Here is a 115,343-nt window from a genome sequence, read left to right on the forward strand (position 1 = left end):
GGCCTTGGGGGCGGCGATGCGGAAGCTAATCCACATCGCCTATGGCATCCTCAAGACCCAAACCGAATATCGGTCGCAAACCACCTAATGGGTTGTTTGTGACTGGTTAGGAGAGATGGTATCTAGGGCCGGAGGCGTCAGCGATGGAAGCCGAAGGGCGAGACGCCAACGGCGGCTCGATGCAAAGCACGACAGCGCGACCGGCCATGACTGCCTGGCCGGGGATGCCCCGATCAGCTATCTTTAAACCTGATTGTGGTCAGTGCCGTGCATCGGCCTGCAGGACGGCAGCATCCAGGAATCTAAAGACTGAAATGGCAGGCCGACCCACAGCGGTGATTGCAGAACCGACGGTGAATTGCTGGCAGGAGCGCTCTTCCGCAAGATCGTCTGTCGGGAGATACAAACAAGGCTGTAACGATTTAAAATAATGGGGTTGCTGCCGATATACTGCTTCTTCGTTCAGACAGGCTCGCACTTCGACAACCACGGTTGCTGCTGAAATCACAAGGAAGAACATGACCGCCCTCTATCAACTTGCAGTACTTGGTTCGCCAACCGATACCCAGCTTTCTGAGCTTGAAGAAATCGTCGAAACTGCCGTAGGTATGTTCAACTTGCGACTAGGGCATGAAGTTGGATGGGAGGTGCGCCCGGAAGAGTTTAACCCCGACCAACAGCGCTCATCCGCTGCGGTGTTTTTCGGGGGCGAGAATCCCCCCCTCGCCAACGTGGCGAAGTTGCTGGAGCGAGGCATCCCGTTACTGCCGATAGCATCCGACGTCAATCGAGTTGACGCAGAGATTCCTGAATTACTGCGACCTCTCAACTGCTTAGCCTATGCCGCCAACGGGCCACAGCGTGTCGCGACCGCTTTACTTGAGTGTGTAGGGTTACTACCTCGCCAGCGCCGAGTATTTGTAAGCTACCGCCGAGGCGAAGCCCGTGAGGCAGCCTTGCAACTCTTCGATGCCTTATCCGCTCGACTATTCGATGTGTTTCTCGATACGCATGGGATTCCACCCGCGGAAGATTTTCAGACAATGCTCTGGCATCGCCTTTGCGATTCCGACGTTCTTGTGATGCTTGACACGCCAGCTTACTTTGAAAGCCGCTGGACAAGCGCAGAGTTCGGACGTGCTCTGGCGAAGGGCATCAGCGTCTTGAGGGTCGGCTGGCCAGACGCCACGCCTTCTGCTCGCACGGCAACAGCCAGCCGGGCAGAACTGTTGCCCGAGGAAGTCGATCCGGCCACAGGGCGCCTCGCAGATGGTGCAGTGGGCCGCATCTGCCTGCAGCTTGAGGAAGTTCGCAGCCAGAGCCATGCAGTTCGTTCTGTCAATCTCGTAAGCAACTTGCGCAACGCTATTCAAACGATCGGCGGCCAAATCGTCGGAGTAGGCGCCAATAAGGCAGTTTATGTCCAGCTACCCGATGGACGGAGTGTGGTCGTCTATCCAACGGCCGGTGTTCCCACATCGACAACCCTGCATAACGCATCCACCAATTCGCCGGATCAATCGGTTGCCGTCGTTTACGATCATGTTGGCTTGCATCCCCGATGGCTGGGGCATTTGGATTGGCTGGGCCAGCATATCCACTCTGCGCGATGGGTCAAAGCCAGCGAGGCTGGCTGGCAATTTGCGGACTGGGAGGCCTGAATCGTGAGCGCAATCTTCCTTTCAGCCAGTGTCCCGCTAGTGGGCCGCGGCTCGTATCACGAGACTGCCAATCCATTCCTCATTCAGTGCGCTGTGAGGGAGTTGGTCATCGCCGTCATCCGTCAGCACAAGATCGTGTGGGGAGGCCATCCCGCTATCACTCCCATGATCTGGAGCATTTGTGAGGATTTGGGTGTCGATTATTCTCGGGCCGTGGTTCTGTACCAGAGCAGGTTCTTCGAGGATCGTTACCCGGATGAAAACGAACACTTTCACAATGTTGTCTTCACCGACGCAGTTCCCGATGACAGAGATGCGAGCCTGCTATTAATGCGGGAAAGAATGCTGTCGCGCGATGATCTCGTTGCCGCTGTTTTCATCGGTGGCATGGAAGGAGTGGAAGCCGAGCATGAACTCTTCAGACAATTCCATCCGGCCGCCAAGGTTCTGCCCGTACCGTCGCCAGGTGGGGCGGCTTTGAACCTAGCTAAGGACCAAGGCTATTTCACCGATGCAGATCTTGGCGATGTGGACTTTGCGCAACTTTTTCACACACACCTCGAATTAAACATTCATGGTGCAGCGGGCTGATTCTCCTCTGCCGATTCTCACTAGCCAACAAAAGGATTCGCCATGCCACGGAAAGTCTTCTATAGCTTTCACTATCAACGCGATAGTTGGCGCGCCTCCAAGATACGGAATATTGGTGTTGTGGAGGGCAACCAGCCAGCAAGCGATAACAAATGGGAAGAGGTAAAGCGAGGCGGCGAGGCCGCAATCAAGCGCTGGATTGACGATCAACTGCACGGGCGGACATGCACAATTGTTCTTATCGGAGCCGAAACGGCGAATCGCCCCTGGATTCGATATGAGATTGAGCAGTCATGGAATAGTGGCAAGGGGCTCTTGGGGATACGAGTCCATAAGTTGCTGGACCACAACCAACAACCATCAGTTACCGGGGCCAATCCGTTTGACGCATTTACCTTGAACGACGGTAGAAAGCTATCCACCGTCGTCCGCATGTACGATCCACCGGGGACCACGAGCAGCGCGGCCTATAACCACATCAGTGACAACCTGTCGGTCTGGATTGAAGCGGCGATCGCTGCTCGATAAGAAGCCAAGCCTCTCGTCAAAACAACGACCCAGTGCTCATGGGGTGCCCATAGAGTTCTGTGATTTGCTTCTGGAACTGGGTCTGTCCTCCGTAGCTAGGATGCCTCACGCAAATCACGGGTACGGAATCTATGATGCGATGAGCCACAGCGGCGGCATCGTTACCAATGGCGACGATACGAGAGGGGCGTAGCAAGACAATAAGCTGTTGGAGCAATTCTTCGCCGGCTCGCCTCTCGCGCGCGTTGTGCTGCCGGTTGGTGAACGGATCTCCTGATTCATGCGGATGAAGAGGGAAGACATTCCAGAGAAAGATGCGGGCATCAATGTGTTCCAGCATGCCCCATATGACCGCGGCGGTTCGTTCGGCTACAGCACTGCCTATCGTCGGCCGCTCGGCGACCTGATCGAGATTCCAACGCCTAGCGTGCTGGCTTATGTGAACGTCGTCGGTCAGGGCTAACCCCGTACGGCGCCCTCCGCGGTATCCGAGGTCTCGTCCGATCCATATCGCGTCTACGGGTTCCTCGGCTGCACGACGCAACATAGCGGACAGTGCAGCGGCACGGCGACGTGGTGCATCGCGTCGATCATGGATTTCACAACGATCCGAATACGGATTGAAGCAGTTTTCGAACTGCAGCGAAGCAACTGCATCAACGAACGGGTGGATCTTCATTCTTCAGACTCAAGTGGCATGTATTTGATGGTGCGTTGTTCTCGGTTTCCAATGATCCAGCCACCTTGATTTGCCTTGAGCTGGCGGAAGACAGCATAGCCGTCAAGGATTGCCTTCTCCCAGAGTTTTAGCGGACATTTCTCCACCTCGTAACCACTCACGAACTCGCCAATGGTCTTGAGAATCCCAAGTGAAACTTTTTCCTGGTCCTCGAAGAAATTCAATTCTTTGGCTCTGGAGAAAATCCAGGCTGTAAGTCCTTCCTCAACGACGATGGCCCGGCCACTGTCCTGCTCTTCATCGTATTTCGGATTGCTCTTTCGCTTGTGCTTGATCAATGCCCGTATCACTGGCGACCAATGCAAGATGGCTACATAGGCGAAATGGAAGACATCATGGAACCGGTAGCCATCGCGGTCGGCGATATTGTCGGTCAGAGGGTCTCCAATGAATACACCCTTCCACTGGAGATAACTCTTGCCACTACCTCGTTGATTGACTCGGATTTTGAAGACCCGGGGTAGCTGTTCCTCAATCCCAAACTCACTGTCGAAATCAAGGCCAGCCAAGTCTTCTGCCTGCGGCTCCAAGAACGCGCCGCGAGCTTTCCGGAGATTGCCGCGAGCCACCTCCGAAAACGCAAGTTCGGCCGCATGTATTGCATCCAGATAAGTTCGCGCGAAAGTAATCAAATCAGCGCGCGTAGGAGTGGTTCCCAGCAGGGTCGCTGCTGACTGCCCCAAACGCACCAAGGTGGCATCCAACGAAGTAGTCGCGGCGACGGGCACAGCGATATAGGCCAACGCACCTTCGGTGATGTCACTTGCAGCACCCACATTCTTGAAGTTTCCGTGGTTCGCGGCTTCCGCGAAGACCTCTTCAAGAGGAATCTGCAAGCGCCTGCAGATCGCGGCCAAATACCAGAGGGTGTCACCAAACTCTTCTTCTGCCGCCTTCTTGAAACCAGGGTAAGCGGTTCTCTCTCGAACATTTTTCTTAGCCGTAGCCATTATTCCACCGACTTCTCCGTATAGACCTTGGAGGACCGGATTGAAGTCATTTGGATTGAGTACGTCTGTGGCTGCTATTTCCGCAGCGTAATCCGAGAGCAAGAGGGAGCCTTCTTCCTTTTTCATCGGTCACCTTCGAAGAGTCAGCCATTCGAATGGAGCGCCCTGATAGCCGCTCAGATTAAAGCTGCGAACCCATTGCTCAAGGTTCTCAATCAGTTGCGCATCGTCAAAAGTAGTTAGACCTCTTCCCGTTTTGCATAGAGGGCGATTTTTCTGGTCTTTCAGTCCCTTGGGAAACTCCGGGCCCTCGCCCCCGAAATACACGAAGTCATTGCTGATCAGAACTCTATTGACACCTGTATCACGGATGACATGGTCCGGGTTGAGCGTGCCGTTGGGGCGGGAGTGAAATGAGTCTCGCTGCTGCCAGGCGTTTCCAGGCGCAGCCCTGAAATAGATGTTGTCCCCGCAACTTTGCTTCCGACTCCCATTGCGGTACGGCTTCTTGCATTCAAACCGTGGATCTGCGCCATATTCGTCAAATGTCATCGCCTCGGTGACGCGCATCGCGTACACGAGATGCCCACCACGTCGGACAGTTTTATCATTGCTGCCACTGCCAACCACCCAATCACCGATGTCAGCGGATCGGCGGATATTAGGTTTGCAAGTCGCAAGCGTGCAGTAGCCATAGAAAGGATTGGGTGCGAAACCGCTGTCGTATCGCACCACATAGGAGTGAATGCGAGCCATCAGCAGGGGTGCCGCTTGAGTGGAACCGGGTCGCAGGCACCACCGTCTGGCTTTTCCCACGAGTCCTTCCCGTTGATCGCGTCAATGATTGCATCGCCGTTCCACCCAACCAAGGCGTCGGCATATTCTTTCAGGGCCTCTGGAAGGTCGCATTCCTTCTCGCCATGCTCCCAAACACCAACAATGCGCTTGCCCTGTTTGGCCGCATATTCGATTTCCCAGTTCACCCAATCGCTATTCTTGGTCTGGGGGGAAACGTAGCAAATGAACACTCCAGCCCAGTTGATGGCCGGAGCAAGGATCTGCGTCTTTATATAGTGCTCATCGGTAGCATTGTTGAACTTCCCTGTATGGATGGAGGAATCTCTGGCCTCGATCCCTTTTGGAGCCAACAGATCCTTCAGTTTCTGGAGTCCGTGATCGTCCTTATGGACATGGCTGATGAATACGTTCCTTTTCTCTGCCATCTGTCACCTCCATTATTTTTTACATGGTTTGAAGTTCGTAACTGTGTTTTCGGCCGCTGTGGTAGGAATCGCTGATCTGTTTGCCTTGATCAAATAATTGCCTGCAATCCCTTGTCGGCGATGACGTTAAGCAGCTTGAGCGCAGGTCCCGTGGGATGGGTTTCGCCTTGTTCCCACTTTCGCACAGTCGAAGCGGTGGTGTGCAGGTGGAGGGCGAATACCGGCTGGCTGAACTTCAACCTTTCGCGCAGGTGCTTGATGTCGGCAGCACTGAACCCCCGCACCGGCGGCGGGCAGATCGAGTCGAACTCGCGCATCGTCACCTTGCTGATCGCTCCCGCGCCGTGGAGCGCAGCCAAGTCGCCACGCAGGGATTCAATGATCTTGCTCACAATGTACCTCCAATAACACGCCCGACTGCAACGCCTTCGACAAGGCTTCTGCGGACAGTTCCAAGAACACCTTGCCGGCGAATTGCAGCGCCTGCTTCTCATCCTGCGTGACGTTCGCCCTATCGCTCTTTGGAAACCCATGCAGGAACACGTAGCGGTTGCTGATTCGGGCCGACAGCAGAGTGCGGTAGCCGCCACTCTTGCCGCCGCCGGGACGCGCCACCCGTTTCTTGTAGAGGTGGCCACCCAGATCCGCGTCGATCAGACCGCTTTCCATCTCCTTGACTGCCTTGCACAAAGCGCTGTCGGGCAGCTTCTCGCCCGCCTGCCACCGTGCGAAGTCCTTTCGCTTGAGGATGCGCGTCATCCCAACCTCCAAACTATACCCGATACGGGCATGATTTTCAATGTCCAAGTGCAATGGCCACCGTTCATGCAGTTGCGGCCTTCTGGAATTTGGTGAGCGCTGCATACCTTGCCGATAGGACGTCAGGGCCTTATTCAGTGCGGGCTGCTTGCTCCGTTGCTCTTCTACATCGCGGTTGTGTACGGCGATGTCCCTGGTCCGCCGCACGTTAACGTCCGGTTCGTCAAAGTTCAGAAGATTGGCCATAGCCACCCAGCCATTACCGCCTTCCCCTGCTGTGACTCGCCCTAGCAGGTTGGCCCAATTGTATTCAATAGCCACCATAACTCCATTGCCCAAAATCGCCTTGAGCACAGCATTGGAGTCACACATGGAATCCCAGCCACGCCAGTCCCTGCCAATACCGGGAACACCAGAATACGAGGAATTACCTCAATACGTGGAGAGTCCCCCTCTCCCCTTTCTCAGAACGATCCGCCGACAGGAGCTGCACCAGATCGTGCCCTTGGCAGAAACGACGATCTACGATATGGAGCGCCGTGGCGAATTCCCGCGCCGTTTCAACCTGACACCCCGCTGTGTGGTGTGGGACCTGAAGGAAGTGGAAACCTGGATCGAGGAGCGGAAGCGACAATCCCGATCAGGAAAGGCAGCCCCCACTCCGGGACCGGATGTGAGGCAACGTATCGCCCGTCCGGTCCGCGATCCCAACGACTGAGCGGTTGGCTACGCGGTCAGTCGTTCCATATCCCCGTGGTCACGCACCGGATGACGAATCGCCTCCTTGGTGATATTCACTTGCAACGCCACTTTCGCTGCTTCCAGTATGCCAACATCGATTTGGTAGCCCCCTCGCGCCTTGAGCCAGTCAAGCACTTCTGCGAGATGCCAGATCGAGGCGCTACCTTCGTGGACAGGCATGGGAAACGTCACTCGGTGGGCAAGCATCAATTTCCGCATTGCCTGCCGGGAAACGCCCACGATGTCCGCCACATCGGTCAAGCCAACAAGGTCCGGCGAGGCTTCGATCAGACGCGCGGAAGGAACCGCGCTTTTGACATCGACCAGGGCGGTGCGGACTGCCTCCTCAGCGCTGTCCGCCTCACGGGAGAATTCCAGCGCCAGACGACCAGGCTGCCCCACGCCCACCAAGGCGTCATCACAACCAGCAGCGCCCAAGCGCTCCACCAGTGCATCCATATCACTGTCGTGGTCAGCCAACTGGTATTTCAGCGTAAAAATGTATTCCATGGTTCAACCCTCCGGTTCCGCCTCGCCCCGACGCATGTGGGTGGAGCATTTGTCCACCACCCTGCGAAGCGCCCGGGCGTGGCTACCAGGACTTCTCGGCGTACTCCACACACTCGCGATACAGAACTCACCGCAACGGCATTCATCGTCATTGTAGGGGCAGTAGATCTTGCCCCAGGCATGGCCACCGCCCACCTCGACTCGCCAGCCTGCCCCTTCCGCATGCCTGATCGCGGCTTCAATCTCTTTCTTCGGGTGTGATGGACGAGTCATTCCTTACCTCCAGTATGGGAACGACACCCAAGGTTGTCAAGCGACAACCTTGGGCTATGGAGAGCCTCCCTCTGACCATCGTCCTGGTTCGCCGAACGACCAATAGACTCACCTAGAGTGAGCCTATTGGATTTTTCATAAACCATTTGGCCAAGACCAACACACCGCACCGGCCCTAGGAAGCCAACAATCACCCTATTCGCGATACTCATACCGATGCCTTCAATGCCGGCACTGACATGCTTTCCGGCATCAGGGACGGAACGTAGCTCCCCCCTTCCGCCCAGGCATCGATCATATTGGCCCACTCCTGCAGCATGTGCCGGCGCTGTTCGGCATACTCCGCCTTGTTGTACACCGCCCGTGAGGAGCGGCCATCTTCATGGGCTAGGGCCTTCTCGATCCAGTCGCGATTGAAGCCGACTTCATTGAGCAGCGTGGAGCCGGTGCGACGCAAATCGTGAACGGTGAAGGGTTCCAGCGGCAGTCCCTTTTTCCGCGCCTGCTCCGAAACCTTCAGAGTCACCCGATTCAGCGTGCCCATGGACATGCTCTGATCGCCGTCATAGCGAGCCGGGAGCAGGTACTTGGAACCACCGGCACAGGTCTTCAGTGCCACCAGAATGTCCAATGCCTGCCGGGACAGGTAGACGTTGTGGGGAAAACGGCGCTTCATCCGTTCCTTGGGAATGCTCCATACCCCGGTCTCAAAGTCCACTTCTTCCCAGGTCGCCTTGAGCAACTCCCCCTTCCGCACCAGGGTTAACAGGATCATGCGCAGCGCCAGTCGAATGGTCGGCGATGTGGGGATGGTTTCCATCTCATGGATCATCAGACGAATTTCAGCGGGAGACAGCGCCCGGTCCTTCGGTGCGAAGGTTGCAATAGACGATGGGCTCACTTCGTCAGCCGGATTGGCCACCTTTTCACCGTGCATGATGGCGTGCGCATAGACCTGCTTCACGATATCGCGGACATGGATGGCGGTTGCCGGCGCCCCGCGCTTCTTCACCTTCATGCACAGCGCCCGGAGATCGTCCGGGGTGATTTCCGCCAACAGCCGGTTCTTGAAGACCGGCAGGATATCGCGATCGACGATGTGCTTGCGCATGGCTCTGGTGCTGTCGGCCATGCCGGAGGCTTCCATCCATACACCGGTGAATTCGGCGAAGGTCTTCGCACGGGATAGGCGACGTTTCTCCCGTTGTTTCTCCTGAGCGGGAGAACGGCCCTCGGCCACCACCTTGCGAGCATCCAATAGACGCTCACGCGCCAGGGCTAAGGAAATACCGCCCGGCCCGTAACGGCCCAGAGTGAGGGTTTCACGGCGGCCGTTGAGGCGGTAGTCGTAGCGGAAGGTGATGGTGCCGGTTTTCGACACCGTCACGTACATACCATCGCGGTCGGCAACCTTGTAGGTGGCAGCTTTGGGCTTGAGTTTGCGTAGCGCTGTATCGGTCAACATGTCAGGGACTCTCCTGTGTTTGCGGTTGGTTACCGTCAAGGGTCAGGAGCCCTGATGATGTCCCTAACTCCTTGTTATCAAAAGAAGTCAGGGCGTAGTTTTACCGTCATGCTGAAAATAGCCATGACGGTAAACGGGAGAGTCTTGCTTCGAGGGATTTGCGATACCGTCGCTTTTACCGACAGGTGTTCCTGCTTGCCGCCGATAGCCACCGATAGATAATGCGACGTAAATTCATCAAAATCATTAAGTTACGCCGCTTTCTCGATTGCTACCGATAGTCCCTGAAAGACGTATTTTCACTCCCACTCAATAGTAGCAGGCGGCTTACTGCTCACATCATAAGTCACCCGAGAAACCCCTTCCAACTCATTAATAATCCGATTGGAGACCTTCTCCAGCAGCTCATAGGGCAGGTGCGCCCAGCGGGCGGTCATGAAGTCGATGGTTTCTACCGCGCGTAGCGCGATGACCCATTCGTAGCGGCGGCCGTCGCCTACTACACCAACGGATTTCACCGGCAGGAAGACGGCGAAGGCTTGGCTGGTTTTTTCGTACCAACCGGCGGCGCGCAGTTCTTCGATGTAGATGGCATCGGCTTCACGCAGGATGTCGGCGTACTCTTTTTTAACTTCGCCCAGAATACGCACGCCCAGGCCAGGGCCGGGGAATGGGTGGCGGTAGACCATATCGTAGGGCAGGCCAAGCTCCAGGCCGAGTTTACGCACTTCGTCTTTAAACAGTTCGCGCAGCGGCTCGACCAGCTTGAGCTTCATGGTTTCCGGCAGGCCACCTACGTTGTGGTGGGATTTGATCACGTGCGCTTTGCCGGTTTTGGAGGCAGCGGATTCGATCACATCCGGGTAGATGGTGCCCTGAGCGAGGAAGTCTACGCCTGCAATCTTGCTGGCTTCTTCATCGAACACGTCGATGAAAGTGTTGCCAATAATTTTGCGCTTGGCTTCTGGGTCTTTCTCGCCCTTCAGCTTGCCGAGGAACAGCTCTTCGGCGTCTACGCGGATCACCTTAACCCCCATGTGCTTGGCGAAGGTTTCCATTACCTGATCACCTTCGTTCTTGCGCAGCAGGCCGTTATCGACGAATACGCAGGTCAGCTGGTCACCAATGGCTTTGTGCAGCAACGCGGCAACTACGGAAGAGTCTACGCCACCGGAAAGGCCGAGCAGTACATGGCGATCACCCACTTGCTCGCGTACGCGCTGTACTTGGTCTTCGATGATTTGCGCGGGTGTCCAGAGTTTTTCGGCTTTACAGATATCCAGTACGAAGTGCTCAAGAATACGCTGGCCTTGCAGGGTGTGGGTCACTTCTGGGTGAAACTGTACCCCAAAAAACTGCTTCTCTTCCCAAGCCATGGCGGCAATTGGGCAGCTCGGCGTGGAAGCGGTGACGGTGAAGGTGTCGGGGGCTTTGGCAACTTTATCGCCGTGGCTCATCCATACATCCAGCAGCGCGTTGCCAGTCTCGGCGTCTACGTGGTCTTTGATGTCTTTAAACAGGGCGGTTTCGGCATCCAGGCGGATCTGGGCGTAGCCAAACTCGCGCTGGTTGGAGCCTTCCACTTTGCCACCCAGCTGCTCAGCCATGGTTTGCATGCCGTAGCAGATCCCAAACACCGGCAGGCCCATTTCGAATACGCACTGAGGAGCGCGGGGGGAATCCAGCTCGGTGACGGATTCCGGGCCACCGGCGAGGATAATGCCGTTGGGGTTGTACTCGCGAATTTCTTCTTCGGTGATATCGAAGGCGCGAATTTCAGAGAATACGCCAATTTCGCGTACCCGGCGGGCGATCAACTGGGTGTACTGGGAGCCGAAATCGAGAATCAGAATCTTATGGGCGTGAATGTCACTCATGGCGGAGCCTCTATAACGCGGAACGGCCGCATTGGCTAAAAAGCAAGCGGCGGGGCAATGCCCGCCGCCATGTAACTAAATGCGCTGGTTAGCTCACCCGGTAGTTGGGAGCTTCTTTGGTGATCTGCACGTCGTGGACGTGGGATTCATTAAAGCCAGCGCCGGTAATTTGTACAAATTCCGGCTTGGTGCGCATTTCCTGGATATCGCGGCAGCCGGTGTAACCCATGGAAGCACGCAGGCCACCCATCAGTTGATGAACGATGGCGCTCATCATGCCTTTATAGGGAACGCGGCCTTCGATGCCTTCCGGTACCAGCTTTTCAGCACCGGCATCTTTATCCTGGAAGTAGCGGTCGGCACTGCCCTGGCTTTGCGCCATGGCGCCCATGGAGCCCATGCCACGGTAGGCCTTATAGGTACGGCCCTGGAACAGTTCCACTTCACCCGGCGCTTCTTCGGTACCGGCCAGCAGGCCACCTACCATCACGGCACTGGCACCAGCGGCAATGGCCTTGGCCAGGTCGCCGGAGAAGCGTACGCCACCATCGGCAATCAGTGGAATATCGAACGCTTTCAGCGCTTCGGCAACGTTGGAAACCGCGCTGATTTGCGGTACGCCAACGCCTGCCACGATGCGTGTGGTGCAGATAGAGCCAGGGCCAATGCCCACTTTAACGCCATCGGCACCCGCTTCCGCCAGCGCTTTGGCAGCGGCACCAGTGGCGATGTTGCCACCAATCACCTGAATTTGCGGGAAGTGCTCTTTAATCCAACGAACGCGGTCGATAACCCCCTGGGAGTGGCCGTGGGCAGTATCCACAATGATCACATCCACACCGGCTTCGGCCAGGGCGGCAACGCGGTCGGGAGTTTCCGGGCCAGTACCCACGGCAGCGCCTACCAGCAGGCGGCCATCGCTATCTTTGGCGGCCATGGGGTAGGTACGGGCTTTTTCGATATCCTGGAACGTCACCAGGCCACGCAGGTGGAAGGCGTCATCAACAATCAGCATTTTCTCAATGCGGTGTTCGCGCATTTTGGCTTTGCTGATTTCAAGCTCGGTGCCTTCGGGAACGGTGATCAGGCGCTCCCGGGGGGTCATGATCGCTTCTACACTGTCACCATAATTCGGCTGGAAGCGCATGTCCCGCTCTGTCACGATACCTACCAGGGTTTCGCCTTCTACCACGGGGAAGCCGGAGAAGCCGTACTCCCGCGCCATGCTCAGCAGGTCTTCCAGCTTGGCTTTAGGGCTAACGGTCACAGGGTCTTTGACAATCACGCTTTCGTGCTTTTTAACCTTGCGGACTTCCGTGGCCTGCTGGGCCATGGTCATGTTCTTATGGATGATGCCAATGCCGCCTTCCTGGGCCATCGCAATCGCTAGTCGCGCTTCGGTAACGGTATCCATCGCGGCGGAAACCAGGGGAATATTCAGAGTAAGATTACGGGTCAGGCGGGTTTTAAGGCTGACATCCTTAGGCAGAATGTCGGAGAAGCCAGGAACGAGAAGTACGTCATCGAACGTAAGCGCTTCTTGGGCCATACGTAGCATAGCGGCAACACCCATTATGAAGTGGGAAGATGGGGCGTGAAAGGTTAATCGCCTATTATAACGTTTTGAGGGCCACCCCAGCAATGTGAAGGCGGTTTTCAATTGATACGGATGGCTAATAAGCTATACCGATTACAACCTTAATAAGGCTGCCCTATGTCGGAAACACCCCAAGCGCTCTCTGTGAGTCAATTGAATCAGCGCGCCAAACAGACCCTTGAGCGTGACGTGGGGGAAGTGTGGGTGGAAGGTGAGCTTTCCAACGTATCGCGCCCCGCCTCCGGCCATATCTACTTCACCCTGAAGGATGACCGGGCACAAATTCGCTGTGCACTGTTTCGCCAACGGGCACGCTTTGTTTCAGCCCCTATGCGCGATGGCGATCAGATAAAACTGCGTGGCCGTGTCTCTCTGTTTGAGCCCCGCGGTGATTACCAACTGATTGCCGATGCGGTGCAGGCAGCAGGCCTGGGAGAGCTGCTGGCTGCCTTCGAGCGCTTAAAAGCACAGTTGGAAGGCGAAGGCGTATTTGCCAATGCCCGCCCCCTGCCCTTTCCGCCGCGCAAGATTCTGATTTTAAGCTCGGCGACTGGCGCGGCCATTCGCGATGTATTGGCAGTGCTGGAAGCGCGCTGGCCCCTGGCGGATGTGACCTTGATTCCCGTGCCGGTACAGGGAGCAGAAGCGGCTCCGGCAATGATTGCCGCCCTTGGCCTGCTCAACCGTCAGGCACGGTTAGACCCCACGCAGGATGTCGTGTTGATCACCCGCGGAGGCGGCAGCCTGGAGGATCTATGGGCATTTAATAATGAACACCTTGGACGGGCCATTTTCCATTCGCGCCTGCCGGTGATGTCGGCGGTGGGCCATGAGGTAGACGTCACTCTGGCAGATTTTGCCGCAGACGTGCGTGCGCCCACCCCTTCCGCCGCCGCAGAGCGCCTGGTTCCCGACCAACAGGCACTAAAGCTCCAGCTTGAGCAGAGCGAAAACCGGCTTTACCGTGCTATGCAGGCCCGCCTGGAGCGTGATAGCCAGCGGCTGGATACGCTGCGCGCCCGGCTGCGCCATCCCGGCGAGCAGCTTAATCACCAGAGCCAGCATGTAACCACGCTCACACAACGGCTGATGCGGGCCATGCAGCAAACCCTTGGGCAGCAGCAGGAACGGGTAAACCAATTACACAAGCGGCTGGTCAGCCAGGATATGGCCCGGCTGCATAAAGCCGAACAGGAGCGCATTAGCTATTTACAGCGTCGTTTGGCCAGTGCCATGCAGCGGCTGCTGGAGGTGCGCCAGGCACGATTAAGCAGCGCTGCCCGCGAGCTGAATGCAGTTAGCCCACTGGCGGTGTTGGGTAGAGGTTATGCGATTGCCCAGGATGAGCAGGGTCAGGTGGTGCATCGGGCACAGGATACCTCGCCTGGCCAGACGCTTTCACTACGGTTAGGGGAAGGAAAGCTGAGCGTGGAAGTGAAGCGGCGCTATAAGAAGCACTGAACTACCGCCCGGTAATATTTTGCATTGTAATAATGCGAGCGAGACTAAAAATTACCGTTCGGGAATACTTTATAGGCAAAGCGACTCCTTATCGGCTATTATTACCGAACGGTAATTCATGTGAGATATCCGCCATAATGACTCAAGACCTCCTCGCTACCCGAATACGAACAACGCAAGAGCTAGGCGCACTGGTTAAGCAAGTGCGTCAATCGCAAGAATTACTGCAAAGCGATGTGGCAGGCTTGGCTGGCACTGGCAACCGTTTTATCGTGGACTTGGAGCGCGGCAAACCCACGCTTCAACTGCAAAAGGTGCTCGACACTCTCGACCTGATGGGCTTAGAGGTGGTTATTCAGCGCAAGGGGCCACAGCATGAGCGCTGAGCACGAGGCACTGGACCTTTACTGGAAGACCCAACGCGTTGGGCGGCTGTTTAATGAACAGCCTCTGCGTTTTCGCTATGACAACGGCTGGTTAGAAGCGCCTGCGGCTGTCAGCCTCTCTCCACGCCTTCCACTTTCACAGCAAACACATAGTGGTAATGATGTACTGGCATACTTTGAAAATTTGCTGCCCGAAGGCGGGTTGCGTCGTCATATAGAACTCAGTCATCACACGACGACAGTATTTGGTCTACTCCGGTCGGTGGGTGGAGATACTGCCAGTGGCTATCTTTTACTCCCTGGGGGTGAAACACCTCAGCCAGCCTGTTATCGCCCAACAAGTTGGGAGGAAATAAACAGCTTTTTACATAGCGGATCGCAGACAGAACTCGCTGAGCAACTAATTCATAATGCCCGTATTTCGTTAGCAGGTGCGCAGAACAAGCTGCTGCTTATGATCGATGAGAATGGCAACCCTGCTATACCCGAAGGCGCCGCCCCATCCAGCCACCTCCTTAAACCCGACATCAAAGGTTTGCACGGAGTTTGGTGCTCCGCACTGAATGAAACCCTCTGCATGCAGCTAGCAGCAGCGCTGGCGTTGGATGTTGCCGAAACCAGCTTCCAACCTGATACAAGGGCTTGCCTGATTAAACGGTATGACCGTGTAATGAACCATACAACAGGCCAGCTAGAACGCTACCATCAACTTGATTTTTGCCAATTGGCAGGAACACCTTCAACACTCAAATATGAGAGTGACGGTGGGCCAGGCTTACTGTCCTGCCGCCAACAACTCCAACAAGTAGGCGTACCCGCCAAAGATTTACAGCGTTTTGTTAGATGGTTCTTTTACAACTTGTTTATTGGCAATAACGACAGTCATGCGAAGAACCTCTCTATCCTGCATACTCCCGAAGGGGTAAGGCTGTCTCCGTTTTACGATTTGATGTGCACCACAATTTATAGCGGGTTATCGAAGCGTTTTGCCTTTCAGGTCGATAGCGTTGACCATCCAGGGGATATTGGACGTTTACATTTAGAGTCGCTCGCCAAAGCATTAAGTTTTAAACCAGCCTACTTTCTTCGCCAGGGCCTTCAACTTGCCGATGAAGTTCTCACGTCTCTGCCTGATGTGATCGGGGATCTGTCCAAAACGGCTCAGCCGGGTAATGAACAGGTAACGCTTGAGCGCCTATTCCAGCGCATTACCACAAATTGCCAAAAAATGACTCGTCGCTGGAAAATTGCCTCAAAGTAAAGCGGCGCTATAAGTAGCGCCGCGAAGGTATGACTGGCAACAAGGATGTCTTACTACTTGTCGTTGCCCGACTTTTTAGCCGGGGCGTCATCTGAGTCTGGGTTCACATGGTGAGTATCCGGCATCGGATTGGCGTCATCGTGGTGATCATCACGATGGTCGTTTTTCTTGCCATCTTTATCCAGACTTGCGTTTACAGCGGAAAGTGTGGTGTTCATGTTACCTCCTACTCCATGGTGGTAGTCATCGGAAAGCCGATGTGCTCATGAGATGCCAACAACTAACGCGAGGTGGCCCTGTTCACTATAGCTGCTTCACGTTGTCATGCCATTTTCCATTGGGCACTATGAGGCTGCACCCGGCATGATCGAAAATAAAGACGGCATTTGCTCCGCCTCTTTCTGAATATTGTCATCAATCGGTGTGTCGTAAGTCTTGAGCAAATAGCCCAACACCGAATAGAAACCTACCATGGCAATCAGATCGATCACTGCCTTGCGCCCAATGGCGTCTGCCAACGCTGCTTCCTGTTCTTTAGCCAGCATTCGGACGTCGAATAGCGCATCAACCGCTTTGACGATCAGACCATCCACCCCATCCGGAATGCCACGAATCGCATTAATCCGTTCAGGGGTGAAGCCAAGGGCGAGCGCTCGGCTAACATGGTGCGCCCACTCATAGGCAGCGCCCATGCGCAGACCAGCGCGCAAGATCACCACTTCCGTCAACTCTGGCCCTAACGCATTCTCCTTCACAACATGCTGGCGCAAGGGTGCCCATGCTTCGAGCAGAGCCGGGTGGTGAGCCATCGTGCGATAGACGTTAAGAGCGCCGGCAAAGCCTTCACGCAGATCAGCGATTTCATCCGGCCAGTTAGCATCAGTCATCGGCATACAGGGGGAGAGAGTCATTAAGAAGCTCCTTTCCAATCGAAAGTTATTGTCCTATTGCGGCTTCAATCGCACCGGAAATACGCTCAACGATCAGATCGACTTCACCGGGTTCAATGATATAGGGCGGCGCCAGCAAGATGTGCTCACCATAAATGCCATCTATGGTGCCACCCATGGGATAGCTAATCAGCCCTCTTGCCATCGCCTGTTTTTTGATCCTGGCGTGAATTTTTCGGGCTGGATCAAAAGGCGTCTTTTTGTCCCGGTCCGCAACAAGCTCAATACCGCGAAACAGCCCTCTGCCGCGAATATCTCCGACATAGGGTGATGCTCCAAGCGCCGTTTCAAGGCCACGTTGCAGCCTCTCCCCCATGGCATTCACATTAGCCAGCGTCTCTGGCCGTGCAATAATCTCGACCACTTTATTAGCGGCGGCGGCGGCAACAGGGTGACCAAGGTAGGTATGCCCGTGCTGAAACAGGCCGGAACCATTGGCAAAGCTGCTGTAAATCCTGGATGACAACATCACCGCGCCAATCGGCTGATATCCGCCACCCAGGCCTTTGGCTATCGTGATGATATCCGGCGTTACCCCATCCTGCTCACAGGCAAAAACGGTACCTGTCCTACCCATACCGCACATCACTTCGTCGAGGATCAGCAATACGCCATATTTATCGCAAATACCACGCACACGTTTGAAGTAATCCGCCTCAGAGGCAACCGCACCAAGTGTGGCACCGACGACGGGCTCAGCAACAAAGGCCATCACCTTCTCGGGGCCAAGCGCCAGAATCTTGGCTTCAAGTTCATCCGCCAGCCGTGCGGCGTAAGCCTCCGGCGACTCATCACTGCCCTTATCGCGGTACGCATAGCAGGGAGAGACATGGTGGGTTTCTGGCAGGATGGGCTGAAACTGCTTGCGACGCATCGCATTTCCTCCCGTTGCCAACGCACCAATGGTGTTACCGTGATAGCTCTGGCGTCTGGCAATAATATGCCGCCGCTGGGATTCGCCAACCTCGACGAAATACTGCCGCGCCATCTTGAGAGCGGCTTCAACGGCCTCTGAGCCACCCGAAACCAGATAGACGTAATCCAGCCCTTCCGGGGCCAAATCCACCAGCTTCTCAGCAAGCGCCTCGGCAACGTCAGTCGTGAAAAAGGCCGTGTGAGCGTAGCAGAGTCTATCCATCTGAGAGCGCATGGCTTCCAACACCTCCGGGTGAGCGTGGCCGACGCTTGTGACGGCAGCGCCTCCTGACCCGTCCAGGTAACGACGCCCCGTGGTGTCAGTGATATAGACGCCCTGAGCCGATGCGGCGCGAGGCAGCTCCATGCCGATGCTACGATGAAGAATGTGAGCCATGATGCCTTTTCCTGGTTATCCAGCGGAGTAAACTCAAAGTGACAAAGAGGAGATTGGCACAATCTTACCCGACAATGCAACAAAAGAATCATTTATATTATTTTAAAACATATGAATCATTGTTTTTTGAGAAAAGTAACGTTTAAATTCATGCGCTATCCAGCGTCTAGGATCCACCGGTCTTACGGCTTGCTATTTATCAATCACTGACACGAGCCGGGGTACGAGGCAATATCATATGTCCCAGAGCGATCCTTTAAGAGAGCAGGTCATAGCTCAGTTCGACGCCATGTCTCCACAGCTTCAACAGGCGGCTCGCTATATACTTGAGCACCCGGATGAGGTGGCGCTGGTTTCCATGCGAGAGTTAGCGCGCCATGCGGCAGTGCAGCCCGCCACCATGACCCGGCTTGCCAAGTTCCTGGGGCTGCAGGGGTACGATGACATTCGCGCCCACCATGCTGAGGCGCTGCGTCGGGGAAACGATGGTTTCGCTGCCAAGGTTCGTCAACGGGTCACCAGCGTCACCGAAGCGACCGAAAGCGATATCGCCTACCATATGCTCAACGGCTTGAGTGCTCAGATTTCCCAGCTCTGTGAGCCTGATACACTGCGGCGGCTGACAGCCACAGCTAACAGACTTGCGTCGGCGAGAAAAGTGTATGTTTTAGGCTTACGTTCCTGCCATTCTGTTGCTTGGCATTTTCATTATGTCATGTCACTTTTGGGTGACCGTTCCGTCCACCTTGATGGGCCTGGAGGAACGGGTGGCGATGCGCTTATTCGCGCTAAGCCAGAAGATGTCGTGCTGGTCGTCTCTATCAAGCCTTACGCTGTCGATACGTTGGAACTGGCACAATTGGCAAAAGACAAGGGGCTGGATATTCTTTCCATCACCGATAGCGAGGTGTCGCCGTTGGTAGGCATTTCAACGCACACTATTCTTTGTTCCACGGAGAGTTATAGCTTCTTCCATACACTAACGCCCGCCCTGGCAGTCTCCGAAGTGCTGTGTACTTTATTGGCTGAATTTGACCGCCCTAAGACACTGGATGCTTTGCAGAGTGCCGATGAACACCTTTTACATCTTAAAACATATTCGACCGCCCCCCCTCGGCGGGAGTGATATATACCGCCTGGGCAGGGCATACTGTTCATAGCGATTACATTCTCAATGCTTGTGCTGCGAAGTCACAGTCAGCAGTCAGACAGCGGCGCGGCCCAGCACTAGCGTATTTCGACATCAAGCGCAGTAATAAACTGATCCCGGCGCGTCAGCTCATCCACCGCCGCCTCCCCTGCTAGTGTTGCACACGCATTAATCAGGCACTCCATGGCGGCAAAGTAGGCCACCATACTATTGGAAATAAAGCTGGATTCATGCGGAATCAAGATTGACAAGTCAGCATGCTTCACCAAGGCTGAACTGGCGTAATCTGTAATAGCTAACGTTTGCATACCGCTCTGCTGAGCCAAACGGCATACATCCACCACCTGCCGGGTATACGGCTTGCAGCTGGCTGCAATCAACACATCCCCTGGAGACATGGCAGCTAACCCTTCCGCGATCCCCGTATTGGCATCGCTTAATAGCGCCACATCTGAGCGCAGCATCCCAATACCGTAAGCTGAAAAGCTGCACAGTGCATGGAACTGGCGCACGCCATATAGCCTGACTCTAGGCGCGTGCATCACCGCTGTCGCAAAAGCGGTGATATCTTCATGCGTTAGATTGGTGAGAAAACGCTCGATATTATGCTGATTCTCCTCGCAAAGCTGACGCGCCTGGGAATGGAGGCAGCTACGATCCGCTTGCAGAGCCTGGGTGGCATGATTGCGATAGAAAGAGTGCGATGAAGAAAGCCCTGGGCTTAATAAGACAGCTTGCAGACCGCTGAATTTCTCATACCCCAACGATCTCGCTAACCGGGAAATTGTCGATGGATTAACCTGCAAGCGACGCGCTGCTGTTGAAATCGACAGCAACGCCTGGTCTCCTTGCAGGTCAATGAGTCGCGCCAGTGTTTCCTGCGCCTTGGGGCCAAGGCGCAGGCTGCTCTCTCCCCTTGCAATACTGAGCGCTAACTCGCGCAGCGAATCAATGTCCTGGGGGGGGGAGTGCCCTTCGCTGGAAGGCTCAGCAGTTGGCATTGAGCGTGAGTAATCCGGCATATGCGGGTGGGGCTCCAGGTCGGTCATAAAGTTGCCATGCTACACCATCCACATTGAACTGCATGATCGCTGTGACCAAGGTGTTCTCGTGATCGGGATCATCCGCAGCAAGACGCAGTATGGGCAATCCGTCACCTTGCTGATCATGTAGTACGTCGAGCGCACCGATAACACCACTCGCGATTAATTGCTCACCTCTGCGCTGGCGATCTCTTGATGAGTCCGTGATCCACTGTTTTGCGATACCTTTCGAGTGATATAGCGCATGGTTAGCATGAATACTCGGCTGATCCAGAACACGAGTCGCCACCTCTCCCCCTCCCAGCTCGACACTCACCACAGCGTTTGCACCTTGCTCCGCCAGCGAAAAATGGAACCCGCCACTGTTGGCGTAACGCTTGAATAACGCTAATACCCCACTAACACTGTTTTGCATTAACGTTGCGCGGCCAAGCACCATGCGCGGTATTGTCGGCGCTATACCCGTTAACCGCAGGTTATTGACGGCCTGTATCCAACCACTTTGGCTAAACGCAAGTGTGTGCCCCGGCAGTGAACCGGGATAACAGAAGGACGTAAAGCCCATGGCATTGTCCGGGGTAATCTCTGCCATAAAACAGTGGCCCCGAAAAAATGGCAGCCCGTCTTCATTGTGTGCAATCGTAGGATGATCGCCGGGCAAGATTAGCGTCGTGCAACCATCGGGGGCATGAGCCAGCAAATCCCCTCGACAATTCCAGGCAAATACCGCCTCAATGGGCAGTGACAGCCCTTCCGCCAACCCTTCAAGCTCCTCCCATACCAGTGGGAAATCGCGCTGCGTGTTCGCCGCCATCATGGCGACGATATCCCGATGGGCAGGGGCCGTGACCTCAGCCCAAATCGCACTTGGCAACAGATGCTGATGCACCGCATCATGCCCGGCACTACCCAACGCGACACCGATATCGTATGGGCACCCATTGATCACGTGCCAGCCAAGCGAGCTTGCTTGATCAAACATGGCGCAGAAAATCCTTCATCCGGTCATTAGGAGGGTTATTGATGACATCAACAGGATTACCATCAACCGCTATCTTGCCATGCTCCATAAAGATGAGACGTGTACCTACCTGTTTGGCAAACGACATTTCGTGAGTCACCACCACCATTGTCATCTGCTCTTCAGCCAGGTCACGCATCACATTCAGTACCTCCTGTTTAAGCTCTGGATCAAGCGCTGAGGTAGGTTCGTCAAACAGCATCACCTTGGGTTTGATCGCTAGAGAGCGGGCAATCGCAACCCGCTGCTGCTGGCCACCAGAAAGCTCGTGAGGATAGTGCCGGGTTTTGTCTCCCAATCCGACTTTTTCCAGTAGTGCCTGCGCATTGGCATTGGCATCCTTACGGCTAATCCGGCGTACGTGACGCTGGCCAAACGCCACATTCTCCAGGGCTGTCATCTGTGGAAACAGGTTGAACTGCTGAAACACCATACCGGCTTCCTGGCGAATTTCGCGCAACACCTTGTTGCCGCCATTCACACTTAACGTATCCACGACAAGATCCCCTGCGGTGATCATTTCCAATCCATTAATGCAACGTAAAAGGGTGGACTTGCCTGAGCCGGAGGGACCAATCAACACCACGACTTCACCACATTGGATCTCCAGATCCACGTTCTCCAGCACTTTCAGTGAGCCGAAATGCTTGGAAACATTGTTGAACGTTATAATAGCGCTCATAAGATCCTCATCCGCTTCTCAATGACGCGTAGCAATAGTGACAAACCACCCGTCATGATCAGGTAAAACACGGCGACTGCCGTCCAGATTTCCACAGCGCGAAAATTGGCCGCCATGATTTCCTGGCCAGTACGTGTCAGCTCACCAACACCGATCACGATAAACAGAGATGTGTCTTTAAGGCTGACAATGCATTGATTACCCAGTGGCGGAATCAAACGGCGAAAAGCTAACGGGCCAACGATGTAAGTGATCACTTTCCAACGCGGCAAACCTATTGAAAGGCCGGCTTCCGTTAACCCTTTGGAAATGGAAAGCACCGAGCCACGGACTATTTCAGCGATATAAGCACCCGCGTTGATGACAATCGCCAACACCGCTGTCGTCATCGGATCGATACGGATATCAACCAGTACCGGCAAAGCAAAATAGAGAAACATCACTTGCACAACAATCGGCGTACCACGAATAACTTCAACGTAAATAAAGGCAAGTGTATTAAGAACGTAACCGCCATAGGCACGCACCACTCCAGTGATAACCCCGAGTGTAATGCCGCCTATCAACCCCACAACCGTAATGTAAAGCGTGACTCTTGCCCCATGTAACAGATCAGGCAGGAAATCAAAGATAATCGACCAATCGACATTCATAGCGATACTCCTGATAGCGTAATGTCTGCGGAGGGAGAAGCTCTCTCCGCAGGAGACAACGTAAACGTCAGGAGTTATTCCGTTGGCGCTTCACCAAACCACTTGGCGTAGATTTCGTCATAGCGCCCATCTTCACGCATAGCGGCCAATACTTCGTTAACCGGCTCAACCAGTTCGCTGCCTTTGGGGAAAGCAATGCCATACTCATGGGCCATCATTTGCTCACCCACTGCCTTCACTTGACCATCACCGGCGGTCGCTATGTAGTAAAGAACATTGGGTGTATCATGCATCGCCGCGTCTACACGGCCAGTACGCAGTTCTAAATAAGCATTATCAATATTGGGGAACTGGCGTAGCTCGGTTTCGGTAAAGTTCTCCCGTGCATAATCGGCAGCAGATGTACCTGTGCGCACAGCCAATGTCTTACCTGCCAGGTCCTCAGCACTTTCGATATCACTGTCAATGGGTACCATAATCCGGAAGCCACTCTCATAATAACCATCAGAAAAGTCGATGACTTCAGCACGATCTTCACGAATCGTGATACCCGCCAACGCAACATCCAATTGACCAGTCTGTAAACCTGGGATAATGCCGTTAAAGTCCATTGGCCGCAGCTCAAACTCCAACTCAAGCTCGTCAGCAATGATGGCCCACATGTCGATATCGAACCCGACATACTCACCATTCTGAACGAACTCGAAAGGAACGAATGCAGTATCGGTAGCAACGACCAGGGTATCAGCCAGAGCGGAGGCCGCCGTGCAGGAAAAGGCCGTTGCGGCCACGAGGGCAGTCAAAGTTTTCATCTAAATCTCCTTCATAACGTCGATGTTATTAACCCGTTGTGAGCGACGTGGCGTGCAGATGGCGGTGTTGTTATGCGTTGGTCTAGCTCCCCACATAGTCATGGAAGGCATTGCTGGCGCCATCAATGCAAATATAATTGCACGAAGAAAATAATTGATCAAATATTTGCAAATAATTTTCTTAAACACCCCACATGCCCATGTCCGCTCCTCTTGGATAACCGCCATACCGCATCGCCGCCCTCTGCTACTGGCTACCTGAACACGGGGGTTTGCCCTTCTCTACGGCATTGTCTACGGTGAAAGCAGGAAAGCACTCGAGGATGCGGGTGCCAATGTGCCAACAAAGGAGTGATTGCACATGAATGACCAGCAACAGCCCCCACAGCATCAGGCCAAGCAGCCCGGCGACGAAAACGCCATGCATCCTGAGCCTGAATATATTCGTGACAGTTATCGAGGCGCCGACAAGCTACTGGATAAGGTCGCCATCATTACCGGCGGCGACAGTGGCATTGGCCGTGCCGTGGCGGTTCACTACGCCCGGGAAGGTGCCGACAGTGTGATTGTGCACTTGAAAGAGTCGCGGGATGCCGAAGCAACCAAACGGCTGGTGGAAGCGGAAGGCCGCCGCTGCCTGGTGCTGAAAGGCGATGTGGCAGCCCCCAGTTTCTGCCGTGAGATTGTGAATCGCACCAAACGCGAGTTCGGCAAGATCAATATCGTGATTAACAATGCCGCAGAACAGTACGACTGGGACGATATTACCGAGATTCCGGATGACCAGCTGCTACGCACCTTCCAGACCAATCTCTTCAGCCATTTCTACTTAACCAAAGCGGCACTGCCTCACTTAAGCGAAGGCGATACCATTATTGCCACCTCGTCTATCAATGCCTTTAAGGGTAACGATACGCTGATTGATTACACCGCCACTAAAGGGGCCATTCAGGGCTTGGTGCGCTCACTGGCGATGTCATTGATGGATCGTGGTATTCGGGTGAACGCCGTGGCACCTGGGCCGGTGTGGACCCCGTTGATTCCCGCCAGTTTTGAGGCAGAGAAAGTGGCTGAATTTGGTAATCAGGTACCAATGAAACGTGCCGGGCAGCCCAGTGAAATCGGGCCTGCCTATGTATATCTCGCCTGCGAGGAATCCTCGTATATGAGCGGGCAAACACTGCACCTGAACGGTGGGGTTATTTTAAATACCTAGCCCCCGGTGGGTAGCACCCCCATTGCCGGCAGGGTGTGGCACGAACCGGATCAGCTCGCTGAGGGGCGGCTGGCCGCCCTTCTATACTTTAGGGTGGGTTACATTTGCAGCATATGCTCGGCTTCGCTTTCGCTTACCCCCAGCATGAGTAAAATCTGGCGCTGTGTCGCCATCAATACCTGCTTGCGCTCCGCCTCCCCTGGCAGGCTTTTGGCAATCGCCACCGCGCCCACCAGTGATGCCAGTATCACCCGCGCCTTGTCCGCGACCATTTTTCGATCAGTGGCAATGGGCAGTTTTTTCAACTTCCCCAGGGCTAACAAGCGTGTTTCCAGCATCTTTTTCATACTCAAATAGGACGCTTCAAACATGGTGCGGATTTCTGCTTTTTCACTGCCGATTTCATTGAACAGCACTGATTCCGGGCCTGGTTTATGCTTAGCCTCCAGCTCTTGAAGATTGCAGTAGTTATCTACCAATTCCGTGAGGTGCTGCAACGAAAGAGGGCCTTTTACCAGCCTCGCCGCCCGGCTGTTATCCAGTGTCAGGCGTACCGACTCGTTGTAAAGGGCTTCTTTTGACGCGAAATGAGCATAAAAGGCACCATGCGTCATCTTCGCCAGTTTCATGATCTGGCCAATCGATACCTTATGAAACCCATTGCGACTGAACAGCTCAGTGGCAGAGGCCAAAATACGCTCTTTGGTTTTTGATTTATGGCTTTCGGGGTAAGGCATAGTTACCTCATCATGCATCCGCTAAATATTATCTTGATCATATAATGCCCGGTGCTAGGGTGGCAGCGTCAAACACTCAGGAATCACTATGCAGTCACCTATTGTTATTACCGGCATGGGAATGGTCAGCCCTCTAGGCAATAGCGTCAATACAAGTTGGCAGCGCCTGGTGAAAGGCCAATCTGGCATCAGCATGATTGACCGATTCGATACAAGTGACATCCCCATCAAAATTGCCGGGGTCGTTCCCAGTCGTGACCACGACCCTGATGGTGGCATTGACCTGGATGATATTGCCGATCCCAAAGAGCGGCGCAAGATGGACCTGTTTAGCCTGTATGCCCTGGCCGCTGCGCAAGAAGCCCTGGCACAGGCCAACTGGCATCCGGTAGAGCAGGCGCAAAAACGCAGAACAGCCACCATTATTGGTTCGGGTATTGGCGGTTTCCCCACTATCACTCAGGCGCAAAAAAACCTGACGGAGCGGGGCTATCGTAAGATTTCGCCCTTTACCGTACCGGCCTTTTTAGCCAACCTGGCCGCAGGCAACCTGTCGATTCGCTACGGCTTCCAGGGCCCGCTGGGCTGCCCGGTTACCGCGTGCGCGGCTGGTTTGCAGGCGATTGGCGATGGCATGCGCATTATCCGCAGCGGTGAAGCGGATGTGGCCCTCGTAGGCGGCGCCGAAGCGTGTATTGACCCTCTCTCGCTAGCCAGCTTTAACGCCTTAAAAGCGCTTTCCACGGAAGCAGCCACCCCTGAACGCGCCTCGCGCCCCTTCGACCAGGCGCGTAACGGCTTTGTGATGGGAGAAGGCTCAGGGCTGATGGTTATCGAAACCCTCGACCATGCCCTTGCCCGTGGCGCCACCCCACTGGCGGTGATTAATGGCTATGGCACCAGCGCGGATGCCCACCATATTACCGCGGGCCCGGAAGATGGCGCCGGAGCCGCAGCGGCCATCCACTCAGCCCTGGGCATGGCAGGTCTTGGAATTGATGCCATTGACCATATCAATGCCCACGCCACCTCTACCCCAGTGGGGGATCGGGCCGAAATTGCCTCGCTGCGTAATGTCTTCGGCGAGTTGCTGCCCTCCATTCCCATTTCGGCCACCAAAGCATCCACCGGACACCTGTTGGGGGCTGCGGGAGGCATAGAGAGTATCTTTTCAGTGCTGTCAGCGGTGAACCATCAGCTTCCACCCACCATCAACCTGGAACAGTGTGATGGCGATATGCACGACTTAACCTTCGTCACCGCCACTGCCCAACCACACGCCACCAGGCATGTGCTGTGTAATGGCTTTGGATTTGGGGGCGTTAACGCGGCGCTGATTGTCAGCAATCTGGAGCGCTGAGTAGCGGGCAACAACCACCGATCAGCCTGTTAGGCTGATCGGCTTGCCAGTAAAAAAGGCAGCGCCTCTTCCAGCAGGGTTTCGGGAATCTCTTCAGCAATATAGTGCCCACAGGGCAGCGGTTTGCCTTCCACCTGGGTGGCGACGCTGCGCCATTCGCTCAGGGCATCGAAGCAGGCTTCTATCGCGCCTTCGGCCCCCCACATCACTTTTAGTGGACAGGTGAGTTTAATACCAGCGTCTATATCCGCCTGATCATGGCGTAAATCAATGCTGGCACTGGCGCGGTAATCGCCGCACATGCCTGCGGCGGTTCCCGGCAGTGCCAGGCAGCGCTCGTACTCGGCCAGCGCCTCTGGCGAGAAAGGCGCCATACCGGCACTGCGGGCACCCATAACGCTTTTCAGGTATTGGGCGGGGTCGCTCTGAATCAGCATTTCCGGAAGCGGCTGGGGACGAATAAGAAAGAACCAGTGCCAGTACGTGCGGGCAAACGCTTCCGTGGTGCCACGGTACATGGCAAGCGTCGGGGCAATATCCAGTAATACCATGCGGGTCACACGCCCTGCGTGATCAACCCCCAACCGGTGCGCTACCCTTGCCCCGCGGTCGTGGGCCAGCACACTGAACTGTTCAAAGCCCAGCCCACTCATCAGCCCTGCCATATCGTTTGCCATGGTGCGCTTGGCGTAGTTAAGGTGTTCCGGGTCATCGTCGGGCTTGGAACTGTCGCCATAGCCTCGCAGGTCTGCGGCAATCACGGTAAAGTGCTGGGCGAGAACAGGCACCACTTTATGCCAAATCACATGGGTTTGCGGGTGGCCATGTAACAGCAGCAGCCCTGGGCCACTGCCTCCCATTCGAAAAGCGATCTCGATGCCATTGACCTGGCGCTTACGTTTTTCAAACCCTGCAAACATGTGTTATCTCTGGCTGGTGGCAAAGGATATCAGTGGCTGGAGGGGGTAGCCCCAAACACATGGCCGAATAAAATCGCTTCGAAGTGCTCCATCGGGGCGACAGATTTAAGTGTTTTGGCGCGCAAAATCGCACCTTCCCAACCGGAAAGCACAAAGCTGGCGAGGGCTTCAGGAGCGACCGTCGTACTGATGCTGCCTTGCACCTGGGCATCTTTCAGGCAGTTCACCAAACGCTGCTCCCAACGCTGAAAAACCAGATTGAGTGCATCCCGAAAGGTGTCGCTCTGGCCCGCCAGCTCCTGGCCAAGGTTACCAATTAAACAGCCGGTGGTATGGTCACAGTCAAGCATATGCTCACGGCCCGTGGCAAAATAGCGCCGCAGCCGCTCAAGAGGGGGAAGCGTGGCATCCTCCAGCAGTGTCGCAAGGCCTTCGTCATATTCGCTGGCAAAGCGCTCAATCACGGCCAGGCCAAACGCCTCCTTGCTGGAAAAGTAGTGGTAAAAGGAGCCTTTCGGCACACCGCAGGTTTTTAGAACGGCATTGATCCCCGTGGCGTTATAGCCATGCTGGGCAATTAGCTCTGCGCCTGTATCAATTAATTTATCGCGAGTGGCGGTGTTTTTCATAACGTCACGAAGACCAGTAATCTATTGCTGTTCAAAACAGGTACTTTTCAAAACAGATGTTCCGGCAACCATCAGGTAATCACCGTTTTCAGCGTGTTGCACGCTATTTGCACATTGCTTACCTAATCGCTGCTTGGGAATCGTTGATGCTAGCATCATACGCCTATTTTCCTGGAATTTTCGCCCCTAACCAATTTTCGCCCCTAGCCAACGGATGACGCGTGGTAATGACCTTTTCTCGCAGTTACGCTATCAATCAACATGGCCTTATCCGTTTCGGCGCCCTGGCGGCGTTGCTGGTGTTTGCCGGGGGACTGGCCGTGGCCTGGTGGATTATCAGCCAGCCCCCCCGCATCGAGCGTCGGCCTCCTCCTGAACCAGCTCCCCCTGTGGTGGATGTCATTACCGTGGATGAACGGCTCCAGGCGCCTACATTAAGCGGCTTTGGCCGCGTCGAGGCAGAGCAATCCACCCTGCTGGCCAGCCGCGTTGCGGGGCAGTTGGAACGCTTTGGTGAAGGCGTCCTGCCAGGCCAAGTAGTGGAACAAGATGCACCACTGGTGTACATCGATCAAGCCGACTTACGGCTAGCCCTGGAAGATGCCGAGGCGCAACTGATTAATGCCCAGGCGTTGTTAGCGCTGGAGCAGGCCGAACAGCAGCGTGCCCGCAGTGAATATGAGTCCTTCGGCCGCCAGCTTTCCGCTGAACGCCGTGCCCTGGTACTGCGTGAACCACAGTTGCGTCAGGCCCAGGCGCAACTGACCCAGGCACGGGTTATACGCGACCAGGCAGCGCTGAACCTGGAGCGCACCACCCTGAAGGCTCCCTGGCGGGCGATGGTTCAGGACCGCCTGGTAGGTGCTGGTAGCCTACTCAGCCAAGGTACCGAAGTGATTAGTCTGGTGGGAGTGGAGCAGTTTTGGGTACGTGCCTCCCTGCCGGGCGATACCCTGGCATGGCTGGAGCCAGGCGACCGGGTGACGCTGACCAGCCAGGGCTGGCCCGAGGGTGCCAGCCGGGAAGGCCGTCTGATTTCCGTGTTACCCAACCTGGAGGAGAACGGCCTGCAGGCGCAGTTGTTAATTGCCGTGGATGACCCCCTCGCTCTGGAGAGTGATGGCCCGGCGCTGCGCCTGAATGATGTGATGCGCATTACCTATCACACAACAGCGGCTGAAGAGCTGATCGCGCTTCCCTCTGCGGCGCTGCGCCCAGGTGAACAGGTGTGGTGGGTGGATGAAGATAACCGCCTGCGCAACACCACTGTTACGCTTGCCTACCGTGGGCAGGAAGAAGCGCTGGTGCGCAGCGGCCTGGAATCCGGCCAGCGTGTAGTAACGGCGGGCTTGGCCCAGCCACGGGTAGGCCAGCAGGTCAGGCTGCGCCAACGCGGAGATACACCGGCCAGCGCTGGAGATACCTTATGAGCCGCCGTGGCCCTATTGCCTGGATGGTGGACCATGGCGTTGCACCAAACCTGCTGATGGTACTGTTTATCGCAGGTGGGTTGATGGCATCCCTGGCAATCAAAAAAGAGGTATTTCCTGAGTTTGAGACAGAAATTGTTCAAGTCACCATCAGCTACCCTGGCGCCACCCCTGAAGATGTCGAGCAGAGCCTGTTGCTTCCCGTGGAAGCTGCCATTGCCGATGTAGAGGGGGTTGATGAATTAACCGCCAGCGCCAGCGAAGGCAGTGGTGTGCTGAGCGCCACCCTGATTGATGGCGTCGATGTGATGCGCGCCTACCAGGATATCCAGCAGGCGGTGAACGCGATTACCACCCTGCCCAACGCCGCTGACCCACCACGGATTACCCTGGCGGGCCGCTCCCGTGGTGTTGTCAGCCTGCAGGTATATGGCTCAGTGGGGCTGTCCGCACTACACGATGCGGCTGAAGACGTACGCGCTGAGTTGCAGGCGTCCAGCGGCATTTCCCGGGCTGAGCTTTCCGGTAATCGTGACCGGGAAATCCAGGTGCACCTGGACGATGAAGCCATTGAGCGCTATGGACTGGATCATCAGCAGCTTGCCAGTCGCATAGCCGAAGAGGCACTGGATCTGGCCAGTGGTCAGCTCACCACGACGGAAGGCGAGTGGCTGATTCGCTACCAGGGGCGGCGCAACAGCGCTGCCGAGTTCTCTGAACTACCCATTCTCGCCACCGCCCACGGCTCGCCTATTTTGCTGGGCGATATTGCCTGGGTAAGTGAGGGGTTCGCCGAAACCGACCGTGAGGAGTTTTATAACGGCCAGCCAGCCCTTTCGGTCGAGGTACACCAGATTGGTAACCAGACCCCTACCAGCATTTCCGATGCGGTGTATGCCGAGCTTGAAAGCCTGCGCGCCAACCTGCCAGAGGGCGTAAGCCTTGATGTCGCGCGGGACAGCTCGGAAATTTATGAAGACCGCCTGAACCTGCTACTGAAAAATGCCTGGATGGGGCTTGCCCTGGTGATGATCCTGATGGCGCTCTTTCTGGAGGCACGCCTGGCGTTTTGGGTCACCCTGGGCATCCCCACCGCCTTTTTAGGCGCCATGCTGTTCCTGCCATGGATAGGCGTATCGCTGAATATGATGTCGATGTTCGCCTTTATTATCGCCCTCGGTATTGTGGTGGATGACGCCATCATGGTGGGTGAAAACATCTACAGCTACCGGGAGGAAGGATATTCACTGCGGGATGCGGCAATAAAGGGGGCACGGGAAATTGCCACCCCGCTCTCTTTTGCCATCCTTTCCAATATTGTGGCCTTTCTACCGTTGCTGTTTTTACCCGGCTTTTTAGGGCTGATTTTCGCCACCGTACCCGTGGTGGTGATTACCGTCTTCCTGATTTCTTGGCTGGAGGCCCTGTTCATCCTGCCTGCTCACCTTGCCCACAGCCGCAAACCCCGCCAAACGCCAACCTGGCAGCGCCCCCTTGAAGCGCTTCGTCAGCGCATGCAGGGAGGTTTGCACCATTTTACCTACCGGCAGTTTGAGCCGTTTCTACAGCGTGCCCTTAACCAGCGCCTGCTTACTGTGGCACTGGGGGTGGCACTGCTTTCCGTGGCACTGGCCTGGGCCATGAGCGGGCGGCTGGGGTTTTCACTGATGCCACGGGCCGAGTCTGATCAGGTTCAGGCCAGCGTCACCCTGCCCATTGGCAGCAATATCAGCGTTAGCCGTGAACTTAGCCAACAGTTGTTGGATGCCGCTGCCCGGCTTAGCGAGCGGGAAGAGACGCTGAATTTTAGCAGTTCACGCAGCCGGCTGGATGGGGAAAGCCTTTCAGTACGCCTGGATATCGCCAAAGAGAGTTTGGATACGTGGCCCCCTTCGCGTATTGCCCGGGAATGGCGGGAGTTGACCGGTGACCTGTTAGGCGCCCAATCGGTACGCTTTGAGTCGGACGTGGGTGGCCCTGGCAGTGGCGCGGCCCTGAGCCTGCGCCTTTCCCACCCGAACACTCAAGTACTGGAAGCAGCCGCCACACGTCTGGCAGAGCTGCTAAGCGAGTACGGTTTAACTGATATCGACAGCGGCCTGGGGGACGGCAAACCGCAGCTTGAGATGCGTCTCTCCGCCGAAGGACGTGCCCTAGGCTTAACCGGCAGTGACCTTGCCCAGGCCCTGCGTGGCCCGCTGCAGGGCGCCACCGCTGTTGAGCAGTTTATTGGCCGCCGGGAGGTCAGCGTTGAAGTACGCCTGCCCGAACAGGACCGGGACAGCCTTACAGAGCTGTACCGCTTGCCCGTGCGCACACCGGATGGGCTGAGCGTGCCGCTCTCCCGGGTAGCGGATATTACGCTAAGCCAGGCCTCCAGTAGCCTGCAACGTATTGATGGACGGAGGATTATTACCGTCACCGCTGACTCGGAGGGTGACCAGGTCATTAACCAGGTGCTTGCCACCCTACAGGAAGACGTGTTCCCGACGCTTAGCAATACCTGGCCTGGACTGGAAATCAGTTTAGGTGGCCGCCAGCAGGATACCGCCGACAATCTGGCCACGCTGCGCACGGCCATGTGGTTGATGCTGGCTGCCTTATACGCACTGCTGGCTATTCCGTTTCGGAGCTACCTGCAACCACTGCTGGTACTCACCGCGATTCCTTTTGGTATTGTGGGTGCTGTTGCCGGGCATATGATTATGGGCTTTGGGCTTTCTATTGTCAGCCTGCTTGGCATGTTGGCCCTTTCTGGTGTGGTGATTAATGACGCCCTGGTGCTGATCGACTACGCCAACCGCAAACGCCGGGAAGGCATGGCCCCCCGCGAAGCGATTGTAGCCGCCGCCACACGCCGCCTGCGGCCTATAATGATGACCACCTTAACAACCTTCTTAGGCCTTGCGCCCATGATTCTGGAAACCTCACGCCAGGCACGCTTTATGATTCCGATGGCCATATCGCTGGGGTTTGGAATGATTTTCGCCACCGCGATCCTGCTGATTCTGGTGCCCTGCCTCTACCTGAGCCTTGAAAATGTACGCGAACGGCTGAGCAGGCCGCGTCAACCCAGCCCGGAAGGAGCCAGCTAATGCCACTGCCTGCCTCGCTACGCCAGTGGCGTCTATCGCGGCTGGGATTAAAGCTGTTCGTCGTTATTTTAAGTGTCAACGTAGCGATTGCCGCGAGTATGTTCCTGGCGGTCTCTTATAGCATTGATCGCGGTTTTCTCGATTACCTGAACCAATCCCAGGAGCGGCGGGCCACGCTGCTGGCGGATGGTCTGATTACCCGCTGGGAAACCCAGGGCAGTTGGGAATGGCTGGAACAAGCCCCTGAGCGCTGGCCATTTATTGTGCGCTTCGAGCTTGGCCAGGAGCATCGCGAACGCCCCTCCCCATTAGGCGAAGCACGGGATTTTGCGCTGCGCAACACAGATGGCAGCTATATAGTCCCCCCCGAAGGTGGCCGTATGGGCCCTGGCGATTGGCACTGGCTGACGCTGTATAGCGAGATGAACCCAGACAACGAAAGCCAACCGATTGGCGCCCTCGGCTTTCGTCCCCCCCAGCATATGATGGAACGCATGGAAAGCCGCTTTCTCGAGCGCCAGCAACGCAACCTGGGAATAATTGTGGTCTCGCTGGTGCTGGCATCGCTACTGCTGGCTGGCGGTCTTTCCTGGTGGCTCGGCAGGCGAACCCGAGCGTTGGCAGGTGCCACGTTACGCCTTACCGAAGGCGATTATCACACCCGCCTGACTGAACGGGGCCACGACGAGCTTTCCAGCCTGGCGAGGGATTTCAACGTGCTGGCCGCCACCCTGGAGGCCAGCAGAGATGCCAGGGCACGCTGGGTTTCCGATACAGCCCATGAGCTGCGTACACCGCTGGCGGTACTGCGCGGCGAAATTGAAGCCATGCAGGATGGTATCCGCCCCTTGAACCAGGAAAACCTGGCCTCCCTTGCCCAGGAGGTGGCCCAACTGGAGCGCTTGGTGGCAGACCTTCGCCTGCTTTCCCAAAGCGATGCCGGGGCGCTGGATATTCAACTGGCGCCCATGAACCTTAGCGAGTGCCTCAGCAATCGGCTGAATGATGCTGACCGCTGGCTGGAAGAGAGTAGTCTGACACTGATCACCCAGATAGCCCCCAATGCCATGATTCGCGGCGATGCACAACGCCTGCGCCAACTATGGAACAACCTACTTGATAACAGCTGCGCCTATACGCAACCGCCGGGGGAGCTGCAGGTCACGCTCAGTATTGAGCAGAGCCACGCTGTGGTGATATGGCAAGATAGTGCACCGGGCGTGCCTGCCAGCGAGCTTTCCCGACTGACCGAGCGCCTTTACCGCGTGGAAGGCTCACGTAACCGTGCCAGTGGCGGCAGTGGCCTGGGGCTCTCTATTGCCAGCGCCTTAGTGAGTGCCCATGGTGGTACCCTGGAAGCCAGCGCCTCTGCCCTTGGTGGACTCAAGTGGACGCTGCGCTTCCCTTTGCTTACCTCTGTTAACTATCTAGCGAGCTGACCATGTCCCAGAATGTTTCGTCTCATGATGCCTCGTTGTTGATTGTTGAAGATGAGCCCAAGATTGCCCGGCTAATGGCCGATTACCTTGCCAGCCATAACTTCGACACGACGATTATTGATAATGGCGACAAGGTCATACCGTGGCTAACTGAACACTCCCCAGCGCTGGTGCTGCTGGACGTGATGCTGCCGGGTAAAGATGGCCTGACCCTGTGCCGGGAAGTACGTCAGCAATGGCCTCACCTACCCATTATCATGGTGACCGCAAAAGTGGAGGAAGTGGACCGGCTGTTGGGGCTTGAACTGGGTGCCGATGACTATATTTGTAAGCCGTTCAGCCCACGGGAAGTGGTCGCCAGGGTTAAAGCGGTACTGCGCCGCAGCCACGCTGCTGCCGAAGCGGCAGAGTCCCCCGCCACTGCCCGGCAAGCCCCGGTTACCCTGGATGAAGGGGGCTGGCTGGCACTCGCCAACGGCCAGGACCTGGGCCTCACCGCGGTTGAATTCCAGTTATTGCGGGTAATGATGCAGTCACCAGGGAGAATTTTCAGCCGCGAACAGTTGATGGACCATATGTACCGCGACAACCGTATCGTTTCCGAGCGAACCGTCGACAGCCATATTAAAAAGCTGCGCAAGAAAATCACCGAAGCGCTCCCCGACCAGGAAATCATTCGCTCGGTATATGGGGTAGGATATAAGTACCAGCCAGAGGGGTAACAGCAGGGTTCACTATGAAGGCGCTGATAGTAGAAGATAATGACAATTTAGCGCGTTCGATTGCTTCCACCCTGGAAGAGGCGAGTTTTACCATCGCCGTGTCCAGCGATGGCGCAAAAGCACTGCATATGCTCCAGCAAAGCAGCTACGACCTGCTTGTTTTGGATCTTGGCCTGCCGGAACTTGATGGCATCAGCCTGCTGCGCAAACTGCGTCATCAGCAAAACACCATTCCCATACTGATCATCTCGGCCAGGGACAGCCTGGATCAACGCATACTGGGCCTTGAAGAAGGTGCCGATGACTACTTGTGCAAGCCTTTTTCCCTGGACGAGGTCGCTGCACGTGCACGCGCACTGGTGCGGCGCGCCAAGCATTTTGGTGGAGAGTCCCTGCATTGCGGACGCCTGGAGTTTTTGCCGGATGCCATGGAGCTAAGAGTTGATGGCCATCCGGTTCCTCTGCATCGCCGCGAGTTGGAGGTCATGGAGTACCTGATGATCAACCAGAATCGCCTGGTGAGTAAGGATCAGATTATCGACCGGCTCTCCACTCTGGATGACCCGGTTAGCTACGCTGCAGTGGAAACCTATATTTCCCGGATCCGCAAAAAAATTGGTTATGACTTCGGATTAAAGACCGTTCGCGGCCTGGGCTACTATTTAGCCCCGAAAAACACACCAGACCCATAATATGCCTGCAATAAAGTCCATACGAAGCCGCCTACTGCTCTGGATTGGCTTGCCGTTTACCGCCCTGGCTTTTTTAGCGCTCCTTTCAAGCCACCTTCTTCTGGCTCGCCAGATAAATGAAGCCTTCGACGTTATGCTGCTCAACGCTGCACAGCGCTTGGAAAGGCGCATTTACACAGTGGACGGCGAGTTACGCATCAACATGCACTACTTCAGTATCAGTACACTGGGCAGCCGGGGCGAAGGTAAAATTTTTTACCGCATCCGCGAAGTGGATGGCGGCATGATTGCTGGCTTTCAGGGACTGGGCGACCCTCCCACTGAGTTGAACGAGCCGGTATTTTTCAATACCGATTATGCAGGAAATGAACTACGCGCTGTGGCCCTTATCTTTCCTTTTTATCGCGGACGCCGGGAAGTGGACATTGAAGTGATCGTTGCGGAATCCAAAGAGGCACGCCATACCCTCGCCAAAGACTTTATGGTGACGCTAACGGGATTGATGATCGTGACCGGGCTACTCGCCCTTACCATTGCACGGCTTGCCATCCATCGTGGTCTGGCCCCGCTGAATGCCATTAGCCAGGCATTGCGCCGCCGCTCACCTAACGACCTCCACCCCATCGAAGACAACGCCCCCAAAGAAATCCATCCACTGATTGCCAGCCTCAATCAGCTAATGCAGCGTATCCGTCGCAGTATTGAGAGTACCCAGCAACTGAATGCGGATGTCTCCCACCAGCTCAGAACACCTATTTCTGAAATACGCGCTCTGACAGAGTTATCGCTAAAATCAACCCACGAACCGAAAACCCGTGCCAACCTCGTAGAGATTCAGCGTATCTCAGAGCACGCCAGCCATACCGTTCAGCAATTGCTGAAGTATGCCAAAACCCGCAGCGAGCTGTTTGATGCAACACACCTGGAAGAGGTGGATCTCATGGCCATTTGCCAGGAAGCCTGCGCACAAACAGCAACGAGCATCTATCAGCAGGGCCAGGAACTCTCCTTTGAACACCCTCATATCCTCATGCCCAAAGTGCTCGGCGACCCCATTATGCTGCTCTGGCTGGTGGTGAACCTGATAGAGAACGCCAGCCTGCATGCAGGCGGTGCCCACGCTTACCAAGGCACCATCACCATTACCCTGACAGCAGAGCAACTCCAGGTCTTGCTAACGGTAAGCGATGAGGGGGTTGGTGTGGACGCAGCACAACTGGGCAAACTGACAGAACGCTTTTACCGCCATAACCGGCACGCCCCCGGTAGCGGGTTGGGCTTGGCCATTGTGGAGCAGATTGCCACCGCCCATGGCGCACAGCTGAAAATTTATAACCGGCCTACGGGCGGTTTCGCTGTGACAGTGGCCTTTCCTGCTATTCAGCCACTCCCTTAGCCATACGTACCATTAACGGTGTCATAAAAATCAGTAGCAGCAAGCGCAGAATATGGTGGGAAACCACATAGACAGGGTCGATATCCATCACCATCGCGATGACCGCCATTTCCCCTACACCACCGGGAATCAACGCCAGTAATACCGCCACAAAGGTAAGCGGCGTCAGGCTTGCCACCAACCATGCCATGAGTGCCGCAACAACTAGTGCAAACAGCGCATACAACATCCCATAACGTCCCACGCTGAACACCTGGGACCAATGCGTGCCAGAAAAGCGTGCTCCCACCGAAGACCCCAGCACCAAAAAGGCGGCAAACACGACCCAGGTAGGTAGCGAATAATTAAGCCCCATATTGGCAATCATGGCACCAGCGGCCATGGGTCCTAAAAATTCAGGTAAAGGGATGCGCAGCCTGATACCAAGCCACCAGCAGAGGGGGGCCAATAACACTGGCAGGCCATCCATAATGGATAACGATGCTGGAGCACTTTGCAGCGTCACATCATCCACAAACAGGCTGGCCAATAGCGCAGCCCCAGAGACAACGGTCACCAGCCGCAGCGAATGCGAAATCGCAATCCAGCGCAAGTCACCATTGGCGCGCTCAGCAAGCACCAGGGCCGAGTTCATACTCCCCGGATACGCGCAGAACATGGCATCCATGCGCCCGACCTTGGCGCGGGTAAATATCCAATACCCCCCAGCAAGCATCAGCCCCATATACACCAGCATCGCCAGCACACTGGGGTACCACTGCACTAAACTCACCAGCTCATCAGCCTGGATACGGCTCCCGATAAACAGCCCCAACAGCGCAATGGCAACCCGGTGCAACCGCTTATCCACGCCGGTACGCACACCCACCAGCGATGTGCCCATGACCATAAACAGCGCACCCAGCATCCACGCCAGCGGTAATGAAAAAAGGGTGGCGATAACGCCACCCAAACATCCCAGGCCAATTGTCTTTAGCGTCGTTTTTACCATCCTGTTATGCCTGTGCAGCAACGCGCCGTGCCCTGAAGCGCTTCATTAAGGGCTGACTGAATAGCGAAATCAGCAAGAGTGCAAAAATACCCAGCGTCACAGGGCGTTCCAGGACATAGCTGATATCACCACCACTGATCTGGTACGAGTGCAGTAGCGATTTTTCCGCCAGCGAGCCCAACAGCATCCCAATCACCGCAGCAGGCACAGAGTAACCGTAATGGCGAAGAATCCAACCAATCACGGCAAACACCAGGACGGTTGCCGGGCCAGTCATATTTCCGGTTAAGCCAAACGACCCCATCACTGCCAGTACCAGCACGGAGGGAATCAGGTAACGCATGGGCACCTTAACAATATTGGCCAGTAACGGAATGAACATTAACCCGATAATGACCAATAAAAAGACCTGGGCAAAGTTAGCAAAAATGATCGCGTAAACCACATCAGTCTGCTGGCGAATAAACTGAGGGCCGCCAGTAATATTGTGCATGGCAAACGCGGCTAACATCACAGCCGTGGCACCGCCACCGGGGATACCAAGTGCCAGCAGCGTTGCCATGGAACCACCTTCAGAGCTGCTGTTGGCCGCCTCGGAAGCCACCACGCCTTTGGGATTCCCTTTGCCAAATGAGTCAGGGTCGCTGTCGCGGCGTTTGGTTTCAATATACGACAGCAAGTTAGACACCGAGGACCCGACTCCAGGCACCGCCCCGACCAGCACGCCAATCAGGCCACCCCGAACCATTACAATCGGGTGGCGTATTGCCATCTTACAACCATTGAAGATTTCACTCGCCTTTACCTTGCGTTGGTCTGCTGATTCAACGATAAAACCTTTGTTCGCCAGTTTGAACAACTCAGAGGCAGCAAACATGCCCATCATGGCAGGAATAACCGGAACCCCATCCAGCAGATAGGTTTGCCCCATCGTACCCCGTGCCAAACCGATTTCGCTAAACCCAATCGTCCCCACCAGCAAGCCAACAAAGCCGGCCACCAGCCCTTTTAATACCTGCTCCCCCTTTAAACTGGCAATTAACGTCATGCCCCAGAGAATCACCACAAACATCTCTGCGGGGCCTAACCTGAGTACCATGTAGGAGAGCGGCTGAATCATGAAAAACAGGATGATATAGCCCATCAGAGCACCAATCACGGAAGACGCCAGCGCCACGCCCAATGCCTGATTATGCTGCCCCTTACGGGCCATGGGGTAACCATCAAAGGCAGTGGCAATAGCCGACGACGTACCGGGAATGTTCATCAAGATAGCAGGTATCCCTGCCCCGAATGAACCGCCGGTGAAGATCGCGGTTAAAAACAGCATGGCCTGGATAAAGTCCATATACATGGTCATGGGCAGAAAGATCGCCATGGCCATGGAAATCTGCAGTCCCGGTGTCGCCCCAAAAATCAGGCCAAGTATGATGCCCGGCACCACCACGAGCCATGGGCCAAAGCTTGAGAACAGCAGATCCATACTTTGTGCTACGGCACCAAAATCAATCATGTTGCCTCCTTAATTGGGTAGCAGTAGCAGCGTCATGGGATATGGCAGCATCTGTGAGAAAAAGAACACCACCCCCAGGCCAAACACAACGCTATAGCCCGCAATGGCAAACCATTTGCGCTCGCCTTTGAGAATCAAAAAGAGTGCTACAAACAGCACCGTGGCAAGATCAAAACCGAGGGTTTCAAGGGAAAGCACATAGGCTGCAAACAAACCGACGACAGGCAAGGTACGATAAAGCGGCTCTTCCTCCAGGGAGGCTCTAAACAGCGTTCCACGCTTTAGCCGCAGCACCAGTTCAAGCGCAATAATGGTCAGAACGATAATGGACAAAGGCAGAATCAACAGTAAATTCTGGGGCTTAGCCGATACACTAATGGCATCCAACAAATACCAAAGCGTAAAGGAGGCCAGACCGATGAGAACCAGAAAGTCCCCATAGTCACGTTTTTGTGCAGGCATATTCAGCTCCCGGCTGGCCACATCCGTGAGGTGGCCAGCCATCATGGAAGGATCAGTTAAGCAGGTGGGCGTACTGTTCAAACACTTGATAATTTTCGCGCATGAGTTCATTAGAGCGCTCAGGCCCTACCCATACGCCCCCCATCTCATTACGCTCCAGATGCTCCTGTACTTCCTTCCTGGCCAGGGCATTCTGAATGGCGGATGCCAACACTTCAAAGCGTTCAGGATACTGGCGCTCAACTTCACTGGTGACGGCAAAACCACGCATCGAACCTTGCAGCACCGGCACTTCCACCTCCATTGGTTCAAGCGCTTCATTGATGGTGGGTGCATCCCACTGTTCAATGCGCTCATCACTCACAATGGCAAGAGGGGTTAGGAATTCACGTATCCCTTCGCTGCCTTGTGCGCTGATCGATACAAAGTCGACCTGCCCCCCAGCCACCGCTGAGCGGGCTTCTCCGCCGCTGTTATAGGTCACCAGGTTAAGGTTTTCCTGGGGAATGCCTGCCTCTTCCAGCAGCAGGCGAACCATCAGGTGCCCGGCAGACCCTTGAACCACCGCGCCACGCACCTGACCACGCTCTTCACGGATCGCTTCCAGCAATGAAGGCAGATCTTCGTAACCACTATCTTTATTCGCTGCGATCAGGTCCAAATCAAACCACTGGAAATTAATGTACGAGAAGTCGTCAACGCTAAAGTCCGCCCCACCAGTCAGAATGGAATTCGTCAGATAAGGAGCAAAGGTAGAGGCGTAAACGGTGTAGCCATCATCGGGCACATTCAGCACATAGTTGGATGCCACCTGAGTGCCAGCACCAGGACGGTTGGTCACCTGAACAGGGACCCCCGCCTGTTCAGAAATGTAGCCCGACATAATACGTGCTAAGCGGTCGGCGCTGCCCCCCGTGCCGAAACCCACTACCATATTAAGAGGGCGTTCGGGAAAGCTGTCGGCAACAGCAGGCAGTACCATGGCAAGTGAGGCCACTGCGGTGGAGACCCCCATCAACAGGGCCTTCACGCTCATGGGGCACGGAGCAAAGGTTTTCTTGAACATAGCGAACTCTCTTCTTTAAAATTATTAGATATTGGCAACAGGCCAATGCCTGTGGAGAACAACGCTATCCCACCAAGCTTTCACCAGCCTTGCACGGTGAACAAAGCCAACTAAAGTCTAATTTTCACCCATGAGTGGCAATTCAAACCACAATACCTGCTTTGCTCGCGCCACCGCGCAGCACAACCAACCCTGATATGCACCATTGCTGCGAAGATCACGGTTATTGCACACTTTATGCAAACGGTTTGCACTCGGCTCTCTGATACTGACAAGGTAAATCAAACCACCTTCATCTTATTAAGAGGCACGCTATGAATATGTCACTACGTAAACTGTTTGCTCCTGCCCTGCTCGCCGTTACCCTGATCCCGCTGGCGTTTACTGCTCAAGCGAATCACCACGAAGGCCGCGGCCCTGATCGCGAACAAATGGCAGAACGCATGGAAGAGCGCCGCCACGAAGTGTATCAGCGCGCTGAACTCAGCGAAGAGCAGCAAAACGCGCTGAACGAAGTCCACGCTGAACACCGTGAAGCGATGCAGGCACTGCGTGAAGAGCATCATGCCCGGATCGCCGAGATCCTCTCCGAAGAAGAGCAGCAAGCGATGCATGAAGCAATGCGTGAGATACACGAAGAGCAACGCGGCGAACATGGTCACGGCAAACGTGGTCATCACGGAAAGCCTGAAGCGGAGGCCGCCGCTGAGTAAGTACTCGCTTAGCGCAACCCTTTACCCGGCTTTGAGTTGACCCAATAGTTGGGCGGTTCATTCAGCCGACGTTCAACGCCTGAATCCTGTACTGCACAGGGTTCAGGCTTTTTTGTTTCCATAGCCTTGTAACGCCTGCCACTCAACGGGGATGTAGATGGCTGCTGACTTGAAGTAAACCATCAAACCACGTATTTTATTTGAACGTTCATTCAAAAATAAATTCTTCCAATCATTGTCTCAACCACAGGAGTCCGCCTGCATGGCGAAAGACACCCCCTCTCTCCCCTCGCGCGACCGGCTTAACCCCGTGGTATTCCACGGCAGTGTGGCCGGTATTGTTATTTTTCTAGTACTAACCATGCTCTTCACTGAAGAAGCAGGAGCCTTTTTTGATGTGGGCCTTGCCTGGGTAAGCACAACGTTTGGCTGGTACTACATGCTGGCTATCGTAGCCTACCTGGTGTTTGTGGTGGTTATTGGCATGTCCCGTTTTGGCAGTATTCGCCTGGGTCCTGACCACTCGCGCCCTGAGTTTTCGCTGCTTTCCTGGTCAGCCATGCTGTTTGCTGCCGGCATTGGTATCGACCTGCTGTTCTTCAGTGTTGCCGAGCCGGTGGCCCACTATCTGGCCCCCCCGGATCTAACGCCGGAAAGCCAGGAGGCAATGCGTAATGCCGTCGTTCAAACCTATCTGCACTGGGGGCTCTCTGGTTGGGGGCTGTACGTGTTGATGGGTATGGCGTTGGCTTACTTCAGCTATCGTCACCGCCTGCCACTGGCCATTCGCAGCGCACTTTACCCGCTGTTGGGCAAACGGATTCATGGGCCTATTGGTAACACGGTCGATATTACCGCAGTTATTTCAACTGTCTTTGGTATTGCTACCAGCCTGGGTATCGGGGTCATGCAGCTAAACTATGGCCTGACCTATATGTTCAATGTGCCAGAGACCCTTACCGTGCAGATTATCCTGATCGCCATGGTCGTCATCCTGGCCACTATTTCCGTCGTCACAGGTGTAGAAAAAGGTATTCGCCGTTTATCTGAGTTCAATATGCTGCTGGCTCTGTGCCTGATGCTGTTTGTACTGTTCTCAGGCGATACCCTTACCCTGCTGGACAAGGTGGTGAACAACACGGGGGACTACCTCTCAGGCTTTGTAGCGGCAAGCTTCGATACCTACGCATTTGCCGATGAAGGCGCCCAGGAGTGGAAGATGTGGTGGACAATCTTCTTCTGGGGCTGGTGGATTGCCTGGACCCCCTTTGTGGGACTATTCCTGGCACGCATCTCCCGCGGGCGGACCATTCGTGAATTTGTGGCAGGCGCACTGTTTATTCCGCTGGCATTTATGATGATATGGATGTCCGTGTTTGGTAATAGCGGCATTGAGCTGGTGGCCAATCAAGGCGTTACCGTGTTGGGTGAACAAGCGCTGAATACGCCTCAAACCACCATGTATACACTGCTTGAGTATTACCCCTACGTCAGCATTACCGCTGCCGTTGTCACCGTGCTGGGCATTGTGTTCTTTATTACCTCAGCGGATTCCGGCGCACTGGTACTGGCTAACTTCACCTCGATTCTGAGCGACGTGAACCATGATGCGCCGGTGAAGCTGCGCATCTTCTGGTCCGCTGTTATTGGGTTAATCACTATCGCCCTGTTAATGGCCGGTGGCCTGAATGCGTTGCAGAGCGCCGTCGTCATCACCGCCCTGCCATTTTCGCTGGTTATTTTTGCGGTGATGGTCGGCATGTATAAAGCGCTCAAGCTAGAGGGCAGTAAGGCGGATGCCCGCCGTATGATCTCAGGCGGCGCACCGGGTGGCGACTGGCGCGAGCGACTGGACCGGGCGTTGGACACCTCCAACCGTGCAGGGGCTGCGGCAACCATTCAGCATGCGATTCGCCCCGCAATGACCCAGTTTGCTCAAGAGCTTGAGAGCCGCGGCCAAACCGCCAACGTGACCGAAGAGCACGTGGAAGGCGAGACGCTGCCCAATCTGATGCTCCAGGTCGATTTTGGCAACGCGACCAGCTTTGTCTATCAGGTGTGCCCACACCGTATGCGTACCCCAAGCTTTATACCTGTAGATGATGACTTCTATGTGCGCTTGGATGTATATCTGTCAGAAGGTGGTCAGGATAAGGATCTCAACGGCTACACCCGTGGTCAGGTGATTGGTGATCTGGTGGCCGAGTATGAGCGCCACCTGCACTTCCTTACCTTGGCAGGCCAGCAGATGGGGCATGTTCAGGCGATGCCTGGCACCATCGGCGAGCCTCCTGAAGACGCACAAATGTAGGCGTGTGCATCTCACTTAACCACGTGATCCCGGCCTTTCGGCCGGGATTTTCTGTGCGCTAACGACTCCGCTACTAACGCCCTGTTGTGGGAATCCTGGGGTAGGCGTAGCGTAATAACCTGTTTTCTCTATCGCTTAGGAGGTTTGCCCAATGTCCCGTATGCATCGACCTTCGGGATATGTCTTCCCGATGCCTGGCAGTGCATTATTTAGTGCGTGGCGGGAAGGTTACACACTAGCCACGCTCAAGCGGGATATTCTGGCGGGATTAACCATTGGGGTAGTCGCCGTTCCACTGTCGATGGCACTTGCGATCGCCACTGGCGTCCCCCCTCAACACGGGCTTTATACCGCTATTGTTGCAGGGGCCATTATCGCATTAACCGGTGGTTCGCGATTTAACATATCGGGCCCTACCGCCGCCTTTGTGGTGATTCTGTTCCCGATCGTTGCCAACTATGGGTTGGGTGGGCTGCTTATCGCAACGCTAATGGCAGGGGCTATTTTGGTTGCACTTGGGTTATCCCGGCTGGGCAGCCTGATTCAGTATGTGCCTTATCCTGTCATTCTCGGTTTTACGGCCGGGATCGGCGTGGTAATTGCACTGCTACAGGTCCCGGACTTTCTGGGGTTGGCTGGTTTGCAGTTGGGTGATAGCACGTTGCATAACGCCATGCTGATCGGGCAGGCGTTACCCCGACTCTCCTGGGCAGAGGTTAGCATCGGCCTTATTACGTTAGCCACCCTGCTAATCTGGCCACGCCTGAAAACACCGATACCCGCCCCTCTGGTCGGCCTGGCAGTGGGCACCGGTGCCGCCGCGCTACTGATGGCAGGAGGTATTGAGGTTGATACCATCGCCTCGCGGTTTAGCTGGACATTTCAAGGCACCAGCGGCGATGGCATTCCTCCTTTTGCGCCTGGCTTTGCCGCCCCATGGCGACTGCCTGGAGCGGATGGCACTCCACTGGAAGTTAACTTCGCGCTTATCCAGGCATTGCTGGGCCCTGCCCTGGCCATTGCGTTACTGGCCGCGATTGAGTCACTCTTGTGCGCCGTGGTAGCGGATGGCTTGACCCGCACCCGCCATGACCCAAACGTCGAGTTGATTGGCCAGGGGTTGGGCAACCTGGTAGTGCCCTTCTTTGGCGGTATTACGGCAACAGCGGCACTGGCGCGAACTGCTACCAATATTAAAAGCGGTGCCTTTTCCCCTATTGCGGCGGTCGTGCACTCCTTGGTGGTGTTATTGGCTGTGGTGGCATTGGCCAAGGTACTCGGTTTTGTACCTATGGCAGCGCTCGCGGCACTACTGATGATCATCGCCTGGAACATGAGCGAAGCGCGTCACTTTATGCACACGTTAAAGAGCGCCCCTGCCAGTGATGTGTGGGTACTGGTGATTTGCTTTGCGCTAACTGTGATTTTTGACATGGTGCTGGCTGTTGCCGTTGGCGTGGGGCTCGCTGCGGCACTGTTTATCCGCCGCATGGCACAGTTGACGACTACCCAGCGCCTGGCAACACCTGCCAGCAGCGAGCATTTTCCACCTGAAGTGGCGCTGTATAAAGTCAGTGGTCCACTGTTTTTCGGCGCTGCCGAGAAGGCGATTGCCACGCTGCGGATCATTGATCGCAACGTCCGTATTGTCATCCTTGATATGCGTGATGTGCCCAGCCTGGATGCAACTGCCATGCTGGCGCTGGATACACTGCGCAGAGAGTTGGGTGAGCAAGGCGTCGGCGTGATGTTTGTTGGGTTGGCACCCCGTATGGCGCTGAAAATAAAACGTGCAGGTATTAAGCGTGAAGCAGGGAAATTAGCGGTGGTTGGCAATCTGGCCCATGCCGAGCGCTTGGCGCACCGCTGGTTAAGCACCACCCACTCATCACCAGGTGGCAAGCAGTACGACGATCTTTAATGACGTCAACCAAGGGGGAGTAGCCTCCCCCTTGGTTGATGACAAACCTTCTTACCATCATTCTTAACATCATCTGAATCAACCCGTAACGGGGGTCTTTCGCCATGGATGGCGAAAGTAGCGCCCATGGAGGGCTCCACAGCGCCCCGCCAAGGGTTGTTGCGTCATCAGCAGAAAATACTTTGTCGTCCCAGGGGGGGAGTTTCCTCCCCCCGCTATGTTAGTCAGCCATATCCAAAACAATACGGCCTTCTATTTTTCCATCTATCATGCGCTGGAAAACATCATTGATGTTTTCCAGCGTGTCGGTTGCAACAGTGGCTTTGACCTTGCCTTCAGCAGCAAAATCCAGCGCCTCTTGCAGATCACTACGTGTACCCACAATAGAACCACGAATGGTAATGCCATTGAGTACCGTGCTAAAAATCGGCAGCGGGAAGTCGCCCGGAGGTAAACCGTTGAGCACCAGGGTGCCACCACGACGCAGCATGTTCTGCGCCTGGTCAAACGCTTTCGGCGATACTGCCGTGACTAACGCACCGTGGGCTCCTCCAATCTCCTTCTTCAAGTAGGCAGCCGGGTCTGTTTTCATCGCATTGACGGTCACTGTGGCACCCAACCGCTCGGCCAGGGCCAGCTTACTGTCATCCACATCCACCGCGGCAACATTTAGCCCCATTGCCTTTGCATACTGCACCGCCATATGGCCAAGGCCACCGATGCCCGAAATCACTACCCACTGGCCGGGGCGGGTATCGGTCATCTTGAGCCCTTTGTAAACGGTAACGCCTGCACACAGCACGGGAGCTATGTCTACAAATCCAACAGCATCCGGCAGACGCCCGACATAACCTGCGTCCGCAAGCGTATAGTCTGCAAACCCGCCGTTAACGCTGTAGCCCGTGTTTTGCTGGGACTCGCAAAGCGTCTCCCAACCACCCAAACAGTGTTCGCAGTAACCGCAGGCTGAGTAAAGCCAGGGCACACCAATACGGTCACCTTCTTTAACATGGGAGACCCCTTCACCCACCGCCACGATATGACCAACCCCCTCATGGCCCGGAATAAACGGCGGGGACGGTTTTACCGGCCAATCACCGTGTACCGCATGCAAGTCTGTATGGCAGACCCCAGAGGCAGCCACTTTCATCACCACCTCCCCTCGTTTTGGGCGAGGTGTCTTCACTTCCTCAATCACTAATGGCTGGCCAAACTCACGAACGACCGCCGCGCGCATTGTGCTATCCATGATGCAACTCCTTATAGTTTTCGATACAGCAGCTTAATGACTGCTCTTATCGGTAACGTCAGCGTAGGGGGGCTGATAGTACCGCCCGGCTTATGCCGGGCGTGGCTAGCAAAGCCGACTAAAAGAATCCCAGCGGGTTAATATCATAGCTCACCAGCAGGTTCTTGGTTTGCTGATAGTGCTCAAGTGCCATTTTATGGGTTTCGCGACCAACACCTGATTTTTTGTAGCCACCGAAAGCCGCATGGGCTGGATATTGATGGTAGCAGTTTGTCCATACACGACCAGCCTGAATGCCACGGCCCATGCGGAAGGCAACGTTGATATCCCGGCTCCATACGCCAGCCCCCAGGCCGAACTCAGTGTCGTTAGCAATCGCCAACGCTTCCTCTTCGTCTTTAAATGTGGTCACTGCCACCACCGGCCCGAAGATTTCCTCCTGGAAAACGCGCATCTTGTTGTTGCCCTTTAGCAACGTGGGCTGGACGTAATAACCACCGTTAAGGCTGTCGTCCAGGGTTTCTTTATTACCACCGGCCAGGAACTCTGCCCCTTCATCACGGGCAATATCCATGTACGACATGATTTTATCGAATTGCTCCTGGGAGGCTTGAGCTCCCACCTGCACATCGGTATCCAACGGATTGCCGCGTTTGATGGTCTTGATGCGTTCCATGACCTTCGCCATAAACTCGTCGTACATGCTCTCCTGAATCAGCGCACGGGAGGGGCAGGTACACACTTCCCCTTGGTTAAAGAAGGCAAGCACCAAACCTTCCACCGCTTTATCCACAAAGGTCGGCTCAGCGTTCATGATGTCGGCAAAATAGATATTTGGGGACTTACCGCCCAACTCCACCGTTGAGGGGATAATATTCTCCGCTGCGCATTTCATAATGTGCGACCCCACAGGGGTGGAGCCGGTAAACGCGATTTTGGCAATCCGCTTGCTGGTCGCTAACGCCTGGCCTGCTTCCGATCCGAAGCCGTTAACGATATTCAGTACTCCAGGTGGCAGCAGGTCGCCAATCACTTCAACCACTTTCAGAATGGAGACAGGCGTTTGTTCCGCAGGCTTCAGTACCACACAGTTACCGGCGGCAAGTGCGGGGCCGAGCTTCCAGGCAGCCATCAGAATAGGGAAGTTCCAGGGGATTATCTGTCCCACGACACCCAGCGGTTCGTGGAAGTGGTAGGCTACTGTGTTAGCGTCGATATCCGCCGCCGAGCCTTCCTGTGAGCGTAAGCAGCCTGCAAAGTAGCGGAAATGGTCTACAGCAAGTGGAATATCAGCGTTGAGAGTTTCGCGAACCGCTTTACCGTTGTCCCAGGTTTCAGCCACCGCGAGCATTTCCAGGTTCTGTTCCAGGCGATCAGCTATCTTGAGTAAAATATTACTACGTTCCTGAACAGAGGTTTTCCCCCAGGCCGGTGCTGCTTTATGGGCAGCATCAAGGGCTTTATCAATATCTTCAGCGGTGGAGCGGGGAATTTCACAAAACACGTTGCCGTTAACAGGGCTGATATTGTCGAAATATTGGCCTTTCACGGGAGGAATAAACTCTCCACCGATATAGTTGCCGTAACGATGTTCAAAGGACACGACAGAACCCGCGTCCCCAGGATTGGCGTAGATCATGGTATGGCTCCTGAGTATTATGATTATAAAAAGGTGCTTAACCAGTGTTGGGCACACAGGCCATTCGCGATATCGCCCGATAGCAGGACGCACCTTCATCCTTTGGTAGGAGACGCCATGTACTCGCTGCTAGTGGCAGATGACCATCCACTGTTCCGCGATGCACTTCACGCAGTTATTAGCGCGGGGCTAGCTGATACCCAGTTGTTGGAAGCCAATGATTTGGCGACCGCCATCCGCACCATAGAGGCCCATGACGAGCTGGATTTACTGTTACTGGATTTGAGCCTTCCCGATGCGGATGGTTTAGAGGGACTGAAAACACTGCGAGACACCTTTCCCTGGCTTCCCGTTGCCATCGTTTCCGCTCACCAGGAGCGGCAACTGGTACTGGATGCCATCGCGATGGGTGCAGTCGGGTATATCCCTAAATCGACTCCCAGGGAGCAGTTACTCGTTGCACTAACCCAGATCCTACAGGGACAGCTCTATCTGCCAGCAGACATAATGCGTCGCCCATCCGCTCAATCTGAACCGCATGTAGACAAGCTTCCACCCGAGACAAGCCGTGGACGACTGGCAAGCTTAACCGACAAGCAGTTGGATGTTTTGGACTGCATGGCCCAGGGGATGTCCAACAAGCATATCGCCCGGGAGCTTTCAATTGCCGAAACAACGGTCAAAACCCATGTGTCGGCTATTTTGCGCAAGCTGGAAGCCACTAGCCGGGTTCATGCCATTGTGATTGCCAATAAACAGGATTTGGGTGTCTACCTTGCCCAGCGCCACTCTTCTTAGCGGCTTTTCAGCAGTGTTGCCAGCAGCATCTTTAAGCGAAGGGGCTTAAGAGGTTTCAGCAGGCAGTGCATATCGGCTTCCCGGATGGTGCGCTTAAGCGCCGCCTCGTGGTTGGCGGTTATCACCACCGCTGCAAGCCTTGGATAACGGTGCCGTAGCCTGGCGGCTAACTCCACGCCGCTTTCCCGTTCTTCACCAAGATGATAATCCACCAGCAGTACCGCCGGAGGTTCGCCATCGCTGGCCGCTTCCAAAGCACTAGCAGTAGCGGCAGCGCGTACCCGGCACCCCCAGCTTCCCAGCAACGCCTGCATACCTTCGATAGTGGCGGGGTCGTCATCAATGACCCATACCACACACCCCTGCAGCGGACCATGCTCCCATTCATTGAAAGGCACTGGCCGTGAGTTGGTGATTCGAGGCGCAGTCGTGGGGGCCGCATAAGGTACGAGAATAGAAAAGAGCGAACCACGCCCCAACTGCGAGGTCAGCGTAACCGGATGAGCCAGCATGGTGCTAATGCGATCGACAATGGCGAGCCCTAACCCCAGCCCGCGGCTTTGGTTTCCCTGGGGCTGGCTCGCCCGGCGGAACTCGAGAAAAATCGCCCGACGCTGGGGCTCCGGAATACCCGGTCCCGTATCACCAACCATGATTTCCAGGCCATTTGAGCGCCGCCGACAACCCAACAGCAGGTGGCCGTGTTCGGTATAGCGCACGGCATTGCTTAGGAAATTGCGGATCACCCGCGCCAGTAGCGCTAGATCTGACTCCACCAGCGCACTTGAAGGCACATAATGCAGCGTAAGCCCACGTACCGCCGCCACCTGTCGATACTCTTCCGCCAGCGCATCCAGTAGGGTGCTAACCGCAAAGGGCGCCTTGTCAGCATGGAGTACACCCGCGTCCAGGCGTGAAATATCCACCAGCGTACCTATCAACCCTTCTACATCTTTGAGTGAACGCCCAATATGCCCTACTAATGCTTGCGAGGCTTCCGGCAAGGTATGGGTTTCCAGCGCACTGGCAAACAACCGTGCAGCGTTTAGCGGCTGCAGTAAATCGTGACTGACAGCAGCCAAAAATTTGGTTTTCGAAAGATTGGCCGCTTCCGCCTCTGCATTAGCTGCCCGCAACCGGGTATTAACCTGGTTTAACTCATCCAGGGTGCGATGCAGGGCATCGGTGCGCTCACGCACTTGCTCGGCAAGTAGCACCGAGCGCTCGAAAGCGGCATAGGGAGCACTGTCGGGGCTTCCTCCTGACTCCACCCGCTCCATCAGCGCCTGGCAAATTTTACGCAAGCGACGATTTTCTTCGCGCAACGCAGCATGATCGGCCGTTGTTTCGTCGCTATCCGCTGCCAGTTGGAAGAGCGCCAAAGGCCACCCCCGTAAAGGTTTGATTGACGTGCATCCCGTGATGCTGTTCTCCGTAGGTATTAAACCCTACCACCCGGGATTGGCGCAGTAATACTGACGCCTGATCAATTTGCTGCATGGACTCCAGCGCCAGGCGGCGCAGAAAACAGTCGCAGCCAATAATCATGGCAGTGGCACCTAATCGCTGCTGCACCCTTGATAACATCGATTCAAGATTGGACAGTAGCGGCGTGGGCCGCATCGCGGTTAACACGATACCGGTTTCCACGGCGCAGTAAAAACTCAGGCTGCCGTCGTCGTTCACCCGCTGGATTGAGCGAATATAGTGTTGTCCGCAAAGGTGCACTGCCAGTGGATGCTGGGCAAATACTTGCGGGGTTAGCGCCTCTACCGAGCAACCCACCAGCGCAGCATATACCTCGGCGGCAGGTAGCCCATTTAATTCCAGCACCCGCCGCTGCTCACGATCAACGTCGGTAACCACTAACTTATGGGCTAAGGGTTCAAGATGGTGGGTAGAGAACACTTCGAACGGCAGCCGGGTATTCAGCATAATGACCACGGCTGAATGGGTGTGAAAGCGCCTGTCCGCATAGACATGGGTATGGGTTAAGTGATTGTCATCCCCTGCTGAACCGCCAAAACTGGGAATACGGCCAAGAGCAGCATCCAGCGTAGCCAATACCTGTTCTTCTCGGCTGGATAAGCCATCCAGCAGGGTCAACACAAAGCTGTGTTCATTCACAGGCGCCAGGGCCTGTTGGCGGCAACGCTCCAATAAGCCATCAACCAACGGCTGCGCGCGGGTCAGGTCAAAGTGATCAAGGTCATCCACCAGTGCCGTTTCCACGGCGAAGACGCGTCGATCAAAGCCAATGGCCACCACCGCCCCCCGATCATAGCCCTGGGGCGTAATCTCACCGGCGGTGGTACAACCACTCATGGCAATATCACCAAACGCATTACCCAGCGCTTCAGCCAAGGCTGCCAACGGATACTCGGCGCTGCAGAAGAACAGCACAAACCCCAATTGCTCATGGCACAACGCGTTGGCCAGTGCTGTTGCCGCATGCTCCGGTTCGGGATGGTTGCTGGCCGCCGTTAGCAGCCCGCTAACTCTGAAGGAATCCATCACGCTGGTCACGTTGCCACTTCTCCAATGCTGCGTAAGTACGGGCAGCGGATTGGCGCAGCGCACTGAACGCGTCATCTATTTGGCAGGGAGAGTGCGTTTGCGCCACTAATAACTCAAGACGCTTTGCTTGCTCTGCCAACTGCTCCGCTCCCACGCTAAGCGATTCGCCTCTTAGCTGATGGGCTAAGCGCACCACTTGCTGTAACTGTGCCTCTGTTAACTCACGGGAGTCGGATAAGTAAGCGCCAAGCTGCGCGGAGTAATCACTTACTTGCTGATGATAGAGCATAATCAGCTGCGTAACGCTCTCATCACCTAAGGTGCTGCTCAGGGTATTTAGCGTTTGGCTGTTTAACAGCGGTCGCTCCTCAGTGGTTTCTTTCTCATGAGGCGGCACCGGTAACAACGAGCGTTGCGAGGTAGAGCAAAGGTTCAGCGATAGCACGTTACTTAACGAGAGCAGTGACAAGGGCTTGGTAATATAATCGTTCATGCCCGCCGCCAAACAGCGAGTCCTATCATCCTCTACACCGCCTGCTGTCATGGCAACAATGGGAACCCTAGCCAGCCAACCGCCCTTCTCGCGTAGCTTTTTGGTAACGGTGACACCGTCTATATCCGGCAGTTGAATGTCCATAAAAATGAGGTGTACCTGCTGGGTCTGCACCATGTTCAGTGCATCGCTGCCATTTTCGGCACACACCACGTCGCACCCCAGGCGGGACAACAGTCCAATCGCTACCTTACGGTTAACCGCGTTGTCTTCCACCAGCAGTAACGACGTTCCGGCAAAATCACGAGCGGGTTCAGCAGGCAGCGGTGTGCTTATCGGATTAGCTTCGATCAGTGGCAGCTCACACCAGAATGTGCTGCCCTGCCCCGGTGTGCTCGTCACCCCCAGGCGACCTTGCATGGCTTCACTTAAGCGCTTACAAATCGCCAGCCCCAGCCCTGTACCACCAAACCGCCGGGCAACGCTTTCATCCGCCTGCTGGAATGGCTCAAACAGCGTCGCCTGCTGCTCTTTGTTTAACCCACAGCCTGTATCGCTAACCTCAAAGGTAAGCTGCCCTATGCTGGAATAAAGCCGCAGACTAACCTCTCCGTGGTCAGTGAACTTAATGGCATTGGCAATGAGATTGAGCAGAATCTGCCGGAGTCTACCAGCATCAATCATCACCCATGGGGGTACCAGAGGGTCAATATGCAGCGACAGCCGAAGCCCCTTCTCCTGGGCACGTGGTTCAAACAGCGCCATGACACTATCTACCAGAGGCTTTAAAGCAGTGGGAGAGGTGTCTAATGTTAAGTGTCCTGCCTCGATTTTAGAGAAGTCGAGGATCTCATTAATCATTGCCAATAGCTGGTTGGCGCTATCGTGAATAGTCCGCGCGTAATCTTCTACCTGAGAGAGACTGACCGGCTCACGGAGCAGCTCACTCATACCAATGACCCCATTTAGGGGTGTGCGGATTTCATGGCTTACCATTGCCAGAAAGTCGGACTTGGCATGGTTGGCCGCCTGAGCCTGCCTAGCAGTCACTTCCAGTTGGCGGCTTAGCTGCTCCTGTTCCCGTCGCGCTGCCGCGCTCTCGCGCATTTCACGTACCAAAAACACAATCACTAACAGTACTGCCAGACTCATCCCGATGATTAACGACATCAACAACTTATACAGCGTACTCAGTAGCGCACGCTCTTCAGTGGCAGACTCCGCCAAATATCCATTAATGGCAATAACAAAGCGTTCGGTGAGCCTGGCAAGCACTTGTAGCTCTGTTTCCAGCTCGGTAATCGGCAATTGAGTGACGGATTCATGGGGTTCAAACATAGGATCCAGCGTGTCCAACTGTTGCTGGATTTGGTTAAGCAGTTCTCTTGCAGCACTAATACTTTGCAAAAGCGAGCTTACCTCTCCCTCTTTAAGCAAGGTAATACGGCTATACAGCAGTTCAAAACGGAGATTTAGCTCGTCCTGCATGACGGGCGAGAGTGGGCCCCGCGTTGCAGCCAGCAGATGATTAAGCAATTGGACCGTGTCGCGGTCCAGTTTGTACACCACCCACGCCGTATCTTCCCGCAGGCTTTGGGTCAGGTTGTCTTGACGCCATGCAGCAAGTGCTGCCACCACCAACGCCGCTGCGAACAGCAGCACAGTAATCATAGCGACTAACTTAAACCGGCGCGGATATCGAAGCAGCCGGGTAGCATTGGCACTCGATTCACTAACGGACATTAATTTCCATAACCTGCCAAACGGCTCTAAAACGCATTTTCTCGCTTAACAGTGCCTCATCCTGATCAAAGGGATAAAGTACCCACAGCGGGCCATACTCGCGGATGGGGATTGCCCTCTCATCACGTGCAAGCGCCAAAATCACCTCGTAGTCGTAAAAATCGCTGAACGGTATCTCTGCTTCATAGCCATTCAGGGCCAGGACATGAACAGCTTCACCCTCGGCGCCTAAGTGCTCAAGCAGTATGCGCATCAATGGGCCACTGTAATGACTGCTTCCCTCGGTCCATGGCGTCCCTGTTTCAAAGGTGTGCTGAGGCAGCGCTTTGAGCATATCGCGGTCGAAATGTGCTTCTTCACCAACGTTAGTGTACGCAATGTCGCCCTTAATATTTAATATGACAGGTCCATCAGGTACCTCTAATGCTAATGTATCAGCCAGCCCCGCCAAGGGAGTGCTGAACGCCAGCACAATTCCCCCCAATAACAACGCTTTCACAGGTATCACCTCATAGCACAGCACCCAGTTAACAACTCCGAAGGATACCTAGGGAGAATTTGCCGTGGGCAATAAAAAAGAGATAGCGTTAAGGGTACGCCATCTCTTTTCCCGGGTCAGTCCAATTACGCTTTTTTCGTGCAATCAGCACTTACTCATACACTCCTGGGCTAAGTTTTCAGCTGTTCAACTGGCTCAAACCGTACCAGCTCTTCGTATGCATGCCAACTGGCATGCCCCAATACAGGCAGGATCAACGCCAGTCCAATATAAAAGGTCATCACTCCTACAAGCACACAACCCGTTAGAATGGCGGCCCAGAGCAGCATAGGGCGAAAATTACGTGCCACACAACGTACACTGGCTTCGATACCTTCCATGAAGGTCAAATCCTGATCCATCAAGGTAGGGATTGCGACAACACTGATTGCAAACGCACCAAATGCCAGAATCCCCCCGGCCACAGTTCCTACCGCCAGCATTCCCAAGCCTTCAGGGGTGGTTACGAGAGCGGTATATAATGTTGCCGGGCTTGGTACTTCAAAGCCAAAAAACAGTGCAAACAGCAGCGTTGCCAAGCGAATCCAGGCAAGAAAGAAGATCATCATCATAACGCCCATCATCGCCAGCTGGCCCGCGTGGGGTTTCCAGCTACCAAAGGCATCACCCAAATTGGGTACTCTCCCCCGCTCCAATGCCCGACTAATGCCGTAGGACCCCACCGCCACCAATGGGCCAATAAACATAAACCCTGCAATCATTGGTAAGAGCCAATACCAGTACCCAAGAGTGAAAGCTCCCATGGTGATTGCAATACTTAACCCAACCCAAAACATGCCATACGCCAAACTAATGGCGGTCGCACGCCTGAAGTCCTCCACCCCGGCGGCCAGCCAGGCACGGGGGCGATCCATTCCTACCTTATTAATCGTGATTTTGACATTGGGCATATCGGCATGAGCGTGTGTTTTTGTCGTTGTCGGATTCATGGCATAACTCCTGTTATGACCCTAAAGCAGCAGTGGCTTTTAAGTGTTGGTATGGTGTCTTACCATCCCCCTCAGCCAGCTGTTGAGGATAGTTCTTAAGCACCAAGGTGTAGGGTTGCCAAATGAGTTAAGTCGTTAATCCTTACTGAATGGTTTAACGTAATTTTAATGTAGTTGAGCAGTAGCCCTGCTGGTGGGATTTGGAAGCACCAGGTACAAAAAATCCCGCATTAGAGGGTTTAGCAACAATTAATTCGATGCGTTAGCAAGAATGAATATGATTACCCATAAAAAACTCCAGGCCGGAAGACCTGGAGCTGACATCAGGCACACATGCCAAGAAGGATATTTAGCGCACAATCATCACCGATGCCTTGGCATGGTGAACAACATGTTCCGCGTTAGGCCCCAATACGTAATCGACAAACTTTTTCTTGTTGTGCGACGCCATCACGATCAGGTCAATATCAATCTTCTTGCCTACCTTGATAATGGCCTCCCATGGTGAGCCGTCGACAATGATGCTTTGGGTTTTGATATCTTCAGGCACGTTATCCTGAATAAATTTATGCTGTGCTTCCTTGATAGCCTCGTGGGCTTTTTCAGAGAAGTTTTTTGGGAAATAAGCACCTACCATAGGCATCTTAAAATCCGGAAGTACAGTGACCACATGCAGTGATGCACCAAAGGTCTTGCACAACGTAATAGCGGTAGGTAGCGCCTTCTGCCATGACGCCGCTTCATTAAGGTCAACGGGTAGCAGTATTTTTTGGTACATGGTGCCCTCCATCAGGCCACTGAGGCAGTCTGCTCTTTATCACGACGACGGCGTTGCATTAACACCACCAAAGCAAAAATGGCAAAGCCTGGTATCCACATCCATTCACGAGCCCAGCGATCCACCGGCGCCTCTACTTCTATGATTTCCTGGTCAAAATCGAAACCTAGATTCTGAGCAGTGCTACCGAACTCAACAAAGTCAACGAGAGTTTGATCCCCATCCACCCAGAGTTCCATACCCAGCTGCTGCATCCGCTCTTCAGAGGTTTCACCACCAGGGACAGGAACCAGAATGTAGGTTGTCATCGGCGACCCAAAATCATCTTCCCCTGAGATTTGTACACGCAGATTACTATCAGGATCTACCGAGCCCAGCGCTTCTGCAAATTGTGCCGGCGGTATCGACTGATAAGGATCATGAATCCGGTCCATCCAGAAACCGGGGCGGAACAGCGTAAATGCCACCAGCAGAAGTAATACAGACTCATACCAACGGCTACGGGTGATCATATACCCCTGGGTTCCAGCGGCAAAGATCAGCATGGCAATGGTGGCGATGATAAATATCACTATCCCTTGAAGGAAGGAGACATCAATCAGTAACAGATCAGTGTTGAAAATGAACAGGAAGGGCAACGCTGCCGTACGCAGGCTGTAGTAGAAAGCCTGGAAACCGGTACGCAGAGGATCACCACCAGAGACAGCGGCGGCTGCGAAAGAGGCCAGACCCACTGGCGGCGTCACATCAGCCATGATACCAAAATAGAACACAAACAGGTGCACCGCGATCAGCGGAACAATCAAACCATTCTGCTGGCCCAGCAGCACGATAACAGGAGCCATCAGCGCCGATACGACGATATAGTTAGCCGTTGTAGGCAGTCCCATCCCCAGAATCAAACTGAGAATAGCTGTCAGTAGCAGAATCATCATCAGGTTGCCGCCGGACAGAATTTCCACCACGTCCGCCAGCACCAGGCCTACACCAGTTTGGGATACCGCTCCCACGACAATGCCCGCCGTCGCCGTTGCGATGCCAATACCGATCATATTGCGCGCACCACTCACCAAGCCATCCCATAGATCCTGAACACCCTGTCGAATATCAACGGCAACGCGGCTCCTCCCGCGGAAAACAGCGGTAATCGGATGCTGGGTCAACATGATAAAAATCATGAACATGGTCGCCCAAAAAGCGGATAACCCCGGTGAGAGACGCTCAACCATCAAGCACCAGACCAGCACAATAACAGGCAATATATAGTGCAGACCCACCATCACCGTTGGCCGCGTCTGGGGTAGTTTTACAACGGAAGAGCTTGGATCATCCAACTCAAGCTCAGGATAGTTAGAGCTAACTTTTAGCAACCCTACATAGATAACGACCAACGCTGCCGCAATCACCCAGGAAGCAGCATCTCCCAACAAGGGTTTCAACCAGCCCAAGCCATAATAAATGGCAAACGAGAGGGCCATGAGCAGGATGATACCTGTCAGGAAACCCAGCACCTTATTAAGCAGCGGGCGCACCGGATTGCTCGATGGCAGCCCTTTCATATTGGCCTTGAGGGCCTCAAGATGCACGATATAAAGGAGTGCAATGTAAGAAATAATCGCAGGAAGGAAGGCATGTTTAATCACTTCCACATAGGGAATACCGACATACTCCACCATCAGGAAAGCGGCAGCCCCCATTACCGGCGGCATAATCTGACCATTAACGGAAGAGGCAACCTCTACAGCCCCTGCCTTTTCGGCACTAAAACCTACCCGCTTCATCATTGGGATAGTGAAGGTACCGGTCGTCACCGTATTGGCAATAGAAGAACCTGAAATGAGGCCTGTCATCCCGGATGCAACCACGGCAGCCTTGGCTGGCCCACCCCGGTAGTGGCCCAGCAAAGAGAACGCAACCTTAATAAAGTAGTTACCTGCACCCGCCTTATCCAACAGGGCACCAAACAGCACAAACAAAAACACAAAACTGGTGGAGACCCCCAGTGCAATACCAAACACACCCTGCGTGCCCAGCCACTGGTGATTAACCAAGCCTCCCAGGCTTACTCCCCGGTGCGCAAGGATGCCTGGCATATAGGGACCAAACAGCGAATAAGCAATGAATATCGCGGCAACCACCATCAGCGGAGGGCCCAGTGCACGGCGAGTGGCTTCCAGCAGCACCAGGATACCCACTACCCCTACCACGATATCCTGAGTGATAGGACGCCCAGGGCGCTGGGCCAATTCGCTGTAAAACATAAACAAATAAGCACCGCAGAAGGCACCCACTGCTGCCAGCAACCAGTCTTGCAAGGGGATACGATCACGGGGGGAGCGCTTCAGGGCTGGATAGGCCATGAAAGCAAGAAAAAGTGCAAACGCCAGGTGTATCGAGCGCGCCTCAGTGGCGCTGAAAACACCAAATCTCATCATGTAGGGAAGTGGTGAAGCAATCCATAGCTGAAACAGCGACCAGGCAGCTGCGATACTCACTAGCAGTTTACCGGGTACACCCAGGGGTTTCCTTGCCCCTGTATCGCTGGATGCGACCATATCCTCCAGGTCGTTCTCAGCAGCTGCCGAGGAAAGTTTGTCATCACGCATACGCTTGCCCTGTCTAATAGTCAGCGCTGACAATCAGCGCTTTCAACAAGAAGCGCGGGCACACAAGATGCCCGCGCTTTAAAACTCAACAGCGACGCCACCTGCCTTTTGCAAACAGCAACGCTTTCTTAACGATTACTCGATCCAGCCACGCTCCCGGTAGTAACGCGCAGCGCCGTCGTGCAGCGGTGCCGTCAGACCGTCAGCGATCATGTCTTCTTCGTTCAGATTTTCAAACGCCGGATGCAGGCGCTTGAAGCGGTCGAAGTTTTCGAAAACTGATTTCACTGTTTCGTAAATAACATCTTCGTCAACCGCTGTGGAAGACACAAACGTTGCCGCGACACCAAAGGTTTCGACATCTTCATCGTTGCCACGGTACAAGCCACCCGGAATCACAGAGCGGGTGTAGTAGGGATACTCTTCGATCAAACCATCGATTTCATCACCGGTAACCGATACCAGGCGCGCATCAATCGTGGTGGTCGCTTCCTGGATAGAACCATTCGGATGGCCTACCACGTACACCATGGCATCGATGTTGTTGTCAGACAGTGCCGCTGCCTGCTCTGCTGCATCCAGCTGAGATGCCAGAGAGAAGGTGCTCTCATCCCAACCGAAAGCATCCATCACCACATCCATGGTATTACGCTGACCAGAACCAGGGTTGCCGATGTTGACACGCTTGCCTGGGAAGTCGCTGATGCTTTCGATGCCGGAGTCCGCACGGGCAACAACAGTCAGCGGCTCACCGTGCATGGCGAAGACAGCGCGCATCTCTTCCCATGGGCCTTCTTCTTCAAAGTTGGTTTCGCCATTATAAGCGCGATACTGAACATCAGACTGTACGACGCCCATATCCAGTTCACCGCTCTTCATGCCGTTTACGTTGGCAACAGAACCACCGGTAGAGGGTGCGTTACAGCGAATGTTGTGCTCATCGCTACCGCGATTCACCATGCGACAGACCGACTGGCCCACCACATAGTAAACGCCGGTTTGACCACCAGTACCGATAGTGATGTAGCGTTCTTGAGCCACTGCCGGAGAGGCAAACGTTGCCGCTGCGATCAGCGCGCCTGAAAAAGCAGCGGATGAAAATACATGGCGTTTCATGGACACACCTCTTTATCTTGATGTTATGAGCGTTATGCGCTTTAAAACCACCTGCTGAACAGTTCCCTCAGGTGTTGAGATTTCAAAACGTTTTCAAGACAATCTGTTATAAATCTCGGCACGTACTGCCGACTGCTCCTACTTTAGCGAAAAAAAACCCGCTTGGCGAAGCACGATAGGATTTTATGCGCTACATCACCTGAGTAAAGAGTCCCTGCACAGGCCAACGGCACGCTCATGTGCCTTCCCGTTGGTTTGCCCGGATAGCAGCGTAGAGCTTAGTTTAGCGCCACGTAACGTTTAGTAACCGTTAACGACCATACCGCTTTGGCATAGGCCATAGCGATTAGTACAATATAAGGGACAATATGTCTGTGATCGTTAAGCCTGATGCATGCAACCACCGCGCTATGCCAGGAAAATGCCACTACCTGGGGCAAGGGCAAACAAGGCAAGCAGCACTTACTCAAAAGTTGTGCGCACACAGAGCTGTTCGAAAACTGCCATGCCGCCCTCACAGCCCGCTCAATTGCCTGCCGCCTGTGATGTATGCCAAGGGGCGGCATAATGTGGGGAGTTTCATTAAGCGAGTGGTGCTAATCCAGGGGGAAGATTCACTGGGGATTACCCCTTCCACAAATAACACCTTGAAAATCAACACCCACTCGACTTGCCTAGGTAGGAGTACTCCTCAAATGACAGAGCGATACGTTAGCTACGCCACCACTACCCAAGTTTCGGTACGATGCGATAAGTTCATTTAATTATTAGCTTGTCTCCGAGTCGCTTAGCAAGGTCAGCTCTTCTTCAATACGGATATCTTCTACAATAGCTCCTTTGTGCATAGCAATTATACGCTTTGCAAATGCAACGGTTTCGCGACGATGGGCGATGGTTAACCTTGTCATTTTAGCGATGTTCAATGCTTGAACAACGTGCTGCTCACTATGTAAATCTAGATGGCTAGTTGCTTCGTCCAAGGCTAGAATGCTAGGCTTTTTATAAAGCGCCCTGGCTAGAAGTACCCTTTGCTTTTGCCCCCCTGATAACCCACTCCCCATTTCAGCAATCAGCGTTTGATAGCCCATTGGCATATTAATAATAGTTTTATGAATGTGAGCTATATTTGCAGCTGTTTCTATGCGCTCTTGATTTGACTCAGGATCAAAGCAAGCAATATTTTCAGCTAGTGAACCAGCCATTAGCTGGTCTTCTTGCATAACGGCACCGATTAAATCGCGTACAGCCCTAGCTCCTAACTGACGAGTGGAGACTCCACCTATAAGAATCTCTCCTTCAGTAGGCTTTAAGAGGCCTAAAATTAATTTAAATAGCGTACTTTTTCCTGAACCAGAGCGACCTACTATTGCAACAGAGTCGCCTGCATCAATCATGAAGGAAATGTTCTTCAATACCCATGGTTCTCCTTCAGCGTAACGATAGGATACATCTCTAAATTCTATTTTTGGCTCTAAACGGCATAGGTCAGTTTCGGAGGTAGGCTCCTCTTCAGGTGTTTCCAGTGCAATATCAGCTAGACGTTCAGCATGTAAAGAGAGCATTTTTATTTGCAATCCCATATCTATCAACTGACTAGCACGCGAAGTAAACTGGCTCTTATAAGCTATGAAAGCTAGTAGCATACCAAGTGAAAGCGATCCTTCTAATACTGAAACACCACCCCAGTAAAGCAAGAACATACTTTCCAAACCAAATATTAACGTATTTAGACTCGCGAATATCAAAATCATTTTTTGAGTAGCAACGTCTCTATTTTGAACATCAGCCATCATATTTTGCCAATTCGATAGTCGTATTGATGAGTGATTAAAAAGTTTTAATGGTACAATGGCCCTTAAAGTTTCAAGAAAATAAGCATTCTCTCTTGATGATAAAACAATTCTTTCTTCTGATGCATTACGCAATGGATGATAGAAAACGACTCTCAAAACCATGTATAAAGCAAGTGCCACTAACACAATCATTGTTAAAAAATGGCTGTAAAGCAACATCATCCCGAAAGTAATTATTGCCACTATCCCATCTAAAACAATCATGACTGCACCATTCGAGAAAACTTGTCGAATAGCAGAAAGTGATTGAAATCTAGACGTGATATCTCCCAAATGACGCCTTTCAAAAAAAGGCCAAGGCAAATTTACTAGGTGGCGCATTAAGTTTGAAGACCACTGTAAAGATAGCTGCTGGTTTAAGCGAAGCCCCATCCAACCACGCGCCATCTTAAGAAAAAAATCAATTAATAAAAGTAGCCCACCGCCTAAAACAGCTAATAGCAATAGGTCATAGTCAGCTGATACTAAAGCCCCATCCACTACCCACTGAGTAACTTGAGGTGTCAATAAAGCAACCATTTCAATCGCAACTGCAATAGCAAAAATGTTGATTAATGCTCGCTTGAAACCTACAGCTCTGCCAACTAAATCTCGCAGCTGAATTTTAGGCTTTAATTTTGCTGGAACAAAGTCAGCATTTGGGACTAACTCTAAAGCTACCCCTGTGAAGTGTGGGGATGCATCATCGACTGTAATCTTACGATCCCCCACAGCAGGATCCAGCAAATGCAGCACATTGTTAACGACTTTCTTGAGGACTACAAAATGATTCATGTCCCAATGTAAAATACAAGGACATCTTAAATTTTTAATTTCGTCAAGATCCAGCCTTAAAGAACGAGAAGAGAAATTCAAGTCATGTGAGTACTTAATTAACTGTGAAAGATTTGCGCCTTTAAGAGAGACTGAGAACCTTCTCCTCAGACTTAAAAGATCATGGTGCAAGCCATGATAATTAGAAATCATTGCAAGACAAGCCAAACTACACTCTTGACTCTCAGACTGAAGTATTAATTTCATCAAAAATACATAATAGATAATTTATAATAAAAGGCTGGCTATAAAACCAGCCTCTACTTTAAAATATTAATCAACAAGTTCTATAACATCATTTATGCCTAGCTCAAAAAGCAAAGCATTTACCTTTCTTTTAGAGTTTCCATCAAAACTTTCCGCAACGTCAGCAACTGTGCACAAACCTTTATCAAAAACGCTTTTAATAAGATCACCACTTACACTATCAATGTTAATTCTATTTCCATTAATCACTACAAAGCCTTCAGAGAAAAATGGCAACGTATTTGCGTTAACTTTTATTTTTTGTGATTCACTCAGAACTCTGACGTCACTATTTCCGAGCACATCCAGCGAAAGCTTAGAGTCAACTCTTTGCTGGCCCAAATAGTCACACATAAATCTTTCATAAACACTCTTATCATCGAGAGAATCACTAATTGAATTTTTAATAGCAATTAGACTTTCTTTATCATTCTCATAATTATGAAAATTTTTGCGACAGGCCTCTATTTCTGGCATAAAATTCATTAACCATTTTAAAAAATCAAACCCCGTTGGTGCAAATGTACCCACAGCTAGATGAAACGTTTCCTCTCCTACAGGGATGGGGTTATGCCACCATCCTCTTGGGATATATAATATATCACCTGGTTCAATGACTATATCCATATAAACTTCTTCGGGTTCATCAATGTCAGGCATATCTTTTGCTTGTTGCATATACAAAGGAAGATCAAAACTAGGAGTCTTTAGTATCCAGCGCTTCCTACCGAAAAGCTGCACTGCAAAAACATCCCTTGTGTCCCAATGGCTTTTATATGACGACTTTGAGCTAAAAGCAGCGTAACCACTAGTAATCGTCTGTGCGCTAGCATAATTCGCAATCTGATGCACTAAATGACTTATCTTGGGTTCGTTTTTAATCCGATTATAAACGAGAGTAGCCCCCTTTCTCATATAGTCGTAGATTACAGGCTTTACATAACGATACTCTAATCTACCTACGTTCATATATGATTCCAGATATTCCCTTTTTGGAACTTCATAGCCATTCATTAATTTGAACGTTCTATCTGAAGCATCTGCCCTCTCATATATTTCGTTGACATCACTCCATGCCATATCAATATCAGCTATCGCTTTTTTGAATAGATAAGGCTTTTTATACAAACACTCTTTAAAAAATACTTCTTTTTTTAAACCAAAGTCAATATTCATATCACCCTCATTAATCTCAATCACATTGATTCAAAAATCATCACTTGAATTAAAAAAACCTGATTCTCTCATATCTTTCTTAACTATTATACACAGAAGAATAAGCATTAGACCTGATATAAAAACTGCTCTACCATCTCCTGTACTTCCAAAAAACTCTTGATAAAAAGATAGCAACACAGCAAAAGATGCCATTGACAGCAATGTATAGTAAGTCACAAAACACAAAAACTTAAATCTAAATATATTGATTTTTCCCATTTTTACAAAACCTCTCTAAATTTCAACCATATAATTCATGGCAATAGCAATACTATCACCATGAATTACTCATAATTACTTAATAGTCTGTACCATCCCCACAGTAGTCATTGCCATCTTCTTGTGAATTTTGATACCAATCATAAGCACCAGCAGCCGCACCTACCGCTGCCCCAATAGCCATCCCGTAAACCCCACCCCGCGTTACACCAGACGCAGCACCTTTAGCCACAGCTTTACCAATCACTGTTCCCGCTCCATACCCTGCCGTACCACCAGTCGCAGTTGCAGTCACTGTATTTGAGGCATCACCTGCTCCAGAAACAATATCCAATTCTGTCAAAGTTAACTCACGCATAATAACTCCTAAATTTATAATAAAAATTAAAACTTAATCACTTAATACATTATTGTGAAAAAATTTCAATAGGTTCATATATAGGCAAATACCGCTTAATCACTTCATTAATTTCATAGGAAGTTAATTCTGATAGACGCCTCCTTTGTTCAATTACTTGACTCACTGTTACATCTTTTTCAAGCTGTCGATGTATAAAATCAACCAGAGAACGATCATTATCCAGAGCGACACCAGCACTCTGTAGAAGCATCGTTTTACTCCATTCAACTTCCTCTGGAGCCACACCATCCTCTATAAAGCGTTCAACCTCTGACCGGATGATATCTAAAAACTTTTCTTTCTCACCTAATGGATAGTGACTCTGTATAGTGATCCGGCTCTCATTCCCATACGACGGAATATGTGCTGAAGCTCTGGCATTGTAAGTCATGCCTTCCTGTTCTCTTAAGCGACGGCCTAATCGTGAATTGAGCGGGTCACCACCTAGAATATGAGTTGCCACCAATAAAGGCGCAGCATCGTCAGAATCCATCGTCAGCGGGAAGTAAAAACGCCTTAAATAATGCCCTGTAGTCGTGGCATCAGCTTCTACATGCAGGTTTGCTGAATCTCTATCAGTATGCAGACGTATTGGTCGCTTATGCTCTACTTGGCTACTCCAATCGCCAAATAGCGCTTCTAGGTGCGTCAATATTGCAGCTGAGTCAATGCCACCCATGATAGTGAGCTTGCCATTGGCTGCCCCGTAAAAGGTTTCATGAAACTCACGGATATCGCGTAATGTGGTAGCTTCAATTGCGGCCTGCATAGCCTCAGGCATCAGTCGGCGACGAATATCATCAGGCTCAAGCGGTGAATCGGTATAGTCTCTAAGCTCACGACGCGCTACTTGCACTGGCCGCTGATCAATTGTTTGCGAAGCGCTAATTAATTGCCGTTTAACAATATCGAACTCTTCCTGGCTCAGTGCTGGTGTTTTCAATATATCGGCCAAAAGCGCCAACAATGGCTCTATGCTTTCCCTGGGACTTTCAAAACGAACCCTCAACACGTCGCCGTTGGGGATGATTGAGACACTTGCCCCCAACTCATTGACCTGGTCAACGACTTCTTGGTAGCTTGCAGAGTGAGTCCCTCGTATTAGCTGCGTACCTAGAATATCTGTAACGGCATGCAGCCCTCTTAAACTGGCGGTATCTCCAAAGCGCAGCGTCATCACACCATGGATGCGCGCACTCTCATTTCGCGGCAATAACGCTACTTGCATACCATTACTCAACGAGTGGCGCTCGATCCTCTGCTCTATATCACTTATTTCCTGGTTGATACCTTCCAGGTCAACCTCAGATGGCTGAGGCAGCTCAAAAGAAGCATCACTCTGTTCATACCTCGGCATTCCTGTTTTCACAATATCATTCGTGCTGTTATTACCAGGGAGCAGCAGCCCCGCTACTTGCCGGTCAGCAACCAGGAAATGCTTTGCTTGGCGTTGTACTTCTTCCACTGTTCGCTCGGGCACACTTTCCCAGCCCAAAAGCAAGCGTTGCCAATCGCCTAGGACAACAGCTTCAGATAGGTACTCAGCGAGCATCTCTGAGTTGCTGGATAAGTACTCCATCGTTTGCCGTTCTACACGCAAGGCTCGCTGAAGACTCTCTGCGTTGATCGCCTGATGACCGGCAGTGACCACCGCGTTTTGCAGTTGTTCGGCTAACGCTTCCAGTGACTGTTCTGGAGCCGCTATGGCTCCAAATAAAAAATAGCCACCTTGTTCAAACGGCAAATACGTTGCGGACACCCCCTGCGCAGCACCCGGGGCTACTAACGTTTGATAAAGATAGCCATGAGGCTCGCCAGCATAGATATCAGCCAATACGGAAAGTGACCAATGTCTTTCATCTTGGGCAGGCGGCAGAGAATATCCCAGTACGACACCTGTCATGCCTCCCTGATACGATTCAACTGTTACCGGCCCTGTTATACTGGGCAAATCCAGAGAGGCACGCTCCGGCAGTGAGGAAGGCTCAAGTTTGGAAAAATGGTTCTCTATCGCATCCAAAGCCACTTCTTCTTGAAAACCGCCGGTAATAACAATAAACGCTCGATCCGGACGGTAGTGCCGATCATGAAACTGCCTGATGCTATCTTCAGTAATACGCTGCAATTCATCTGGCTGCCCCAGCACTTGCCGCCCGAAACCAGCATCAGGAGTCGCCGCCGCAAACATGCGGCTTATTAGTACGTTAAAAGGGTCTTCCTGGAAAACTTCTCGTTCTCTTGATACAATATCTACTTCCAATGCTAAGACCGTTTGATCAAAGGATAGGCTTGTCATGCGCTCAGCCTCTAAGGCCAACAGAGCATCCAGTTGGTCCGAGTTAGATTCAAGCACCGTCGTATAACGCGTACGATCAAAACTGGTGGTAGCATTAAAGGCAATACTTTGTTCTCTAAGTGCATTAATCCACTGCTCCCCTGGACGCTCCACTGTTCCCTTGAACATTAAATGCTCTAATAAATGTGCGGTGCCGCTTTTTCCCTCAGGATCAGCTAAAGAGCCGACCTGATAAATAACATTAAGAAAAATTTTATTACTGTTATCAGGAGCCAGAATCAGTCGTAACCCATTCTCAAGTTGGTAAGTTGAAATGTTATTTTCAGCACCTACGTGCCTAGAGCGATCCCCATTAGCATATACTGAAAATACGCACATAATTATAGCTAGCACTAGCTTATCAACCACCTTGTAACAAGGTAACATTTTCAATATCATGCTATTTTCTTATCTCTAATTTAGTCAAAGTTTATTGCCAATCACTTTTCCCTAGAACTGAGTAAACTGGCTCTAGCACCCACTCATAAAGTCGACGTTTGTCCTGAAGAATATCAGCCTCAAGCAACATTCCGACTTGCAGTTTTCGAGGTTCTCCATATACAGAGATATACTGAGACTCCAGGTCAATATTCACCTGGTAGAACAAATTGGAAACATCAGTTATCTCTTGTTGCAATGTAGTAGCCACATGAGCGGGAAGCTCTTGAACAGCGTAAGGGGTCATCGCAACCGAGGCAACGCTCCCTCTTGTCACGCCAAACTTCTGATAAGGATAAGCAGCGTGACGAATCAACACGTTTTGCCCTTCCTGTATAAAACCTGCTTGACGAGCACTGACATAGACATGGGCATTTAATTTCACATCATTGGGTATGAAGCTGGCTAATGGTTGTCCAACATTCACTTGCTGTCCTACATGAATATTTAAGCCCATCACCACCCCATCAAAAGGTGCCGTAACCACCTGCTCTACACCTATGCTGTTTTCTATCTGCTCCTGCCGAATAAGAGAAATATTGTTTTCAATATCTGCTAGCTCTACTCGGTGCTGTAACTCAATCTCTTGACGCTGAGCCATGACATTGACGCGTTCACGCTGTAACGTAGATTGGGAACGGCGAAGCGTTTGTTGTTGCCCTTGCAATGTAAGTAGCTCCACTTCCGCCTGCTGAAGCTCTACTACCGAGGTATAATTTGAACGCATTAACTCTCTATATCTTTCTAGCTGCGCCTCAGCTAAATCAGTACGACGCTCAATTAAATGCAACTCTGCGACTAACTGCTCTACTTCACTATCAATAGCTTGCAGCCGATTTTCGTAAGCAATTAATTGGCTGTTGAGCTTTTCATATGATAGAGATTGCTGACGCTCCAAAAGTAGTTTTCGCTGCCTCAATTGTTCTGAAATAATATTTCCTGCACCACCCGACATACCAAATCTCTCGTTTGAAATAACAAACAAAACCTCCCCAGCCTCAACTAACTGCCCCTCAACCACTCGGAGTTCTTCAAGACGTCCGGTCATATTGGTCGTTAAGCGTAACAACCCATGTTTAGGCATCAATAAACCACTTGATGTTGACTTACGGGTATAGGTGCCTAGATAGCTGTATAGCGCTACTAAAATAGAGAATACGAGCGCCAGCACTGCTGCAGCGGTATATCCCCAAGGTTGGTGGATAAGTACGCTTCCAGGTTTATGGCGTTGTGCCACCAATGCCTCTTGCCGAAATAATGACGGATTGTTGATAACGCCTCACCTTAGAAAGTGATTCTCATTTTTTTGGGATATTAAATCATTATCAATAAGAATCAAGTGCAATAATGCAATTTAATAAATGTCTTACATCCCTATAGCAAATATCTTACATCCCTATAGCAAATGTCTTACAAAACAGATGGCAGATTTCCTACAGAGATGCCCTTTCCCCCCTGGAAGGGCCAGCAAGGGTTAATGAGCGTTGGTCAATTGACGTTATTGCTGGTCAGCGATCAAATGGTTGTCGCTTACAGGTGCTTAATACAGAGGACGACTTATCACGGGAACCGTTGGGTCAGTGGTATCCGTATTGATGAGTGGATATCGGGTGCTTGCGGGCTGGGGCATGGTGAGGGAGCATCTTGGTAGGTATAAGATGCGGGGTGACAGGATAGCGGCCTGCTGTGGCTGCGCTAACGGTTACTCATGCAGTCAACACCGCCTGACTAACACAAGCCAGGCGGCTTTTTCGGCTTCCCGCAAACCATCATCACTCTGGGCGGCAGAAACCCGCCAGGGCTGGTACCGATACGCAATCCCCCACCTGAATACCGCGCTCTGCGAAGTAGCCAGCATTAACCTCAAGCGCGGCGTGGTAGGGCACGCCAGCGGGGTAAGAGGGGCACTCCCTGGGGGTAGTGGACTCGCAGGGAGGCATGGTGTTAATCGCCACAATACGCCCTTCGCCGTCAATAAACGCAATGTCCAGCGGGATCAGTGTGCGATACATCCAAAAAGCATTGCCAGCGGGCTGTTCGCTCTCAAACCTAAACAGCATGCCACGCGTTTCCGGCAGATGTTCGCGTCCCATCAGGCCACGCTGACGTTGTGAGACCGTTTCAGCCACTTCCACATCAAGGCGATGCGGGCCTTCCTTACTGTGAATGGCAAGCGACAAAGTGTTCGCCTGAGCCGGCTCAGCCGCCCAGGCGTTTAGCAGCGGTAACGGTATGGCGGCAGCCAGGGAAACGCTCAGGGAGGCCTTTAACAGTTGACGGCGAGTCAAGGTCATGACAGGTTCCTTTTGTTCTATAGCATTGCGTGCCCGCACTTCTCAGGCATCAGATGGTTCCCTTCCGCAGCGGCATGTGTGCCTGCTTCCCCGGTACCCACGCGTTACGCTTTGGCTTGCTCGGCGTGTTGCTCAGTAATCACCATGACCTTCATGGTATTGGTACCACCATGGGCATTCATATGGTCACCACGGGTCAGAATGACATGATCACCAGGCTTGGCAACCCCTTGCTTCACCAGCAGCGTGAGTGCCTGATCATTAAGCTCAATAGCACTCATTGCAGAGGTATCAAACGGCAACGAAACAACACCGCGGTAAAGCGCCATGCGCCGTTGAGCAAGTGGGTTGTGCGCAAGCCCTACAATCGGCAGCCCAGAGCGGATGCGTGAGGCAATCAACGGTGTATAACCCGATGCAGTCATGCAGGCAATGGCCACCACGCCTTTCATATGGTTGGCGGCGTACATCGCAGAGAGGGCGATGGTTTCATCCGGGCGGGTAAAGCCTTCGTGAATACGGTGACCAGACTCCTGGGCTACGCGCTCACGCTCTGCGCCCAGGCACACCCTGGCCATGGCTTCCACGGTTTCTAATGGGTAATCACCTGCAGCGGTTTCTGCCGAGAGCATCACGGCGTCGCTGCCATCCAGCACTGCGTTGGCAACGTCAAATACCTCGGCACGCGTGGGTAGCGGTGCTGAGATCATACTTTCCATCATTTGGGTGGCGGTAATCACTGCACGATTTAACGAGCGCGCCCGCTTGATCATGCGTTTCTGCACACCTACCAGTTTGGCATCACCAATCTCAACGCCCAGGTCGCCGCGGGCGACCATGACCGCTTCAGAGGCTTCAATAATACCATCCAGGGTTGCTTCATCGGCCACTGCCTCGGCACGCTCCACTTTGGCAACCAGGCCAATCTCCTTACCTGCTTCACCCAGCAGGCGGCGCGCCTCCAGCATATCGTCAGCAGAGCGCGGAAATGAAATGGCAAGATAGTCCACACCAATCTCGACGGCGGTTTTCAGGTCAGCTTTGTCTTTTTCTGTCAGCGCCGGTGCAGATAGCCCACCACCCTGCTTATTAATGCCTTTATGGTTAGAGAGCTTGCCACCCACCACCACTTGGGTGTGTACCTGTTTTCCTTCTACACGGGTGATATCCAGTACCACACGGCCATCATCCAGCAACAGGCGATCACCGGCAGCCACATCATCGGCCAGGGTTTTATAGTCGCAGCCGACGTGATGGATATCACCAGCATCGCTATCCATTGCCATATCGAGAATAAACGGCTGCCCCTCTTTGAGGATGACAGCACCCTCTTTAAAGCGGGCAATACGTATTTTGGGGCCTTGAAGATCCCCCAACGCTGCCACGCTGCGGCCCAGTTGGGCAGCTATTTCACGCACCCGTGTTAAGCGGCGCCGGTGGTCGTCGGCAGTACCATGGGAAAAATTCAAACGCACGACATCCACCCCTGCCTTCAGCATGGCTTCCAACACGCCTTCACGGTCGCTGGCAGGGCCGAGGGTAGCGACAATTTTGGTACGACGAAGGGGGATATGGGTGTTTGCGCTCATAAATTTCCTAACCAGTCATAGGGTGGAGTGTCAGCTTACCAGGATAACTCAAGCAAGATGACACTCGTATAGCTGGATAGCGCAGGTTACTCACTTAAGGTGACGGTAATATCGAGAGAATACTCTTCGCAGTTATTACCCTCGCCGCCGCGGTCAACCACTAAAAACTCACCTTCACGCTCCAGCACCGATTGAATAGCGTGCCATGTGCCTGCCCGGTAATTTACCCCTTGATGGCCATCGGTGACAAAGGCTTGTACATCTGAGGGTGAAATAGACTCGCCCGGTGGTGCCACCACAATGATAAAGCGCTCTTCGTGTAGCGGCATAAACGCCTGGCTACCTTGGGGATGGCGCTCAAGAAACGTTAAGTTCAGAGGTAATGACACCGGCTGGCTGACGAAGATATTGATCAGCGTGTGGCCATTCTCCCCGAGGGTTTCCACCTTTGCCAAGTCATGGTGGCGCTGGGTGCGCCCGGCATTAATGGGAAACGAGGCCGAGGTACGGGCATCAAGCACATCTCCAAAGGGTGCAAAGGCCTCTGGCGTTAGCGGCTTAGCGGTCAGTTCAAGCATTGTTTCAATTCCTAAAAAGTCCAGTACTCGCTGCGCAAAAACGCAGTAGTACGACCAGCTTTTAACGCGCGTTAAGGCGAAGAGCGGGATGGCGGTTGACATCTTTATATAACAGATACCGGAACGGGCCGGGGCCACCTGCATAACATGCCTGGGGGCAGAAGGCGCGTAACCACATAAAGTCGCCCGCCTCTACTTCGACCCATTGCTGGTTGAGGTGGTATACCGCTTTGCCTTCCAGAACATACAGGCCATGCTCCATAACATGGGTTTCATCAAACGGAATCACACCGCCGGGCTGGAAAGTGACGATATTCACATGCATATCGTGACGCACATCAGCAGGGTCAACAAAGCGCGTGGTTGCCCAGCGGCCTTCAGTACCCGGCATCTCAATAGGAGCAATCTCCTGCTCATTGGTAACGAACGCTTTGGGCACTTCCAGCCCTTCCACAAATTCGTAGGCTTTACGTACCCAGTGGAAACGCACCGGCTCACGGGTTTCATTACGCACTTGCCAATGGCTACCAGGGGGGATAAATGCATATCCACCAGGGCCCATGGTATGTCGCTCTCCCGACAGGGTAAGCGTTAACTCACCTTCCACAATAAACAGTACGCCTTCCGCTTGGGGGTCGATTTCGGGCTTATCGCTTCCACCTTCCGGTTGTACTTCCATAATGTATTGGGAAAAGGTTTCGGCAAAGCCAGACAGCGGGCGCGCCAGCACCCACAGCCGTGTACCTTCCCAAAATGGCAGATTGCTGGTGACGATATCGCGCATTACGCCTTTTGGGATCAGCGTGTAGGCGTTGGTAAATACCGCCCTGTCAGCGGTTAGCTGGGTTTGCGGCGGATGCCCGCCGGTAGGGGCATAATAGTTAGCCGGCTGGTGAGCTGTTGGCATTGCGTCTTCCTTAAATAGCGGGTGGCGTACTCAGCGTTGGTGACAGTACGAAAGCGCTTCGCATCTTTCTTGTATACAATATTACGCTAGACCTCGTCAGACAAACTTTAAAGCACCGCTGAAATAAACTGCTTCAGTTCTGGGGTTTGGGGATTGCTGAACAGCTCACCAGGGGCACCTGCTTCGTGAATGCGTCCCTGGTGCATAAACACCACACGATCAGCCACATCACGGGCAAATCCCATTTCATGGGTCACTAATATCAGTGTCATTCCCTCGGCAGCCAACGCCTCAAGTACCCTCAGCACCTCACCGACCAGTTCTGGATCGAGAGCCGATGTCACCTCGTCGCATAGCAGTACCTTTGGCCGCATGGCAAGGGCTCGGGCAATAGCAACACGCTGCTGTTGACCACCAGAGAGCTGGGCAGGGTAAGCGTCGTATTTATCTGCCAGCCCCACTTTGTCCAGCACTTCGCGGGCGACTTTTTCAACGTCTTTGCGCGCCTCACCACGCACCACAATAGGGGCCAGACAGACATTCTCGCCAACGGTTTTATGGGGAAACAGATTGAAGCTTTGAAACACCATACCGACGTTTTCACTCAGCTCTTTGGGCGACATGGACGCTGCATCCAACTGCTGGCCAGCAATCGTTATCTCGCCACTATCATGCTTTTCCAGCTGATTCAGGCAGCGCAGTAGTGTGCTTTTTCCAGAGCCACTGCGGCCAATAATGGCAACAACTTCCCCTTGCGTAACCTGCAGGTCGATCCCTTTGAGCACTTCCAGGTCACCAAAGGCTTTATGAACGTTATTAACGCAGACCAGCGTCATAGAGCTTTTTCTCCAAATAGCGCGCGTAGCAGGAGAGTGGATAGCACAGCGCGAAGTAAAGAAGGGCCACGAGGGCAAAAATGGTGAACGGTTCAAAGGTGGCGTTATTCAGCATCGTGCCGGCTTTGGTAAGCTCGACAAAACCAATGATGGAAGCCAGTGCCGTACCTTTGATCACCTGAACGGAAAAACCGACGGTAGGCGGAATAGAGAGTCGCAGCGCCTGGGGTAGAATCACATGGCGCATGGTTTGAAAGTAGTTCATACCCAGTACCCGGGCGGCGTGCCACTGCCCTTTGGCAACGGCTTCCAGACAGCCCCGCCAGATGTCGCACAGAAACGCACTGGTAAACAGCGTGAGTGCAATTGATGCTGCGAGCCAGGCCGAAATGGGATACCCCATTGCCGCCGCACCAAAGAAGATCAAAAACAATTGCATCAGCAGTGGTGTACCTTGAAAGAGGTCCACATACAACGCTGTTAAACGCTGTAGCCAGCGGGAGCTGGATAGCCGCATAAAGGTAAGCACCAAGCCCACCGTGGCGCCACCAATAAAGGCAATCAGCGACAGTACAATGGTCCAACGGGTTGCCAGCAGCAGGTTGCGCAAAATATCCCAGAATGTGAACTCAATCATCGTTGCTCTCCTTGCTGATAAGCGAACAGGCGTTTACCAACCAGCATAAAAGCACGCCGCATCCCAAACGCGAGCAGCAGGTAGACCAGCGTAATCAGTAAATAGACTTCAAAACTTCTAAAGTTACGGGATTGGATGAAGTTCGCAGCATAGGTCAGATCAAATACCGATATTTGCGATACCACCGCAGACCCCAGCATGACAATAATCGCCTGGCTAATCAGCGATGGATAAACCCTGGCAAAAGCAGGCACCAGGACAACGTGCCGATAGCTTTGTAGGGTGGTCATCCCCAGCGCGCGCCCGGCTTCCAACTGCCCTTGCGCGGTTGCACTGATACCCGCACGCAAAATTTCAGCGCTATAGGCCGCCAAATTAAGGGTCATCGCAATGAACGCCGCCGTGATGGCATCGATCTTGATACCCAGGCCCGGCAGACCAAAAAAGATAAAGAATAGCTGCACGATGAAAGGCGTATTGCGGGTAACTTCCACGTAGCCCCCTAACCCCCAACGCAGCCAGGGTTGCCCATTTACCCGCAAATACGCTACCGCTACCGCCAGTGCCAGCCCTGTGAAGGTGGTCACCACGGTCAATATGACCGTGGTGGTTAAACCTTGCAGCAGTTCACTGACGTAGGGCAACAGGGTCAGAAAATCGAGTGTTGGCCCCATGTCGTCCCTCAGCTACCAAAACCAGCAGGCAGATCCGCGCTAAACCAGCGCTGGGAGAACTCGTTCAAGGTGCCATCTTCAAGTGCCTGGGCGATAAGACGGTTCACTTCCTCCAGCAAGGCAGGCTCATTTTTATTCAGCCCCACATAGCAAGGGGAGTCTCTTAATTGATAGATAAGAGAGGGTGCACGACGACTATTACGCTCGGCAATCTCGGCAGCTACCACGTTACCGGTGGCAATATAGTCAACCTGGCCAGAGAGGAAGGCGGAAATAGTGGTGGCGTTATCTTCAAAGCGCTGGATAGTGGTGGAGTCAGGCGCAGTGTCTGAAAGCTCCATATCCTCTACCGCACCGCGGGTGACACCGATGGTTTTATCCGCCAGCCCTTCCGAAGAGTCGATGCTTTCATCCGCATCGGCACTGAACACCCCCAGGAAGAAGGGTGCATAGGCGTCAGAAAAATCAATCGCTGCTTCACGTTCGGGGTTTTTACCCAGACTGGAGATCACCAGATCAGCCTGCCCCGTTTGTAGATACGGAATGCGGTTAGCGCTGGTAACGGTGATTAGTTCCAGGGTAACGCCCATCTCGTCGGCAATATAATTCGCCATGTCAATATCGTAGCCACGGGGCTGTAAGTCAGTACCTACCGAGCCAAAAGGGGGGAAATCCTGAGGTACGGCTATACGTATCGTGCCACGGGATTCTATCGCTTCCAGTGCATCCGCCTGAACCTCGGTACTGGTACCGAGAACACCCACGGCTAGCGCTGCCGTGATACCGGTGGCAACAACGCCGGACTGAAGACGTTTGAGATGGTGCTGGATGCTGTTTTTAAAACCCTGAGGTGTAGTTCCCATAATGCTCTCCTGGAAGTAAGTCGCAAACCATTGCTATAAGGTGGAGAAAGGCGGAGTAATGAAAGATTTGTTGCATACAAAAAGTCAAAGAAACTTTCGTTTCATACCAACGACAAGATTTAGCAAAAATGAGACCAGGTAAATGTAAAGAAGTAACAGAACAGTTACTTAGGAGAAACAAACACGCAGGATCGCTACCGAATTACCCGGTAGTCATTCTAGAGATGCAAAGTATTGGTGCGCTCAATGATGCATTCGCACCATTACTGACTGACATCCCAGTTCACACTCATAATGGGAGCTGCCAGCTCATTCAGCTCATTGTACTGGTCGCTAATGGCACTAATACGCTCCCTGCCCTCGGCCAGACGTTGATGCAGCACTGCGTTAGCAATCAGGCAAATAAGGCTGTTAGCGGTGGCATAACTATCAAAGGCGGAGATGCTCTCCAGCGGCACTTCCAAAAACCAGGTGACCTGTGATGCAAAGTTCGCCGCGGTGGGATCGGCAATTAACAGAGTACTGGCAGGCGAGCGCTCCAGCGCCTCTACCAGGGCGGCAAAGGCTTTAGGGCGACGTCGAAAGCCAAATAGCACCACGATGTCCTGATCAGTTAAATCGACAATATCTTCAGCCAACGATTGATTGGGCTGTGGCGCAAGACGCACATTCCCCCGGGCTTGAATCAGTTGCTGGCGAAAATGCAGGGCCAAAGGGTAGCTGTTACGAAACCCCACCACCATTAGTTGCTGTGCACTGGATAGCTGTTCCACCATCGCCGCAAAGCTGTGGTGGGTAAGCTGCCCCAGGCAACGCTGTAAGTTATCCTGCTCCCGCTGCAAATGCCTTTGGAATAGCGCCCCCGAGCCTTCCTGCATCGCCTTGGCATCAATGACCAGCGGCACACCCAAATTGCGCAATTGCCGCGCATGGGTTTTTACCGTGCGATAGTTTTCAAACCCAAGCCGCTTAAACAATCGGCTAACGGTGGATTTGGAAACGCCTGTCAGGCGTGCAAGATCTGCCGCACTGTATACCGCCAGGTCATCGAAATGGTCGAGAATGAAGCTCGCCACACGCTGCTCCTGGGCACTCAGCGCATCAAACTGGGCGGCAATCCGTTGTCCTATATGGGGCGTCATAATGTCCTATCGCATCATCCGTTTACTGAGAGGGCGCGGGGTGGTGGTCGACCCAGTGGCGGGCAATATCCACGCGGCGCGCAACCCATACCCGGTCGTGGGCTTCCATATGATCTAAAAAGCGCTGCAGGGCACGAAAGCGCCCAGGGCGCCCTAACAACCGGCAGTGCATGCCGATGGAAAGCATTTTAGGCGACTCCTCGCCCTCTGCATAAAGTACGTCAAAGGCATCGCGCAGGTAGGTAAAGAAGTGGTCGGCGGTATTAAACCCCTGTGGGGCCGCAAAGCGCATATCGTTCGTGTCGAGAGTATAAGGCACAATCAAATGGTTGTGCTCAGCCCCCTGACTGTCAGTCACCGTGGTCCAAAACGGCAGATCATCACCATAGTAGTCACTGTCGTAAAGAAAGCCTCCCTCATCCACAATCAGCTTGCGGGTGTTGGGGCTGTCACGGCCGGTGTACCATCCATCAGGCTTCTCACCGTAGAGACGTTGGAAGATCTCCACCGCTTTTTGCAGATGCTCACGTTCAATGTGTTCAGGCACTTCCTGATAATGAATCCAACGATAACCGTGGCACGCAATTTCATGGCCCAACTCTTTAAACGCCTGGGCAACATCAGGGTGGCGCTCAAGGGCCATAGCCACACCAAACACGGTCAGCGGCAGGCCACGGCGCTCGAACTCGCGTAGAATCCTCCATACCCCTGAACGGGAACCGTACTCGTAGATCGACTCCATACTCAGGTGACGGTCAGGATAGCTGGCGGCCCCGATAATCTCAGAAAGAAACTGCTCTGAACCTGTATCGCCATGCAATATGCAGTTCTCGCCGCCCTCTTCATAGTTGAGCACGAACTGAACCGCAATTTTCGCTTTCCCCGGCCAGTTAGCATGGGGAGGTATGCGCCCATACCCCACTAGATCGCGTGGATAAGCACTTGCTGGTTGATCAAACATACGGGACATTTTCAGGCTCCTTTTATCATCGCAGAGCATTTTAATCTGTATACAAAATAGCCATTTTACTCAGCAATCGCAATTCAGTTGGTGGCTAATTATCTGACATGCCTAAACTTTTAAGACACTGACGGCGCTAACCTATTGAAAGCTGAACAGTTGGTCAACTTAACATCTTACCCTTTAGCGGCATGAAAAAGGGCTTGCACTTGATGAAAAACAATCCTATTTTTGTATACAAAATATGGAATACTGTCCACAGACGAGCCTATCAACGTGCATATACGGATCATTAACCCCAATACCACTGCCTCAATGACGGCTGCTATCCGTCGGGCTGCCAGGCAGCAGGCGGCCACCACTACGACGGTCAGCGCTACCCAGCCTGCCTCAGGACCAGTCTCCATCGAGAGCCACTTTGATGAAGCCATCAGTGCAGTGGGCGTGGCCGAAGAGGTGTTGAAGGGTGAGCGTGAAGGCAATATTGATGCCTATGTGGTGGCCTGCTTTGGCGATCCTGGCTTGCTGGCTGCCCGAGAGCTGACCCAGGCTCCGGTGATTGGTATTGCCGAAGCAGCCTTCCACTTAGCCACACTCATCAGCACACGCTTCTCCATTGTGACAACCCTGGGGCGCACCGGCATTATCGCCGAGCACCTGCTGGAGCAGTACGGGTTTCGCCACCACTGCCGCCGTATTCGTGCGGCTGAAATTCCGGTACTTGACCTTGAACACCACCCTGACGCGGCGTTCACCCGCATCGTGGAAGAGTGCTGCCGAGCCCGAGATGAAGATGGCATCGGAGCCATCGTACTAGGCTGTGGTGGCATGGCGAACCTGACCCAGGAAATCAGCCGCGAGGTAGGCCTTCCGGTGGTTGAAGGTGTTAGCGCAGCGCTTAAGCTTGCGGAGTCTCTGGTGAGTCTGGGGCTTCACACCAGTAAACACGGCGACCTAGACTATCCACGCCCCAAACGCTTTACCGGCACATTTGCCGCACTTTCTGATCTTCAACTACCGCCAACACGGTAAGCTATCCTCCCCTTCCCAATTCCCTGATTGCAGTAGCACGCCACGCCGCCTCATCCTGGGGACTCCTCCGAGCCTTGCGTCCCAGCCAGCCTCAGCAATCAACAAGGCAGTGCTCATTCCCACCACCGTAAATAACGTGGCTACCATCACTTTTAACGGTTGGTCATCAACCTGCCCGCCCGGTGCTATCGGGCGGTTTTTCTTTCAGGAGGTTATCTTCCTTCGTGGTTCCTCCCCAACTCACTGTAGTGATCCGCTGGCGCTAAGGCTGTGTTTGTTCCAGACGGTGGCATGCTGCCCAGTGCTGCCCCTCTATGGTATGGGCAATGGGTACGCTGTCATGGCAGGTATCGATGGCATAGGGGCAACGTGGAGCGAACGCACAACCACTGGGCAGTGTGGCCAAATCAGGCGGAGAACCGGGAATAGCCTCAAGCCGCTGCCCTTTCAACTCTCCTGAGGCCCGTGAATTCATTAAACCCAGCGTGTAAGGGTGCCTGGGCTGTGCAATGATTTCACCCACCTTGCCGGTTTCAACAATGCGCCCACCGTACATCACGGCAATCCGGTCGGAAATCTCATTAGCCACCCCCATGTCATGGGTAACGAAAATCACCGACATATCCAATTCACGCTGAAGTTCACGCAGCAACAGCAATATCTGTATCTGCACGGTCGCATCCAGTGCCGTAGTCGGCTCATCCGCCAATAACAGACGAGGACGGCAGGAGAGTGCCAGCGCAATCATGGCACGCTGGCTCATTCCACCTGACAGTTCGTGGGGGTAATTGGCTAGCCGCCTTCTGGCGGAGGGAATACGGACCAGCTCAAACAGCTCCAGCGCCCTGGCTAATCCCTCCTTGTGGCTGACCCCTTCGTGACGACATACCGTTTCGGCAATCTGCTGCCCGATGGTAAACACGGGATCAAACGCCAGCATGGGTTCCTGAAAGATCATCGCTGCGGTACGCCCTCTAAACCGGCGCAACTCCCGCTGCGGCATTGCCAGAACATCTCGGCCATCCACTGACACCTGCCCCTTGAGCTGGGTACGCCGTTCCGGTAGTAAACGCATCAGAGTACGCAGCGTGACGCTTTTACCGGAGCCACTCTCACCCAGGATGGTCAGAATCTCTCCGCGCTTAAGGGTAAGATCGACCCCGTTTACAGCATGCACCGTACGATCCGGCGACTTAAAACGTACTTCCAGCCCCGACACCTGGACTAACGGCTGATCCTGCTGAGGAGCGACTATCTCGGCGGTTTGGTTCATCAGCTCAGCTCCTGATTGGTGGCTATGACCTGGGCGCGGTCATGCATAACTGCCTCTGCTCGCAGGCAAGCCGTGGAGTGCTTCTCTCCACAAGGAGCCAGTGGAGGCTCTTCAATATGGCAGGCATCAATCGCAACCGGGCAGCGCGGCGAGAAGCGGCATCCCTGTGGCAGGTCAATAGGATTGGGGGGGTCCCCCGCCAACGGCGCCTTACTGGTACGTTGGTTGGGATCCATGGAGGGCATCGCGGATATCAGGGCTTTGGTGTATGGGTGCGCGGGCGCCTCATACAGGGCTTCGGTGTCACCCATTTCCGCCACTTTGCCCAGGTACATCACCATGACTCTGTCGCTGATATAGCGAACCACGTTCAAGTCATGGGAGATAAACAGATAGGTAAGCCCATACTCCTGCTTAAGATCTACCAGCAGGTTAAGTACTTGCGCTTCCACCGATTTATCCAGCGCTGAGACTGCCTCATCCAGGATCATCAAGCGAGGTTCCAGGGCCAGGGCGCGTGCAATATTAACCCGCTGACGCTGCCCTCCCGAGAGCTCATGGGGGTAGCGGTTGGCATACAAGTTGGGCGCAAGGCCTACTTGGTCCAGTAGCTTACGCGCCCGCTTCCTCGCTTCGGTGCGCTTTAAGCCGTGTACCTCTGGGCCAAACGCAATGGAATCCTCAATACTCATGCGTGGATTAAGGGAGGCATAGGAGTTCTGGAACACCATCTGTACCTGACGGCGCATCTCACGCAGGGATATTCCCCCCCGTGCACCGACAGTGTCCCCATCGAAAACAAGCTCACCGGAATCCGGGGTAAGTAACCGCATCAGTAGCCGGGCAGTGGTCGACTTTCCACAACCAGACTCTCCCACGATGCCCAGGGTTTCCCCCTTCATCACATCGAAATCGACGCCATCAACGGCATGGACACGCTTCGCCTGTTGGCCAAAACCACTCTTCTGAATGATGAAATGCTTATGTAGCCCCCGTACACTAAGTAGTGGTTGCGCCAGGCCTCCGCGGTCACGTGATGGCAGGACAGTTGACGCCATACCCAAGCTATTCTGTTCTAATTTCATCATTTCACATCCATGGCCGAGCGCAGCCCATCGCTAAGCATGTTGCAACAAATGGAGACGCTGAAGATCATGACGCCTGGTAACACCGAAACCCACGGATTGACATAGATAGCATCGCGCATGGTATTGAGCATTAGCCCCCACTCAGGCATGGGTGGCCGTGCCCCTAACCCCAGAAACGAGAGGCCAGAAGCCAGAATCATGCTCACACTTATCAGCGAGGTGGAGTAAACAAAAATAGGCCCAAGCACATTACCCAATACGTGGCGCCTTATGATGGTGAGGCTACGTGCTCCACTCGCCCGTGCAGCCTCGATATAGTCATAATTACGCACCTGGGTGGTGACACTTTCGGCCACTCTGGCAATCGGTGGAATGAATACCACGGTTAACGAAAAGAGTGAGTTGACGAGCCCTGCCCCCAATGCTCCAGCCAGGGCAATCGCCAGCAGCACCGCAGGGAAAGCATAAAAAACATCAATGATGCGCATAATGACGGTATTCGTCCGTCCACCGACAAACCCTGCCACGATGCCAATCGCACTACCGATCACAAACGCATTAACGACCGGCATCACACCAATCAGCAGCGATAAGCGCGCGCCATAAATCAACCTGGATAGCATATCGCGTCCCAACTCATCGGTACCTAGTGGAAAGCCTTCGGTACCAATGGGTTTTAGCCGGTTCAACATACTGGTGCTATAGGGGCTTTGTGGTGCAAGCCAGGGGGCGAAAATGGCCATCGCCAGAATAATCAACAGAATGAGGCCGGCAATCAGAGCGACAGGGTCGCGGCGTAACCGGGAAAATACAGCTTGCCAGTAGCCTTTTACAGGTGCGCTAACAGGAGCTGCAACAGGTACTTGGGAATCAAGGGTTATTGACATGCAGAACTCCTAAACCATTAATTGCGCTGAATACGTGGGTCAAGCCGCGCCTGGGCCAGATCCACCATCAAATTAAGCAGCACAAAGAAAATAGCCAGCACCAGGATCGTGCCTTGTAGAATCGGCAGATCGCGCTGAAAAATGGCATTGTTGAGTAATAATCCTGTACCCGGCCATGAGAAGACGGTTTCCACCAGAATAGAGCCGCCGAGCAAATAACCTAATTGCAGCCCCATCACCGCAAGCGCCGTAGGCGCCACATTTTTCACTACATGCAGAAAGACACGCACCTCAGCAAGCCCCTTGGCCCGCAAGGCTTCCACGAAGTCATGGTTGAGTATCTCGGCCACCATGGCGCGTACCGTACGTGTGACGACACCCATGGGAATGACGGATAAGGTAATAGCGGGCAGGATCAAATGGCGTATATAGCGCCATTCCCACACCCAATCGCTGGAACTACCAGGACCAGCCCCACTGGATGGCAGCCAGCTGAGTTCCACGGAGAACACAATGACCAGCATCATGCCTAACCAGTAATGGGGAATACTGACACCCCCCACTGCGATTCCGGTGACGAAACGGTCAAGCAGAGACCCCTGCCAATAGCCTGCCAGGGTGCCAAACAGGCAGCCAAGGGTAAAACCGATTAACGAAGCAACCAGTGCCAGACGTAATGTATTGACCAGTGCGCCAAACACTTCTGTCGTTACCGCCCGGCCATTAGCGGTTGAAAGCCCCAGGTCGCCCTGTACGGCGCGCACTACCCAACGCCCGTACTGCTCCGGCAGTGGCCGGTCAAAGCCATAGGCCGCCTGAACCATCGCCACAACCTCACGGGGAGCATCAGCGGATACCACCGCATCCATGGGGTCACCCGGCGAAAGGTGAACCAGCATGAAACAAAAGAAACTCACCGCCAACGTAATGGGGATGACATAGAGAATTCGTTTAAAGAAATAGGTACCCATCTCAGCTCCACCTGTACTCTGGCAATCAATGCATATGCAGACGAATCGCCTTGGCCCCAGGCTTTCACAGCCTGTTAAGCATTACGATCCGCCTGCAGCGTTACCGATTGCTTACTCTTCGATGTAGACAGGCGTCAGATCCTGAAACCAGTTTTTTGCTTGAACAAAGCCCTGTACCCGAGGATGCATGGCCCGAGGCCCTACATCGTGGGCAACCCACAACCACGCCGCATCGTCTACCACCCGGGCATGGAACTCCGCCAGAATGGCATCCTGCTCCTGTTGGTCAAAGGTAACTTTGGCAAGATCTAACAGGCGATCGTACTCAGGGTCATTGATATACCCCCAGTTAAACCCACTGGGTGGTGCCATGCTGGAATGCATAAAGCGATAGAAAGCTGAAAAAGGATCAAGCCAGGCAAATGTGATATTGGTGGCGTGGGCACCACGGCTGCTGGGGTCATCTGCACCACGGCGCCAGTTGGGGAAGAGAGACTCCCAGTCGAGCACTTCAAACTCCAGGTTGATGCCTACCTCGGAGAGGTTTTGCTGGATATATTCATTCATTGCCAGCGGCTGCATCTGTCCTGAACCGGAAGTAGAAATCAGCACTTTTACTTCCACCGGATTATCCACGCCGAAACCACTCTCAGCGAGCAGGCGGGCAGCTTCTTCAGGATCATAGCGGGTTTCGAATTCAGGCTCCCCGTACCAGGGGTGATCCGAGGTGACAATGCCTTCAGCAGGCACCATCATGCCACCCAACAACGCCTGTAGCCCCTCTCGGTCAACTGCCAGATTCGCTGCTTTGCGAACGTTGATATCCAGCCACGGGCTGCCTTCCAGCATGGAGAACTGATAGGGCCAGGTATGTGGGTATGGATTACTGGTAATATTCATGCCCTGAGATTCCATACGGGGAATCGCATCAGCGGCTGGGGATTCAATCCAATCCACCTGATCAGACAGCAACGCCGAGGTCCGTGAACTTGATTCAGGCATCGGAATCAGCACCACGCGATCAATCTGGGGAACACGATCAGCGTCCCAGTAGTTCTCAAATGGCTCTAATTCCGCACGTTCCCGGGCAACCAAACGCGTCAGCTGAAACGGGCCGGTACCGGAAGGTTGGCGGGCAAACTCATCCCAGTCCCCTCCCAGGGCCTCCCACTGACTTGGGCTTGAAAAGAGAAAGAATGTCAGTTGATAAGGGAACCAGGCATCCGGCTCACTCGTGGTGAATTGAATAGTGTAATCATCTACTTTTTCGTACTGATCCATAGCGGGAATGCGACCACGCACATTACCTGCCTGACGTGCGTCGAACTGTGGCGAATCCTCATCATAAATTTTATCCAGGTTCCAGATCGCTGCATCGGCATTCCATTCACTACCATCGTGAAACGAGACATTCTCACGCAGATGGAATGTCCAGACACGCTCATCGTCCTCACTGATTTCCCATGATTCCGCTAAACCGGGGGTTAAGCCACTCACCTCATCGGCAGAGGATAGATCCCAGTTCACCAGGGCATCATAGAGGGTATAACCGACAAACCGGTAGCCTTCGAAACCACTGTCAGGTGCTCCGGTAGTCAATGGGATATCGGAAGCGGTCATGGCAATGCGCAATACCTGTTCATCAGATAGCGCGGCAGGCGCCATGATCGCCATTCCGATTGAGATAACGGCTAACCGTTGGGTCTGCCGTAACGTTTGATCTATTTTTTTGTATACCATTTTCACTCCCCTGCACTGGTCGGATACGAATCAGGCAAACGCATAAACACTTATTTCCGTATAGAGCAATGCAAGGGGAGTGCCAAATCAGCGAGATGGTGCCATCAGAAAAGTGGCACCTTAAAAATAAAAATATACAAAACTATTAAATAACGTATACATACAGGCTATTTACAGAATCCAATTAGTGGCTTTTTTTCATCCCTGCATGCAGCTGCCCTCTCATACACGCAATTTCCTACTGATGCAAAGCCTCATAAATGTGCATCAACAATCAATCACCCAATGTCTTGCACTTTTTTAGGTCGGCTTGCATCAGATACAAAAAAGCCCTGTGGGATTATCCACAGGGCCATGATGTTCGGAGTGGTGATTACTGGCTGGTATAGTTGCGGAATACCTGGCTTAGGTCTGGCAACGCTTCCCCTTCTTCAACCATGGAAAGTGATGCTGCTATTGCTTTCAGATGACGGCTCATAAATGCCTTGGCCCGCTCACCATTGCCTGCTTCCAGGTAGCCAATCAAGTCATCATGATCATGGGACTCACAGCCCAGGTGCCCACGATGCCCATAAACAGCAAGAATCAAGGATGAGCGCGAACACAGTCGTTCAACAAACTCAGCCAGTGTAGCGTTGCCCGAGAGCTGAGCGAGCCGTACATGAAAATCCGCCGAGAGACGAATAGCCATGCTCTGCTTCCCACTACGCAGCGCCTGACGCTCCTGGTGAGCCATTTCACGCAGCTCTGCTGCTTCGCTTGCGCCGATGCGACACGCCACATCGGGCATCAGGCCACACTCAATCAGTTGCCGGGCATCGAACACGTCTTTCGCTTCTTCAGCCGTGGGCCGGGTGACACTGGCGCCGCGCCGCGGCGTTAGCGTCACCAGTTGCTCTAACGCCAAGCGCTGCAGGATTTTGCGAATGCCGGTGCGACTAATACCAAATACATCTGCCAGAGCGTCCTCACGCAACCGGGCACCAGGTTTCAGACGCTGCTCAACAATGGCATCGCTCACCGCGCGATAAATCGCCTCATGGCGTTCTTCACCCTCTTTTTCAGCGGGGCGCCGATTTAACGCTGCCTGCGCATCACTCATAGGTTCTCCTGTCTGCGACTCAGATCATTCCTCCCACGCGGCAATAATATCGCGCTCGTCCTCACTCATGTTGGTAATATTACCAAGTGGCATATACCGGCTCGCCACGACCTGCTGAATTTGTGCTTTATGCCCAAGGATTTCCTGCCAACTATCAAACGCATAGCCTGCAGGTGGCGCGGAAAAACCGGCATGTTCCGGGTTACGTGCATGGCATAAAGTGCAGTGCTGCTCAATCACGCTGGCCAGCACTGCCTGATCCGGTGCATCACTGGGCGCTGCACCTCCCGCACTAGGGCTGGGAGCCGCCACCCAAAACGCCAATAGAATAAGCCCTACGCCCACCGCTGGATAGGCCGGCTGGGTATTTCCTGCATGCATCAGCACAAAGAACTGGCGAATAAGCGCACCGGCAAGGATAAACAGCACCATAACCAGCCATGCAAGCTCATGGGAATAGATGAAGGAGTAGTGATTACTCACCATCAACAGCACCACGGGCAGCGTAAAATAGGTGTTATGTACCGAACGCTGCTTACCCCGCTTGCCATCCAGCGGGTTCGGGGCCTCCCCCGCCTTCATGGCTTTTACCATGCGGCGCTGGCCGGGAATAATCCAGAAAAACACATTGGCTGACATCGCCGTTGCCATCACAGCGCCAGTCAATAGGAACGCAGCACGGCCCGTAAACATTTGTGTGCTTAAATACGCCACCACCACCATCATCACAGCGACGGCAACACTTAGCAGGCCATCGCGTTCCATATTGGGGCTGATGCGTTTACAAAGTTCGTTGTAAACCACCCAACCGCCAAGCAGAAAGGCCAGGGCCAGCAGGTTAGCCTGCCACCCCGCCATGCTGGCCGCCCATGCCCAGTTGCTGTTGGGGTTTACCAGATAAAAACCAGGGTTCACCATGTATAAAATAACGAATAGCGCAAACCCCGACAGCCAGGTGGTATAAGCCTTCCAGAAGGACCAGTGTAAATCGTTGGGTAGCTTGGCAGGTGCAGTTGCGTACTTCTGATTGTGATAGAAGCCGCCACCATGCACAGCCCACATTTCACCGAATACTCCCTTTTGCCGGTCCTCTTCGGCTTTGGGCTTACGTAAGCTGTTATCCAGCATCACAAAGTAGATGGACTCACCAATCCAGGCGATAGCGGCAATGACGTGGAGCCAACGCAACAGCAAATTAGCAAAATCAATGATATACGCTTGCATGTCAGCTCCCTTTAGCTACCGCGGTAGGTGGAGTAGCCGTATGGCGAGAGCAACAGCGGCACGTGGTAGTGCTGGCTGGCATCGGCAACGCCAAACCGCAGGGGGATAACATCCAGGAAACGCGGCTCTAGCGCTTCTATGCCTTGGGTACGCAAGTAATCACCCGCATGAAACACCAGTTCATATTCGCCTGTTGTCAACCTGTCGTCCTCCAGAATCGGCGCATCGCAGCGGCCATCACTATTGGTCACAGCACTGCCCAAATGTTCTCGAGTGCCATTAGAAAGGCGAAACACTTCAATGGTAATTCCCTGGCCGGGTTGCCCTTTAGCGGTATCCAGTACGTGGGTGGTTAACCGTCCCATAGCCACTCCTCATTGTTAAATTCAGTTATTGACGTTATTGACCTATTGGTCAAAGAGTACCGTTGATGCTATTTATTGTATACAGTAATTCCATCATAGTACCGCTTTGGAGAGTTTTCAGTGACCACCTCTACTTTAGATAACCTTTCACCTGCACCCAGCACATGCAGCCTGGAAACTTTTATTGACCATTACGGTGATGTCTATGAGCACTCCCCCTGGGTGGCTGAAGCCGCCTGGAAAAAGGGGCTAAGCGCAGAACACGATGCGCCAGATGCCCTGGCCGAACTGATGGGACTTATGTTGCAGCAGGCCACACCTGAACAGCAAATAGCAGTGATTCAGGCTCACCCTGATCTGGCAGGTAAGGCGGCCATGGCGGGAGAATTAACCAGGGACTCCACTCAGGAGCAGGCGGGAGCAGGCTTGGATCAATGTACACCAAAAGAGTTTGCCCGGTTTGAGCAGCTCAATGCCGCTTATAAGGAAAAATTCGGTTTCCCGTTCATCATTGCTGTAAAGGGGCTTGATCGCCACGCTATCCTGAAAGCGTTTGAGACACGATTACATAACGGTCTGGCGGAGGAGAGAGAAACCGCGATTCAGCAAATTATTCGTATTGCCCGATTCCGGCTCAGGGCGCGCGCAGAGCAGCTGTAAAAAATAAACGGAGAGGGATCAGTGTCTCATCGCGTTAGAGCGTTTCCTGGGCGCTAACGCACAGGCACAATAAAAAACCGCGCCTTTTGTGAAGCGCCCCCTAGCTGTTGGGTTAGGGGCCACTTCACTTTGGGCGCGGTTTTAGATGCTGTCCTTGTCTTAGAACCATTTACTGCTTGGCAGTTTCTACCGCCTTCTTGGTCGCTTCCTCAGCCATTTTCTGGCTATCCTGCATAAAGCTTTGGCTGATAGAAGTGACTTTTTCAGTATCACCTTTCATGCGTTCCATCAGGTCAGTCGCCGTTTTTTGCTGGCTTTCCAAGGCTTTCTTAAAGCTATCTGCGTCTTTCACATCCAGCCACGCACGTGCCTGGGCGATTGTCATATCAGAGTAAGCCCGTGCAGCGTCCATTTGAGCACTGACCAGCTCTTCGTAGTAATCGAGCGCCGCCAGGGTGTAGGAACGCATCGGGGATACGAAAACAGATTCAAACTGCTGACTGGTTTTCTCTGCGGCCTTGTTCATCACGTAATCTCCTTGGAGTGAGCTAGCGATTCGACCCACATTCACTGGCGGTCGATGGTAAGGCGGTTTGCCTTGACTCACTTCAAACTAGCAGTGCTTTTTGTGCAGTGCAATATGATTTTTTAACATGATGCAACTGCGACTAACCCCGGCGCACTGCCATTTTTAAAACGCTACTATTTAAAGATTACCAAACAAATGTTTACGTGCCTGCTCATCCATCGCAACCCCTGCCTGGGGATTAATGTCCTCGATCAGAGAATATGCTTTCCGCACTGCAGGACGCTGCGACACTTCATGGAACCAGCGTTCCAGATCAGGGAATTCTTCAAGGGTTTGGCGCTGCTTTTCCCATGGTACAATCCAGGGATACACCGCTATATCAGCAATGGAGTAGCTACCTCCCCCCACATAACTCTGCTGAGAAAGCCGCTGATCCAATACCCCGTAAAGACGGCTTGTTTCACGCACATAGCGCTCAATGGCATACTCAATTTTCTGCGGCGCATAATGACCAAAATGATGGTTTTGGCCTGCCATCGGCCCAAGCCCGCCCATTTGCCAATGGAGCCACTGCAGTACTATGTAGCGCTCCCGGCCTTTAGCCGGTAAGAACTGGCCACATTTATCTGCCAAATACTCCAAAATGGCGCCTGATTCGAACAGCGCCAGCGGCTGACCACCATCGCTGGGTGCGTGATCGACAATGGCGGGGATGCGATTATTGGGCGAAATGGCAAGAAACTCAGGATCAAACTGCTCACCGCGGCCAATATTGATTGGGTTAATACGGTAAGCAAGCTTTGCCTCTTCAAGCATGATGGAGATTTTGTGGCCGTTAGGTGTTGTCCAGTAATACAGGTCAATCATTGCCATCTCCTCAACATAAACACTCAATGCGGTTTACATTGCCGGTGAGTCGGGAGCGACATCCCGGATGTCGCTGACCTCATTATAGATCACGGATAGTGGTGGCTTTTCCTGCCACCCCACCGTGTACTTCCAGCATTCGTTTAAACCATAGGTCCAGCGGGTCTTCTTCATCCACCAGGACTTCCAGAGACACGCTATAGGCCCACATCATGCTGCCAAACAGAAGATAATCGGCCCCACCAGGCTCCCCGCCATCGATAAACAATGAGGCTCTTAACTGGTCGCGCACGGGAGCTAATACCCGCTTTAGTTGGCGACGCCCCTGTTCAGGCTGGTGTACCTCTTCCAGGCGTGCTCCGAAGCGGGCTTCACGCGTTTCGCGAAAATAGGCTTTATCCGATGGATCGATCGCCTCCAGTAAATCCATCGCGACAATACGAAAGATGGGAGGTGTAACACTACGCTCGACAAACCGCTTAAAGAACAGCGCACGCTGGTAGCTAATGCCTTCCCCCAGCACCGGGGCTTCAGGATACGCTTTATCCAGATAACGCATAATCTCGAAGCTGTCAGTGACCACCGTGTCGCCATCGCTTAGTACAGGCACTTTGTCGTAGTTAGCAAAAGCGAGCGCCTCTTTTTCCAAAAACCGCCAAGGAACGGTATCAAACGATAACCCCTTATGGGCCATTGCCATACGTACCCGCCAGCAGTAAGGAGAAAAGCGTAAACGCTCATCCCGACCACATAAATCATACAGTATGCGTGCCATCGCGACCCCTTCTCTTGGTGTGCATTCGTTATTCATTGACCATTATGAGATAACCTACTCATCAACAGTGAGGCTAAGCCCTGCCTGGCGCAAGTAGCGAGCGTTCGCGTCCATGCTTCAGTAGGGTCTACACTGTCTATTAGTCTAATGGGTCGCCGACCTTCCCTAACTCAACAAACATCTTAAAAAATATTAAAAAACAAACATTTAAAATAAAATAACTGCGCTAGAAATGTTAAAAACACACCCCGTTAACTGGTATGACCAATTCTCCAATCTAGTTATTCCGGCAACCTGACCGTATCTTTCACACTACTCCGACCAGTATTGCGTTGACAGTCTGGTTGGCTATTGCGGAGCACACCAAATCAATAACAAGGGGCCGTTCCTCCCATGAATGAAACTACACTTGCACTTCTGGCATTTCTGCCGCTGTTGCTCTCAGGTATTTTGCTCGTTGGCTTCAAAATACCTGCCAAAATAGCGATGCCGATTGTTTTTCTGACGGCTGCCATTATTGGCCTGACCGTTTGGGATATGTCATTTAGCCGTGTGGCAGCGTCTACCATTCAGGGTCTGATTCAAACAGCGGGCCTGCTTTGGATCATCTTTGGCGCTATTCTGCTGCTCAATACGCTGAAACACTCTGGAGGCATCACCGCCATTCGTAACGGCTTTTCAGGTATCAGTCCTGACCGCCGTGTACAGGCGTTAATTGTTGCCTGGTTGTTTGGCTGTTTTATTGAAGGTGCGTCTGGCTTCGGCACACCAGCGGCTGTGGCAGCTCCTTTAATGGTTGCCCTGGGTTTCCCGGCATTGGCCGCGGTGGTGGTGGGTATGATGATCCAGTCCACCCCTGTGTCGTTTGGTGCGGTTGGTACGCCCATCGTGGTGGGGGTCGGCAGCGGCCTCAACCGTGCGGATATCACCACTCAGTTAGAGGCAAGCGGCTCCACGTGGGATGTCTTTTTCCAACAGGTAACAAGTTCTGTGGCAATCACCCACGGTATTGTAGGCATCCTGATGCCACTGATTCTGGTCCTGGTTATGGTGCGCTTCTTTGGCGCTAACCGTTCGTGGAAGGAAGGTCTGTCGATCACACCTTTTGCCATCTTCACCGGTATCGCCTTTGTTGTGCCTTACATGCTGGTCGGCGTTATCCTGGGCCCGGAATTTCCATCCATGATTGGCGCGATGGTGGGTCTGGCGATTGTTGTACCGGCAGCCCGTAAAGGCTTCTTGCTACCCAAAGATACCTGGGACTTTCCTGAGTCCACCTCCTGGCCTGATGAGTGGATTGGCAACCTGCAAATCAAGCTTGATGACGTAGCCGGTAAGGCACCTATGTCAACCTTTAAAGGCTGGGTTCCTTACGTACTGCTAGCACTGTTCCTGGTAGCTTCACGTACCATTGAGCCGCTGCAAGCTGCGTTAACCTCTATCAGCCTGGACTGGAACAATATATTTGGTGAGACGGGTGTTAGTGGCGGCATACAGCCACTCTATCTGCCTGGCGGGATCATTCTGGCGGTCGTGTTGGTCACCTACTTCCTGCATAGGATGAATCCTCGCCAGATGAGCGCGGCCATCTCTGAATCTACCAAAACCATTTTTGGTGCTGGCTTCGTGCTGGTTTTCACCGTCCCCATGGTACGTATCCTGATCAACTCTGGGGTTAACGGTGCAGATCTCGTCTCCATGCCGGTTATGATGGCCCAGGCAGTGGCTGATGGAGTTGGCGGCGTTTATCCCTTCTTTGCCCCAGCCGTGGGTGCAATGGGTGCCTTTATTGCGGGTTCCAACACCGTCTCCAACCTGATGCTGGCAGAGTTCCAGTTCAGTATCGCGCAAACCCTGGGCCTCTCTACGGCCATGATGATAGCGCTTCAGGCGGTGGGTGCTGCTGCAGGGAATATGATCGCGATTCATAACGTGGTGGCCGCCTCAGCCACGGTCGGCCTGTTGGGCCGCGAAGGGACCACGATCCGCAAAACCATTATTCCTACCATCTACTACCTGGTGTTTACCGGCATTATTGCCATGCTCGCGTTCTATGTCCTGGGGGTAACAGACCCTTTAATGTAGAGATCCAACACAGTAGTAAGTACTTGCCTCACCCCAGCTATCGACTGGGGTGAGGCGTTTAAGGACAAGCCGTTTAGCTCACCATCAACCAATACGCTTAAGCGTTTTGGCATGTTGTTGGCTACGCAGCACATAACTTTGAGCATTCATCTTTAAGCCCTCCACTGCCTCTGCAGAAAGCTCCCTAACCACCTTGGCGGGAGAGCCCAAAATCAGAGAATTGGGTGGAAAAACCGCTCCCTCTTTAATAAAAGCGCCAGCGCCGACCAGGCTGTTTTCGCCAATCACCGCGCCGTTCAACACAACGGCCTGGATACCAATCAGACAGCCATCCCCCACGGTACAGCCGTGCAGCATGGCTTGATGCCCAACCGTGACGCCTTTACCGACTTTCAGGGGATAACCAGGGTCTGCGTGCAGGACCGCGCCGTCCTGGATATTGCTCTCCTCACCAATTTCCAGATGATCACTATCGCCACGCAAAACGGCATGATACCAAACGCTTGAACGAGTTTTCAGCGTTACTTGCCCCATCACGTCAGCGGTTTCCGCAATATAAACATCATCGTGAATTTCTGGCTGGTGCTCACCAAATTGATAGATGGCCACGTAAAACACTCCTTTTGTTTGTTATCACCACGACTGACCCAAACCCTAGGCTAGCGCCTGTTCCAGCAATCGGGCAACGTGAATTGCTTCGCGCCCGCTTCCATCGTGGATCTGATGACGACAGCTGGTACCATCTGCCACCAATACGGCATCCTCACCGGCTTGGCGAATAGCAGGCAATAGCGATAGCTCGGCCATTTTCAGGGACGCCGCATAGTGCTCGGCTTCATAACCAAAACTCCCGGCCATGCCACAGCATGAAGACTCAATCGTCTCGACCGAAAGACCCGGCACCCAGCCTAGCACCTGCTCAACGGGGCGCAGGGCATCAAACGCCTTTTGGTGGCAATGGCCATGTAGCATCGCTCGTGTTACTGCCAGCGGCTTCAACTCAAGGGGTAACTGGCCTGCCGTGTGTGCTTTCACTAAAAATTCTTCAAACAGATAAGCAGATTCCGCAAGCGCCTTGGCTTCTTCGCCAAAGCCATACTGGAGAAACTCATCGCGCATACTAAGCAGGCAGGAAGGCTCTAAGCCTACAATGGCAACGCCACGCTCAACGAAGGGCATCAGGTGCTCAAGGGTTCGCTTAGCCTCGGCTTTGGCTTTTTCAAACTGGCCGGAAGACAGATAGGTGCGGCCACAACATAATGGCCGCTGGCCTTTCACCATATTGAGGTATACGCGATACCCTGCCGCCTCCAGTACCCGTTTGGCCGCTTTGGCATTATCGCCTTCCATGTAATTATTAAAGGTATCAACGAACAGCAGCACCTCATGTTCACTGATCGTGGCTCGGGTTGCTACCTCGTTACTCTGGCTCGCCAGGAAGTTACCCTTGAACCCAGGCAGTGCCCGCTGGGGGGCTAAATGAAGTGCATTCTTGATATGTTTCGCTAACCATGGAACACGCTCGACACCATTGACCAGGCCAGAAAATTTACTGGCCCAAAGGGCATAACGGGGCATCTCCCCTACCATACGGTCACGCAACGACAGGCCTTTCGCCCGGACTCTGGCAGTGCGGGCTTCAATTTTGAATTTCGCCATATCAACACCAGTGGGGCAGTCGCGCTTGCACCCTTTGCAGGACACACACAGATCAAGCGCCTCTTTGACTGCATCACCGGCAAGCCCCTCCTCGCCCAACTGGCCGGAAAGCACCAGGCGCAGCGTATTCGCACGGCCCCGGGTAAGGTGCTGCTCATCTTTGGTAATACGGAAGCTGGGGCACATGGTGCCCGCGTCAAACTTCCGGCAGTGCCCATTGTTATTACACATTTCCACTGCCATGGCTAACCCATGAGTAGTATCCCCTGCGGTGCCTGGCAGTGTTTGCTCCCCGGTCAGCGGATCACGCTGAACATTCCACGATGACCAGTCAAATACCGGCGTGAGGGGGATGCGCTGATAGGTGGTGGGGAAACGAAAATAGCGTTCATCGTCCATTTTTGGGGTATCGACGATTTTGCCTGGATTAAACAGATTATCGGGATCAAAGAGCTGTTTAATCTCCCGAAACGCGTTATTCACCGTTTCACCAAACTGCCATGCCACCCACTCACCACGGCACAGCCCGTCGCCATGCTCCCCGGAGTAAGCACCTTTATATTCACGTACCAGGGAAGAGGCCAACTCAGCAATTTCACGCATTTTTTGAGCACCGCCACGGCGCATATCAAGGATGGGCCTAACGTGCAGCGTGCCCACTCCTGCATGGGCATACCAGGTACCCTCGGTGCCATAGCGGTTGAACACATCCGTAAGCTTGCTGGTGTACTCGGCCAGATGTTCCAGGGGAACCGCACAATCCTCGATAAACGAAACCGGCTTGCCATCCCCCTTCATGCTCATCATGATGTTGAGCCCCGCCTTGCGCACATTCCACAACGCTTTCTGCTCAACTGCTTCCGGCATATCCACCACACTGCCGTGGAGCCCCAAATCGCCCATCAATTCGTTAAGGCGTTGTAGTGCGGCCAGCTGTTCGTTGCGATCCTGGCCGGCAAACTCCACCAGCAAAATCGCTTCGGGTTTGCCGATCAACGCCTTTTCAATAACAGGCCGAAACGCCGGGTTTTCCAGCGAGAGTTCAATCATTGTGCGGTCAACCAGCTCAACGGCCATCGGCCCCAGCTTGACAATATGCTGGGTGAAGTCCATCGCCTGATAAAAGGTCGGAAAATTAACCACTCCCAGTACTTTCTGCTCAGGGAGAGGGGAAAGTTTGAGCTTGATACGTCGGCTAACCGCCAAAGTACCTTCAGACCCCACCAACAGGTGGGCCAGATTGGCGCGCCCATCCGGGTCGTAGGGCTTGGGGTTTTGACAATCAAAAAGATCCAGATTATAGCCACCCACCCGGCGCAACACCTTGGGGAAATGGTTGCGGATATCAGGGCCTACCCGCCCGGCAATGGCTTGTACCTGCTGGGCCAGTTGCTGTTCACGGGAGCCTGCCTGGAACGCATCCACAAAACTGAAATCCACCTCGGCGCCATCGGCTAACAGCGCTTCCACCCCGATAACGTTATGCACCATATTACCGTAATAGATGGAACGCGAACCGCAGGAGTTATTACCGGCCATACCACCAATGGTGCACTGCGCGCTGGTGGAAACATCCACGGGATACCATAGTCCATAAGGCTTTAACCAGGCGTTCAAGTGGTCAAGCACCATACCTGGCTCCACCACGACTGTACGCGCCTCTTCGTCAAACGCTACCACCTGGTTGAGCCAGCGAGTGGTGTCGACGATTAGCGCCTCACCCACAGTTTGACCACACTGGCTGGTACCTGCCCCACGTGCCAGCACCGGTACTTTGGCATCGCGGGCAATATCGAGGGCAACTTTCAGATCTTCCTGGTGGCGGGGGATCACCACGCCAACAGGCGTCACCTGATAGATGGAAGCATCGGTGGCATAACGCCCGCGAGTGGCATGGTCGAACAGTACGTTACCGTTTATTTCCTGGGCTAGCCGCTCTGCCAGCGTGCTAACTGGTTGTATCCTGGCGTCCCGGGATCGATATTGGTGGGTAAGTGACGTCATGGCACACCTCCTTTCACTGTGTGGCCTGACGATCACTGGCAGAACGCAGAGGGTGCGCTGCAAAGTAGTCCAGTGCTGCCAGCACACCACTACCTTTCAGGGGAACACCGGCAAGCTTCATCCCTGCCTCACACCCGCCCAGCGTGGCAATCAGCGTTAAGTCGTTACAGTCGCCCAGGTGGCCGATCCGGAACATCTTGCCTTTCGCTTTGCCCAGCCCCATCCCCAGCGAGAGATCGAAGCGTTCGTAGATAATTGTGCGCACCTTATCCGCATCAACCCCATCGGGCATCACGACACCGGTTAGCACGGGTGAATAGAGCTCGGCATCCTGGCATTGAACCTCCAGCCCCCACGCCTTGACGGCGGCACGCACCCCTGCTGCCCAACGCTGATGGCGGGCCAGTACCTGCGCCATCCCCTCTTCCAGCAGCATATCCAGTGCTTCATTAAGGCCATACAACAAATTGGTGCTGGGGGTATACGGCCAGTAGCCGTTCTGATTGGCTTCCAGAATTTCGTCCCAGGCCCAGAAACTCTTCGGCAATCGCGCCTTTTTGCTCGCCTCAATTGCTTTTGGTGATAGGGCGTTAAAGCTGATACCAGGAGGCAGCATCAAACCTTTTTGAGAGCCGGAAACTGTCACATCCACGCCCCATTCGTCGTGGCGGTAATCAGCGCTGGCCAGCCCTGAAATCGTATCGACAATTAACAGCGCCGGGTGACCGGCTGCATCCATTGCCTTACGCACCGCCGCGATATCGCTGGTCACGCCTGTCGAGGTTTCATTATGAACAACACATACCGCTTTAATTTCATGCCCACTATCATCGTTAAGCCGCGCCTCGATCATGTCGGCCTGAACCCCCTGCCGCCAGCCTTCGTAGCCGGGCAAGCCAATAAACTCCGGTGTGAGATCCAGGCGCAGTGCCATTTTGTGCCATAAGGTAGCGAAGTGGCCGGTCTCAAACATGAGTACCCGATCCCCCGGCGACAGAGTATTCGCCAACGCCGCTTCCCAGGCTCCCGTTCCAGAGGCCGGATAGATAATGACTGGATATTCAGTTTTAAAAACCTGCTTGACCTTGGTCAGTAGCTCAAGCCCCAGCGCGCCGAACTCGGGGCCCCGGTGATCAATAGTGGGCAGGCTCATGGCCCTCAGGATGCGGTCTGGCACCGGTGATGGCCCAGGAATCTGCAAAAAATGACGGCCGGAGGGATGAAAATCGAGATTTAACATGGTGTCACTTCCTATTGTTGTTGTCGCGGATAAGCATTTCTTGAAAATGGATAATGAATTCAATTGTAGTGTTTAAAAAAAGGCTACTTAATGCACCCTTCAGCCCGCAACGTCTCCAGTTCTTCCGTAGAAATCCCCAGTTGCTCAAGCACCTCATCAGTATGCTGGGCGAATAGCGGTGCCGAAGAGCGAATCTTGGCAGGTGTTCGGGAAAATTTGCTGGGAAAACCGATGGTTTTCATTTTTCCAATGACCGGGTGCTCCATCTCTTCCACCATCCCCCGCGCCAGATAGTGCTCATCCTGCATGGCCTGGGCAAAGTCATTGATTGGCCCTGCGGGCACGCCAGCGGTATCGCATACGCTTAACCACTCATCCACCGTTTGGTTAGCCATCAGCTCTTCAAGTAGGGTTTCCAGTTCATCCACGTGCTGACCGCGGTCGTGATTGGTTAAAAAGCGTGGGTCTTCCATTAGCGTTTCGCGTTTTAACACGTCACGACAAAACCGTTCCCAGGTCCGCTGGTTGGCACATCCCAGCATCAGGTAACCATCTTTGGCCTTAACGGCCTGATAGGGGGCAGAGACCCGGTGGCGCCAACCGGTGGGGCCAGGAACGGTGCCTTCGGCAAAGTAAGCGGCGGCTTCCCAGGTAAACCAGGGCAACCCACACTCGGTGATGGCAATATCAATGTGCTGCCCTTCTCCGGTATTCATTTTGTGGATATGGGCTGCCAGGATGGAGTAAACAGCGGTAATGCCACCGCCAATGTCGTATACCGCAATCCCGGTTTTCAGGGGGCGCCTGCCCTCTTCGCCGGTCATCGACATAAGCCCGGTCATCCCCTGGGCAACCAGATCAAACCCGCCTTTATGGCTATAGGGGCCGGTTTGTCCGTACCCCGAGATGGAGCAGTAAACAATAGCGGGGTTAATGGCTTTAATCGTGTCATAGTCGATAGACAGCGACTTGGTGACGCCGGGGCGATAATTTTCGACGATGACATCCGTCTCCGCAGCCAGACGATAGAAAATCTGCCTTGCCCGTTCATCCTTGAGGTTAAGCGAGATGCTTTTCTTATTGCGGTTGATCTGGGAAAAACAGGTCGACTCCCCATTCACATAAGGCCCCATCTGCCGGCTGTCGTCGCCGCCGTTCAGCTTTTCAACCTTGATCACCTCCGCCCCCATATCCGCAAGCACCATGGTGCAGTAAGGGCCAGCCATTATCTGTGATACATCGAGCACTTTTATATTTTGTAAGGGAAGCATGTGCTCTCCTCCTGTAGACGTTAACGGCCTGACCATTCGAAAGGCGTTTTGTTGACGAACTTATCCACGGCAGCCGCAAAGTCCTGGCTCATATAACAGGTGGTCACCCAGTCATCGCCTACCTCCGGAGGCAAACGACGTTGCTGCTGAACGCGCCCAATCAACGCCTTACTGGCCTGCAACGTTAATGGCGCGCGTTGTTTGAAACCGGCAGCCAGCGCGGCAACATCCGCATAAATGGTGTCATCGGCAAACAACTGACTCACCAGTCCGGCGGCATGGGCTTCATCAGCGGTGATCAGCCGGGCCATCATGAGTACTTCCTTGGTGCGTGGAATGCCCACCATATCCACCAGCCGCGACACATTCGTAATGGAGAGTGTGTTACCTAACGTTTTTGCAATCGGCACGCCAAACTTCATGGTGCCAGTGGCATAACGAAAATCGCATACCAGCGCCAGCGCAGCCCCACCGCCCACGCATGCCCCTTCAATCAGCGCCAGCGTGGGCTTGGGGAATGTCTCCAGCTTTCCCACTACGCGATCTATACGCCGCTCATAATCAATGGCGTCATTAGGCGCAGTGAAGCTGGCAAATTGGGTGATGTCCGTACCGGCCACAAATGCCTCGCCGCCCACCCCGTGCAAGACAACCGCATACACACGATCATCACTTGCCAGGGTGTCGCAGTAATACTCCAGGGCGTTATACATATCCCAGGTCATTGCATTGCGGCTTTGCGGTCGGTTAAAGCCAATCCAGGCCACGCCGTCGCGTAATTCAAACTGTATGCTTTCCGTCGTGGGTGCTTGTTGATAATGTGCCATCTGCTGCTCCCTTAGCCGTAAATGAAGTTAACCAGTGCCAATGCAAAGGCGGGGATATAGGTATTAATCATCAGAATCGCGAACAGCACGCCAATGAACCAAAGGTTCGTTTTGGAGGTAGCCCAGATATCCGACTTGGCAATAGAGCAGGATGCTATCAGCACGCTGGCCACCGGTGGTGTCTGCTGGCCGATTGCCAGGTTAAGGGTCACGATCAAACCGAAGTGGAGCGGGTCAATACCCACTTCCAGCACCAACGGCAGTACGATAGGCACCACCAGGATGATGGCCGCTGCGGAGTGAAGGAAAACCCCCAGAATCAGAAAGATGATGTTCAGTAACGCTAATATCACGTACTTGTTGCTGGTCAACTCACTGATCTGCATCGCAATGGCCTGGGGTATACGCGTTTCTGTCAGGTACCCGCCTACCACCGCTGATGCGGCAACCAGCAACATGACCACCGCCGTCTGCACACCAGCACTTTTGCAGGATTCAATAAAGTTTTTCAGCGTAAATTCGCGGTACACCACGGCGCTGATAAAAATCGCCACACAGACGGCCAAGGCTGCCCCTTCTGTTGCGGTAACAAAGCCGCCAAAAATCCCACCCAGAATAATGACCGGAATTAACAGCGCCCATACGGCTTCCTTCAGCGCTTTCCATAACTGGGATGCCTGAAAACGCCCTTCGGAAGGAAAATTATATTTCCGGGCCAGGTAGTAACACATCGCAGCCAACCCCATCGCGCCAAGTAAGCCGGGGAAAATGCCTGCCACGAACATTTGCACGACCGACTCTCCCGACATCACCGCATAAAGAATCATCGGGATAGAGGGTGGCAAAATAATCGCCAGACTGGCAGCTGAAGAGGAAATAGAGGCGGCAAACTCCTTGGAGTAGCCTTTCTTACGCATGGCGGGGATCAGAATACTGCCAATCGCTGACACTCCCGCCACCGATGACCCGGAAATTTCAGCAAAGAAGACCGAAGCACCGATAGTCACCATCGACAGGCCGCCTTTGATAAATCCCACCATTGCCATCGCAAGGTCAATCAGGCGGCGAGAAATACTGGAGGCATTCATAATGGCTCCCGCCAGGATAAACAGCGGAATGGCAATCAAGGGAAAGTTGGTCGCCCCTTCGAACATCGTCATGCCAACAGTAGGCATTGCCATACTGCCATAGGTCATAAAGGTGGCGATGGTGCCCACCAGAGCAAGTGCGACGGCCACCGGCACATTGATCAAAATCAGCGCGATCAGGGCAAGAAATATATAGAGAATGATCATGTTGGTTACCTACCCTCGCTGCTGAGTGCTGACGGCTTCGACTTCATCGGCATCAATACCCTCCTCTTCCAATTCATGGTCGACAAAACCCTTCCCACGCGCACTCTTCAAGACGTCGGGCAGCCTGAGCAGCTCCGCTATGATGAATAACACTGAGGCCACAGGAATTGCCGACTGGGTAACCTGCATGGAGATAGCGGGCAGACTGACCATATTGACGCCCTCCAAAATCATCATGACCTGATAGCTCGCCAGCCCCAGGAAGATAAAAAAACCAATCGTGATTGCTTCCGCCAGCAGGGCGATGGGCACCCTGATTGACGGTGGGCACATATTCAATACGCTTGGGCAGGTAATATGGGCACCTTTGGCGGCCGCCAGCGCCGCACCGTAGTAGGTCACCCACGCCAATAACACTGCCGCCAGTTCGTCGTACCAGCTCAATGGCGAACCCAGATAGCGGGAGACAAAACCAATGGTCACCACACCCGCCAGGGCAATGACCAACACCACGACAATCCCCTCAAGAAACGCAAAGTAAGCGTTCTTGAACTTGGTATAAGCACTCATTGAAACCTCCAGTACCAAGAGGCGCTCACCCACCGAAGAGCAAGGCGCCTCCATGAGATGATTGTCTGGTTATTCGCGCAGTGCGGTAACCGCGTCAATCAGTTCCTGACCACCATCAACGTCGTTGGCGAACTTGTCGTAGATAGCCTGGGAGGCCTCAGCAAATGCTTCGAAATCAACCTCGTTCACTTCCATACCTGCTTCACGCATGCTGGCAAGCGTTTCTTCATCAAGGCGCTGCCCCTCTTCAAGCGCGAAGTCCTCCAGCTCCAGGGCAACATCCTCTAAAACAGTACGCACTTCTTCAGGCAGGCGATTCCAACTGGCACCCGCAATCAGATAGGCGGGGGTATAGACGTGATTGGACATGGAGAGGTAGTCCTGCACCTCATGGAAGCGCGAGGAGTAAGTCTGGATCAAGGGGTTTTCCTGCCCATCCATTGCCCCTGTCTGCAGTGCCACAAACACTTCAGAAAGCGACATGGGAGAAGGTGCTGCACCATAGCTGCGGAACATCTCTATGCGCCAAACGCCGCTGGGGGTACGCAGCTTAATCCCCTGTAAATCGTCTGGTACAACGATGGGACGAGCATTATTGGTGATTTGCCGGAAACCGTTTTCCCATACCCCGATAATTTTAAAGCCGCGGGCTTCAGCTGCGTCATAGAGAGGGCCACGCACCACCTCATCACGTACACGCTTCATATGCTCGCGATCCTCAATAAGGTACGGCATCTCAAACAACGCAAACTGCTCTGACTCGGAGCTCATAACGGTTGATGGAATGGAAAGGTCCAGAGACCCCAAGCGCAGGCGGCGCATCATCGATTCATCACCACCCAACTGACTATTGCCGTAAACATTGACTTCCGCCACGCCTTCAAGACGTTCATTAGCAAGCTCTGCAAATCGATTCGCGGTGATTTCAAACAGAGAGCCAGGCCCGCCCACATGGCCAAGCCGTACTTCGATATTGGCGCTGGCAAGCGAGGCGTGCAGGCCAAAGGCAACGGCAGTTGCCGCTAGCGCTGTTTTGAGGAATTTCATAGAGCACTCCAGGTGAAACATTGTTGTTGTTGGGACTTTCACCACCTCAATTTGAATTCAAAATTCAAAATTAGGTATTAAACTTTCGTATCAGCGTTTTGTTAAAACTCCTAACCTATTGATACATGGATTTTTTAGAATCATTTGATGGACAAAAAAGTGGCGTCTCCGTAAAGGCGCCACGATAACGCTGTTGCAACAAAATCACCTCACAGGTCAGGAGCCAACCCCCACCGCAGCCCGGCTGACTCGATGCCTTTGATGGCCGCCTGTTGATCCTCACCGGAGGAGGCGCCACTCACTCCCACAGCACCAATGACGCAATGCTGGTCGTTTAAAATCGGCACCCCGCCTGCCACGGGCACAAAATGCCCTTGTGAGGCAGCCGCGACACTGGCTAAAAAAGCGGGACGCTCGCTATTCCGCTCACCGACCACACCACTTGCGATCCCTATACCCAACGCGGCAAACGCCTTTCCCTGTGCAACAGGAAAGCGTAGGGGCGCACAGCCATCCTCCCGCTCGGCAGCCACCACATGCCCACCGCCATCCAGTACCACCAGGGTCAAAGGTGGTAACTCAGCGTGTCGCGCTTGTTGCCTTGCTCCATCCAGAATTTTCCGCGCCTGCTCACGGGTAAGCTGCACGCTACAATGGAATACATTACTCGCCATAAAGCGGCTCCTTTGTCGTTATTGGTTGTATGGTGTTATGGATGATGCGGCGCCCTCACCTGGTTGATGGCGCCTATACCAGCATAGACGTAACAGTAGCAATTGAATTCATAATTACTTTTGCGGATCATACACAGAGTCGCCACTATACAAAGATGGCTTGGTGTAACACCTCGCTAACGGGCATCACGGCTTGGTGGAGAACCAAGTGGGCAAACGACAAGGGACACAACAATGAGCAAAATTCTACAGCGCAACTTATATCGTGAGGTGGCTGACCGAATCGGTGATCTGATTGAGCATGGCGAGCTTGCCCCCGGTGAGCGCATCTCGGAAAAACAGCTGTGCGAAAAGTTTGGCGTTTCCCGAACTCCCCTGCGTGAGGCTCTTAAGGTACTGGCAACGGAAGGGTTGATTGAACTGCTACCCAACCGAGGCGCCCGGGTGGTGCGGTTAACATTTAAAAAAGTTAAAGACACCTACGACCTGATGGCCGCTCTGGAGGGATTATCCGGCGAGCTTGCCTGCCAACACATCAGCGACGCGGAAATCGCCGCCATCCGCCAGTTGCACGACACCATGCTGGAGCACTACCGTAACCAGGACTTGATGGCGTATTTTGAGATCAACCGGAAAATACATGAAAGTATTCTGGCCGCCTCACGTAACGACGTATTGCAGGAGATGTACAGCAACCTCAGCCAGCGGGTAAAGCGGGTACGTTACTCGAAAAAAATGACGCAAACATTCTGGCGTCAGGCCGTTCAGGATCACGAAAATATGATCGCGGCACTTGAGAAACGGGACAGCCAGAAGCTGGGGCAGATTTTACGCGAACACTTGTGTAATAAGCTGGAGGTCGCCACCCTCGCCGGCGTTATCGAAGATGGCAGCCTTAGCCCTGAAAATAGCGCTGAGAATAGCCCGGTACACAGTACCGAAAACAGTGCCGTGAATTCTTAAAACATACTGCCGGTTAACGGTTACTGCCACTGCTCCAGGCGCATAGCCGAGCGCTCCAGACGATCATGCTCCGCTTCCAGCTCACGCAGCAGCTCGCTGATACTTGTCAGATGCTCTAACGCAATATGCCTGGCCTGCTCGGCATCACCGCTCACAACCGCATCATGCAACCGCTCATGCTGCTGGTTGATCATAGCCCTGGGACCAGGGCGGTGATAGAGGTGCTTGACGGAGGCGAACACAGAGCTCAGCAGCAGATCCGTCAGGCTTTGCAGGGTGTGCACCAGTACCGGGTTATGGGATGCCTGGGAGATGGCCAGATGAAAAGCGTGATCAAGCCTCGCCAACTGCTCAACCTCCAGGGACTCTGGCTGTGCAGCGTATGCCGCCATTTCACGGTAACGGCGGGTTATCAGTACCCGATCCATTGAGGTTCCCCGCCGGGCAGCTAAATAAGCAGACTCCCCCTCCAGTAGCGCCCGCACCTCTAGTAAATCGAATAGTGTGCGGGGGTGGTCGCGAAACAGGTGCATTAAAGGTGCTTGCTGATGCATTGGCAGTAGCGATGCCACCGTTGAGCCATGCCCCTGGCGTGTATCGATAATGGCTTTACTGCGTAAAATTCTTAGCCCTTCCCGCAGCGATGCCCGGGACACCTTTAGCCGTTCACATAGCCGACGCTCCGAAGGAAGTAACTGCCCTGGCCGGAATACGCCCTCAAGAATCAACTCTTCGAGCTTGGCAGCCACATGTTCGGGGGTGCGGCGGCCCATCGGTATATCATCACTGGTAAATGCCATGCGTTGCTCCTCAGAACAGTACTCGGCTCTCCACAACAGGGTAAAACCATATGCTAGTGCCTGTGCCAACCAATATCAGGTGATTAACTATCTCAGGCACTTAACTATCGACCAATTACTGGTCAGACCATTGCACCACAACCTGGACAGGCGCACAAAAAAAGCTCAGATTGAGCACCGTGGTTAAATACCGTTGCCCTTTTAATGATAAAAAGCTAGGGATGTCGTTATGAATATCCTTTTTGATGAGCGCCTAGATGGTGCACTCATCCACCGTGACAAATCAGAGGTACTCAGTGACCTGCAAAACGCTGTGCCCTCCCTGACGCTGCTGCACCGGGAAGAGGACCTGCGCCCTTTTGAGTGTGATGGGTTGGCAGCCTACCGTGTGTTACCGATGTTAGTGGCGTTACCCGAGTCACTGGAACAGGTAGCAGGCCTGCTCAAACGCTGCCATGCCCTGGGCGTACCAGTGGTTACCCGGGGCGCAGGTACAGGGCTCTCCGGTGGTGCGCTACCACTTGAACAGGGCGTGCTGCTGGTGATGTCACGGTTCAGTAAAATCATCAGTGTCGACCCTGACGCGCGTCTGGCCCGTGTGCAGCCAGGTGTGCGTAATCTGGCTATTTCAGAAGCAGCAGCCCCCTACGGGCTTTACTACGCCCCAGACCCCTCTTCGCAAATCGCCTGCTCCATAGGTGGCAATGTGGCGGAAAATGCCGGGGGGGTGCACTGCCTTAAATATGGCCTTACCGTTCACAACGTAATGCGGGTCGATGTGCTCACCATTGAAGGAGAGCATATGACGTTGGGATCAGAAGCACTGGATGCCCCCGGCTTTGACCTGCTCGCCCTGATGAATGGCTCTGAAGGCATGCTGGGTGTTGTCACGGAGATCACCGTGAAGCTGCTACCCAAACCTGAAACCGCCAAGGTATTGATGGCCAGCTTCGACGACGTTGAAAAAGCCGGGCGCGCGGTGGGGGACATCATTGCTGCGGGGATCATTCCTGGCGGCCTTGAAATGATGGACAAGCTTGCCATCCAGGCCGCAGAGGATTTCGTTAAAGCAGGCTACCCCCTTGATGCAGAAGCCATCCTGCTTTGCGAGCTTGATGGCGTTGAAGCCGACGTGGACGATGACTGTGCCACCGTACGCCGCGTATTGGAAACGGCCGGCGCCATTAAGATCCAACAAGCCCGCGACGAAGCCGAGCGCGCCAAATTCTGGGCAGGGCGAAAAAACGCCTTCCCTGCGGTTGGCCGCATGTCACCCGACTACTACTGCATGGATGGCACCATTCCACGCCGGGAACTGCCGCGGGTGCTCAAAGGCATCGCCGCTCTATCTGAAGAGAGCGGCTTGTTGGTCGCCAACGTCTTCCATGCCGGTGATGGCAATATGCACCCCTTGATCCTGTTTGATGCCAACAAAGAGGGCCAACTGGCGCTGGCCGAGGAAGTAGGCGGAAAAATTCTTGAGCTATGCGTAGCCGCTGGCGGCTCTATCACCGGTGAGCACGGCGTGGGCCGGGAAAAAATCAACCAGATGTGCAGCCAGTTCCAGCCCGATGAACTGACGGTTTTCCACGCCCTCAAAGCCGCTTTTGACCCACAACGCCTACTTAACCCAGGCAAAAACATTCCCACCCTGGCGCGCTGTGCTGAGTTTGGCGCCATGCATGTGCATAACAACGAGTTACCGCATCCAGAGCTGCCACGCTTCTGATGCCACAAGGAACCACCATGACCGAACTTGCGATAAACGCTGCCGACCGGGATATCGCTGACGACCTGTGCGAACAGGTGCGCAGCGCCTATGTCGACCGTACGCCGCTGCGCATTGTAGCGGGAGACACCCGGGCTTTTTATGGCCGGGTAGTGGAAGGTAAACCGCTGGATATATCCTCCCATAGCGGCATTGTTTCTTACGATCCCGTTGAGCTTGTGGTCACTGTCCGCGCGGGAACACGCCTAAGTGCGCTCAACGCAGTACTGGCTGAACAGCAGCAAATGCTGGCTTTTGAGCCCCCGGCATTTGGCGACGCCAGTACCATTGGCGGTGCCGTGGCCACCGGCCTTTCCGGCCCACGCCGCCCCTGGGCCGGTGCTGCCCGGGATTTTGTACTGGGCACACGGGTCATCACCCAGGAAGGCAAGCTGCTGCGCTTCGGCGGTGAGGTGATGAAGAATGTCGCAGGCTATGATCTGTCACGCTTGATGGCAGGTGCTCAGGGCACCCTTGGCGTACTGGCTGATATTTCATTTAAGGTATTACCGATACCGACTGCCAGCCACAGCCTACGCCTGGAGCTGGGGCTGGGAGATGCCCTGACGAAGCTTGCCGAACTGGGCCGACAGCCATTGCCCATCACTGCGGCTGCGTGGCATGCAGGCGGGTTGTTTATCCGCCTGGAAGGTGGATCAAGCTCCGTCAATGCCACCAAAGAACGATTAGGCGGAGAAACGCTGGCCCCTGAGTTCTGGCAGCAGTTGCGCGACCACCAGCACGCGTTTTTTAACCTGGAGGAAGGACAGGCATTATGGCGCTTATCACTACCGCCCCACACTCCCCCGCTAAAGATTGATACTGCTGAAGCGAGCCTGTTCTACGATTGGGGTGGCAGCCAACGCTGGGTGAAAACTCATCTGGACGCGAACACTCTCCGCACGGCCTGCCAGAGTGCAGGCGGCCACTCCACCTGCTTCACCCCCCACACTCTGAACGGCACAGATTCACCGTTCACCCCGCTGAACCCGGTCGTGGAAAAGTATCATCGCAACCTGAAGGCCCAGTTGGACGCCCACGGTATTTTCAACCCTGGTCGTCTTTATGCGGCGTTTTAATCAGGAGAGCTGACATGCAAACGCATTTTACCGATGCAGACCGCCAGAAACCGCATATTCAGGAAGCTGAGCGCATCCTGCGCACCTGTGTGCACTGCGGCTTTTGTAACGCCACCTGCCCCACTTACCAATTGCTGGGTGATGAGCGGGACGGCCCCCGTGGGCGCATCTATTTAATGAAAGAGTTGCTGGAAAGCCGCGATGACGACGACCAGGTCACGGAAGAAACCCGCCTTCATCTGGATCGCTGTCTCACCTGTCGTAGCTGTGAAACCACCTGCCCATCCGGTGTGGAGTATCACAAGCTGCTGGATATTGGCCGTGCCGAAATTGAGCGCCGGGTTCCGCGTCCAACGGGCGAACGCGCCCAGCGCTACGTGCTGCGTAAAATGCTGGTGGATCCCAAGCGTTTCAAGGCACTGCTGGCGCTGGGGCAGACCTTTAAGCCCCTGGTATCGGGGCAACTGCGCAGTAAAATACCGCCTGCTCCAGTAAATGCGGGCCAGCGACCCGATAGCCAGCGCCATGCACGCAGCGTGCTGATACTGGAGGGGTGTGTGCAACCGGGGCTTTCTCCCAATACCAACGCGGCAACCGCACGTTTGTTGGATCGCCTGGGCATTAGTGTATCGCCGATCAACGAGGCGGGCTGCTGTGGGGCAATTGACTTCCACCTCAATGCCCAAGAGGCTGGCCGTGCCCGAATGCGCGCCAATATTGATGCCTGGTGGCCACACATTGAGCAAGGCGCTGAAGCGATTGTGCAAACCGCCAGTGGCTGTGGTGCTTTTGTTAAAGAGTATGGTGATATGCTCAAGGATGACCCGCAATACGCCGTCAAAGCGCAAAGAGTCAGTGCGCTGGCGAAGGATATCGTTGAAATACTGAGCAATGAGCCACTGGAGCAGCTACAGCTTAAATCATCGCATCAACGCCTTGCATTTCACTGCCCCTGCACCTTACAGCATGCTCAAAAGCTAAACGGTACTGTAGAAGGAGTACTCAGCAAACTGGGCTTTGCGCTGACACCGGTTAAAGATGCCCACCTTTGCTGCGGTTCGTCGGGCACCTATTCGATAACGCAGCCAGAGCTTGCGACACAATTGCGGGATAATAAACTGAACGCCCTGGAAGCAGGTAACCCTGACGTTATCGTGACCGCTAACATTGGCTGCCAGACGCACCTTGCCAGCGCCAACCGTACGCCTGTACGCCACTGGGTAGAAGTGGTAGATGCTGCACTGGCATAACCCCTGATTCACTCTGCCGTAGCCATTATCGCGGATACGGCACTTTACGCTCCATGATAAAAAGGAAATATTGATGCAAACCAAATCCATTCTTAGCCAAACTGACGTGATTCAAGTATTGGATGCCGCCCAAAAAGAAGCCGATAGCAATGGCTGGCCGGTAACCATTGCCGTGACCGATGATGGCGGCCATCTGCTGGCACTGCGCCGTTTGGATGGTGCCGCGCCGTTTAGCGCCGATGTTGCCACACAAAAAGCACGCAGCGCTGCACTGGGTCGCAAAGAGACACAGATTTTCGAAGAGATGATTAATAGTGGCCGCACGGCGTTTGTATCCGCCCCATTGCAAGGCCTGCTATCAGGGGGAGTACCCATTATTGTGGATGACCACGTTGTGGGCGCCGTAGGTATCTCAGGCGTGAAGCCCGACCAGGACGTACAGATTGCCAAAGCAGGCGTTAGTGCGATTGGCTAACTTGCCCTTCAACGCCCAAACGATATGCATAAAAAAGCCCCGGATCATTGATCCAGGGCTTTTTAGGAATTCATTCGGTTAATACCGATAATCTTCATGATGCCCTACAACAAGTGTTGCAGATGAGTGCTTTAATGGCGGACCGGACGAGACTCGAACTCGCGACCTCCGGCGTGACAGGCCGGCATTCTAACCGACTGAACTACCGGTCCACATAAGGCACTATAGTCATTTAATCGCGGTTCAGAGGCGCTTTTAAATGGTGGGTGGTACTGGGTTCGAACCAGTGACCCCCAGCTTGTAAGGCTGGTGCTCTCCCAACTGAGCTAACCACCCGGATGCAAGCGAACATGCGCTTAACAAACCTGCTAGTTATCATGGCGGACCGGACGAGACTCGAACTCGCGACCTCCGGCGTGACAGGCCGGCATTCTAACCGACTGAACTACCGGTCCGAATAACGATAACTTGCACAATATCAACTGATGATGGCGGACCGGACGAGACTCGAACTCGCGACCTCCGGCGTGACAGGCCGGCATTCTAACCAACTGAACTACCGGTCCGCTGATACATCAATTCATACTACTTCTTCACGTTTCCAGATTACCAGATAAATGGTGGGTGGTACTGGGTTCGAACCAGTGACCCCCAGCTTGTAAGGCTGGTGCTCTCCCAACTGAGCTAACCACCCGCTGGTCACGTGGCGCTGCATTCTACAGAAGCCTGACCGGATGTCAACATGCCATGTTCAAATTTTTGATTCAAACCAGCGTGTTGCTTACCGTGCCACTACCGTATGGTGAGCGCGGACGAAGGATGCCGCAAGTGTGGCTGCCTCGTCAATTAAAACCGCATGTTTCAGGCCAGATGCTCTGCGCGGTTTAAAATCGTGATCACCATCCGGGAGCCACCTCAGTTGCATGTTTTCCGGCAGTGAATAGCCGTTTACCTCATCAATGGTGCCAAACGGATCGCGTTCGCCCTGAAGGATCAACATAGGGCACTGGATGCCTGGAAAGTGCGCCAGTCGTAATTTATCCAGCTTCCCAGGAGGGTGAAATGGATAACCAGCCACCACCACCCCCGGGCATGGCACTTCACTGGCAAATAGGGAGGCTATTCGTCCCCCCATTGATTTCCCACCCACCCATAACGGCGTTGATGCCAGCGGCGCCAATAAGCAATACCACGCATCAAAGTTCGCCAGCGTCTGTTTAACAGGAGGTGGGGGGCGCCGTTTTCCCTGCTCATTCATTTGCTGCATATAAGGAAAATCAATGGCTAAGACCTGCACGCCCTGCTCTGCCATGGTCGCGGCAAATTGACGCATAAATACCGAAGAGAGCCCTGCTCCTGCGCCATGGGCAAGCAATATTCGTCCCTTTTCTGCGCATCCAGATACCGCAAGCGGCCCGTAGCCACTCACAATGAACCGCTGCGTAATGGAGGCTCCCAGCACGCTGGGCAGCTCATCCGCCATCACATCAGTAAATCCAAGGCCAATATAATAAGACACCCTTTTCCCCCAGAAATTCAGTGTTAATTCCAATGGTGTGTTCAGCTTAAGGCGCGGCTGCGCTAGAATCTTAGTCGGATCTTGACCTGCATCATCAAGCGGGTGGCCGTATCCGTGCAAAATGCCACGGGTTATCCCCTAACCGCGTTCGATGGGAACATGAAATGAGTACAGCATTGGAACACCCGACCTACAATTACAAGGTAGTTCGGCAGTTCGCGATTATGACCGTTGTGTGGGGCATTGTTGGCATGACAGTCGGTGTCATCCTTGCCGCACAGCTGGTTTGGCCGCAACTGAACCTCGGCTTACCTTGGACCAGCTTCGGGCGTCTTCGTCCGTTGCATACTAACGCCGTCATCTTCGCCTTCGGCGGTTCGGCGCTGTTTGCGACATCTTACTATGTCGTTCAGCGCACCTGTCAGACTCGTCTGTTCTCTGACAAGCTCGCTGCATTCACCTTCTGGGGTTGGCAAGCGGTTATCCTCTCTGCCGTGGTGACCTTGCCGTTAGGCTATACCACCACAAAGGAGTACGCTGAACTGGAATGGCCAATCAGTATTTTGATTGCCATTGTCTGGATCAGCTATGCCATCGTGTTCTTGATGACCGTTAAGAAACGCACCACATCGCATATCTATGTGGCAAACTGGTTCTTTGCTGCGTTTATCTTAACCGTGGCGGTGCTGCATATTGTTAATAATGCCGCCATCCCGGTTACCCTCATGTATTCCACTTCGATTTACGCAGGTGCTGTGGATGCCATGGTACAGTGGTGGTACGGTCATAACGCGGTTGGCTTTTTCCTGACAGCAGGCTTCCTGGGCATGATGTACTACTTCGTGCCCAAGCAGGCTGAGCGTCCGATCTACTCTTATCGCCTTTCCATCGTCCACTTTTGGGCGTTGATCATGATCTATATGTGGGCCGGCCCACACCACCTGCACTACACTGCACTGCCAAACTGGGCACAGTCGCTGGGTATGATTATGTCTATCATTCTATTGGCTCCCTCCTGGGGCGGCATGATCAACGGCATGATGACCCTATCGGGTGCCTGGCATAAGTTACGTACTGACCCCACTCTGCGCTTCCTGGTCGTCGCGCTTTCGTTCTACGGCATGTCGACTTTTGAAGGGCCAATGATGGCGATTAAAACCGTCAACGCCCTGTCTCACTATACCGACTGGACGATTGGCCATGTGCACTCCGGCGCCCTGGGCTGGGTAGCCATGATCACCATCGGCTCTATGTACCACCTGATTCCACGTGTCTTTGGCCGTACCGAAATGTACTCCATCAATCTGATTGCGGTGCACTTCTGGTTAGCCACCATCGGTACCGTGCTCTACATCGCTGCCATGTGGGTTAACGGCATCATGCAAGGCTTGATGTGGCGCGCCATTAATGCCGACGGCACCTTGATGTACACCTTCATTGAATCAGTTGAAGCCAGTGGCCCCGGCTACTTTGTTCGCCTGATTGGTGGTCTGTTCTGGATCGTGGGAATGCTGATTATGGCGTTTAACGTCTATATGACGGTGAAACGACGCGAAACCATCAGCCATCCAGCGCCGCAAGCCGCTTAAACCGGGGAAGTTGAGACCAATGAAACACGAGATCGTCGAAAAGAACGTTGGCTTACTCGCCGTGTTGATCCTGGTTGCGATCAGCTTCGGTGGCTTGGCCGAAATCGTACCGCTGTTCTTTCAGAAGGATACTACCGAACCTGTTGAGGGGCTGCGCCCCTTAACGGCGCTGGAGCTGGAAGGGCGAGACATTTATCGCCGTGAAGGCTGTGTCGGCTGCCACTCTCAGATGATTCGCCCCTTCAGGGCAGAAACTGAGCGTTACGGCCACTACAACGTTGCAGGAGAGGAAGTGTATGAACACAACTTCCTGTGGGGTTCCAAGCGGACAGGGCCAGACCTGGCCCGCGTGGGAGGCCGCTATAGTGACGACTGGCATCGTGCACATATGTATAACCCCCGGGACGTAGTACCTGAGTCCATCATGCCTGCTTATCCCTGGTTGTTTGAGCGCACCCTCGACGGCGAAGCAACGCCAGCGAAAATGCGCACCCTGCGCCAATTAGGTGTGCCATATACCGACGATGATATCGCCACAGCGACTGCCGATGTACGAGGCCAGCAGGAAATCACTGCTCTGGTCGCCTACCTGCAGCAATTAGGAACTGTGCTTGAGGGCACTCGTTAAGTTATGGATACGGGAACTTTCCGCGGCCTTATCACGCTGTTTTTGATCGTCGCTTTTATTGGCATTTTCTTATGGGCCTACTCAAAGCGACGCAAACCGGACTTTGACGAAGCGGCCAACCTGCCCTTCGCTGATAACGATGATGAGCAACCGACCAGTGACAAGCATGCTTCGCTCGAACACGAAGCGGATTCCCGCCACGACAGGGGAGATAAGAATACATGAATAATTTATGGGGTGACTCCCTATCCAGCTTCTGGAGCGCCTGGATTATTGTCCTCACACTGGGCACTATCGCTGCGAGTGTTTGGATTTTGCTCGCCAACCGCAGCACCGATAAAGTACCAGATGCTGACGGTAACATTGAAACGACCGGGCATGCGGCAGATGGTATTGAAGAGTATGACAATCCTCTGCCTCAATGGTGGTTCAAGCTATTTATCCTGACGGTAGTGTTTGCCTTGGGGTATTTGGTGCTCTATCCAGGGCTTGGTAACTATGCTGGCATCCTGGGCTGGTCCCAGGAGGGTCAGTGGGAGGAAGAGGTGGCCGATGCCCATGAGCGCTTCACGCCCATCTTTGCCCAGTACCAGGAAATACCTATTCCCGAGTTGGCACGAGATGCTGACGCCATGCAAGTAGCCGAGCGCATCTTCCAGAATAACTGTGCGGTATGCCACGGCTCCAACGCCCAGGGCAGCTATGGCTTCCCGGATCTCACTAATGACGACTGGCTATACGGCGGGGAGCCAGAAAATATTCTGACCACGCTGACCAATGGCCGTAACGGTTTGATGCCTTCCTGGCAACAGTTGGGTGAGAACAACATTGAAAACCTCACACAATACGTGCTGTCTCTTTCTAACCTGGAGCATGATGAAGAGCGTGCTGCCAGCGGTGAAAGCACTTTCCTGGCAGCCTGTGCAGCGTGTCACGCGCCAAGCGGTACTGGCAACACAGCGCTGGGTGCACCAGACCTGACGAACGATATTTGGCTTTATCAAGCGCCGGGCCAAACCGTTGCAGACTCCATTCGCCAGACGCTGCGTAATGGTCGTAACGGCCATATGCCAGCACAAGCGGCTTACATTGGTGAAGAGCGCGTACATCTGGTAGCTGCTTACGTTTACAGCCTGCGCTTTAACGACTAATCACGCTGAGGCGTTACGTCAATATAAAGGGCTGCTTTAAGAGGGTGCGGTTTCATACCGCACCCTTTCTTCATCCACAACCCGATACACTATTAGCACGTTTATGACCTGTCAGTTATTCGGTCTACAGCCAGCACTATGCTGTTGCCTATCCTGCCTTGTGAGCTGCGATCATCGCCATGGAAAAGATACCTAGCCAAGATATTACGCCGCCAGTCGTCGGGCATCACTCCCCTGATGAAGGAACT

At 53.6% G+C, this 115,343-nt stretch carries 109 protein-coding genes and 5 tRNA genes (1 of these 114 running past the window's edge); 33 read left to right on the forward strand and 81 right to left on the reverse strand.

The window, feature by feature from the left end; all coding sequences use genetic code 11:
- Positions 1-259 precede the first annotated feature (259 nt).
- Positions 260-520, reverse strand: coding sequence for a hypothetical protein (locus tag HP566_RS15885; RefSeq protein ID WP_249978254.1), 261 nt, complete (start codon positions 518-520; stop codon positions 260-262).
- On the opposite strand from HP566_RS15885, the gene HP566_RS15890 reads away from it, so the two are divergent.
- The 3 genes from HP566_RS15890 to HP566_RS15900 are packed head-to-tail and all read left to right on the forward strand — an operon-like array spanning position 519 to position 2,780.
- Entirely contained in the window at positions 519-1,661 is a 1,143-nt protein-coding gene (locus HP566_RS15890; RefSeq protein WP_249978255.1) for a toll/interleukin-1 receptor domain-containing protein, read from the forward strand. The two genes, HP566_RS15885 and HP566_RS15890, sit on opposite strands and share 2 nt — an antisense overlap.
- Positions 1,662-1,664: 3 nt before the next feature.
- Entirely contained in the window at positions 1,665-2,252 is a 588-nt protein-coding gene (locus tag HP566_RS15895) for a hypothetical protein (RefSeq protein ID WP_249978256.1), read from the forward strand.
- A 42-nt stretch (positions 2,253-2,294) separates the two neighbouring features.
- The gene (locus HP566_RS15900; protein WP_249978257.1) at positions 2,295-2,780 is read left to right on the forward strand and encodes a TIR domain-containing protein; all 486 of its coding nucleotides are present in this window, start codon (positions 2,295-2,297) and stop codon (positions 2,778-2,780) included.
- A 16-nt stretch (positions 2,781-2,796) separates the two neighbouring features.
- On the opposite strand, the gene HP566_RS15905 is transcribed toward HP566_RS15900, so the two are convergent.
- The 6 genes from HP566_RS15905 to HP566_RS21905 all read right to left on the reverse strand — a co-directional run bounded on the left by HP566_RS15905 (position 2,797) and on the right by HP566_RS21905 (position 6,823).
- Complete coding sequence (locus HP566_RS15905; RefSeq protein ID WP_249978258.1) at positions 2,797-3,459, reverse strand: uracil-DNA glycosylase; 663 nt, start codon at positions 3,457-3,459, stop codon at positions 2,797-2,799.
- Entirely contained in the window at positions 3,456-4,595 is a 1,140-nt protein-coding gene (locus HP566_RS15910) for a nucleoside triphosphate pyrophosphohydrolase family protein (RefSeq protein ID WP_249978259.1), read from the reverse strand. Before HP566_RS15910 ends, HP566_RS15905 begins: the two co-directional genes overlap by 4 nt.
- A gap of 3 nt (positions 4,596-4,598) precedes the next feature.
- Positions 4,599-5,225, reverse strand: a complete 627-nt coding sequence (locus HP566_RS15915; protein WP_249978260.1) for a hypothetical protein — start codon at positions 5,223-5,225, stop codon at positions 4,599-4,601.
- Complete coding sequence (locus tag HP566_RS15920) at positions 5,225-5,692, reverse strand: TIR domain-containing protein (protein WP_249978261.1); 468 nt, start codon at positions 5,690-5,692, stop codon at positions 5,225-5,227. Before HP566_RS15920 ends, HP566_RS15915 begins: the two co-directional genes overlap by 1 nt.
- A gap of 89 nt (positions 5,693-5,781) precedes the next feature.
- Positions 5,782-6,084 carry a helix-turn-helix domain-containing protein gene (locus tag HP566_RS15925; protein WP_249978262.1) on the reverse strand — a complete coding sequence of 101 codons (303 nt, stop codon included), beginning with the start codon at positions 6,082-6,084 and terminating at the stop codon, positions 5,782-5,784.
- Positions 6,068-6,823 carry a type II toxin-antitoxin system RelE/ParE family toxin gene (locus tag HP566_RS21905; RefSeq protein WP_425348205.1) on the reverse strand — a complete coding sequence of 252 codons (756 nt, stop codon included), beginning with the start codon at positions 6,821-6,823 and terminating at the stop codon, positions 6,068-6,070. The genes HP566_RS15925 and HP566_RS21905 overlap by 17 nt, the downstream gene beginning before the upstream one ends.
- Here HP566_RS21905 and HP566_RS15935 point away from each other — a divergent pair.
- Positions 6,822-7,169 carry an AlpA family phage regulatory protein gene (locus HP566_RS15935; protein ID WP_425348206.1) on the forward strand — a complete coding sequence of 116 codons (348 nt, stop codon included), beginning with the start codon at positions 6,822-6,824 and terminating at the stop codon, positions 7,167-7,169. The genes HP566_RS21905 and HP566_RS15935 overlap by 2 nt on opposite strands.
- Before the next feature lie 8 nt (positions 7,170-7,177).
- On the opposite strand, the gene HP566_RS15940 is transcribed toward HP566_RS15935, so the two are convergent.
- The 5 genes from HP566_RS15940 to guaB all read right to left on the reverse strand — a co-directional run bounded on the left by HP566_RS15940 (position 7,178) and on the right by guaB (position 12,875).
- Positions 7,178-7,702: a helix-turn-helix transcriptional regulator gene (locus HP566_RS15940; RefSeq protein ID WP_249978263.1), complete on the reverse strand. Its 525-nt coding sequence runs from the start codon at positions 7,700-7,702 to the stop codon at positions 7,178-7,180.
- 3 nt (positions 7,703-7,705) lie between these two features.
- Positions 7,706-7,975, reverse strand: coding sequence for a hypothetical protein (locus tag HP566_RS15945; RefSeq protein WP_249978264.1), 270 nt, complete (start codon positions 7,973-7,975; stop codon positions 7,706-7,708).
- A 208-nt stretch (positions 7,976-8,183) separates the two neighbouring features.
- Entirely contained in the window at positions 8,184-9,440 is a 1,257-nt protein-coding gene (locus HP566_RS15950) for a tyrosine-type recombinase/integrase (RefSeq protein WP_249978265.1), read from the reverse strand.
- Positions 9,441-9,739: 299 nt separating this feature from the next.
- Positions 9,740-11,317 (reverse strand): glutamine-hydrolyzing GMP synthase, encoded by a 1,578-nt coding sequence (guaA, locus tag HP566_RS15955; RefSeq protein ID WP_249978266.1) that lies wholly within the window; start codon positions 11,315-11,317, stop codon positions 9,740-9,742.
- 88 nt (positions 11,318-11,405) lie between these two features.
- On the reverse strand, positions 11,406-12,875 hold the full coding sequence (gene guaB, locus HP566_RS15960; RefSeq protein ID WP_249978267.1) for an IMP dehydrogenase: 1,470 nt from the start codon (positions 12,873-12,875) through the stop codon (positions 11,406-11,408).
- A 156-nt stretch (positions 12,876-13,031) separates the two neighbouring features.
- On the opposite strand from guaB, the gene xseA reads away from it, so the two are divergent.
- From xseA to HP566_RS15975, 3 genes are all read left to right on the forward strand, one after another.
- Entirely contained in the window at positions 13,032-14,375 is a 1,344-nt protein-coding gene (gene xseA, locus HP566_RS15965) for an exodeoxyribonuclease VII large subunit (protein WP_249978268.1), read from the forward strand.
- Between the two features lie 137 nt (positions 14,376-14,512).
- On the forward strand, positions 14,513-14,761 hold the full coding sequence (locus HP566_RS15970; protein ID WP_249978269.1) for a transcriptional regulator: 249 nt from the start codon (positions 14,513-14,515) through the stop codon (positions 14,759-14,761).
- Positions 14,751-16,022, forward strand: a complete 1,272-nt coding sequence (locus tag HP566_RS15975) for a type II toxin-antitoxin system HipA family toxin (RefSeq protein ID WP_249978270.1) — start codon at positions 14,751-14,753, stop codon at positions 16,020-16,022. Before HP566_RS15970 ends, HP566_RS15975 begins: the two co-directional genes overlap by 11 nt.
- Before the next feature lie 53 nt (positions 16,023-16,075).
- Here the strand turns inward: HP566_RS15975 and HP566_RS15980 are convergent, their stop codons facing one another.
- From HP566_RS15980 to HP566_RS15990, 3 genes are all read right to left on the reverse strand, one after another.
- Positions 16,076-16,240, reverse strand: coding sequence for a hypothetical protein (locus HP566_RS15980; RefSeq protein ID WP_249978271.1), 165 nt, complete (start codon positions 16,238-16,240; stop codon positions 16,076-16,078).
- Between the two features lie 126 nt (positions 16,241-16,366).
- Entirely contained in the window at positions 16,367-16,933 is a 567-nt protein-coding gene (locus HP566_RS15985; protein WP_249978272.1) for a carboxymuconolactone decarboxylase family protein, read from the reverse strand.
- A gap of 25 nt (positions 16,934-16,958) precedes the next feature.
- Entirely contained in the window at positions 16,959-18,284 is a 1,326-nt protein-coding gene (locus HP566_RS15990; RefSeq protein ID WP_249978273.1) for an aspartate aminotransferase family protein, read from the reverse strand.
- A gap of 238 nt (positions 18,285-18,522) precedes the next feature.
- Here HP566_RS15990 and HP566_RS15995 point away from each other — a divergent pair, with 238 nt between their 5' ends.
- Complete coding sequence (locus HP566_RS15995; RefSeq protein WP_249978274.1) at positions 18,523-19,410, forward strand: MurR/RpiR family transcriptional regulator; 888 nt, start codon at positions 18,523-18,525, stop codon at positions 19,408-19,410.
- A 101-nt stretch (positions 19,411-19,511) separates the two neighbouring features.
- Here the strand turns inward: HP566_RS15995 and HP566_RS16000 are convergent, their stop codons facing one another.
- The 5 genes from HP566_RS16000 to glnH form a co-directional block, all read right to left on the reverse strand.
- Positions 19,512-20,483, reverse strand: a complete 972-nt coding sequence (locus tag HP566_RS16000) for a MurR/RpiR family transcriptional regulator (protein WP_249978275.1) — start codon at positions 20,481-20,483, stop codon at positions 19,512-19,514.
- The gene (locus tag HP566_RS16005; RefSeq protein WP_249978276.1) at positions 20,422-21,459 is read right to left on the reverse strand and encodes a C45 family autoproteolytic acyltransferase/hydolase; all 1,038 of its coding nucleotides are present in this window, start codon (positions 21,457-21,459) and stop codon (positions 20,422-20,424) included. The genes HP566_RS16000 and HP566_RS16005 overlap by 62 nt, the downstream gene beginning before the upstream one ends.
- Positions 21,452-22,180, reverse strand: a complete 729-nt coding sequence (gene glnQ, locus HP566_RS16010) for a glutamine ABC transporter ATP-binding protein GlnQ (protein WP_249978277.1) — start codon at positions 22,178-22,180, stop codon at positions 21,452-21,454. The genes HP566_RS16005 and glnQ overlap by 8 nt, the downstream gene beginning before the upstream one ends.
- Positions 22,177-22,833, reverse strand: a complete 657-nt coding sequence (glnP, locus tag HP566_RS16015) for a glutamine ABC transporter permease GlnP (protein ID WP_249978278.1) — start codon at positions 22,831-22,833, stop codon at positions 22,177-22,179. The genes glnQ and glnP overlap by 4 nt, the downstream gene beginning before the upstream one ends.
- A 74-nt stretch (positions 22,834-22,907) precedes the next feature.
- Positions 22,908-23,645, reverse strand: a complete 738-nt coding sequence (gene glnH, locus HP566_RS16020) for a glutamine ABC transporter substrate-binding protein GlnH (RefSeq protein WP_249978279.1) — start codon at positions 23,643-23,645, stop codon at positions 22,908-22,910.
- Between the two features lie 361 nt (positions 23,646-24,006).
- On the opposite strand from glnH, the gene HP566_RS16025 reads away from it, so the two are divergent.
- Positions 24,007-24,861, forward strand: a complete 855-nt coding sequence (locus HP566_RS16025; protein WP_249978280.1) for an SDR family oxidoreductase — start codon at positions 24,007-24,009, stop codon at positions 24,859-24,861.
- A 98-nt stretch (positions 24,862-24,959) separates the two neighbouring features.
- Here the strand turns inward: HP566_RS16025 and HP566_RS16030 are convergent, their stop codons facing one another.
- Positions 24,960-25,598, reverse strand: a complete 639-nt coding sequence (locus HP566_RS16030) for a TetR/AcrR family transcriptional regulator (RefSeq protein ID WP_249978281.1) — start codon at positions 25,596-25,598, stop codon at positions 24,960-24,962.
- Between the two features lie 88 nt (positions 25,599-25,686).
- Here HP566_RS16030 and fabF point away from each other — a divergent pair, with 88 nt between their 5' ends.
- Complete coding sequence (fabF, locus tag HP566_RS16035; RefSeq protein ID WP_249978282.1) at positions 25,687-26,958, forward strand: beta-ketoacyl-ACP synthase II; 1,272 nt, start codon at positions 25,687-25,689, stop codon at positions 26,956-26,958.
- A 29-nt stretch (positions 26,959-26,987) separates the two neighbouring features.
- Here the strand turns inward: fabF and HP566_RS16040 are convergent, their stop codons facing one another.
- The 3 genes from HP566_RS16040 to HP566_RS16050 are packed head-to-tail and all read right to left on the reverse strand — an operon-like array spanning position 26,988 to position 28,666.
- The gene (locus HP566_RS16040) at positions 26,988-27,878 is read right to left on the reverse strand and encodes an alpha/beta fold hydrolase (protein WP_249978283.1); all 891 of its coding nucleotides are present in this window, start codon (positions 27,876-27,878) and stop codon (positions 26,988-26,990) included.
- A 29-nt stretch (positions 27,879-27,907) separates the two neighbouring features.
- Positions 27,908-28,507 carry a TetR/AcrR family transcriptional regulator gene (locus HP566_RS16045; RefSeq protein ID WP_249978284.1) on the reverse strand — a complete coding sequence of 200 codons (600 nt, stop codon included), beginning with the start codon at positions 28,505-28,507 and terminating at the stop codon, positions 27,908-27,910.
- A gap of 21 nt (positions 28,508-28,528) precedes the next feature.
- The gene (locus HP566_RS16050) at positions 28,529-28,666 is read right to left on the reverse strand and encodes a hypothetical protein (RefSeq protein ID WP_249978285.1); all 138 of its coding nucleotides are present in this window, start codon (positions 28,664-28,666) and stop codon (positions 28,529-28,531) included.
- Positions 28,667-28,734: 68 nt separating this feature from the next.
- On the opposite strand from HP566_RS16050, the gene HP566_RS16055 reads away from it, so the two are divergent.
- The 6 genes from HP566_RS16055 to HP566_RS16080 are packed head-to-tail and all read left to right on the forward strand — an operon-like array spanning position 28,735 to position 37,281.
- On the forward strand, positions 28,735-29,937 hold the full coding sequence (locus HP566_RS16055) for an efflux RND transporter periplasmic adaptor subunit (RefSeq protein WP_249978286.1): 1,203 nt from the start codon (positions 28,735-28,737) through the stop codon (positions 29,935-29,937).
- A complete protein-coding gene (locus tag HP566_RS16060) occupies positions 29,934-33,032 on the forward strand; it encodes an efflux RND transporter permease subunit (protein ID WP_249978287.1) in 3,099 nt (1,032 codons plus the stop codon). The genes HP566_RS16055 and HP566_RS16060 overlap by 4 nt, the downstream gene beginning before the upstream one ends.
- Positions 33,032-34,471 (forward strand): ATP-binding protein, encoded by a 1,440-nt coding sequence (locus HP566_RS16065; RefSeq protein WP_249978288.1) that lies wholly within the window; start codon positions 33,032-33,034, stop codon positions 34,469-34,471. Before HP566_RS16060 ends, HP566_RS16065 begins: the two co-directional genes overlap by 1 nt.
- A 2-nt stretch (positions 34,472-34,473) precedes the next feature.
- Positions 34,474-35,193: a response regulator gene (locus tag HP566_RS16070; RefSeq protein WP_249978289.1), complete on the forward strand. Its 720-nt coding sequence runs from the start codon at positions 34,474-34,476 to the stop codon at positions 35,191-35,193.
- Between the two features lie 14 nt (positions 35,194-35,207).
- Entirely contained in the window at positions 35,208-35,885 is a 678-nt protein-coding gene (locus HP566_RS16075) for a response regulator transcription factor (RefSeq protein ID WP_249978290.1), read from the forward strand.
- 1 nt (position 35,886) lies between these two features.
- Positions 35,887-37,281: a sensor histidine kinase gene (locus HP566_RS16080; protein WP_249978291.1), complete on the forward strand. Its 1,395-nt coding sequence runs from the start codon at positions 35,887-35,889 to the stop codon at positions 37,279-37,281.
- On the opposite strand, the gene HP566_RS16085 is transcribed toward HP566_RS16080, so the two are convergent.
- Genes HP566_RS16085 through HP566_RS16100 form a run of 4 tightly spaced genes read right to left on the reverse strand, consistent with a single transcriptional unit; the run spans position 37,262 to position 41,283 of the window.
- The gene (locus HP566_RS16085; RefSeq protein WP_249978292.1) at positions 37,262-38,272 is read right to left on the reverse strand and encodes an AbrB family transcriptional regulator; all 1,011 of its coding nucleotides are present in this window, start codon (positions 38,270-38,272) and stop codon (positions 37,262-37,264) included. The two genes, HP566_RS16080 and HP566_RS16085, sit on opposite strands and share 20 nt — an antisense overlap.
- Before the next feature lie 4 nt (positions 38,273-38,276).
- Positions 38,277-39,785 carry a tripartite tricarboxylate transporter permease gene (locus HP566_RS16090; protein ID WP_249978293.1) on the reverse strand — a complete coding sequence of 503 codons (1,509 nt, stop codon included), beginning with the start codon at positions 39,783-39,785 and terminating at the stop codon, positions 38,277-38,279.
- A 9-nt stretch (positions 39,786-39,794) separates the two neighbouring features.
- Entirely contained in the window at positions 39,795-40,247 is a 453-nt protein-coding gene (locus HP566_RS16095; protein WP_249978294.1) for a tripartite tricarboxylate transporter TctB family protein, read from the reverse strand.
- A gap of 52 nt (positions 40,248-40,299) precedes the next feature.
- Positions 40,300-41,283, reverse strand: a complete 984-nt coding sequence (locus HP566_RS16100) for a Bug family tripartite tricarboxylate transporter substrate binding protein (RefSeq protein WP_425348208.1) — start codon at positions 41,281-41,283, stop codon at positions 40,300-40,302.
- A 344-nt stretch (positions 41,284-41,627) separates the two neighbouring features.
- Here HP566_RS16100 and HP566_RS16105 point away from each other — a divergent pair, with 344 nt between their 5' ends.
- The 3 genes from HP566_RS16105 to dauA all read left to right on the forward strand — a co-directional run bounded on the left by HP566_RS16105 (position 41,628) and on the right by dauA (position 46,258).
- Positions 41,628-42,026 (forward strand): hypothetical protein, encoded by a 399-nt coding sequence (locus tag HP566_RS16105; RefSeq protein WP_340163083.1) that lies wholly within the window; start codon positions 41,628-41,630, stop codon positions 42,024-42,026.
- Between the two features lie 262 nt (positions 42,027-42,288).
- Entirely contained in the window at positions 42,289-44,337 is a 2,049-nt protein-coding gene (gene betT / locus HP566_RS16110) for a choline BCCT transporter BetT (protein ID WP_249978296.1), read from the forward strand.
- 151 nt (positions 44,338-44,488) lie between these two features.
- The gene (gene dauA, locus HP566_RS16115; protein ID WP_249978297.1) at positions 44,489-46,258 is read left to right on the forward strand and encodes a C4-dicarboxylic acid transporter DauA; all 1,770 of its coding nucleotides are present in this window, start codon (positions 44,489-44,491) and stop codon (positions 46,256-46,258) included.
- Positions 46,259-46,478: 220 nt separating this feature from the next.
- Here dauA and adhP read toward each other — a convergent pair whose 3' ends face one another.
- Both adhP and exaC read right to left on the reverse strand, forming a co-directional pair.
- A complete protein-coding gene (adhP, locus tag HP566_RS16120; RefSeq protein ID WP_249978298.1) occupies positions 46,479-47,507 on the reverse strand; it encodes an alcohol dehydrogenase AdhP in 1,029 nt (342 codons plus the stop codon).
- A 118-nt stretch (positions 47,508-47,625) separates the two neighbouring features.
- Positions 47,626-49,146, reverse strand: a complete 1,521-nt coding sequence (exaC, locus tag HP566_RS16125; RefSeq protein WP_249978299.1) for an acetaldehyde dehydrogenase ExaC — start codon at positions 49,144-49,146, stop codon at positions 47,626-47,628.
- 117 nt (positions 49,147-49,263) lie between these two features.
- Here exaC and HP566_RS16130 point away from each other — a divergent pair, with 117 nt between their 5' ends.
- On the forward strand, positions 49,264-49,944 hold the full coding sequence (locus tag HP566_RS16130; protein WP_249978300.1) for a response regulator: 681 nt from the start codon (positions 49,264-49,266) through the stop codon (positions 49,942-49,944).
- Here HP566_RS16130 and HP566_RS16135 read toward each other — a convergent pair.
- The 24 genes from HP566_RS16135 to puuE all read right to left on the reverse strand — a co-directional run bounded on the left by HP566_RS16135 (position 49,941) and on the right by puuE (position 78,688).
- Positions 49,941-51,326, reverse strand: a complete 1,386-nt coding sequence (locus HP566_RS16135) for a hybrid sensor histidine kinase/response regulator (RefSeq protein WP_249978301.1) — start codon at positions 51,324-51,326, stop codon at positions 49,941-49,943. The two genes, HP566_RS16130 and HP566_RS16135, sit on opposite strands and share 4 nt — an antisense overlap.
- The gene (gene nosP / locus HP566_RS16140; protein ID WP_249978436.1) at positions 51,298-52,458 is read right to left on the reverse strand and encodes a nitric oxide-sensing protein NosP; all 1,161 of its coding nucleotides are present in this window, start codon (positions 52,456-52,458) and stop codon (positions 51,298-51,300) included. Before nosP ends, HP566_RS16135 begins: the two co-directional genes overlap by 29 nt.
- On the reverse strand, positions 52,439-54,697 hold the full coding sequence (locus HP566_RS16145) for an ATP-binding protein (protein ID WP_249978302.1): 2,259 nt from the start codon (positions 54,695-54,697) through the stop codon (positions 52,439-52,441). Before HP566_RS16145 ends, nosP begins: the two co-directional genes overlap by 20 nt.
- Positions 54,687-55,202: an oxidoreductase gene (locus HP566_RS16150; protein WP_249978437.1), complete on the reverse strand. Its 516-nt coding sequence runs from the start codon at positions 55,200-55,202 to the stop codon at positions 54,687-54,689. Before HP566_RS16150 ends, HP566_RS16145 begins: the two co-directional genes overlap by 11 nt.
- Before the next feature lie 164 nt (positions 55,203-55,366).
- Positions 55,367-56,185 carry a DUF2189 domain-containing protein gene (locus HP566_RS16155; RefSeq protein WP_249978303.1) on the reverse strand — a complete coding sequence of 273 codons (819 nt, stop codon included), beginning with the start codon at positions 56,183-56,185 and terminating at the stop codon, positions 55,367-55,369.
- Positions 56,186-56,534: 349 nt separating this feature from the next.
- Positions 56,535-56,963 (reverse strand): universal stress protein, encoded by a 429-nt coding sequence (locus HP566_RS16160; RefSeq protein ID WP_249978304.1) that lies wholly within the window; start codon positions 56,961-56,963, stop codon positions 56,535-56,537.
- Between the two features lie 11 nt (positions 56,964-56,974).
- A complete protein-coding gene (locus HP566_RS16165) occupies positions 56,975-59,569 on the reverse strand; it encodes a TRAP transporter permease (RefSeq protein WP_249978305.1) in 2,595 nt (864 codons plus the stop codon).
- Positions 59,570-59,704: 135 nt separating this feature from the next.
- Entirely contained in the window at positions 59,705-60,685 is a 981-nt protein-coding gene (locus HP566_RS16170) for a TAXI family TRAP transporter solute-binding subunit (protein WP_249978306.1), read from the reverse strand.
- Positions 60,686-61,452: 767 nt separating this feature from the next.
- The gene (locus HP566_RS16175) at positions 61,453-63,558 is read right to left on the reverse strand and encodes a peptidase domain-containing ABC transporter (protein ID WP_249978307.1); all 2,106 of its coding nucleotides are present in this window, start codon (positions 63,556-63,558) and stop codon (positions 61,453-61,455) included.
- Positions 63,559-63,624: 66 nt separating this feature from the next.
- Entirely contained in the window at positions 63,625-64,773 is a 1,149-nt protein-coding gene (locus tag HP566_RS16180; protein WP_249978308.1) for a JmjC domain-containing protein, read from the reverse strand.
- Positions 64,774-64,803: 30 nt separating this feature from the next.
- Positions 64,804-65,034: a hypothetical protein gene (locus HP566_RS16185; RefSeq protein ID WP_249978309.1), complete on the reverse strand. Its 231-nt coding sequence runs from the start codon at positions 65,032-65,034 to the stop codon at positions 64,804-64,806.
- 79 nt (positions 65,035-65,113) lie between these two features.
- A complete protein-coding gene (locus HP566_RS16190) occupies positions 65,114-65,392 on the reverse strand; it encodes a hypothetical protein (RefSeq protein ID WP_249978310.1) in 279 nt (92 codons plus the stop codon).
- 49 nt (positions 65,393-65,441) lie between these two features.
- Positions 65,442-68,168 (reverse strand): M16 family metallopeptidase, encoded by a 2,727-nt coding sequence (locus tag HP566_RS16195; RefSeq protein ID WP_249978311.1) that lies wholly within the window; start codon positions 68,166-68,168, stop codon positions 65,442-65,444.
- 31 nt (positions 68,169-68,199) lie between these two features.
- Entirely contained in the window at positions 68,200-69,444 is a 1,245-nt protein-coding gene (locus HP566_RS21775; RefSeq protein WP_249978312.1) for an HlyD family secretion protein, read from the reverse strand.
- A gap of 535 nt (positions 69,445-69,979) precedes the next feature.
- A complete protein-coding gene (locus tag HP566_RS16205; protein WP_249978313.1) occupies positions 69,980-70,501 on the reverse strand; it encodes a DUF192 domain-containing protein in 522 nt (173 codons plus the stop codon).
- 104 nt (positions 70,502-70,605) lie between these two features.
- Positions 70,606-72,090: a pyruvate kinase gene (gene pyk / locus HP566_RS16210; protein ID WP_249978314.1), complete on the reverse strand. Its 1,485-nt coding sequence runs from the start codon at positions 72,088-72,090 to the stop codon at positions 70,606-70,608.
- Between the two features lie 86 nt (positions 72,091-72,176).
- On the reverse strand, positions 72,177-72,668 hold the full coding sequence (locus HP566_RS16215; protein WP_249978315.1) for an ureidoglycolate lyase: 492 nt from the start codon (positions 72,666-72,668) through the stop codon (positions 72,177-72,179).
- A 61-nt stretch (positions 72,669-72,729) separates the two neighbouring features.
- On the reverse strand, positions 72,730-73,575 hold the full coding sequence (locus HP566_RS16220; protein WP_249978316.1) for a bifunctional allantoicase/(S)-ureidoglycine aminohydrolase: 846 nt from the start codon (positions 73,573-73,575) through the stop codon (positions 72,730-72,732).
- A gap of 107 nt (positions 73,576-73,682) precedes the next feature.
- A complete protein-coding gene (locus HP566_RS16225; RefSeq protein ID WP_249978317.1) occupies positions 73,683-74,411 on the reverse strand; it encodes an amino acid ABC transporter ATP-binding protein in 729 nt (242 codons plus the stop codon).
- On the reverse strand, positions 74,392-75,048 hold the full coding sequence (locus HP566_RS16230) for an amino acid ABC transporter permease (RefSeq protein WP_249978318.1): 657 nt from the start codon (positions 75,046-75,048) through the stop codon (positions 74,392-74,394). The genes HP566_RS16225 and HP566_RS16230 overlap by 20 nt, the downstream gene beginning before the upstream one ends.
- Positions 75,045-75,722: an amino acid ABC transporter permease gene (locus HP566_RS16235; RefSeq protein WP_249978319.1), complete on the reverse strand. Its 678-nt coding sequence runs from the start codon at positions 75,720-75,722 to the stop codon at positions 75,045-75,047. Before HP566_RS16235 ends, HP566_RS16230 begins: the two co-directional genes overlap by 4 nt.
- A gap of 8 nt (positions 75,723-75,730) precedes the next feature.
- Positions 75,731-76,585 (reverse strand): transporter substrate-binding domain-containing protein, encoded by an 855-nt coding sequence (locus tag HP566_RS16240; RefSeq protein WP_249978320.1) that lies wholly within the window; start codon positions 76,583-76,585, stop codon positions 75,731-75,733.
- Between the two features lie 263 nt (positions 76,586-76,848).
- Positions 76,849-77,727, reverse strand: coding sequence for a MurR/RpiR family transcriptional regulator (locus tag HP566_RS16245; protein ID WP_249978321.1), 879 nt, complete (start codon positions 77,725-77,727; stop codon positions 76,849-76,851).
- Positions 77,728-77,749: 22 nt separating this feature from the next.
- A complete protein-coding gene (gene puuE, locus HP566_RS16250) occupies positions 77,750-78,688 on the reverse strand; it encodes an allantoinase PuuE (protein ID WP_425348209.1) in 939 nt (312 codons plus the stop codon).
- A gap of 276 nt (positions 78,689-78,964) precedes the next feature.
- Between puuE and HP566_RS16255 the strand changes: the two genes are divergently transcribed.
- A complete protein-coding gene (locus HP566_RS16255) occupies positions 78,965-79,720 on the forward strand; it encodes an aspartate/glutamate racemase family protein (RefSeq protein WP_340163084.1) in 756 nt (251 codons plus the stop codon).
- A gap of 262 nt (positions 79,721-79,982) precedes the next feature.
- Here HP566_RS16255 and HP566_RS16260 read toward each other — a convergent pair whose 3' ends face one another.
- The 8 genes from HP566_RS16260 to uraH all read right to left on the reverse strand — a co-directional run bounded on the left by HP566_RS16260 (position 79,983) and on the right by uraH (position 88,370).
- Entirely contained in the window at positions 79,983-80,993 is a 1,011-nt protein-coding gene (locus tag HP566_RS16260) for an ABC transporter ATP-binding protein (RefSeq protein WP_249978323.1), read from the reverse strand.
- Entirely contained in the window at positions 80,993-82,081 is a 1,089-nt protein-coding gene (locus HP566_RS16265; RefSeq protein ID WP_249978324.1) for an ABC transporter ATP-binding protein, read from the reverse strand. Before HP566_RS16265 ends, HP566_RS16260 begins: the two co-directional genes overlap by 1 nt.
- Positions 82,078-82,968 carry an ABC transporter permease gene (locus HP566_RS16270; protein ID WP_249978325.1) on the reverse strand — a complete coding sequence of 297 codons (891 nt, stop codon included), beginning with the start codon at positions 82,966-82,968 and terminating at the stop codon, positions 82,078-82,080. Before HP566_RS16270 ends, HP566_RS16265 begins: the two co-directional genes overlap by 4 nt.
- Before the next feature lie 17 nt (positions 82,969-82,985).
- Positions 82,986-83,939, reverse strand: coding sequence for an ABC transporter permease (locus tag HP566_RS16275; protein WP_249978326.1), 954 nt, complete (start codon positions 83,937-83,939; stop codon positions 82,986-82,988).
- Between the two features lie 111 nt (positions 83,940-84,050).
- Positions 84,051-85,679 carry an ABC transporter substrate-binding protein gene (locus tag HP566_RS16280; protein WP_249978328.1) on the reverse strand — a complete coding sequence of 543 codons (1,629 nt, stop codon included), beginning with the start codon at positions 85,677-85,679 and terminating at the stop codon, positions 84,051-84,053.
- 373 nt (positions 85,680-86,052) lie between these two features.
- Entirely contained in the window at positions 86,053-86,781 is a 729-nt protein-coding gene (locus HP566_RS16285) for a GntR family transcriptional regulator (protein WP_249978329.1), read from the reverse strand.
- A 24-nt stretch (positions 86,782-86,805) separates the two neighbouring features.
- Positions 86,806-88,005: a urate hydroxylase PuuD gene (locus HP566_RS16290; protein ID WP_249978330.1), complete on the reverse strand. Its 1,200-nt coding sequence runs from the start codon at positions 88,003-88,005 to the stop codon at positions 86,806-86,808.
- An 11-nt stretch (positions 88,006-88,016) separates the two neighbouring features.
- Positions 88,017-88,370, reverse strand: a complete 354-nt coding sequence (gene uraH, locus HP566_RS16295) for a hydroxyisourate hydrolase (RefSeq protein ID WP_249978331.1) — start codon at positions 88,368-88,370, stop codon at positions 88,017-88,019.
- Positions 88,371-88,490: 120 nt separating this feature from the next.
- Between uraH and uraD the strand changes: the two genes are divergently transcribed.
- Complete coding sequence (uraD, locus tag HP566_RS16300) at positions 88,491-89,030, forward strand: 2-oxo-4-hydroxy-4-carboxy-5-ureidoimidazoline decarboxylase (RefSeq protein WP_249978332.1); 540 nt, start codon at positions 88,491-88,493, stop codon at positions 89,028-89,030.
- A gap of 169 nt (positions 89,031-89,199) precedes the next feature.
- Here uraD and HP566_RS16305 read toward each other — a convergent pair whose 3' ends face one another.
- The 3 genes from HP566_RS16305 to HP566_RS16315 all read right to left on the reverse strand — a co-directional run bounded on the left by HP566_RS16305 (position 89,200) and on the right by HP566_RS16315 (position 91,201).
- Positions 89,200-89,556: a phasin family protein gene (locus tag HP566_RS16305; RefSeq protein ID WP_249978333.1), complete on the reverse strand. Its 357-nt coding sequence runs from the start codon at positions 89,554-89,556 to the stop codon at positions 89,200-89,202.
- Positions 89,557-89,736: 180 nt separating this feature from the next.
- The gene (locus tag HP566_RS16310; protein ID WP_249978334.1) at positions 89,737-90,426 is read right to left on the reverse strand and encodes a glutathione binding-like protein; all 690 of its coding nucleotides are present in this window, start codon (positions 90,424-90,426) and stop codon (positions 89,737-89,739) included.
- Positions 90,427-90,508: 82 nt separating this feature from the next.
- Positions 90,509-91,201 (reverse strand): glutathione S-transferase family protein, encoded by a 693-nt coding sequence (locus HP566_RS16315; protein WP_249978335.1) that lies wholly within the window; start codon positions 91,199-91,201, stop codon positions 90,509-90,511.
- A gap of 393 nt (positions 91,202-91,594) precedes the next feature.
- Between HP566_RS16315 and HP566_RS16320 the strand changes: the two genes are divergently transcribed.
- The gene (locus HP566_RS16320; protein ID WP_249978336.1) at positions 91,595-93,286 is read left to right on the forward strand and encodes an L-lactate permease; all 1,692 of its coding nucleotides are present in this window, start codon (positions 91,595-91,597) and stop codon (positions 93,284-93,286) included.
- Between the two features lie 84 nt (positions 93,287-93,370).
- Here HP566_RS16320 and HP566_RS16325 read toward each other — a convergent pair whose 3' ends face one another.
- From HP566_RS16325 to HP566_RS16365, 9 genes are all read right to left on the reverse strand, one after another.
- Positions 93,371-93,895 (reverse strand): gamma carbonic anhydrase family protein, encoded by a 525-nt coding sequence (locus HP566_RS16325; protein ID WP_249978337.1) that lies wholly within the window; start codon positions 93,893-93,895, stop codon positions 93,371-93,373.
- Positions 93,896-93,940: 45 nt separating this feature from the next.
- Positions 93,941-96,949 carry an FAD-binding and (Fe-S)-binding domain-containing protein gene (locus tag HP566_RS16330; protein ID WP_249978338.1) on the reverse strand — a complete coding sequence of 1,003 codons (3,009 nt, stop codon included), beginning with the start codon at positions 96,947-96,949 and terminating at the stop codon, positions 93,941-93,943.
- Positions 96,950-96,962: 13 nt separating this feature from the next.
- Positions 96,963-98,189: a pyridoxal-phosphate-dependent aminotransferase family protein gene (locus tag HP566_RS16335; RefSeq protein WP_249978339.1), complete on the reverse strand. Its 1,227-nt coding sequence runs from the start codon at positions 98,187-98,189 to the stop codon at positions 96,963-96,965.
- Positions 98,190-98,272: 83 nt separating this feature from the next.
- Entirely contained in the window at positions 98,273-99,460 is a 1,188-nt protein-coding gene (locus HP566_RS16340; protein ID WP_249978340.1) for a CaiB/BaiF CoA transferase family protein, read from the reverse strand.
- Between the two features lie 20 nt (positions 99,461-99,480).
- Positions 99,481-100,287, reverse strand: coding sequence for an enoyl-CoA hydratase/isomerase family protein (locus HP566_RS16345; protein ID WP_249978341.1), 807 nt, complete (start codon positions 100,285-100,287; stop codon positions 99,481-99,483).
- An 11-nt stretch (positions 100,288-100,298) separates the two neighbouring features.
- Entirely contained in the window at positions 100,299-101,582 is a 1,284-nt protein-coding gene (locus tag HP566_RS16350; protein WP_249978342.1) for a TRAP transporter large permease, read from the reverse strand.
- 9 nt (positions 101,583-101,591) lie between these two features.
- Entirely contained in the window at positions 101,592-102,152 is a 561-nt protein-coding gene (locus HP566_RS16355; RefSeq protein ID WP_249978344.1) for a TRAP transporter small permease, read from the reverse strand.
- Positions 102,153-102,221: 69 nt separating this feature from the next.
- Complete coding sequence (locus HP566_RS16360; protein ID WP_249978345.1) at positions 102,222-103,199, reverse strand: TRAP transporter substrate-binding protein; 978 nt, start codon at positions 103,197-103,199, stop codon at positions 102,222-102,224.
- 209 nt (positions 103,200-103,408) lie between these two features.
- Positions 103,409-103,873, reverse strand: coding sequence for a GlcG/HbpS family heme-binding protein (locus tag HP566_RS16365; RefSeq protein ID WP_249978346.1), 465 nt, complete (start codon positions 103,871-103,873; stop codon positions 103,409-103,411).
- Positions 103,874-104,107: 234 nt separating this feature from the next.
- Between HP566_RS16365 and HP566_RS16370 the strand changes: the two genes are divergently transcribed.
- Positions 104,108-104,836, forward strand: a complete 729-nt coding sequence (locus HP566_RS16370; protein ID WP_249978348.1) for a GntR family transcriptional regulator — start codon at positions 104,108-104,110, stop codon at positions 104,834-104,836.
- Positions 104,837-104,856: 20 nt separating this feature from the next.
- Here the strand turns inward: HP566_RS16370 and glcC are convergent, their stop codons facing one another.
- Positions 104,857-105,636 carry a transcriptional regulator GlcC gene (gene glcC, locus HP566_RS16375; RefSeq protein WP_249978350.1) on the reverse strand — a complete coding sequence of 260 codons (780 nt, stop codon included), beginning with the start codon at positions 105,634-105,636 and terminating at the stop codon, positions 104,857-104,859.
- A gap of 229 nt (positions 105,637-105,865) precedes the next feature.
- Here glcC and glcD point away from each other — a divergent pair, with 229 nt between their 5' ends.
- From glcD to HP566_RS16395, 4 genes are all read left to right on the forward strand, one after another.
- Positions 105,866-107,365 carry a glycolate oxidase subunit GlcD gene (gene glcD / locus HP566_RS16380; protein WP_249978351.1) on the forward strand — a complete coding sequence of 500 codons (1,500 nt, stop codon included), beginning with the start codon at positions 105,866-105,868 and terminating at the stop codon, positions 107,363-107,365.
- Between the two features lie 17 nt (positions 107,366-107,382).
- Positions 107,383-108,483 carry a glycolate oxidase subunit GlcE gene (gene glcE, locus HP566_RS16385; RefSeq protein WP_249978352.1) on the forward strand — a complete coding sequence of 367 codons (1,101 nt, stop codon included), beginning with the start codon at positions 107,383-107,385 and terminating at the stop codon, positions 108,481-108,483.
- Positions 108,484-108,497: 14 nt separating this feature from the next.
- A complete protein-coding gene (glcF, locus tag HP566_RS16390; RefSeq protein WP_249978353.1) occupies positions 108,498-109,733 on the forward strand; it encodes a glycolate oxidase subunit GlcF in 1,236 nt (411 codons plus the stop codon).
- Between the two features lie 73 nt (positions 109,734-109,806).
- Positions 109,807-110,208 (forward strand): GlcG/HbpS family heme-binding protein, encoded by a 402-nt coding sequence (locus tag HP566_RS16395; RefSeq protein ID WP_249978354.1) that lies wholly within the window; start codon positions 109,807-109,809, stop codon positions 110,206-110,208.
- Positions 110,209-110,343: 135 nt separating this feature from the next.
- Here HP566_RS16395 and HP566_RS16400 read toward each other — a convergent pair.
- The 6 genes from HP566_RS16400 to HP566_RS16425 form a co-directional block, all read right to left on the reverse strand.
- Positions 110,344-110,420 (reverse strand) — tRNA-Asp (locus tag HP566_RS16400).
- 48 nt (positions 110,421-110,468) lie between these two features.
- Positions 110,469-110,544 (reverse strand) — tRNA-Val (locus HP566_RS16405).
- Positions 110,545-110,586: 42 nt separating this feature from the next.
- Positions 110,587-110,663: transfer RNA gene (locus HP566_RS16410), tRNA-Asp, on the reverse strand.
- Positions 110,664-110,697: 34 nt separating this feature from the next.
- Positions 110,698-110,774, reverse strand: a tRNA-Asp gene (locus HP566_RS16415).
- 52 nt (positions 110,775-110,826) lie between these two features.
- Positions 110,827-110,902, reverse strand: a tRNA-Val gene (locus HP566_RS16420).
- Positions 110,903-110,989: 87 nt separating this feature from the next.
- On the reverse strand, positions 110,990-111,727 hold the full coding sequence (locus tag HP566_RS16425; RefSeq protein WP_249978356.1) for an alpha/beta fold hydrolase: 738 nt from the start codon (positions 111,725-111,727) through the stop codon (positions 110,990-110,992).
- 164 nt (positions 111,728-111,891) lie between these two features.
- On the opposite strand from HP566_RS16425, the gene ccoN reads away from it, so the two are divergent.
- From ccoN to ccoG, 5 genes are all read left to right on the forward strand, one after another.
- Positions 111,892-113,316: a cytochrome-c oxidase, cbb3-type subunit I gene (ccoN, locus tag HP566_RS16430; RefSeq protein WP_249978357.1), complete on the forward strand. Its 1,425-nt coding sequence runs from the start codon at positions 111,892-111,894 to the stop codon at positions 113,314-113,316.
- Between the two features lie 19 nt (positions 113,317-113,335).
- Positions 113,336-113,944 (forward strand): cytochrome-c oxidase, cbb3-type subunit II, encoded by a 609-nt coding sequence (gene ccoO / locus HP566_RS16435; protein ID WP_249978358.1) that lies wholly within the window; start codon positions 113,336-113,338, stop codon positions 113,942-113,944.
- A gap of 3 nt (positions 113,945-113,947) precedes the next feature.
- Entirely contained in the window at positions 113,948-114,169 is a 222-nt protein-coding gene (locus HP566_RS16440) for a cbb3-type cytochrome oxidase subunit 3 (protein ID WP_249978359.1), read from the forward strand.
- Positions 114,166-115,095 (forward strand): cytochrome-c oxidase, cbb3-type subunit III, encoded by a 930-nt coding sequence (ccoP, locus tag HP566_RS16445; RefSeq protein WP_249978360.1) that lies wholly within the window; start codon positions 114,166-114,168, stop codon positions 115,093-115,095. The genes HP566_RS16440 and ccoP overlap by 4 nt, the downstream gene beginning before the upstream one ends.
- Before the next feature lie 179 nt (positions 115,096-115,274).
- Positions 115,275-115,343, forward strand: the 5' portion of a protein-coding gene (gene ccoG, locus HP566_RS16450) for a cytochrome c oxidase accessory protein CcoG (protein ID WP_249978362.1). Its footprint extends 1,368 nt past the window's final position; the window shows 69 of its 1,437 coding nt (coding positions 1-69); it begins with the start codon at positions 115,275-115,277; its stop codon lies beyond the right edge, outside the window.

Origin of the sequence: Vreelandella olivaria (assembly GCF_023507745.1) — a bacterium.
In the GTDB taxonomy this organism is placed as follows: Bacteria; Pseudomonadota; Gammaproteobacteria; order Pseudomonadales; family Halomonadaceae; genus Vreelandella; species Vreelandella olivaria_A.

Coding starts and splice junctions, on each gene's coding strand:
- HP566_RS16040 (WP_249978283.1), bottom strand. CDS start 27,878: ATGTTTGCAGGGTTTGAAAAACGTAAGCGCCAGGTCAATGGCATCGAG.
- ccoN (WP_249978357.1), top strand. CDS start 111,892: ATGAGTACAGCATTGGAACACCCGACCTACAATTACAAGGTAGTTCGG.
- HP566_RS16030 (WP_249978281.1), bottom strand. CDS start 25,598: ATGCCTTACCCCGAAAGCCATAAATCAAAAACCAAAGAGCGTATTTTG.
- HP566_RS16230 (WP_249978318.1), bottom strand. CDS start 75,048: ATGATTGAGTTCACATTCTGGGATATTTTGCGCAACCTGCTGCTGGCA.
- glnP (WP_249978278.1), bottom strand. CDS start 22,833: ATGAATGTCGATTGGTCGATTATCTTTGATTTCCTGCCTGATCTGTTA.
- HP566_RS16310 (WP_249978334.1), bottom strand. CDS start 90,426: ATGATTGACCTGTATTACTGGACAACACCTAACGGCCACAAAATCTCC.
- HP566_RS16320 (WP_249978336.1), top strand. CDS start 91,595: ATGAATGAAACTACACTTGCACTTCTGGCATTTCTGCCGCTGTTGCTC.
- puuE (WP_425348209.1), bottom strand. CDS start 78,688: ATGTTTGATCAACCAGCAAGTGCTTATCCACGCGATCTAGTGGGGTAT.
- HP566_RS16330 (WP_249978338.1), bottom strand. CDS start 96,949: ATGACGTCACTTACCCACCAATATCGATCCCGGGACGCCAGGATACAA.
- guaB (WP_249978267.1), bottom strand. CDS start 12,875: ATGCTACGTATGGCCCAAGAAGCGCTTACGTTCGATGACGTACTTCTC.
- HP566_RS15975 (WP_249978270.1), top strand. CDS start 14,751: ATGAGCGCTGAGCACGAGGCACTGGACCTTTACTGGAAGACCCAACGC.
- HP566_RS16025 (WP_249978280.1), top strand. CDS start 24,007: ATGAATGACCAGCAACAGCCCCCACAGCATCAGGCCAAGCAGCCCGGC.
- glnQ (WP_249978277.1), bottom strand. CDS start 22,180: ATGAGCGCTATTATAACGTTCAACAATGTTTCCAAGCATTTCGGCTCA.
- HP566_RS16095 (WP_249978294.1), bottom strand. CDS start 40,247: ATGCCTGCACAAAAACGTGACTATGGGGACTTTCTGGTTCTCATCGGT.
- HP566_RS16000 (WP_249978275.1), bottom strand. CDS start 20,483: ATGACCGACCTGGAGCCCCACCCGCATATGCCGGATTACTCACGCTCA.
- ccoP (WP_249978360.1), top strand. CDS start 114,166: ATGAATAATTTATGGGGTGACTCCCTATCCAGCTTCTGGAGCGCCTGG.
- HP566_RS16235 (WP_249978319.1), bottom strand. CDS start 75,722: ATGGGGCCAACACTCGATTTTCTGACCCTGTTGCCCTACGTCAGTGAA.
- glcF (WP_249978353.1), top strand. CDS start 108,498: ATGCAAACGCATTTTACCGATGCAGACCGCCAGAAACCGCATATTCAG.
- HP566_RS16345 (WP_249978341.1), bottom strand. CDS start 100,287: ATGGCACATTATCAACAAGCACCCACGACGGAAAGCATACAGTTTGAA.
- HP566_RS16145 (WP_249978302.1), bottom strand. CDS start 54,697: ATGTCCGTTAGTGAATCGAGTGCCAATGCTACCCGGCTGCTTCGATAT.
- HP566_RS16090 (WP_249978293.1), bottom strand. CDS start 39,785: ATGATTGATTTTGGTGCCGTAGCACAAAGTATGGATCTGCTGTTCTCA.
- HP566_RS16180 (WP_249978308.1), bottom strand. CDS start 64,773: ATGAATATTGACTTTGGTTTAAAAAAAGAAGTATTTTTTAAAGAGTGT.
- HP566_RS21905 (WP_425348205.1), bottom strand. CDS start 6,823: ATGTGTGACTCCAATGCTGTGCTCAAGGCGATTTTGGGCAATGGAGTT.
- HP566_RS15990 (WP_249978273.1), bottom strand. CDS start 18,284: ATGGCTCACATTCTTCATCGTAGCATCGGCATGGAGCTGCCTCGCGCC.
- HP566_RS16160 (WP_249978304.1), bottom strand. CDS start 56,963: ATGTACCAAAAAATACTGCTACCCGTTGACCTTAATGAAGCGGCGTCA.
- HP566_RS16100 (WP_425348208.1), bottom strand. CDS start 41,283: ATGAGCGTGAAGGCCCTGTTGATGGGGGTCTCCACCGCAGTGGCCTCA.
- HP566_RS16155 (WP_249978303.1), bottom strand. CDS start 56,185: ATGAATCCGACAACGACAAAAACACACGCTCATGCCGATATGCCCAAT.
- xseA (WP_249978268.1), top strand. CDS start 13,032: ATGTCGGAAACACCCCAAGCGCTCTCTGTGAGTCAATTGAATCAGCGC.
- HP566_RS16045 (WP_249978284.1), bottom strand. CDS start 28,507: ATGAAAAACACCGCCACTCGCGATAAATTAATTGATACAGGCGCAGAG.
- HP566_RS16050 (WP_249978285.1), bottom strand. CDS start 28,666: ATGATGCTAGCATCAACGATTCCCAAGCAGCGATTAGGTAAGCAATGT.
- HP566_RS15905 (WP_249978258.1), bottom strand. CDS start 3,459: ATGAAGATCCACCCGTTCGTTGATGCAGTTGCTTCGCTGCAGTTCGAA.
- HP566_RS16175 (WP_249978307.1), bottom strand. CDS start 63,558: ATGAAATTAATACTTCAGTCTGAGAGTCAAGAGTGTAGTTTGGCTTGT.
- HP566_RS16245 (WP_249978321.1), bottom strand. CDS start 77,727: ATGACGCCCCATATAGGACAACGGATTGCCGCCCAGTTTGATGCGCTG.
- glcC (WP_249978350.1), bottom strand. CDS start 105,636: ATGGCATTTACCAGTGATGATATACCGATGGGCCGCCGCACCCCCGAA.
- fabF (WP_249978282.1), top strand. CDS start 25,687: ATGCAGTCACCTATTGTTATTACCGGCATGGGAATGGTCAGCCCTCTA.
- uraH (WP_249978331.1), bottom strand. CDS start 88,370: ATGGGACGGTTAACCACCCACGTACTGGATACCGCTAAAGGGCAACCC.
- pyk (WP_249978314.1), bottom strand. CDS start 72,090: ATGAGCGCAAACACCCATATCCCCCTTCGTCGTACCAAAATTGTCGCT.
- HP566_RS15980 (WP_249978271.1), bottom strand. CDS start 16,240: ATGAACACCACACTTTCCGCTGTAAACGCAAGTCTGGATAAAGATGGC.
- HP566_RS16130 (WP_249978300.1), top strand. CDS start 49,264: ATGTACTCGCTGCTAGTGGCAGATGACCATCCACTGTTCCGCGATGCA.
- HP566_RS16225 (WP_249978317.1), bottom strand. CDS start 74,411: ATGACGCTGGTCTGCGTTAATAACGTTCATAAAGCCTTTGGTGACCTG.
- glcE (WP_249978352.1), top strand. CDS start 107,383: ATGACCGAACTTGCGATAAACGCTGCCGACCGGGATATCGCTGACGAC.
- exaC (WP_249978299.1), bottom strand. CDS start 49,146: ATGATCTACGCCAATCCTGGGGACGCGGGTTCTGTCGTGTCCTTTGAA.
- HP566_RS16280 (WP_249978328.1), bottom strand. CDS start 85,679: ATGGTATACAAAAAAATAGATCAAACGTTACGGCAGACCCAACGGTTA.
- HP566_RS16190 (WP_249978310.1), bottom strand. CDS start 65,392: ATGCGTGAGTTAACTTTGACAGAATTGGATATTGTTTCTGGAGCAGGT.
- HP566_RS16440 (WP_249978359.1), top strand. CDS start 113,948: ATGGATACGGGAACTTTCCGCGGCCTTATCACGCTGTTTTTGATCGTC.
- HP566_RS15940 (WP_249978263.1), bottom strand. CDS start 7,702: ATGGAATACATTTTTACGCTGAAATACCAGTTGGCTGACCACGACAGT.
- HP566_RS16215 (WP_249978315.1), bottom strand. CDS start 72,668: ATGCTTGAACTGACCGCTAAGCCGCTAACGCCAGAGGCCTTTGCACCC.
- HP566_RS16335 (WP_249978339.1), bottom strand. CDS start 98,189: ATGTTAAATCTCGATTTTCATCCCTCCGGCCGTCATTTTTTGCAGATT.
- HP566_RS16360 (WP_249978345.1), bottom strand. CDS start 103,199: ATGAAATTCCTCAAAACAGCGCTAGCGGCAACTGCCGTTGCCTTTGGC.
- glcD (WP_249978351.1), top strand. CDS start 105,866: ATGAATATCCTTTTTGATGAGCGCCTAGATGGTGCACTCATCCACCGT.
- betT (WP_249978296.1), top strand. CDS start 42,289: ATGGCGAAAGACACCCCCTCTCTCCCCTCGCGCGACCGGCTTAACCCC.
- HP566_RS16370 (WP_249978348.1), top strand. CDS start 104,108: ATGAGCAAAATTCTACAGCGCAACTTATATCGTGAGGTGGCTGACCGA.
- HP566_RS16195 (WP_249978311.1), bottom strand. CDS start 68,168: ATGATATTGAAAATGTTACCTTGTTACAAGGTGGTTGATAAGCTAGTG.
- HP566_RS15910 (WP_249978259.1), bottom strand. CDS start 4,595: ATGAAAAAGGAAGAAGGCTCCCTCTTGCTCTCGGATTACGCTGCGGAA.
- HP566_RS16070 (WP_249978289.1), top strand. CDS start 34,474: ATGTCCCAGAATGTTTCGTCTCATGATGCCTCGTTGTTGATTGTTGAA.
- HP566_RS15890 (WP_249978255.1), top strand. CDS start 519: ATGACCGCCCTCTATCAACTTGCAGTACTTGGTTCGCCAACCGATACC.
- HP566_RS16270 (WP_249978325.1), bottom strand. CDS start 82,968: ATGTCAATAACCCTTGATTCCCAAGTACCTGTTGCAGCTCCTGTTAGC.
- glnH (WP_249978279.1), bottom strand. CDS start 23,645: ATGAAAACTTTGACTGCCCTCGTGGCCGCAACGGCCTTTTCCTGCACG.
- guaA (WP_249978266.1), bottom strand. CDS start 11,317: ATGAGTGACATTCACGCCCATAAGATTCTGATTCTCGATTTCGGCTCC.
- HP566_RS16260 (WP_249978323.1), bottom strand. CDS start 80,993: ATGAACCAAACCGCCGAGATAGTCGCTCCTCAGCAGGATCAGCCGTTA.
- HP566_RS16105 (WP_340163083.1), top strand. CDS start 41,628: ATGAATATGTCACTACGTAAACTGTTTGCTCCTGCCCTGCTCGCCGTT.
- HP566_RS16165 (WP_249978305.1), bottom strand. CDS start 59,569: ATGCGTGATGACAAACTTTCCTCGGCAGCTGCTGAGAACGACCTGGAG.
- HP566_RS16075 (WP_249978290.1), top strand. CDS start 35,208: ATGAAGGCGCTGATAGTAGAAGATAATGACAATTTAGCGCGTTCGATT.
- HP566_RS16170 (WP_249978306.1), bottom strand. CDS start 60,685: ATGAAACGCCATGTATTTTCATCCGCTGCTTTTTCAGGCGCGCTGATC.
- HP566_RS15995 (WP_249978274.1), top strand. CDS start 18,523: ATGTCCCAGAGCGATCCTTTAAGAGAGCAGGTCATAGCTCAGTTCGAC.
- HP566_RS16350 (WP_249978342.1), bottom strand. CDS start 101,582: ATGATCATTCTCTATATATTTCTTGCCCTGATCGCGCTGATTTTGATC.
- HP566_RS16005 (WP_249978276.1), bottom strand. CDS start 21,459: ATGTTTGATCAAGCAAGCTCGCTTGGCTGGCACGTGATCAATGGGTGC.
- HP566_RS15970 (WP_249978269.1), top strand. CDS start 14,513: ATGACTCAAGACCTCCTCGCTACCCGAATACGAACAACGCAAGAGCTA.
- HP566_RS16220 (WP_249978316.1), bottom strand. CDS start 73,575: ATGCCAACAGCTCACCAGCCGGCTAACTATTATGCCCCTACCGGCGGG.
- HP566_RS16355 (WP_249978344.1), bottom strand. CDS start 102,152: ATGAGTGCTTATACCAAGTTCAAGAACGCTTACTTTGCGTTTCTTGAG.
- HP566_RS16085 (WP_249978292.1), bottom strand. CDS start 38,272: ATGGTAAAAACGACGCTAAAGACAATTGGCCTGGGATGTTTGGGTGGC.
- HP566_RS16285 (WP_249978329.1), bottom strand. CDS start 86,781: ATGAGTGATGCGCAGGCAGCGTTAAATCGGCGCCCCGCTGAAAAAGAG.
- HP566_RS15935 (WP_425348206.1), top strand. CDS start 6,822: ATGGAATCCCAGCCACGCCAGTCCCTGCCAATACCGGGAACACCAGAA.
- HP566_RS16055 (WP_249978286.1), top strand. CDS start 28,735: ATGACCTTTTCTCGCAGTTACGCTATCAATCAACATGGCCTTATCCGT.
- HP566_RS16065 (WP_249978288.1), top strand. CDS start 33,032: ATGCCACTGCCTGCCTCGCTACGCCAGTGGCGTCTATCGCGGCTGGGA.
- HP566_RS16275 (WP_249978326.1), bottom strand. CDS start 83,939: ATGGGTACCTATTTCTTTAAACGAATTCTCTATGTCATCCCCATTACG.
- HP566_RS15950 (WP_249978265.1), bottom strand. CDS start 9,440: ATGTTGACCGATACAGCGCTACGCAAACTCAAGCCCAAAGCTGCCACC.
- HP566_RS16060 (WP_249978287.1), top strand. CDS start 29,934: ATGAGCCGCCGTGGCCCTATTGCCTGGATGGTGGACCATGGCGTTGCA.
- HP566_RS15985 (WP_249978272.1), bottom strand. CDS start 16,933: ATGACTCTCTCCCCCTGTATGCCGATGACTGATGCTAACTGGCCGGAT.
- nosP (WP_249978436.1), bottom strand. CDS start 52,458: ATGGATTCCTTCAGAGTTAGCGGGCTGCTAACGGCGGCCAGCAACCAT.
- HP566_RS16240 (WP_249978320.1), bottom strand. CDS start 76,585: ATGGGAACTACACCTCAGGGTTTTAAAAACAGCATCCAGCACCATCTC.
- HP566_RS16340 (WP_249978340.1), bottom strand. CDS start 99,460: ATGCTTCCCTTACAAAATATAAAAGTGCTCGATGTATCACAGATAATG.
- HP566_RS16395 (WP_249978354.1), top strand. CDS start 109,807: ATGCAAACCAAATCCATTCTTAGCCAAACTGACGTGATTCAAGTATTG.
- adhP (WP_249978298.1), bottom strand. CDS start 47,507: ATGGATAGCACAATGCGCGCGGCGGTCGTTCGTGAGTTTGGCCAGCCA.
- HP566_RS16305 (WP_249978333.1), bottom strand. CDS start 89,556: ATGAACAAGGCCGCAGAGAAAACCAGTCAGCAGTTTGAATCTGTTTTC.
- HP566_RS16205 (WP_249978313.1), bottom strand. CDS start 70,501: ATGACCTTGACTCGCCGTCAACTGTTAAAGGCCTCCCTGAGCGTTTCC.
- ccoO (WP_249978358.1), top strand. CDS start 113,336: ATGAAACACGAGATCGTCGAAAAGAACGTTGGCTTACTCGCCGTGTTG.
- HP566_RS16290 (WP_249978330.1), bottom strand. CDS start 88,005: ATGCAAGCGTATATCATTGATTTTGCTAATTTGCTGTTGCGTTGGCTC.
- HP566_RS16315 (WP_249978335.1), bottom strand. CDS start 91,201: ATGGCACGCATACTGTATGATTTATGTGGTCGGGATGAGCGTTTACGC.
- HP566_RS16080 (WP_249978291.1), top strand. CDS start 35,887: ATGCCTGCAATAAAGTCCATACGAAGCCGCCTACTGCTCTGGATTGGC.
- HP566_RS16365 (WP_249978346.1), bottom strand. CDS start 103,873: ATGGCGAGTAATGTATTCCATTGTAGCGTGCAGCTTACCCGTGAGCAG.
- dauA (WP_249978297.1), top strand. CDS start 44,489: ATGTCCCGTATGCATCGACCTTCGGGATATGTCTTCCCGATGCCTGGC.
- HP566_RS15920 (WP_249978261.1), bottom strand. CDS start 5,692: ATGGCAGAGAAAAGGAACGTATTCATCAGCCATGTCCATAAGGACGAT.
- HP566_RS15945 (WP_249978264.1), bottom strand. CDS start 7,975: ATGACTCGTCCATCACACCCGAAGAAAGAGATTGAAGCCGCGATCAGG.
- HP566_RS15900 (WP_249978257.1), top strand. CDS start 2,295: ATGCCACGGAAAGTCTTCTATAGCTTTCACTATCAACGCGATAGTTGG.
- HP566_RS16265 (WP_249978324.1), bottom strand. CDS start 82,081: ATGATGAAATTAGAACAGAATAGCTTGGGTATGGCGTCAACTGTCCTG.
- HP566_RS15885 (WP_249978254.1), bottom strand. CDS start 520: ATGTTCTTCCTTGTGATTTCAGCAGCAACCGTGGTTGTCGAAGTGCGA.
- HP566_RS16185 (WP_249978309.1), bottom strand. CDS start 65,034: ATGGGAAAAATCAATATATTTAGATTTAAGTTTTTGTGTTTTGTGACT.
- HP566_RS15915 (WP_249978260.1), bottom strand. CDS start 5,225: ATGGCTCGCATTCACTCCTATGTGGTGCGATACGACAGCGGTTTCGCA.